The organism is Cryobacterium sp. Hh38, from assembly GCF_004403235.1.
Classification (GTDB): domain Bacteria; phylum Actinomycetota; class Actinomycetes; order Actinomycetales; family Microbacteriaceae; genus Cryobacterium; species Cryobacterium levicorallinum.
In genome coordinates, this window is record NZ_SOHD01000033.1 from 1 (window position 1) to 113,774 (window position 113,774).

The window sequence follows — 113,774 nt, forward strand, 5'->3', positions numbered from 1 at the left end:
CGCTGCACCGATGCCGCCCGCGCCTGTGTCGCTGCCGCTGTCGGCCGCGCTGCCCACGCCCCCGCCTCCGGTCGTGCGTGGCCTGCCCACTGGGCCGCCACCGTTCTACGTGAGGTCGCCGCCGACGCCCCCGGCCGAGTCTCCGGCCGAGCCCCCGGCCGTCACGGCCCCGCCTGCCCCGCTGGCTCCGCCGGCCGCGCTTGCATCATTTGCTGCACCTCCAGCAGCGTCTGCACCAGCATCTGCACCACTCGTTGCGCCGCCGGTCGCCCCCGCCGCGCCCGCGCAACCGGCCGAAACGGATGCCCCACCCCTCGCCGCCCCGCCGGCCCACGCGGTCGCCACGACGAACGCGTGGGCCGGGCCGGCACCGGTCGTGCCCATACCGGTCGTCCCTGCACCAGTAGCTCCGCTGGCCTCAATCCCGGCCCCAAGCCCGGCCGCGAGCGCCACTGACCGCACCGAGACCGAGACCGAGACCGAGACCGAGACCGAGCTCGCGGAGGACGACGACTTCGACGAGACCATGATCGCCGTGCGCCGCATGAAACCATGGACGCTGGAAACCGAGCACGGCCTGAAAGTCTCGCTCACCAAACCGGTCGTGCTGCTCGGACGCAACCCTGCGCGTGGCAGCGCACATCCGGATGCGCAATTGGTTTTGCTGCAGGACCCCGGCAAGACCGTGTCGAAGACCCACGCCCGCCTCGATTTCGTTGACGGGGCCTGGGGCATTCGCGACCTGCAGTCGACCAACGGCATCGTGCTCATCGATGGCGCCGGCGACGAGAGCGAGCTCGATGCGGGCGCGAGCGCGTCGCTGACCGAGCGGTTTTTGCTGGGGGAGCTCGCGGCCCGCATCTACCTGGAGGCCTGAAGATGACCCACCTCCAGCCAACCAGTGCCCAGGTCTCACTGCAGTGCGGCTTTCGCTCCGATGTCGGTCGCAAGCGTCAGCAGAACGAAGACTCGCTGCTGGCCGCATCCCCGGTGTTCATCGTCGCCGACGGCATGGGCGGCCTCGAAGCCGGCCATCGGGCTAGTTCCGCCGTCATCGACGAATTCCAGAGCTGCGTCGCGCACCCCGGGCTGCTGGCCGAGGACGTCGGAGCAGCCGTTGAGCGCGCCCACGCGGCGGTGCGCGCGGTGTCGGACGCGACCGGGCGCGGCGCCGGCAGCACCCTCACCGGCCTCGTCCTGATCGACCACGACGATGCCCCGCAATGGCTCATCGTGAACGTCGGCGACTCCCGGGTCTACCGGTTGTACGGCGGCGAACTCAGCCAGCTCACCGTCGACCATTCCCTCGCGCAGGAACTCATCGAAGAGGGGACACTGCTGCAAGCGGATGTCGCCACCTTCGCCCGCAAGAATGTGATCACCCGGGCCATGGGCGCCGACAACAGCCCGACCGACTACTGGCTGCGCCCGGTGGTGACCGGCGAACGGCTGCTGGTCTGCTCCGACGGACTCCACGGCGAGCTCTCCGAGGAGAGCATCAAGGCCGGGCTCACGCTCGGCGGCAGCACCCAGCAGACCGCGGACCTGCTGCTCGCCGGCGCTCTCGAGCACGGCGGGCGCGACAACGTCTCGGTGATCGTCATCGACGTCGTCGCCGGCGGGGTCAGCTCCTGGCACGGTGTCGCGATCGAGGAAGACCACGCCGAGACCATCGACACTCAAACCGATGACACCCGCCCGGTTCAACGAGTGGCCCGCAATGCCGCCCGCTGATCCACGCGATGGGGCTGACACCGACATCGGTGACGATGACGACGACACGGTAATCGTGCAGCGCACGGACAACCACGACACCGTGATCGTGCAGCGCACGGACAACGACGACACTGTCATCGTGCAGCGAGCCACAGACGAACGCACCCGCATCGTGGCACGCGCCCGCCACGCCCGACCCGAGGCTGTGGACCCAGCTGTGGACCCAGCGGTCGATCCGCTCGTCGACCTCGCCGCCGACCCCGAAGACGACGGCGAAGCAACCGTGCGCTCGCCCCGCGGCAGCGCGGCGAGCGACACTCTCCTGAGCAGCCGACGGGCGACCCCGCCGGCGCACATCCCGGTCGTTGACGATCTGCAGCGTCGCTACCAGCCGCCGCAGGTGCAGAGCGGCTCGAGCGTGCGCTACCAGGCCCGACCGGTCCCAATCATCGTCGCGCCAGCCCAACCCACACCTGGGTCGCAGCCGATCGCGCTCGATCCGGCCCGGATCGCCCTCGCCGAGGCGGCGGCCGAGATCCGTCAGCGAGCCGCGGCGGGCATCCGTCGTCGACGTCAGATCACTCTGGTCGTGATAATTGCGAGCACCCTGCTCGCTCTGGTCGCGGCCGTCGCGTTCACCGTCTTCGCCCTCGCCACCTGGTGAACTTCAGCTGGCCCCCAGCCCTGCAAGGTGAACTTGCAGAAGACCGTTGCCGGTTCGCGTCGTGAGTTCGTCTACTTACGGGTAGCGCATTCTCACTGCAATACTTCGTTCAGAGGCACCGTCGCCTCTTGGGCGAATTGTGGGGAGCGATCATCAGGCCGACGAATAATCTGGTTGCGTCTCGTCTCGTCTCCGCTCTGGCTGTGATTGTGGGCCACTCGTGCACGTTGACCGGCATCGCTGCAGCACCCCGAGTCCTCGGGATCCCGATTCATAGTCGTGGTCGCTACATATTTTTGCCATCAGTGGCTACCTCATCGCAACTAGTCGGCACAGAAATCCCGCGCTGGTGCCGTTCCTGACCAATCGATTCCTGCGCATATTTCCCGCGCTGAAAAGGCACGTTGCTGAGCGCACCGTTGACGCTATATCGGGTGTTGACGCGGTTAGCCCGGTGAGCGCCTGGCGTCTAGGATCTGTCTGATCTGGAGCGGCACCGTGTCATCCTGCAGCGACGTTGTATCGCCCAGTTCGCGTCCGTCCATGAGATCGCCGAGCAGGCGACGCATGATCTTGCCCGATCGAGTCTTCGGCAGGTCGGGTACCACCACGATCTCCCTCGGCTTAGCGATCGCTCCGACCTGAACGGTGACCTGGGAGCGGAGCGCCGGCGAGAGTTCCGCTTCGAGGGCACGCCAGAACCGGGGATCGGCGGCCTCCGCAGCGGAGGGCGACCGAGCGGGGATCACGAAGGCGGCGATGGCCTGCCCGGTGGTCTCGTGATGAATGCCAACAACCCCGGCCTCGCCGACGGCGGGATGCGCGACCAGTGCCGACTCGATCTCGATGGTCGACAGCCGGTGTCCGGAGACGTTGATGACGTCGTCGATGCGTCCGAGCAGCCACAGGTAGCCGTCGGCGTCGATCTTCGCGCTGTCGCCGGCAAGAAAGTAGCCTTGCGCGGCGTACTTCTTCCAATACGCGTCGCGGTACCGTTCGGGGTTGCCCCACACAGTGCGGGCCATAGCCGGCCACGTGCCGTCGACCACGAGGGATCCGCTCGACCCGGGCTCGGTATCCGTGCCCTGATCGTCGACCACACGCACGGTGAGTCCCGGCAGCGCGTGGGTAGCTGACCCCGGCTTCAGGGCCGTGACCCCGGGTAGCGGGGCCACGATTGCCGCTCCGGTCTCGGACTGCCACCAGGTGTCGACGATGGGGGCCGTGCCGGCGCCGATATTCTCTCGAAACCACAGCCAGGCGTGCGGATTTATCGCCTCGCCAACCGAGCCGAGGAGGCGGATGCTGGAGAGGTCAAAGGTGGCGGGCACGCCATCTGGGAACCAGGTCATGAGGGTGCGCACGAGGGTCGGAGCGGTGTAATAGGTTGTCACCGCATAGCGTTCGATGATCTCGAAATGGCGCCCAGGGTGCGGAATGTTTGGGGTTCCCTCGTAAATGACGGAGGTCGCGCCGTTGGAGAACGGGCCGTAGAGCACGTAGGTGTGGGCCGTGACCCACGCGAGGTCGGCCGTGCACCAGTACACGTCGGAGTTTTTTGCATCGAAGATTGCCCAGTGGCTCCACGACGCTTGGGTGAGATAGCCTCCCGACGTGTGCACGAGCCCCTTGGGGGTGCCCGTGGTGCCCGAGGTGTAGATAATGAAGAGGGGCGTTTCGGCGTCGAAGAACTCGGCGTCGTGGGTGTTTTCGGCGGTGTCGACGACGTCGTGCCACCAGACATCCCGGCCGGCTGTCCAGGGCACGTTGGGTGTCAGGTCTCCGGTGCGCCGCACGACGAGCACGTGTTCGACCGCGTCGATGCCCGCAACAGCGACATCCGCCTGCTCTTTCACCGCTACGGCGGCCCCGCGGCGAAACTGGCCGTCGGAGGTGACGAGCAGTTTGGCCCCGGTGTCCTCAAGGCGAAATCGCAGCGCCGCGGCCGAGAAGCCCCCGAACACCAGGGAATGCACCGCGCCGAGCCGGGCAACGGCGAGGGTGATGACAATGGTCTCCGGTATGACCGGGAGGTAGACGACCACGCGGTCGCCCGCCACGATTCCCAAAGCGATGAGGGCGTTCGCGGCCTGCGCAACCCTTCGCTGGAGATCTGCATAGGTGATCACCTCACGGTCGCCGCGCTCTCCCTCGAAGTTGATGGCGACCCGATCGCCGTGCCCGGCATCGACGTGGCGGTCGACGCAATTGACTGCCACGTTCAACCGACCGCCGAGAAACCACTGGGCACGGGGGATCGAAAGCAACGGATGCCCGTCCGATTCGAGCGCGCCGCTGGCGTCGGCGAGGGCCGGCTCCCACGTGTGTGCGGTGTGCCAGCGTTCCGCCCAGTCGAGGCGGTCGGCCTGCCGCTCCCAGAATGCGACGGGGTCAGTCGCGGCGGTGGGCCATGCGCCGGAGCCCACGTTGGCGTAGTCGACGAGGCCAGCAGGCGGATAGTAGAGGCTGTCGTTGGCTGCAGCGGTCTCGAGGGGAAGGGTCATCGCTTTGACGCTACCGCGCCGCGCAGGGGGGCGCACACGAGCCGGTAAGGCGGCGTAATGTAGGCGCTCCTCACGCTCCCGGTACGCTCCGCAGCGACGAGTGCTCGTCGAGGCTGTGCCACGTGCGGTTGTGGTAGACCAGCGGGTCGGATCCGCCTTGATCGGTGGCGACCGTGGCTTCGAGTGCGTGCACGGCAATGATCGTGGAACTGCCCGCGGCCATCCGGTTGATGATGCGCCCACGAATCCAGGCGTGTGCGCTGGGGAAATACGGTTCACCGGTAGCGAGCCTGGCCCAAATTTCAGTATCGGCGAAACGGTTGACGCCGCTGGTGGCGCAGAGCTTTGCAATGTTCAATTGCTCAGCTCCGAGGAGATGCACGACGACAGTGTCGGCGCGGCGGATGGTCGGAGCGCTGGAGGCGTGATCCGAGAGGGAGAACACCAGCAGCGGTGGCTCGGCACTCACCGAGAACACCGAGGTGGCGGTCAGGCCGACCGGGCCGTCGCCGGCATCGGCGGTGATCACCGCGACGCCGGCGGCGTGATTGCGAAACGCCAGCTTGAACTCGTCCGGATGCAGCCCACCGAGATGTTTCGCACCCTGGTCACCGTCGGTCGGCCACGGCCCGGCGAGTGCGGCCTGTTCTTGAGTTCTCATCGGGTTCCGTTCACAAAATAATCAAAGACAGAATCAAGGGTCCCCCGTCGGGAGCTTTGAGCGTGAATGTCTGTCGTAATGTGACGCCATGTTGCGTCATAAGCCGCGGTTCGGGTCTCAACAGTCACGATAGACAGATGCCCAGACAGATTCGATTCAACGCCTTTGACATGAACTGTGTCGCCCACCAGTCCTCTGGAATGTGGCGGCACCCGGATGACCAGTCCTGGCGGTACAAAGACCTGCACTACTGGACCGAGCTCGCAAAACTATTGGAGCGCGGAAGATTCGACGGAATCTTCATCGCTGACGTTCTGGGCACCTACGACGTGTACGGCGGCTCGAATGAGGCCGCGATCCGGCATGGTGCGCAGGTTCCCGTGAATGACCCCGTGCTGCTGATCTCGGCGATGGCATTAGTGACAGATCATCTGGGGTTCGGGGTGACCGCTGGTACGGCGTACGAGCATCCGTATCCGTTTGCACGACGGATGTCGACCCTTGACCACCTGACCAATGGGCGGGTGGGCTGGAACGTGGTCACCGGATACCTACCATCCGCCGCACGAAACATGGGTCAAGAAGACCAGCTCGAGCACGACGCGCGGTATGACCACGCGGACGAGTACCTCGAGGTGTTGTACAAGTTGTGGGAAGGGTCATGGGAGGACGACGCCGTCATCCGCGACCGCGAATCCGGGGTGTTCACCGACCCGAGCAAGGTTCACGAGATCGGCCACCACGGCAAGCACTTCACGGTCCCGGGTATCCACCTCTCTGAGCCGTCGCTGCAGCGTACACCGGTGATCTACCAGGCGGGGGCATCCTCCCGCGGCATCGACTTCGCTGCCGGTAATGCAGAGGCGATCTTCGTTGCGTCATCGACCAAGGCTGGGCTGAAGGCCACCGTCACGAAAATTCGGGATGCCCTCGAAAAAGCAGGCCGCAGCCGCTATTCCGCGCGCATCTACACTCTCCTCACGATCATCACCGACGAGACGTCGGAGAAGGCGACGGACAAGTACCAGGACTACCTCTCGTATGCCAGCGAGGAGGGCGCGCTCGTCTTCATGTCCGGCTGGATGGGCATCGACCTCTCGCAGTACGACCTCGACGAGCCCATCGGTAATGTCAAGAGCAACGCGATTCAGTCCGTCGTGGCCAACTATCAGGAGGCGAATGCAGACGGCAGCGAATGGAAGGTACGCGATATAGCCAGACTGGCGGCTATCGGCGGCCTCGGCCCGTTCATTGTTGGTTCAGGCTCGGAGATTGCCGACACCCTGCAGGAGTGGGTGGAGGAGACGGATGTGGACGGTTTTAACCTGGCCTATGCCATCACCCCCGGAACGTTTGAGGATGTCGTCACCTATGTGATCCCCGAGCTGCAGGCTCGTGGTGCCTACCCGAAGGAGTACGTCGAGGGCACGCTGCGCAACAAGTTGCACGGACGGGGCGGCCGTCTTCCCGACGAGCACAAGGGGGCGAACTACCGGGTGCGATCCGCTTAGGTCGCGGCCAGTCGGTTAGCGGCTCTCGAGTGATCAGAGAGCCGCTGGGCGGCGTCGCACGGTGAAATTACGAGGGCAGTGTCGGCTCTCAGCGGGCCGTCTTTCGTGCCGAGATCACGCCGGTGTTGAAGCCGAGGAGATAGAGGCCGCCGTTGAAGCGGGCGTGCTCAATCTTGAGGCAGCGGTCCATGATTACCGTCAGACCCTGGCTCTGCGCGTAGGTCGCCGCATCCTGGTTCCAAATGCCAAGCTGCATCCAGACGGTCGGAGCGCCGATGGCGACGGCGTCATCGACAACCGAGGAGATTTCGCTTTCCCGGCGGAACACGTCGACGATGTCGGGCACCTCGGGCAGTGCGGCAAGGGTGGGGTAGGTCTTGTGGCCGAGAATCTCGTCGGCGTTCGGGTTGACGAAATACACCCGGTAGCTGCTGGACTGCAGCAGGTAGGTTCCCACGAAGTAGCTTGCCCGCGCCGCGTTGGGCGATGCGCCCACGATGGCGACCGACGTGGCACTCTGCAGAATCTTGAGGCGTTCCTTGGCGCTGGGACCGATCCAGGTTCGCGGGGACTTCACTCGGTTCGCGCCGGACACGCTAACCGGCAGTTCGCAGGCGGGGCCGTTGGCCAATGGGGAGGGTACTGCTTCCGTGCTCATCACTTGCCTCCGGTTGCCAGGCTCAGCGCCTGGTCGAGGTCGTAAATAATGTCGTCTGGATCTTCGATCCCCACGCTAATGCGTACAAGGCCCGGCAACACCTTCGCGTCAACAAGCTGCTGCTCGGTGAGCTGCGCGTGAGTGGTGGACGCCGGATGAATAACCAGTGTCTTCGCGTCGCCGACGTTGGCGAGGTGGCTGGCCAGGGTCACTGACTCGATGAAAGTGCGCCCGGCATCCCTGCCGCCCCTGACGCCGAAGCTGAAGATCGAGCTCGGTCCCTTCGGCAGGTATTTCTTGGCGCGGTCAAAGTGCGTGTGCGAGGGGAGCCCGGCCCAATTGACGAATTCGATTCGGGGATCGGCTTCGAGCCACTCCGCGACGATCCTGGCATTGGCGACGTGCGCTTCCATCCGAAAGGCCAGGGTTTCGACGCCTTGGGCGAGGAGGAACGCGGAGTGTGGGGCCAGGACAGGTCCGATATCCCGCAGCTGCTCGGCACGCAGGCGGGTGAGAAAGGCATACTCGCCGAAGTTGCCCGACCAGTTGAGGTCGCCGTACGCCGGCACTGGAATGTCGAACAGGGGGAACTTGCCGCTGTTCCAGTCGAACCGACCGGACTCCACCACGACACCACCCAGAGTGGTCCCGTGGCCGCCGAGAAATTTCGTCGCCGAGTGGATGACCACGTCTGCTCCCCATTCCATTGGCCGGTTCAGGTAGGGGGTGGCAAAGGTCGAGTCGATGATGAGCGGAATACCCGCGGCGTGGGCGACGTCGGCCAGACCCTCGAGGTCGGCGATCTCGCCGGACGGGTTGGAGATGGACTCGGCGAAGATCAGTCTGGTCTTGTCAGTAATCGCTGCGGCATAGTCGGCCGCATCCGTGCCCGGCACAAAAGTGGTCTCAACTCCGAACCGACGCAGCGTGATGTCGAGCTGCGTGAGGGAACCGCCATAGAGGCTCGCAGATGCGACGATGTGGTCGCCGGAACCCACGAGCGAAGCGAAGGTAATGTACTGCGCCGACAGGCCGCTCGAGGTTGCGACAGCGCCCAGCCCACCCTCAAGGCTTGCCACACGCTCCTCGAATGCGGCGACCGTCGGGTTGGCGAGGCGGGAGTAAATATTGCCGTACTTTTGTAGGGCGAACCGGGCCGCAGCATCAGCGGTGTCATCGAACACGAAGGCCGTGGTCTGGTAGATGGGAATGGCTCGGGCGCCGGTCACCGCATCTGGAACATTTCCTGCGTGGATGGAACGGGTGCGAAAACCCCACTCCCTGTCTGTGCGGTCGTGGTTTGCCATTCCTTCACGCTACCGGAACGTGCTCCCCGGCAACTTTGTGTGGACATGCACGGTAACAATGGGAGCAATCTGCGGTAGCTCCAGTTGCCGGCGGATACTGTAAGGGAGGAAGCGTCGCCGACCGCACGCTTCGAAACTACTTGGAGATGATGACCAGTGACTATCAGTGACCTGCGCACGGTGCAAGCTCCTCTGAAGCAGCAGTACCGCGATGACCCCGACGCCGCCCTGGTGACGCTTCGGGCCAACGGTGAACTGGGCGCGGGTATCAGTTGTTCGGTGCAGACCGGGCAGGCCCTGGTGGAGGCTGGTTTGCACCCCGCCACCGGAGGCGACGGTCTCTCCGTGTGCTCAGGCGATATGCTCCTCCAGGCACTCGTTGCCTGCGCGGGGGTGACTCTGGCCGCAGTCGCTTCCTCGCTTGGCATCGACGTCACCGGTGTGGTGCACGCCGAGGGAGACCTCGATTTTCGCGGCACGCTCGCCGTCGACAAGCAGACGGCGGTCGGATTTCAGGACATCAGGATGCGGTTCGAGTTAACATCCGATGCGGATGAGGAGCAGATCGCCACCCTTATTCGTTTGACGGAACGCTATTGCGTCGTCTTCCAGACACTGGCCGTTCCGCCAAAATTAGCGGTATCGCACAGCGTCCACTCGTAGCCTCGATCCACCGATCGGTGGATCGAGGCTACGCAGTACAGCAGCTGTCAAGCGCGAACAAGCACCTGGCCGATGACGTGATTCGTAATCTGACCCAGTTCGTGAATCTGGAGAACCCAAACTCAGCAGAGGCAAAGGTCCTCGTCAGAAGTCTTCGGATCAAGGTTATTCAGAGATTCAAGAACAAGAAGCCCAGGTGGATGGAAGCGACCTTCGCTCCGGACGGACGAATCGTTGGGGCACAGGACGGCGACTACCTCCGATTCATCAGGAACTGCTTCCGCACCACCTCACTGACGAGGTCTGCAACTTCGGCGTCCAGCCGCCACGTACCTTTCCCATGAGAGGATCGCCCGGGAGCCAAATCCGTCGCTAACCCCGACCTCGTTCGATAGCGTTTGATCAGCACATAGACCTGGCGCCGCGATATCCCCAGCGACAATGCGGCCGCATCGACCGCGGCCCGACCCACGAACACTCGAGCCGCCAAGGGCGCATTAACCGCCGACACCCTGCCGTAGACCGGACCGAAACACCCCCGAATGAGCGCCCCATACAGTGGGGCTGTCCAGCTGTTTTACTCACGGGCTACCCTGAAGCTCTACTTTTGTGCCGTCATCCGTTTTGTGCGTCATTCACTGGCCGGGTGGCGGTACCCACGTGGTATCCCGGGGGAGCGCGTTCGTGACCAGCCTGACCGAAATTCTGATCGTGCACGGCCTACTTCCGATCGAGGACCTCGACACCGTGCGCCGGAGCGACCGCGCCGATGAGGCCGCCGTGCGCAGCATGGTCGACGCGGGCACGATCAGCGAGGTGCAATTCGCCCAGGCGCGCGCCGAGCAGAAGAATCTGCCCTTCGTCGAGTTGCTGGATTATCCCGTCGACCGGCTCGCCGTGGCCAAGGTGCCGGCCGCAGTCTGCCGCCGCGCCAACGTGCTGCCCATCGCCTTCGAAGACGGCCGTCTCGTGGTGGCCATGGTCAATCCCGGCGACGTATTCGCCGTCGATGACGTGCGCGAAGCCGCCCGCATGCGGGTCACCCCGGTCGTCGTTGAACCCTCCGACCTGCAGGCGGCCATCGCCCGCTACCACCGCGCCGACAGTGAACTGATCGACCTCAGCTCCACCCTCACGGCCGAGAGCGACGATGTCGACGAGACGTCAACTTATACAGAAGCGGATGACGCGGCGCCGATCGTGCGCTTCGTCAACCTGCTGGTCAGCCAGGCGATCCAGGACAAGGCCTCCGATATTCACATCGAACCCGGCGAAGGCGGCCTGCGGGTGCGCTACCGCATCGACGGCGTGCTGCACGATATGCAGAATGCGCCATCGACTATCGCCGGCGGCGTCACCTCGCGCATCAAGATCATGAGCGACCTCGACATCGCCGAGCGGCGCAAACCGCAGGACGGTCGCATGTCGGTGCACCACAACGGCCGCACCGTCGATCTGCGCGTCGCCATTCTGCCCACGGTCTGGGGTGAAAAGGTGGTGCTGCGTATTCTCGACAACGCCACCTCATCGATGAAGATGAGCGGCCTCAATCTGCTCACCGACAACTTCAACGAGTTCGAAATGGCGTATACCAAGCCGTACGGCATGATCCTGGTCACCGGCCCCACCGGGTCGGGCAAGTCGACCACGCTCTACACGACGCTGCACGCCATCTCCCGGCCCGAAATCAACGTCATCACGGTCGAGGACCCGGTGGAATACCGCATGCCCGGGGTGAATCAGGTGCAGGTGAACCGCAAGGCCGGCCTCACCTTCGCCGTCGCCCTGCGTTCGATTCTGCGCTCAGACCCCGACGTGGTGCTGCTCGGTGAGATTCGCGACCAGGAGACCGCGAAAATCGCGATCGAGGCCTCGCTCACCGGTCACCTCGTGCTGTCGACGCTGCACACCAACGATGCGCCAAGTGCCATGACCCGCCTGATCGAAATGGGAGTCGAACCGTTTCTCGTGGGATCGGCCCTGGACTGTGTGGTGGCCCAGCGACTCGCCCGTCGGCTCTGCGACCGCTGCAAGGTGCCAGACCACCGCACCGACCTCGCCTATCTGGGATTCGTGGTCAACCCCACCGTGGGTTACGTCTCGAACCGCTCAACGATCCGGCCCGAGATCGGTCCGGCCATCGACCCCACCACCACCGGCACCGTGATCTACAAGTCGGCCGGATGCTCAAGCTGCTCGCAGACGGGATACCGCGGTCGCCTCGGCATTCACGAGGTCATGACGGTGTCCGAGGAGATCGAGCGCCTCACCGTCGCGCACGCTTCGAGCGCCCAGATCGGGGCCGCCGCGCGCAAGCAGGGCATGATCACCATGCGTGAAGACGGCTGGGCCAAGGTCGCCCTCGGCTTGACCTCGGTGGATGAGGTACTCCGCGTTGTCTCCTAGAGCAGCGGGAGGGCAGTTGTCATGAGCCGACCCGATTACGACCGGATGCCCACCGACGACAGCACCGCAGATCCCACCCCAACGGCTCGCATTCTGCACGCGATGCGCGCCCTGTCCAGCGAGCGCGAGCCCGGCGAACCACCGGCAACCGACCTAGTCACAGATGAGCCACCGGCCACTGATATCGACCCCGACCTGCTCGTCGCCCTGCGCCTGGTCGCTCATGCTGGCGGATCAGACCTGCACGTGGCCGGCGGTGCACCTCCGAGCGTGCGCATTGACGGTGCCCTGCGGCCCATCGTCGGCTGGGCGCGCTGGTCGCCGGGCAAGGTCGCGGCGGCCCTCGGCAGCATCCTCTCGCCCGAGCAGCGGGAGGAATTCGCGCGCGAACTCGAACTCGACTTCGCGTACACGATCGAGTCGACTCGGTTCCGCGTCAATTTCTACCAGCAGCGCGGCTCGGTCAGCGGCGCATTTCGGTTGATTCCGAATGCGATCAGGTCGCTGAGTGAACTGGGCGTGCCGGCATCCGTTTCGCGGTTTGCGCATTTGCCGCGAGGCCTGGTGCTGGTCACCGGTCCGACCGGTTCGGGCAAGACGACCACGCTCGCGGCCATCGTCGACCTTGTCAACAGCACCCGCACCGACCACATCGTCACGGTGGAAGACCCGATCGAGTTCGTGCACGAGTCCAAGAAGTGTGTGATCAGCCAGCGCGAAGTCGGGCAGGACACGCACAGTTTCGCCGCGGCGCTCAAACACGTGCTGCGGCAGGACCCCGACGTCATTCTGATCGGCGAGCTGCGCGACCTCGAGACCATCTCGGTCGCGCTGACCGCCGCCGAAACGGGCCACCTGGTCTTCTCGACCCTGCACACGCAGGATGCCGCCCAAACCATCGACCGCATGATCGACGTTTTTCCCGCCCACCAGCAGGCCCAGGTGCGGGCGCAGCTCGCCGCGACCCTGCGCGGAGTGCTTTGTCAGACGCTCGTGCGCAAGGTCGGGGGTGGACGGGTGGTGGCCACCGAGATTCTGGTTTCAACGCCAGCCATCGCCAACCTCATCCGGGAAGGCAAGACCCATCAGATCGGATCTGCGCTGCAATCGGGCCGCGCCACCGGCATGCACACCATGGATCAGCACCTCGCCGAGCTCGTCGACGCCCGCCTGATCACGCGGCAGGCGGCGGAGGAAAAGGCCCAGGACATCGAGGTGCTCAAGCAACTCGTGCACAAGATTGATCCAAGCGATCCCGCGCTCGGCGACCTGAGCCTGGCCGAGATCGACTTCAACGACTCGTTCACATCGAGGAGGCGCTAATGGCCGCTGAACTCTCCTTCGCCTATTCGGGTCGGGACGACGACGACAAGGTCGTTAGGGGGCGCATGGACGCCGGGTCGGAGCGTGCTGCGCTGCAGCAGCTGCGCACCATGGGGCTGTCGCCGATCTCGATCGTTCCAGCCCGCCCGATTCGTGGCCTCAATATGGATCTGCACTTGCCCGGGTATACCAAGCCGGTCGCGCTCGCCGATCTGGCCGTGATGAGTCGCCAGATGGCGACCATGACCGCAGCCGGTCTGTCGCTGCTGCGTACGCTGATCATTCTCTCGGAGCAGACCCAGAATCGTCGGCTCGCGCAGGTGATCTCGGTCATTCGCAGCGACGTCGAAACGGGCATGTCCCTGTCGCACGCTTTTGACAAGCACGACGAGGTCTTTCCGCCGATCATGATCAACCTCGTTCGCGCCGGCGAGATCGGCGGTTTTCTCGAGGATTCGCTGGGCTCCATCGCCGACAACTTCGAAACCGAGGTGCGCCTGCGTGACACGATCAAGTCGGCCCTGGCCTACCCGGTGATCGTGATGATCATGGCGGTGCTCGCCATCATTGGCATGCTCATTTTCATCGTGCCCGTGTTTGAGGACATGTTTCAACAGCTCGGTGGTCAGCTGCCGATCGCGACCCAGGTGCTCGTGCACCTTTCCAACATCATGCTCTGGGTCGCCCCGATACTGATCGTAGGAGCGGTGTTGGCATGGCTGTGGTGGGGCAAAAATCGGCACACCGAGCGCGTGCGACGCGTGGCCGATCCACTCAAGCTCAAACTGCCCGTAGTCGGCCCTGTGCTCGCTAAGCTCGCGATAGCTCGGTTCAGTCGCAACTTCGCCACCATGATCGGCGCTGGCGTGCCCATTCTGGGTTCCCTGAAGATTGTAGGGGAGACCTCAGGAAACTGGGTCATCGAAGAAGCGTTGCACAAAGTGCAGGAATCGGTGAGTCGAGGCCGGTCGATTGCCGGCCCACTCGCCCTCGAACCGGTCTTCCCGGCAATGGTTACGCAGATGATCGCGGTGGGAGAGGATGCCGGCGCGCTCGAGCAGATGCTGCGCAAGATTGCTGAGTTCTACGATCAGGAAGTGCAGTCGACGACCCAGCAGCTCACCGCCCTGATCGAACCCCTGATGATCGCCGTGATCGGCATCATCGTCGGAGGGATGGTTGTCGCTCTTTACCTGCCGATGTTCAACGTATTCGACTATGTCGGATAGTCCACCCCAGTTGGGGCTGCACTATATCTGGGGGTGGGTAAACCCCAAAAACCCATTTATTTCACCGGGGGTAGAACCTAGGTTGAAGTATGAGTAGCCGCACCGTTCTGCTCCCAGAAACGCCACCTAAAGGAACCACCATGAACCGCATCATGTCCGTCCTAGGCAATAAACGCATGACCCTCGGTCGCAGCGACAAGGGCTTCACGCTCATCGAGCTTCTAATTGTCGTGGTGATTCTCGGCGTTCTATCTGCCATCGCTGTTCCGATTTATTTGAACCAGCAAGATAAGGCCAAGGATTCCGCCGTCGCGACCCAGCTGACCCAGGCGAAGACCGCGATTGCTGTCGAGGTAACGAAGGGGACATCGGTTTCGGATGCCGTCGGCAAACTCTCCACAGGTTTGGACTCGTACTCTACGAGCGACGACATCCTCATTACAGGCGTCGCCGGTGTTTCGCCCAACGAAAATACTTTTGTTCTAACGGGGCAATGGAAGCCAGCGGACGCCACAACAGGTACGCATACGCAGTACATCTCCGAGTCCACGTCGGCGTCGACGACAGAGCCCTAGCCGGGCTGATTGATTGCGCAAACCCGCCGAGGAGCATTGAGCTACTAAGCCACAAGGAGAGAGTACGACGAGATGAGCGCGACTCTTCCCGCTGACCCCGAAACGAGGAACGCTGGCTTCGGAATCGTCGAAGTCATCGTCTCGATGTTTCTGCTGAGCATCATGGCCATGGCGTTTCTGTCCGTCCTCGTGCAGTCCCAGCAGCTGGCCCGCACCAACGCGTTGATCGCGACCGCGACTCAGCTGTTGAGTGCCGATCTCGACCGTGCTCGACAGTCAACCGTGACGTGTGATCCCCGTCCCGCCGCGGACTCCAGAGTAGAGGGCGAGTTCACGGTGACCGGTGTGTGGGCTGGCGTTGAAGGGTGCGGAGCGGGCGTGCCGACGACGTTGTCATACACGAGCAAGGTCCAGATTACGGGGGCAGACAAATTTCTGGCCCAAGCGGTCACGCTCATCTTGGTGAACGGATGACCGACATCATTCCGGTGGGCCCTCGCCGCCGCGAGACCGGTTTCACCCTGGTCGAGTTGGTCATCTACATCAGCCTCTCGGTGTTGATCCTCTCCCTCGTGGGTGGCTTTCTGCTCAACGCGGTGCGAGCCCAGCGAGACGTGGTCTCTTCCTCGGATGGCGCCAACACCGCGCAGCTGATCGCCGAGTCGATCAAGCGAGATGTGCGAAACGCCACCGAAGTCGCAGTGAGCGGCAATCTGCTCGTGGTCAGGACCGCCGGAATGGACGACACATCCGACCTGTCCTGCCGAGCCTGGTATTTCGATTCCGGCGTCTTGTACACGGTCAACACGGGGGACGAACGAGTGACTGCGCCCGCGCCTGAAGGGCTGAAAGATTGGACCGTGCAAGGCCAGGGAATTAGCGCGGTCAATCTCACGGAGCCCGTGTTTTCCGTGGTCGTCCAGGGCCAGGTCAAACTGTCGTTCACGGTCGGAGGAACCATGCCGGTCGTCGTGCACACGACCGTCACACAACGAGCGCCGAGCAGTATCGAGAAAACATGTTTCGCAGACTGAGTCGGCACAGTGGCGAACGCGGAAGTGCCCTCATAGCCGTCGTCGGTGTGATGGCGGTCCTCCTGGTCATCACGCTCACCGTAACGTCGTCATCCCTGCAAGCTCTAACCGTCACGACTTCAATCCGCGCCGGAGTGCAGGCCCAGGCCGCCGCCGAGGCCGGCATCGATGCCGCCCTCGCCGAATTACAGCGCACCCCCTCGTCCTGCCCGACCGACGGTTTATTTCAGAGCCCCGACGGCACGCTTCCGGCCTACACCTCAACGGTTTGGACCCATGCCACTGGGTGGGTCCAAAAATGTCCGACGGGAGCTGCGGACGAAACGGAAGTACAGATCGTCTCCACCGGTCATGCCGGCGCCGACTCAGCCGGACTCAAGACCACGAGAGTCGTCGAAAGTATATTCACCATATCCGGCACGGTCAGCCCCGGCCCCGTCGTCTATTCGTATGGAAGCGCCGTGGTCAATCAATTCAGTACCAAGGATAGTTTGGGGTCACCGGTAGATGTCGTCGTTGCCACCGGCGACTACACCTGCACGTCCAGCGGCACGATAGCCGGAAATCTCATCGTGAACGGGGCCGTTAGTCTCTACAACTCGTGTTCCGTGGCAGGGGACGTATACGCCAACGGCACCGTCGACATTGCCAGTTGGGTGACGTTTGCTTACGACTGGAGTGACTTCGAGAAGGAGGGTTTTGTTCCCTTCTCGACCGACAGCAATGAGCTTGTCGCGCCGGGCAGTAAGAAGTGCCAGCTCGGATCATGGGTGCAGGACAATTCGGGTGATTCGCTCCACCAATTCTATGAGGACCTTCGCAACCTCACGAAGCCGACTATCGTCGATGTTCGCCAGTGTGACACCTTTGACTTTGGCAGCATTGAAATGAATGTGAAATCTGACATTGCTTTTCTTTTCCACGAGGTGGTCGTCAATGATTTCTCAGTGGTCGCGAGTGACGGAAACGACCACAAGATATGGTTCATCGCACCGGGAGTTGAGGCGCTCGGAGCGAACAAATGCAGTTCCAACTTCACCGTCAACGGCTCCGTACAATTCGATACCGAGATTTCGGCGATGCTGTATACGCCATGCGCCGTCGTCTTCAACCGGACCCAGTGGCGAGGACAAATCTATTCCGAAAGTTTTGTGGTGAACAATACCAGCAATGTTGACTTTGTCCCGATGAGCATCCCGGGCACGGATCTCTACGGCGCGATGCCCGCTGGTTCTGACCCAGACGATTCCCGATGGACTCTGCTTTCCAGCCGCGATCGAACGAACGGCGACAAATGACGGCACTACTAGCGGTGTTCGCCGGCATATTCGGCCTGCTCATTGGTTCCTTCCTGAACGTCGTTATCTATCGGATTCCGGCAGGCAAGTCCATAGTGTCCCCGCCGAGTGCCTGCGGTAGTTGCGGCGCGCGCATCCGCTCGTATGACAACATTCCCGTGCTGTCGTGGCTGCTGCTGCGGGGCAAATGCCGGCACTGTGGGGCCGCCTTTTCGGTGCGCTACCCGCTGGTGGAGCTGGGCACCGGCGTGTTCTTCGCGGTCGTCGCACTCTGGGTGTTTTCGAGCGGCGACGGTGGGGCACTGGTCTCGACGGACGCGTTGCTCGCCCAGATCATCGTGCTTGTCGCGTTTCTGTACCTCGCTGCGGTGAGCGTCGCGCTCGCCATGATCGATCTCGATACCCACACCCTGCCCAACAAGATTCTGCTACCGGTCTATCCGGTGGGCGCAGTGCTGCTCACCGCGGCCGCTCTCGTCTCTGGAGAACCGGGCCGTCTGCTGAGCGCCCTGATCGGTGCGGCCGCCCTGTTCGGCCTCTACCTTGCGCTGACCCTGATCAGCCCAGGCGGCATGGGCCTCGGCGACGTGAAACTCGCCGGTGTGCTCGGCCTCTATCTCGGCTGGCTCGGCTGGGCACCGCTGATCGTGGGCGCATTTGGGGCATTTCTGCTCGGGGGGCTCTTCGGAATCGGGCTGCTGGTATCCCGCAAGGCCGGGCGGCGCAGCAGCATTCCGTTTGGCCCCTGGATGCTCCTGGCCGCCTGGCTCGGCGCCGTGTTCGGTCAGTCGATGGCGGCCGGCTACCTGACTCTGTACGGACTCACCTAGACGCTCGCGCCTCACTACCTTTACCTTGCACACTCACATTTCACCGGGGGAACAACAATGACGCCACGTGTGGTCGGAATCGATATCGGCACCACCGCCGTGCGCGCCGTCGAGGTGCGCGACGCCGAAACGGAGAATCCCGTGTTGCTGCGGTGCCATGAGCATCCACTGCCGTTCGGCGCGGTCAGCCGCGGCGAGGTACTCGAACCGGCCGTCGTCGGCGCTGCCCTCAAGCGTCTCTGGTCGACCGGCGGGTTCACGAGCAAAGACGTCGTGCTCGGAATGGGCTATCACCGCATGGTGGTGCGAAACCTGACCGTGCCGAAAATGTCGCTGCGACGCATTCGTGAGTCGCTGCCGTTTCAGGTGCAGGACCTGCTGTCGTTCCCCACGGCCGAAGCGCTGCTCGATTTCTACCCCATCAAGGAGGTCGACGGTGAAGGCGAGTCAGAGCCGCAAGTTTCCGGACTCTTGATCGCCGCGACGAAGGACGTCGTGCAGGCCCACATCAAGGCCGCAAAACTCGCTGGGCTGCGCAGCATCAACGTCGACATTATGGCGTTTGCGCGCAGCCGGGCCATTCACCGCGGGGTCACGGCTCCCGGTGTGATCGCACAGATCGATATTGGTGGTGGCTCATCGAGTGTGCTCATTTCCTCTGGAGGTGTACCGCAGTTTGTGCGGGTCATTCCCTCGGGCGGCAACCAGCTGACCAAGGCATTGCGTGCGCGCCTCGGTATTGACGAGGAGGCAGCTGAAGTGCTCAAAATGAAGCTCGGTCTGACGGACGTGGTGGCACCGCACGACGCGATCGCTGCCACGGTCATCCGCGAGGTCACGGCCGAATTGCTCGAAAGCCTGCGCAATACGGTGCAGTACTTCACCAACAATTGGCCGGAGCTGCCGATCGATCACATCGTGCTCATGGGCGGTGGAGCTCGGCTCGGTGGGTTTCCAACCGCTCTGCGCGAAGTCACCGGCTTTCCGGTGCTGACGGCTCAGCCCTTCGGAGGTCTGGAATTGGGGCCCGATGTGGATCGGGCCGCATTGCAAGAATCGGAGTGCACTTTCGTTGCAGCTCTCGGGCTGGCCCTGGGGAGCAAAGCATGAAGCACCGCAGCAACCGGCGCGAGCTGGTTTACGGCGGCGAGCCTCGAGCCAACCTGCTGCCCCTTGAACTTAAGGCCAAACGCAAGGGCAAAATGCTGCGCCGCATCATTCTGGCCGCATCCGCTGGAGTCGTCTTCTTCATGGCGGCATCGATCGGGGCGGTCTCCGTGCAAGCCGGGGTTGCCCAAGCCGATCTCGCGCACGCTGAGGCGCGCACCAACGAGTTGCTTCTGGAATCTGCCAAGTATTCGCAGGTGCGGAGTGTTCAGGCACAGATCGACCTGACGGCGGCCGCACGAACGGTCGGAACCAAAACCGAAATCGACTGGCGAGCCTACCTGGCTGAAGTGCGCGTAATTTTGCCCAGCGTGGTCACCATCGATGCGGTGACGATTGACTCCGGCTCGCCGTGGGAGGACTACGCCCAAAGCACCGTTGCCCTGCACAACCCCCGCGTGGCCACTCTCACCCTCAGCCTGACCAGTCCATCATTGCCGGCCGTACCGCAATGGCTGACGAATCTGAAGATGCTGCCCGGGTTTGCTGATGCCAGCCTCGGTTCGATCACGCGCTCAGAATCGGGTACCTACGTCGTGGACATTGAAATCAACATCAATGCGGATGCCCGTGCGAATCGCGTAGGCGGGGGAAACTGATCATGAATCGAAATCGACTATTCGGTGCAGTGATGGCGTCTACCGTGAGCGCCGCCGTAGTTCTGGGCGGGCTCCTGGGGATTGCGCCGAAGCTCGAGGAGGTGCGAGCCTTGACCGCCCACCGCGAGGTCGTGGACGCGCAGAACGCCGAGTATGAGATCGCCCTCGAGAGCTTGCAACACGACTTTGACGGCATCGCCGAATTCCGCACCTATCTGGGCACGCTGCAGACGGCTGTCCCGCCCGACGCGTCGATTCCGGCATTCGTCGGGCAGCTCGAAGTCATCGCTCATCAGAACAATGTGATCCTTGAGTCGTTGACCCTCGGCGACGCGGTGGCATATGAACAAGTAGCGGGGGCCGCGCTGTCGGCTGGTGCTGGTGCTGGTGCTGGTGACGCTGGTGACGACGCTGTGCCGCCACCAGGGATGCCAGTGCCGGATGCGGACTCTGCCGACTCAGCCAACGCCGCGGCGAACTCGTTTAGCGACGGCGCCTACCTCGCGCTTCCCATCACTATGTCGGTTCAGGGAGCCCAGAGTAATCTCTTTGACTTCGTTGCCGGTCTGCAGCATGGCGAGCGAACCGTGTCCATTTCCACGTTGGTGACCGAGGCCCCCCAGGGAACAGACACCACGGAGCTGGCTATCACCGGGATGATCTACGTGCTTCTGGATCCCAGCGCCCTGGCTCTCGCCCAGTAGCACCTGCCAGGCACTGGTGGACACCGCGACCGGGGCGTCGCGCCCATCGCGGTGGCGCTCACTTTTCCCAGTGGGGTTTCTCGGCTGGGGTGGCGGCGCGGTTTTGACCGGCGGGGCGCCAGGTTTGGGTGGGGTCGAAGATGAGGGGTCCGCGGACCCAGGGGCGTCCGTGTCGCATGTCGATGTTTTATCCGGACGTTTCGATGCTGGCATGCGCGGCGTTGCAGATGAGAACGGCGTTGTCGATATTTGTCAGACCGCCCTTATTCCAGGGAATAACGTGGTGAGCCTGCGTGAGGTGGGGTGGCACGGTGCAGCCGGGGATGACACAGCCACCATCACGGGCCGCTAATGCTCGGCGTTGGCTGTTGGTGAAGAATCGGTTGGTGGTGCCGAGGTGCACAACCTGACCCTGGTGGCCGAACAACACGGGCTGATAGCCGCCGGCGCAGACGAGCTCGTCGACTTGTTTGACGCTGAGGGGGCCGTTGATGCCGTCGATCCAGCCGGCGCCGCGCCCGGCGAGGAGGTCGTCGATGTGGATGTGCACCAGCACCGTCGGTGCCGCGCCGCCCATCGTCGGGGTTCCCGGCTGTCGAGCGGCCGCTTCGAACACCGCGCGGAGGATCCCGTCCTGCTTCTCACCAATCGAGCGGATGTCGCCGGGTTCCTGCGGGCAAGGACTGAGCACCTGGCCGCCCTTGCTCCAGCCTGCTCGGCGCGGCCTGCGTGCCGGCCGTGCTGGCTGTCGGCCTGATCGGCGGTCATCGCCGCTGCCGTCTTCGCCACGGACTTATCAAGGTACTCGGAACGACGCAGCACATCCGTCGTCGACAGCACCCGGGCGCCATCAACAACCCGGCCCACACCCTCCAACGCAAGCAACATGCTCAAGGACTCGTCATCACCGAGCAGCCCGAACGACACCCCACCCAACGCCGCCAACAACGCATCCCGCGCCTGCTCCACCGCCACAATCACAGGGTTCACACTGACCTCGCTCGGGTTTTCCATGAACATGGGCGCCATTGCCTCCTTCCCATGATTGTAGCCCAAACCGAACACAAAAGCGAGAGAAGCTCAGGTAAATTTCTACACGAATTTCGGTGCCACAGCGAATTGGCGGAGCTTCCCCCGCGCTGGAAGGCCCTGAATCACGTTCAATTGAAAGGTTCGTGCCCTCGGAGGCGTTGCGGTGACGCGAAAGACAAATGAAAATAACTATCGAAACTCTGTCACCATTTTATGCAGGGCGGATTCGGGCGATTGGAATGGCGTCCCGATCCACAAACAGCGGGCCCGGGCCCGGGCCCGGGACAAAGTGCAGGGTGTGAAACGCGGCAAGGGGCATGGAGCAGGACGAGGCCCCACGGACACTGCGGGGCGGCAGGGCAAGAGTCTCGGCGCTCAGCGAGAGTCCACTGAACGCTGCGGCGCTCAGCGAGAGATCGGGAAAACAGTGACATACCGGGTGCAGACCCCCAGATCGCGGGACTACCGAGCCGGCAGTCGCGTCGTTAGCGTTACGGCTTACGTAGACCTCGGCGAACACGACTTACCCTCGTAGCGCCAAGCCTGCCAGCCTCGGTCACCGCACCCTCGATGACCGGTCGTCTTGCCCCGAACAACCAGCGCGGCCGTGTCTTTCGCGGCAATCAGTACCCGACGCCATTGCTTTGCGAGAAGGATCCCATGGACGACCCGAAAATGCCCCCGTCGCCGACCGACAATGCGGGCAGGCACGAGACCCCCGCGGCGAGCGACGCCATCGACTGGCACCCCGTTTCGGCCCGCGATGCGCTGGACGAGAGCCGCCCCGGTGAGGTGCAGGTGCTGCCCCAGCTCCGTGCCCGCACCCGGTCACTCGCCGACGCCACGACCGGCACAGTGCCGGAGCAGCGCCACGTCCATGCCGCGCCGTTCGACGAGGAGCCACCGTTGCCATCCGCCGACCAGCCTCAGCCGGTGCACCCGCTCGAGCCGGCCGATAAAGCGCTCGGTCCGATCGACGCTGACCTGCTCGCGGCGCTCGAGTGTGTCGTCGCGCAGCACGGTTCCGACCTGCACGTCACCGTGGGGTCCCCGCCGAAGATCCGCCGGGACGGGGGTCTGGGCTCGATCGACAATGCGCCGATCTGGTCGGCGAAGAAGGCGAGCCGGGCGATCCGCAGCATCCTCTCTGCCCCGCAGCAGAACATCTTCGACCGCGATCACGAGCTGGACTTCGCCTACACGCTGCACGGCGCAGGCCGGAAAGCCAGCCGGTTTCGGGTCAATGTGCACCAGCAGCGGGGAACGCCCGGGGCGGCCTTTCGACTGATTCCGAGCGAGATCCAAGACCTCAAGTCGCTCGGTATCCCCGAGTCCGTGGCCGAGTTCGCGCAGCTTCCCCGCGGGCTCGTGCTCGTGGCGGGGCCGACCGGCTCGGGAAAGTCGACCACCCTCGCCGCGCTCGTCGACCTCGTCAACAGCACGCGGGCCGACCATATCGTGACCGTGGAGGATCCAATTGAGTTTCTGCACGCGCACAAGAAGTCAGTGGTGACCCAGCGCGAGGTGGGAGCGGATACGGCCAGTTTCGCATCCGCTTTGAAGCACGTGTTGCGGCAGGACCCCGACGTGATTTTGATCGGCGAGCTGCGGGATCTCGAGACAATTCAGGTGGCGCTGACCGCCGCCGAGACCGGGCATCTCGTCTTCGCGACCCTGCACACGCAGAGCGCGGCCCAGACCGTCGACCGCATCGTGGATGTTTTTCCGCCGCACCAGCAAAACCAGGTGCGCGCGCAACTGGCCCAGACGCTGCAGGGAGTGATCTGCCAGGCCCTGGTCAAGTCGGCGACCGGCATCGGGCGTGTGGCGGCCACCGAGATTCTCGTGACGACTCCGGCGATCGCCAACCTCATTCGCGAGGGCAAGACACACCAGATCGAATCGATGATGCAAACCGGGCGCGAGCGTGGCATGCACACCCTGGATCAGCACCTCGCCGAACTCGTGAACAGAGGACAGGTCACGCGCCAGGCCGCGCTGGAGAAGGCCCAAAACGCCGTGGGACTCGAGAAACTCATTCGTCGCAGCGACACGCCAAGACAGACCGGCGGCTTCTCGTTCGCCGCCGATCCGGGCTTCGTGGAGGCCGGTTTCGCTGCGGCTGGACTTGCGCCGGCGGGATTTGCGCCGGCGGGATTTGCGGAGAAGCCGTTTGTCGAGCCCAGCTTTAGGCAGACCAGCTTTCGTGAGGCGGCGGCCGGCCTGCCCGGCGCGAACGGCGTGGCCGCGGCGGACAGCCCGACGGCTGCGACCGCTGACCTCGCCCGGTCGGCGAGCTGATGTCGACCGCCGTCGCTTTTTCTTACACCGGGCGGGACACCGCCGGCAAGAACGTGAAGGGGCAACTCGATGCCCTGAGTGAGTCCCAGGTGGCGTCCCGGCTGAACACCCTGGGTATCGCCCCCATCTCGATCGCCCCGGTCGTGCCGGGAACCGGGCTCGGGCGGTCACTGACTCTGTCGGTCTTCGCGCGCGGAGTGCGCCTGAAGGACCTCGCCATCATGAGCCGGCAGTTCGCCACCATGATCGGGGCCGGGCTGTCGCTGCTGCGCGCCCTGAGCATCCTCACCGAGCAGACCGAGAGTAAACCCCTCGCGGCTGTGCTCGCCCTGGTCCGCGACGACGTCGAAGCCGGGCAGTCGATCTCGGAGTCGCTCGCGAAGCATCCGCTGACCTTTCCGCCGATCATGGTGAACATGGTTCGCGCCGGTGAGACCGGCGGCTTTCTCGACGGCGCGCTGAACTCGATCGCCGAGAACTTCGAGAAGGAGGTCAAGCTGCGCGGCACCATCAAGTCGGCGATGACCTACCCGGTGATCGTGCTGGCAATGTCGTTCGCCGCCGTGCTGATCATGCTGATCTTCATCGTGCCGATCTTTCAAGACATGTTCACCGGCCTGGGCGGCGCCCTGCCGCTGCCCACCCAACTACTCGTCACCCTCTCGGAATCGATGATCTACGTTGTACCGATCGGCGCGGTGCTCGGCGTCGCCTTCGCCCTCTGGTGGCGACGCAACAAACACACCGAGGCCGTGCGCCGCCGACTCGACCCGTTGCGGCTGAAACTGCCGGTGTTCGGGTTGCTGCTCAAGAAGATCGCGGTGGCACGGTTCAGCCGCAACTTCTCCAACATGCTCGGCGCCGGCGTCCCCATTTTGCAGGCGCTGAAGATCGTGGGGGAGACCAGCGGCAACTGGGCCATCGAAAATGCGTTGACCGAGGTCGGCGAGGCGGTGCGGCGCGGAAAGTCCGTCTCGGAGCCGCTGCTCGAACACCCGGTCTTTCCGGCCATGGTCGTGCAGATGATCGCCGTAGGAGAGGATGCCGGAACGCTCGAGTTGATGCTCGACAAGATCGCCGACTTCTACGACCAGGAGGTGCAATCTGCCACCGAGCAGCTCACCGCCATGATCGAACCGCTGCTGATCGCCTTTCTCGGCGTCGTCATCGGCGGCATGGTGATCGCCCTCTACCTGCCCATCTTCAGCATCGCCAGCATGATCAAGTAAGCCAGCACTGCCCTCGACCCCGCCTCGCGGGTCGAGACGCTGGCGTAAAGCGTGCCGGCTTCTCGACCCGCAGTGTGGGGCGTTTGGTGTGCCCGCGGAGTGCGAACGATCCCGTTGTGGGGGTGGGTAATACCCAAAATCACCCTCACTTGTGGGTCGTGCGGAAGAAAAATGGCCCCCTAATCTGAAGCTCCGATCGCACCCTCGGTCGCCAAGAAACACAGCACGTAAGAAACACGGAACCACGAGCCCTTACCCGGCTCGCTTTGTACGGCCCACTTCCAACCCGAATGGACACACCATGATTATTCGCCTGCTCGCTTCACTGAACCAGCGCCGCGCACGCTTCACCGAGAACCAGAAAGGGTTCACGTTGATCGAGCTGCTCGTCGTCGTAATCATCATCGGCATCCTCGCCGCCATCGCCATCCCCGTGTACATGGGCGTGCAGGACAATGCCAAGGACGCGAGCGTCAAGAGCGACCTCGCCAACGCCAAGACCGCGATCATCGCGCTGCAGACGGAATCGGGTGAGATGCCCGCTACCGGTGGGTTCAACGAGACGGATATGCCTGGCGTGACCAGCTATGGCTACACCAAGGGCCCGAACACCACCACGATCAGCTACGTGCAGCTCACGACGACGACCTTCTGCATCGGAGCAACCAGCAAAACCAATGCGGAATACTACGTGACCGAGTCGATCGGCATCACCGACAACGCCACGTTGGCCAACGCGAGCTGCACCTTCTAAAGCGGCAACGCCGTCTCAGCGGATGCTCCTGCCTGGCGGCAGTATTCGCTCGGCAGTAACGCTGCACCGGAGTGAGCCGGGGCCACCCCTTCGGGCCGCCCCGGCCACCCGGTTCTGCAACACCTCGACCTGATTCTCGCGAAGGAAGCCCTCGTGCACGCTCCAAAACAGCTCAGCCTGGGCCGCCGCCTCGCCCGACACGACGACGGCGTCAGTCTCATCGAAGTGCTCGTGGCCATGCTGATCTTCGCCATTATCGCCGTCGGTGTCGGCTACGGACTCGTCACCTCCCTCTATCTCGGCAACGACGCACGGTCCCGCGAATCGGCCGTCAACCTGGCCGCGCAGGAGATCGACCTCGCCCGCTCGGCCGGAAACGTATTCGCCGTGCTCGAAAGCACCAGCACGGTCGTACAAAACGGCACGACCTTCACCCTGCACCGCTCCACCGACTGGGAAACCACCACCGGTGCCGACGGCAACTGCGGTTCCGGCGGCGGCCAGCTGCGTTACCGCCGCGTCAACGTCACCGTCACCTGGGATAGCATGCGCGCCACGACTCCGGTCGTGCGCGCCGACAGTGCACTCGCCCCCGGCAGCCGCATCAACGATCCGGCACTCGGCACCATCCTCGTGTCGGTGCTGACCGCCTCCGGCAGCGGCGCCGCCGGCGTGGCCATCTCCGCAGCGCCGGGTGTCGTCCCGAACGGCGCTGCGATGCTCAGCGAGGCACCAGCGGCAACGGATGCCGAGGGTTGCAGTTATCTGCTCAAGGTGCAGCCCGGTACCTATGACGTCACCGTCTCCCGCCCCAACTTCGTCGACAAAAATCAGGCGACCAGCGGGGCGCAGACGGTCGGTGTCGCGGCCGGAGGAGCGGCATCCGTCGCCTTCGCCTACGATCTGGCCGGAACCGTCACGGCCCACTACGGCACCAACTATTCGGAGGGCACGACGCTGCTGCCGAGCAACCTGAGCACCACCTTTCGCAGCGCGTACGAGCCCTACGCAGCTGTCAACCCGAGCAGCGCGAACGTGCAGACCTTTCGACTGCACCCGTTCGGCTATGAGGTCTTCGCCGGCCGTTTCATAGCGGCTACCCCGGTCGCCCCCGGCTGCGTATCGGTCGACCCTGCTTCCTGGACCACCGCGGCCGCCGATGGGGCCATCGGCACCGCGGCCGCCTCCATCGGTATCCTTCCCGGCGGCAGTGCCACCGTCGACGTGCCGCTCGGCGTGCTGTCCGTGACCGGCCTGGCCGGGCAATTCTTGCGGGCCGAGACGACGACCGCCCCGGCCGGCAGCGGAGATCCGGGCTGCGGAGTCGCCACGACCTACAACTTCGGGCAGCTCCCCGCCGACGCCACGACCCAACTCGGCCTGCCGTTTGGCTCCTGGACCTTCTTCTCCGGTGCCGCCAGCGGCTCCGAGACGACGCCCGTGCCCGCTGCAAACCTCGCCGTGCTCACCCGGGGCGTGGCCGCCGGCGGCGTCGTCACCCTCGACCCGCGAGCGGTGGCGCCATGATGCCGTCCCGCACCAACGAGGCCGGTCTGTCGCTGGTCGAGCTGCTCGTGGCGATGCTGCTGCTCGGCGTGTTCATGACCATGATCTCGAGCCTCTATCTGAGCGCCTCCCGCTCGCTCGGCCAGGCCAAGCTGCTCACCGCGAACACCCGGCAGGTGTCCAACGGCATGAACGAGGTCGCCCGGGTCATCCGTGCGGCCACCGAGAACCCGGTGTCCGGGCATCCGCTGCCCGACCCGGCCCTCGTCGAAGCGACCCCGGAAGTGGTGACCCTCTATGCCTACGTCAACCTCGGCATGCCCACCCAACAGCCGGTGAAGATTCGCCTGTCCCTCGACGCCGACCGGCGACTGGTCGAGACCCGCTGGGCAGCCACCGCCCTCAGCGGCGGGTATTTCGGGTTTTCCGGCGAGCCGGAATCGTCGCGCATCATCGCCGAAACCGTGGCGCCGGGCGACCCCGGCACATTTCTGTTCGGCTACCGTGACGCCGCCGGCCTGCCTCTGCTCGGCTCGGGGGGCGACGGCAGGCTGCTCACCAGTACCGAGCTACGCAGCGTCGCATCCGTTTCGGTGAATCTCACGGTGCAGGCCACCGTGACGGATGCCCGCAGCGCGGTCACCCTGCACAATACCGTCGGCATGCCCAACGTTGCCGTCGCGGCGGGGGCGTCATGAGCGCCTACCCGTTCTGGCGCCCCTCCCGGCGCCGGAGCACCTGGACGCCCCGAAAGCGATTCGCGTTGCTGAGCGTCTTTCGTCGCCTCATCCGCCGAGAACCGGACGAACGCGGCGCCGCCCTCGTCGTCGTGATCGGCCTCGGCCTGCTGCTGCTCACCCTCGTCGCTACCGCGATGACGTTCTCCGTCAGCGGCAGCCTCAAAGCCTCGAGCGACCAGAACTGGAACGGCGCCATGGCCGCCGCCTATGCCGGTGTGGCCGACTACGAAAGCCGCCTCGCCAACGACAACACCTACTACCGGTTCGGCAACCCGGCGGCAAGCTTCAGCGCGGGCAGCACAGTCACTGCGCCCTCGGCGGCCACCGAGAACCCGGCATTCGGCCTCGGCACCGACGGCGCCTGGGACACCGTCACCGGCAGCGACGGCACCGCGTCTTTCCGCTACGAGGTCGACAACGCGGCCTATGCGTCGTCGGGAGTGTTGCGCATCCGCTCCACCGGGCGGGTGGGAGCCGTGGCCCGCAGCATCGTCGCCAATATCCGGCAGGACGGCTTCATCGACTACCTCTACTTCACCGTGTATGAGATGCAGGACCCGGCGCAGAGCGGAATCACGACGTCCGGCTGCGCCGACACCTACGCCTGGGCCGGTCGGCCGATGCCCTCCGGCGGCACGAGCGTGTGCGGCGACATCGCCTTCGGCAGCAGCGACGTCGTCAACGGTCCGGCGCACTCCAACGACACCATGCGCATCTGCGGGGCCACGTTCAACGGCACGATCACGACGGGCGATCCGGGAGCGCCCGGTGCGAATTACCTCAAGAAAGCCTCCGACGGCAGCGACTGCTCTGGGCAGGTTTTCAACGGCGGCCAGCCGACGACCAGCCCGGTCATCGCGATGCCGGCTACCAACATGCAGCTCAAGCAGGAAACCCGGACGGACGCCGGTATCGACGCTCCGGGTTGCCTCTACACCGGCCCGACCAGCATCGTACTGAACAGCTCGGGCACCATGACCATCCGTTCGCCCTGGACCAAGAAGACCCGCATCGTCGGGGACCCGGCGACGTCGGGCAGCACGCCGGCGGCCTGCGGCCTGCCGGGAACGGCCAATGGCCAGCTTGGCTCGACGGCCGGCGCCACCGTCCCGGTGTTGAACGCGAACCTGCTCTTTGTCCAGAGCGTTCCGGGCGTCGTCACTGATCCGAACTATATGAGCAGCACCGACTGGCCCAGCGGCCAAAGCGCGGCCACCTGCTCCGTCGGCAACGGTATCGGCTTTCCCGTGACGCATGAAACCGCGCCAAGCGCCCGGTCCTATGACTGCCGCAAGGGGGATGCCTTCGTGATGGGCACCCTGGACGGCACGATGACCATCGCCACCGACAACTTTCTCTACGTCACCGGCGACATCATTTATTCGGATGCATCCACCGACGTGCTCGGGCTGGTCGCGCAGAATGCCATCTGGGTTTGGAACCCGTACTGCGACAGTACGCATGGGGAGGTTTGCCCGGGGGTTGGCCTCGGTGAAGGTGGCGCCATCCTGCCTGACAATCGGCGCATCGACGCGGCCATGCTCTCGCTCGACCACACCATTCAGGTGCAGAACTACGATCGCGGCGGCAATCAGGGCGTGCTGACCATCAACGGGTCGCTCGCCCAGAAATATCGCGGCTCCGTGCGAATGACCAACAGCGGCGGCGCCAACGGGTACAGCAAGAACTACACCTACGATCCGCGCTTTCGCTACATTGCGCCGCCCAAATTCCTCTCACCGGTGTCGGCCCGCTACAGCGTGAACCTGCTGGTTGAAGTGAGTTCGGCGTTCACCGCGCGGGGAGCGACGATTCCGTAATGACCGGCCGCGCCCAGCATCCACTCGTCAGTTCACCCATCCCTATTTATAAGGAGCACTTCTCGTGGCTCAGAGCATCGTCGGAATAGACATCGGCACCGCGCACCTGCGCGCCGTCGAGGTGCGGGGTCCCGGCAAGCCCCGGCCGATGCTGCTGCGCTATCACGAGGTGTCGCTGCCGCCTGGAGCCGTCATCGCCGGCGAGGTGATCGAGCCGAATACGGTGGCCGCCGCGCTCAAAGCGCTGTGGTCTGGCGGTGGGTTCCGTTCCCGCCAGGTAGTACTCGGCATGGGCAACCAGCGCGTGCTGGCCCGCGACCTGAGCGTGCCCAAAATGTCGCTCGCGCGCATTCGACAAGCGCTCCCGTTCGAGGTGCAGGACCTGCTGCCGGTACCGGTCGCCGACGCACTGCTCGACTTCTATCCCATCTCGGAGTCGACGACCGAGCACGGCCAAACCGTGAACGGGCTGCTCATAGCGGCCGTCAAGGCGGCCGTCGTCGCCAATGTCTCCGCGGTACGTCTGGCGGGACTCAGAACCATCGACGTCGACCTGATCCCCTTCGCGGTCAGCCGCCTGCTGGTCACCCGCCCCGGCATCGACGGCGTCGTGGCCGTCATCGACCTCGGCGCGACGACCACGAGCATCGTGATCACCCGCAACGGTGTACCCCAGTTCGTGCGCATCATCCCCACCGGAGCCAACGATCTCACCCAGGCTCTCAGCGACGGTTTGCAAACGGATGCCGCCGCCGCCGAGCAGCTGAAACGGCGCGTCGGTCTGCCGGCCGCGACCGAATCGTCCGCCGCCGCAGTGCTGTTCGCCGCCGCAGTGCCGGATTCCAGCCCGATCGAGGCGGCCGCCGCCCGCATCATTGCGGACACCATGCACGACCAGCTCGGCAGCATCGTCAACACGCTCAGCTACTTCGCCAACACCCGGCCGAGCGATCCAGTGTCGGCCATCATACTCAGCGGTGGGGGAGCCGAGCTTCCCGGCCTGGCCGAGGCGGTCTCGAAATTGACCCGCCTCGGCGTGACCCGGGGGGATCCGCTCGCAACGGTGGGTCTCGCATCCGTTATCGATGCTCAAGCGCTGCGGCTGAGCGGCTCCGCCTACACCGTGGCCCTCGGCCTCGCGCTCGGGCGTGCAGCATGAGACGAGCTTCGAACGACGATGTGCCCGTCATCGGCGGCGACCAACGGGTCGACCTGCTGCCGCCGGAGGTGCGAGCCGAGCGGCGCGGCCAGCGGCAACGGCGCAGCCTCGCCCTCGGCGTCACGGGCATCGCCGTGCTCGTCGCCCTCGGAGTCGGCGCGTCAACGGCGCTCGCGCTGAGCGCCCAAACCAAACTCGCGACCGAGCAGGCCCGCACCGAAACCCTGCTGACCGAACAGGGCAAGTACTTCGCCGTGCGGTCGTTGCAACACCAGATCGCGCTGAGCGAGGCGGCGCAGCAGCTGGGCGCCTCGACTGAAATTGACTGGAAGGGCTACCTCGACGCAGTGCAGGGTACCCTGCCGAGCAGCGTCGCGATCGGCACGGTACAGGTGGATTCGGCGACCCCGCTCGCGGCATACACCCAGGCGACCGCACCGCTGCAAGGACTGCGGGTGGCGACCGTGTCGTTCACCGCGACGAGCGCCGTGCTGCCGGACATTCCAGCCTGGCTGAACGCGCTCAGTACGCTCGACGGCTTTGCCGACGCGCTGCCGGGCTCGGTCTCGCTCGACCAAAACTTGGGCAGCTATACCGTTACCATCACGATGCACGTCAATGACGTGGCGTTCGCGCACCGCTTCGACCCGCCGAAAAAGGACTAGCCATGGACAAGAACAAGCTCTGGCTCATCGGTTCGGTGCTGGTGACGAGCGTCATCGTCGTTCTCGGCGTGCTTCTCGGAGTGCAGCCGCAGCTGGACAGCATGAACGCCGCCGACGCGAGCCGGGCGGCCGTGCAGAGTACGAATGCCGGGCACGTCGCCCTGCTCGCCCGCCTCAAGCACGACTTCGAAGACCTGGACGCGCTGACCGCGACGGCTGAGGCGCTCGCCGAATCCGTGCCGAGCGGCTCGGCCATGCCGGCCTTCGTTGACCAGCTCGACGCCCAGGCCCAGGCGGTGGGCCTCACCCTCACCGGAATGACCGTGACCGAGGCGCAGGCCTATGTGCCTTTGCTGCCCGAGGTTCCGGCGGCTGCGACTTCTACGGGGTCGGCTGCGCCGGATTCAGAAGGCGCGTCTGCGGCGGCTTCTTCGGCCGCGGCGGCTGCAACGCCAGCGCCCGTCGCGCTGATCACGGAGAGCAACTTCGCCGCCTTCCCGCTGCAGATCACCGTGACGGGAACCTACGCCCAGGTGCTTGAATTCGTGGCCAGTCTGCAATCCGGGAGCCGGTTGTTCCTCGTGCACGGGATCGATACCGCGCAGGCCTCCGGCGAAGAGACCTTGGTGGACGCGACCATCTCTGGACTGGTGTATTCGCTGGTAGCGGCGACGACATCCGTTGGATAATGGCGCGGCACGCCGAGTCTCCGTGGCATTTGCCGTGCCCTTGGTACAATAAAGGCCAGTCACGGCGAAGGCCACGAGGAGTTCAGCATGAGCGACAACACGCCACTTGACGGCAAGAAGAATTCTGAAACGGATGCAACGGCGTCGCCCGACGAGACCGCTCGCGGGCATGCCGTGCCGGAGCCTGCAGAAGTACTTTCAGCGGAGGCAGCTTCGCCTGAGCCGGTGCAGGAGCCCCTCGTCATCGACTATGACGCCATCAACGCCAACCTGACCGCGGCCGAACGTGCCGATGCCGCGACCGCTTCGGCGAACTCTCGCAACCTGTCGCCGATGTCGACGGCCGAGCCGGTTGCATCGGCCGACGTTGACGCCCCGAGCCTCGCCGACGACTACGCCGACTCCTATACTCCGGCGGCCACCGTGCCGGCCCGGAGCACGGCCATCGATTCAGAACCCGTGGTCACCCCGTCGGCTCTTCTCGTTGTCGGAACGCCCGCCGCCGCTTCCACTGTGCCGGTCGATGACGTGCCGGTCGATGACGTGCCGGTCGACGACGTGCCGGTCGCCGTGCCGGTCGCCGCGCCGGCGCCTGCTGCTCCGGCTTACGCCGCGCCCGCAGCCCAGTCGCCGATCTACGTGCAGGCGCCGACCAAGCCGCGCCTGCGCAGCAACCGGGGCGGTGGCATCCTGATCGCCTTGCTCGCCACGGTGGTTTTCGCCCTGCTCTACGCTGCAGCAGCCTTCATCATCATCGGAGTGACCAGCACCAGCGTCGCCGCGACCGTGACCGGGTTCACCACCTTTGCCGCACTGCCGGTCTTCTACATTCCCATCCTGTTCTTCTTCCTCGCCTATGTCGGACTGATCGCTCTGGTCAACCGGGGCGGCTGGTGGGCGTACGTGCTGTTCGGATTCATCGTCGCCGTCGTCGTCTACTTCTCTTACATCGGCGGGGCGCTGCTCGGCCTCGTCTTCGATGGAACGGCCGACACGGTCGGTGCCGCCGACCTCAGTCGCTTCGTGTCCTCGCTCTGGCTGAACCCGGGCGCGATCGCCGCCGGACTCATCGCCCGCGAGGTTCCGATCTGGGCCGGCGCCTGGATCGCCCGTCGCGGACGCCGCGTCACCGCCCGCAACCTTGAGGCCCGCACCGAGTACGAGCGCCTGCTCGCCGACGGCCCCCACCCCACCCGCCCGTAGCGTTCTGTTTTTGGCCCCGGTCGTGGGCCCAGTTTAGAAACTGGGCCTGGGTTCACGGGGTGGCCCGGTCTTCACGCCAGCCGCGGCATCCGCTTCGCTGCACCGTGTGCGGCGGCTCGCGCTGCGCCCGCGGGCCTACGCTAGAGCCATGCGGGAATACCGAAAGTACGCGATCACCATGGCGGCCTTTTCGGTCGTCCTCTATGTGGCCCTCATCGTGGCGTCATTCGGGGTGCTCAGCCTGCTGCTCAATCGCGACGTCATCAACGAAACGGATGCCGGTGCCCTCCTCGGCCCCCTCATGGTCACGACCGCGGTCCTCGCCCTGGTCTGGGTCATTCTCTCCGCAGTGCTGCGCTCGCCCGAGCGCCTCACCCAGGTGCCGCCGCTGCCGATCTTCCTCGCCGGAGTCGCTGCCTACCTGACCTATTGCGTCTTCGGGGGAGTCTTCTACAGCCTCGGCGCCGGCGAACTCTTTCGCTCGGTAATCTTCATCGGCGGCGAGATGACGAGCCCCTTCGCGATCTCCGTCGCGGTCTGCGGCTGGCTCATCGCGTTTCTCTACTTCGTCGTGCTGCTGGCCAAGCCCGACGGATCCGGCACTCCCGAGTGGCCCTGGCAGAAGGACGACGACAACGAGCCCCGATGATGGGGTCGTTCGTGGCCCCTCGCGGGTAACGCCGGTCGAGTACCCTTGTGCAGTATGGAAGGGTCCATCGAATCGCGCGTCAACCATGAGGTTGAGAACTGGCTGCGTTGGATCACCCGGTGGCGGCCCGCAACGCACCGCGGCCGCGCACGGCTTTGCCGTCAGTGCTTCGGCTCGCCGATCATCGCGTCGGCCGGACTTGCCGTCGACGTGCCCCACGTCGTGCAGCACGCCCTCTCCATGCGCATGAAGATCGTCATCGACGCATCGGTCGATGAATACACCGAGCGCAACCTCCCGCTGCTCGCGCACGAACTCAACCTGAGCGAGCGCCGCCAATCCGCGCAGGCGTATCGCCCGGCCGAAGGACTCGAGCCGGAATTTCGCGGCCTCGACCTTGACCCGCAACCGGCAGCGGATGCGCCCTACCTCTTCACCTTCAGCGAGCTCGCCGGCCTGGAACCCCCCGACTCACCGCCTGCGGCCCCCAAGCCTGCCGCCCCGGGCGGTGATTTCGAGTCCGAACCCGGTCAAGGTCCCGGCCGGAATCCCCAGGCCGACCACGACCCAGACGAAACAGCAAAGGAGCGCCTCCCGCCGCTCACCCCCGAAGAAAAGGCCGCCCTCCGGGTAGAAATCGGCCTCGCCGACGAGTTCGCCACCCAGGTCGGCCGCCGGGTCTGTGCCCAACTCCGGCAACAGCAGTCTCGCCTGCTCGCCGCGATCGCCGAGCACGTCGAGCCCCAGGTGCAGGCCCTGCTCGCCGACCTCGACAGCACCCTCGACTCCCCGCTCTGGCCGCGCAATCCCTAGTCGAGCCCGCGCATCCGCTCTGATACGAGAAGCAAATACCGACCGGGCCCGGGCCCGGAAACTGGGCCCACGATAGATCATGGGCCCAGCGACCGGGCCCAGGCCCGGGAAGTAGAAGTGCAGGAGAAGGGGCGCGCGGCGGCACCTGCGACGCGGGGCACAACCCATTTGACCGTCAAGGCCCCGCCGGGCTAGAATTACCCGGTGTGCGCTTTGTCGTGCGCCTGAATTATGCCCTCCTGAGAGCACAGGCCGAGATTCCACACATGTAGGGCTGGTCGAAGGCCATGCCCCCACGGCATACCCACCAAAACACGCGCGAGCAATCGTGTGGGTTCAAGCGGGTCCAGATGAACTCGACCTAACTCGCAAGAGCTAAGTCGAATGCTAACCATCACAAAGCTGTCACCGTGCAGCAATATCAAGGAGTATTTAGTGCCCACCATTCAGCAGTTGGTCAGGAAGGGCCGTAGCCCCAAGGTCACCAAGACCAAGGCTCCCGCCCTGAAGTCCAACCCGCAGCAGCGCGGCGTTTGCACCCGCGTCTACACCACCACCCCGAAGAAGCCGAACTCGGCTCTTCGCAAGGTCGCCCGCGTCAAGCTTTCCAACGGCACCGAGGTCACCGCCTACATTCCCGGCGAGGGCCACAACCTGCAGGAGCACTCCATGGTGCTCGTGCGCGGAGGCCGTGTTAAGGACCTCCCCGGTGTGCGTTACAAAATCATTCGCGGCGCACTGGACACCCAGGCCGTCAAGAACCGTAAGCAGGCACGTAGCCGCTACGGCGCAAAGATGGAGAAGAAGTAATGCCCCGTAAAGGACCCGCTCCCAAGCGCCCTGTCATTGCCGACCCGGTTTACGGTGCACCCATCGTCAGCCAGCTCGTCAACAAGATCCTTCTCGATGGCAAAAAGGGCCTCGCCGAGCGCATCGTTTACGATGCCCTCGCCGGGGTGTCCGCCAAGAACGAGCTGGATGCCGTTGTCACGCTGAAGAAGGCACTCGACAACGTCCGTCCGACCCTCGAGGTGCGTTCGCGCCGCGTCGGTGGTTCCACCTACCAGGTTCCGGTTGAGGTCAAGCCGCACCGCGCCAACACCCTGGCGCTGCGCTGGTTGACCAGCTACGCCAAGGCGCGTCGCGAGAAGACCATGACCGAGCGTCTCACCAACGAGATCCTCGACGCGAGCAACGGCCTCGGTGCCGCTGTCAAGCGTCGTGAAGACACTCACAAGATGGCTGAAGCGAACAAGGCCTTCGCTCACTACCGCTGGTAGCTAGCTCCATCGAGCATTCCTGATCAGCTGTTCAGGCGCGTGTCGGCATAGTCGGCGCGCGCCTGAACACAGCTGAGAAGCGGATGCTTACGGCCCTGTTCTGCATTTCCACCCCTACCCGCTGGAGGACCCCCGTGGCACTTGACGTGCTCACCGACCTGAGTAAGGTCCGCAATATCGGCATCATGGCTCACATTGATGCTGGCAAGACCACCACGACTGAGCGCATCCTGTTCTACACGGGTGTCAACCACAAGATCGGCGAGACCCACGACGGCGCCTCGACGATGGACTGGATGGCGCAGGAGCAGGAACGTGGCATCACGATCACCTCCGCTGCGACGACCTGTTTCTGGGACAACAACCAGATCAACATCATCGACACCCCCGGACACGTGGACTTCACCGTGGAGGTGGAGCGTTCACTCCGCGTCCTCGACGGTGCTGTTGCCGTGTTCGACGGCAAGGAGGGCGTTGAGCCCCAGTCCGAAACCGTGTGGCGTCAGGCCGACAAGTACGACGTTCCCCGCATTTGCTTCGTCAACAAGATGGACAAGCTCGGCGCCGACTTCTACTTCACGGTCGACACCATCATCAAGCGCCTCGGCGCCAAGCCGCTGGTCATCCAGCTGCCGATCGGTGCAGAGTCTGACTTCGAGGGTGTCGTTGACCTCGTTCAGATGCGCGCACTGACCTGGCGTGGCGACTCCAAGGGTGACGTGGAGATGGGCTCGAAGTACGCCATCGAAGAGATCCCCGCCGACCTCGTCGAGAAGGCTGCTGAGTACCGCAAGCTTCTGCTCGAGACCGTTGCCGAAACCGACGATGACCTCATGGAGCGTTACTTCGCCGGCGAAGAGCTGACGGTTGCCGAGATCAAGGGCGCCATTCGCAAGCTCACCATCAACAGCGAGATCTACCCGGTTCTCTGTGGTTCTGCATTCAAGAACCGCGGCGTTCAGCCGATGCTCGACGCTGTCATCGATTACCTTCCGACGCCGCTCGACGTGCCTGCCATTGAGGCACACGACCCGCGCGACGAAGAAAAGGTCATCATGCGTCACCCCGACGCCGAGGAGCCCTTCACGGCTCTCGCGTTCAAGGTTGCGGTGCACCCGTTCTTCGGTCGCCTCACCTATGTTCGCGTGTACTCGGGCCGTCTCGACTCCGGAGCCCAGGTCATCAACTCGACCAAGGGCAAGAAGGAGCGCATCGGCAAGATCTTCCAGATGCACGCCAACAAGGAGAACCCGGTGGCCTTCGTGACCGCCGGTCACATCTACGCGGTCATCGGCCTCAAGGACACCACCACGGGCGACACCCTGTGCGACCCGAACGCCCAGGTCGTACTTGAGTCCATGACGTTCCCTGACCCGGTTATCGAGGTCGCGATTGAGCCGAAGACCAAGCAGGACCAGGAAAAGCTGGGCCTTGCCATTCAGAAGCTCGCCGAAGAAGACCCCACCTTCCGTACCGAACAGAACCAGGAAACTGGCCAGACGGTAATCAAGGGAATGGGTGAACTTCACCTGGACATCCTGGTCGACCGCATGAAGCGTGAATTCAACGTTGAGGCGAACGTCGGCAAGCCCCAGGTCGCGTACCGCGAGACGATCCGCAAGGCCGTCGAGCGTCACGACTACACGCACAAGAAGCAGACCGGTGGATCCGGCCAGTTCGCGAAGATTCAGATCGCGATCGAGCCGATGGAAATCACTGCTGAAAAGTCGTACGAGTTCCTGAACAAGGTCACTGGTGGCCGTATCCCGCGTGAGTACATCCCCTCGGTGGATGCTGGAATTCAGGATGCGCTCCGCGTAGGCGTCCTGGCCGGCTACCCGATGGTGGGCGTTCGAGCCAGCCTGCTTGACGGCGCTGCGCACGACGTTGACTCCTCGGAGATGGCGTTCAAGATTGCCGGATCGATGGGCTTCAAAGAAGCCGTTCGTAAGGCGAACCCCGTTCTGCTCGAGCCGCTGATGGCCGTCGAAGTTCGTACCCCTGAGGAATACATGGGTGACGTAATCGGAGACCTCAACTCGCGTCGTGGGCAGATCCAGACCATGGAGGATGCGCAGGGCGTGAAGGTAATTCGCGCTCACGTTCCACTGTCGGAGATGTTCGGATACATCGGTGACCTGCGGTCGAAGACCAGCGGCCGTGCGGTGTACTCGATGACGTTCGAGAGCTATGCGGAGGTCCCGAAGGCTGTTGCCGACGAGATCATCAACAAGAACAAGGGCGAATAGCCCTCTATTCTGGCCTTCGGGCCGAATCGCTTCGGCCACCTGGCCCGAGTAACATAAGTAGACACATCCAGCGCATACCGGCCGCTCATAACGGCGGCCGTGAATTTGCACGCGAGTCCTGAGGAGGACCCACAGTGGCCAAGGCCAAGTTCGAGCGGACAAAGCCGCACGTAAACATCGGAACGATCGGTCACGTTGACCACGGAAAGACCACGCTGACTGCAGCGATCTCCAAGGTTCTTGCCGATAAGTTCCCGTCCAAGATCAACGTTCAGCGCGACTTCGCGTCGATTGACTCGGCTCCGGAAGAACGTCAGCGCGGCATCACGATCAACATTTCGCATGTTGAGTACGAGACCGACAAGCGTCACTATGCTCACGTCGATGCTCCCGGCCACGCTGACTACATCAAGAACATGATCACCGGTGCTGCTCAGATGGACGGCGCAATCCTCGTGGTTGCCGCTACTGACGGCCCGATGGCTCAGACCCGTGAGCACGTTCTTCTCGCCAAGCAGGTCGGCGTGCCGACCCTCATGGTCGCGCTGAACAAGGCCGACATGGTTGACGACGAAGAGATCATGGAGCTCGTTGAGCTCGAAGTTCGTGAACTTCTCTCCAGCCAGGGTTTCGATGGCGACAACGCCCCCGTTATCCAGGTCTCCGCACTCAAGGCGCTTGAGGGCGACGAGAAGTGGACCGCCAACATCCTTGAGCTCATGAAGGCCGTTGACGAGTACATCCCGGACCCGATCCGCGACAAGGACAAGCCGTTCTTGATGCCGATCGAGGACGTCTTCACGATCACCGGCCGTGGAACCGTTGTTACGGGCCGCGCCGAGCGTGGAACCCTCAAGATCAACTCTGAGGTCGAGATCGTCGGCATCCGCCCGACGCAGAAGACCACGGTTACCGGTATTGAGATGTTCCACAAGCAGCTCGACGAGGCGTGGGCCGGCGAGAACTGTGGACTTCTTCTTCGTGGCACCAAGCGCGAAGACGTTGAGCGCGGCCAGGTCGTCGTCAAGCCGGGTTCGGTTACGCCGCACACCGACTTCGAGGGCACCGCGTACATCCTCAGCAAGAACGAGGGTGGGCGTCACAACCCGTTCTACGCGAACTACCGCCCGCAGTTCTACTTCCGCACCACGGACGTCACCGGCGTCATCACGCTGCCCGAGGGCACCGAGATGGTTATGCCTGGCGACACCACCGACCTGACTGTCGCGCTGATTCAGCCGATCGCCATGGAAGAGGGCCTCGGCTTCGCTATCCGTGAAGGTGGCCGCACCGTCGGCGCCGGCACGGTGACCAAGATCATCAAGTAGTCTTTTTCACCTACTGATCTCCTAAAAGGGGTCGGGCCTTCGGGCCCGGCCCCTTTTTTGTACCCACGCGGCTGTCGGCACTTTGCAGACGGATGCCTCGGCCCCGCTCGTCGCGAGGATGTCAGGGTCTGGGTTCCGGCGAATGGCGTTGCGCCCGGTTCCCTGCAGGATCCTCAGTTTTCGGTTATGGTCTGCCCATGCAGATATCTAAGCTCGAAGTGCGCATCCTGATGGCGATCGCGATCCTGGTGGTCGGCATCCTCGCCGTGGTGATCGTGCCGCGACTGGTCGGGTCCGCCCCCGCTGCCCAATCGGCCGTTGGGTCGGGAGCGTCCGCGCCGGCGCCGAGCACGATCCCTACCCCGACGCTTGCGCCGACACCCATTTCCTCGCCGACTGCGAAGACGGAACAGCAGATCCTCGACGACATCGTGGCGAGCACGGTCAGCGTCTACAGCATGTTGGTCTGCAACAGTCTCGACGAGTACGCCGCCCTGTCGGTCCCCGAAATCATCTCCAAGGTGCTGGCCGAATACCCGACATCGGGCCTCTCCGGCCAGTCGCGTCAAATCATGGCCGAGCGAGTGCTGACCGAGTCCGCCGCCAAGAGCTGCGCCGACCAGAGCCCGCGCGTCGCCGCCGGCATTCAGGGCTAGCCCCGCACAGCGCAGCAGAGCGTAGGCCCGCGGCCGGCCGCGGGCCTACGTCTGCGAATCGCCCGACAAGAACGAGCCGACGAGACGCGTGCGACACGCCCGGGTTGCATGAAGTGGTAACTGTGTGGCAGACTCTTCTAGTTCAACACTTTCGGCGTGCGCTACGCGTCGCCGGAATCACTGCCAGGCAGTGCATAGTCGCGTCACCCTCTACGAAGAACACTTGTCGCAAGAGCAACGATCGCAGGCTAGGCCGCAGGGAGCAGAGCGCAGCATAAATCAACGATCTGGTCGGCGTGGGTAAAACCGTGTCGTCCCCCAGGTTCTGCTCTGGGAGTCGGCGTTGATGATGAGCGTCGTTTATTCGTACGTGAATCAAATTGACATTTGAACAGTGGTGCTTTCAGCAGCAGTGCTACTACGGCGTCCAATGCAACCTCGGCAAACAGTGCCGTTGTCTGTAAGACGCCTCGACAGAGAGAGAGTTCGACATGGCGGGACAGAAGATCCGCATTCGACTTAAGTCGTATGACCACGAGGTCATCGACATTTCGGCGCGCAAGATCGTCGACACAGTGACCCGTGCGGGCGCTACAGTCGTCGGCCCGGTGCCGCTTCCGACCGAGAAGAACGTGGTGTGTGTCATCCGTTCTCCTCACAAGTACAAGGACAGCCGGGAGCACTTTGAAATGCGCACCCACAAGCGTCTGATCGACATCATCGACCCGACCCCGAAGGCTGTTGACTCGCTCATGCGCCTCGACCTTCCGGCCGACGTCAACATCGAGATCAAGCTCTAGGGCCCGCGATGTCTTACGCAGATACCAAAACCACCAAGGGTCTCCTTGGCAAGAAGCTCGGCATGACCCAGGTGTGGGACGAGAACAACAAACTTGTTCCCGTTACCGTCATCGAAATCGCGCCGAACGTTGTCACGCAGGTTCGTACCAAGGCCGTCGACGGCTACAACGGCGTTCAGATCGCCGCTGGCCCCATCGACCCGCGCAAGGTCAACAAGCCCCTTGCCGGTCACTTCGACAAGGCCGGCGTCACGCCGCGTCGCCACATCACCGAGCTCCGCACCGCGGATGCCGCTGACTACAACCTCGGCCAGGAGCTCACCGTTGACGGTGTTTTCGCTGCCGGCACCAAGGTTGACGTCATGGGCACCAGCAAGGGTAAGGGCTTCGCCGGTGTTATGAAGCGTCACAACTTCAAGGGTGTTTCCTCTTCACACGGTTCGCACCGTAACCACCGCAAGCCCGGTTCCATCGGTGCTTCTTCGACCCCGAGCCGTGTCTTCAAGGGCATGCGCATGGCTGGTCGTATGGGTGGCGAGCGCGTAACCGTGCTGAACCTCAAGGTGCACGCTATTGACGCCGATAAGGGCCTCATGCTCGTCAAGGGTGCCGTTCCCGGTGCTCGTGGCCGCCTCGTATTCGTTCGCAACGCAGTGAAGGGAGCGTAGTCCTTATGGCTACAGCACTCGACATCATTGACGCCAAGGGCAAGAAGGCAGGCTCTGCCGAGCTTCCCGACGAGCTCTTCGACGTTCCCGCCAACATTCCTCTCATCCACCAGGTCGTTGTTGCGCAGCTTGCTGCCGCACGCCAGGGAACGAGCAAGGTCAAGCGCCGTGGAGAAGTTTCCGGTGCCGGCCGCAAGCCGTTCAAGCAGAAAGGAACCGGTCGCGCTCGTCAGGGCTCGATCCGCGCTCCTCAGATGACCGGTGGTGGAATCGTCCACGGACCGACCCCGCGCAGCTACGACCAGCGCACCCCGAAAAAGATGATTGCCGCAGCCCTCAAGGGTGCACTGAGCGACCGCGCCCGCGGTGGCCGCCTGCACATCGTCGAGGCACTGTTCACGGCTGAGACCCCCAACACGAAGATTGCCCTGGAGCTGCTCTCGCAGATTGCCACGAGCAAGCACGTGCTGGTTGTTCTTGAGCGTACCGACGAGATCACGTTGCGCAGCATTCGCAACATCCCGACGGTGCACATCCTCTCGTGGGACCAGCTCAACGCCTACGACGTGCTCGTCAGCGACGACATTGTCTTCACCACCGCCGCGTTCAACGCGTTTGTGGAGAGCAAGACCAAGAAGGAAGAGGTGGCCGCATAATGACTATCGCGACCAACAAGGACCCCCGCGACATCATCATCTCTCCGGTTGTCTCTGAGAAGAGCTACGGCCTGATTGACGAGGGTAAGTACACCTTCATCGTTGACCCCCGCTCGAACAAGACGGAGATCAAGCTCGCGATCGAAAAGATCTTCAAGGTGCAGGTCGCTTCGATCAACACCCTGAACCGCGTGGGCAAGACTCGCCGCACCAAGTTCGGCATGGGCAAGCGCAAGGACACCAAGCGTGCCATTGTCACGCTCAAGTCTGGCTCCATCGACATCTTCACGGCCGTCGGCTAAGCGACAGGCAGAGGGATAACTAATGGCTATTCGTAAGTACAAGCCCACGACCCCGGGTCGACGCGGTTCATCCGTTGCCGACTTCGCGGAAATCACGCGTTCCACCCCGGAGAAGTCGCTTCTGCGTCCCCTCTCCAAGACCGGTGGACGTAACAACCAGGGCCGCATCACGACCCGTCACATCGGTGGTGGCCACAAGCGCCAGTACCGCGTGATCGACTTCAAGCGCAACGACAAGGACGGCGTCAACGCCCGCGTCGCTGAAATTGAATACGACCCGAACCGCACGGCGCGCATCGCGCTCCTGCACTTCATCGACGGCACGAAGCGTTACATCATCGCGCCGAACAAGCTCAGCCAGGGCGACATCATCGAGTCGGGAGCCGGGGCTGACATCAAGCCCGGCAATAACCTGCCGTTGAAGAACATCCCCACCGGTACCATCATTCACGCGATCGAGCTGCGTCCGGGTGGCGGCGCCAAGATGGCCCGTTCCGCCGGAGCATCCGTTCGTCTGGTCGCGAAGGAGGGCGTTTACGCCCAGCTTCGTCTGCCGTCTGGTGAAATCCGCAACGTGGATGCTCGCTGCCGCGCGACGATCGGCGAGGTCGGTAACGCCGAGCAGTCGAACATCAACTGGGGCAAGGCCGGACGTATGCGCTGGAAAGGCGTTCGCCCGACCGTTCGTGGTGTTGCCATGAACCCGGTCGATCACCCGCACGGTGGTGGTGAGGGTAAGACGTCCGGTGGACGTCACCCCGTCAGCCCCTGGGGCCAGAAGGAAGGGCGCACCCGCCACCCGAATAAGGAAAGCGACAAGCTCATTGTTCGTCGCCGCACCGTCGGCAAGAAGCGTAAGTAGGAGTAGACGATGCCAAGAAGTCTTAAGAAAGGCCCTTTCGTTGACGACCACCTGCTTCGCAAGGTGTTCGCGGCGAACGAAGCCAAGAGCAAGAACGTAATCAAGACCTGGTCGCGCCGCTCGATGATCATCCCCGACATGCTCGGACACACCATCGCAGTGCACGACGGACGCAAGCACATCCCGGTGTTCGTCACCGAGAGCATGGTCGGCCACAAGCTCGGCGAGTTTGCGCCCACCCGCACCTTCCGTGGACACGTGAAGGACGACAAGAAGGGCCGTCGCCGCTAGCGCGGGGACGTGAAGGAGGAGAAGAAATGGTGGAGTCGATCGCACGCGTGCGTCACATCCGCGTTACCCCCCAGAAGGCTCGTCGCGTCGTTGACATGATCCGCGGCAAGCAGGCGCATGAAGCGCTGGGAATTCTGAAGTTTGCGCCCCAGGGCGCATCCGATCCGGTGTACAAGCTGGTGGCCTCGGCCATCGCCAACGCCCGGGTCAAGGCAGATGCAGCCAACACGTATCTGGACGAGCAGGACCTGTTCATCAGCCGGGCATTCGTTGACGAGGGTACGACCCTCAAGCGTTTCCAGGCTCGTGCCCAGGGTCGCGCATTCGAAATCAAGAAGCGCACCAGCCACATCACGGTTGTGCTCACCACTCCTGAGGAGGGTACGAAGTAATGGGTCAGAAAGTAAACCCCTATGGCTTCCGTCTGGGAATCACCACCGATCACGTATCGCGTTGGTTCTCTGACTCGACCAAGCCGGGTCAGCGTTACGCTGACTTTGTCGCAGAAGACGTCAAGATCCGTCGCCTGCTGAGCACCAGCCTCGACCGTGCCGGCGTCAGCCGCATCGAAATCGAGCGCACTCGTGACCGCGTTCGCGTTGACATCCACACTGCCCGTCCGGGCATTGTGATTGGTCGCCGCGGCGCGGAGGCCGAGCGCATCCGCTCTGACCTGGAGAAGCTCACCGCCAAGCAGATTCAGCTGAACATCCTCGAGGTCAAGAACCCCGAGCAGGATGCCCAGCTGGTCGCGCAGGGTATTGCCGAGCAGCTCAGCGCACGTGTGGCCTTCCGCCGCGCGATGCGTAAGGGCCTGCAGGGCGCACAGCGCGCCGGCGCCAAGGGTGTTCGCATCCAGGTGTCCGGTCGTCTGGGTGGCGCCGAGATGAGCCGCAGCGAGTTCTACCGCGAAGGCCGGGTGCCCCTGCACACGCTTCGCGCGAACATCGACTACGGCTTCTACGAAGCCAAGACCACCTTCGGCCGCATCGGCGTGAAGGTCTGGATCTACAAGGGCGACATCACCAACAAGGAACTCGCTCGCGAGCAGGCCAACGCTAAGTCGTCCCGCCCCGAGCGTCGTGACGATCGACCGCGCCGTGCACCTCGTGCAGATGCTCCGGCAGCGGCACCGGTCGCAGCAGGAGTTGAGGCTAAATAATGTTGATTCCACGTAGAGTCAAGCACCGCAAGCAGCACCACCCGGGTCGTACCGGCCACGCTACTGGTGGCACCACGGTCTCCTTCGGTGACTATGGCATCCAGGCGCTGACCCCCGCGTACGTGACCAACCGTCAGATCGAGTCCGCTCGTATCGCTATGACACGTCACATCAAGCGTGGTGGAAAGGTGTGGATCAACATCTACCCCGACCGCCCGCTGACCAAGAAGCCGGCCGAAACCCGCATGGGTTCCGGTAAGGGTTCGGTCGAATGGTGGGTTGCCAACGTCAAGCCGGGACGCGTTCTCTTCGAGCTCAGTGGTGTCACCGACGCCGTTGCGAAAGAGGCACTTACCCGTGCAATTCACAAGCTGCCCCTCAAGGCACGCATCATCAAGCGCGAGGAGGGCGACGCATAATGGCGATCGGAACCAAGGAGCTCGCCCCAGTCGAGCTCGACACTTTTGACAATGAGAAGCTGTTCGAAGAGCTGAAGAAGGCCAAGGAAGAGCTGTTCAACCTGCGCTTCCAGTCGGCCACCGGTCAGCTCGAGAGCCACGGCCGCCTCCGCGCGGTCAAGCGCGACATCGCTCGCATCTACACGGTTCTCCGTGAGCGCGAGCTGGGCATTCGTGCAACCCCGGTCGTAGCCCCGGCTCCGGCCAAGGCTGAGAAGGCCGACAAGAAAACCAAGAAGGCCAAGGCCGCAGACGAGTCCACGGACGACGCTGCAGCCGAGACCGTCGAGACGAAGGAGGCCTAGTCATGGCGAAGACTGACGAAACGGTCGTCGCAGCCGAGGCAGAAGCTCTCGTTCGCGGTTACCGCAAGACGCTGCGTGGTTACGTGACCAGCGACAAGATGAACAAAACCATCATTGTCGTGGTCGAAGACCGCGTGAAGCACCCGTTGTACGGTAAGGTCATCCGCCGTACATCCAAGCTGAAGGCGCACGATGAGGCGAACTCCGCCGGCATCGGCGACCTGGTCCTGATCAGTGAGACCCGTCCGCTTAGCGCCTCCAAGCGCTGGCGCCTGGTCGAGATTCTTGAGAAGGCCAAGTAAGCCTCGCGCTTACTTGACGTAAAGGAGTTATAAAGTGCTTCAGCAAGAATCACGAGTACGGGTTGCCGACAACAGCGGCGCCAAGGAACTCTTGACCATCCGCGTTCTCGGTGGCTCCGGCCGTCGTTACGCCGGCCTGGGCGACGTCATCGTCGCCACGGTCAAGGATGCAATCCCGGGCGGAAACGTCAAGAAGGGTGACATCGTCAAAGCTGTCATCGTTCGCACCAAGAAGGAAACCCGTCGTCCAGACGGCTCCTACATCAAGTTCGATGAGAACGCTGCAGTGATCTTGAAGGCAGACGGTGACCCCCGCGGCACCCGAATCTTCGGACCGGTCGGTCGCGAGCTTCGCGACAAGAAGTTCATGAAGATCATCTCGCTGGCACCGGAGGTTATTTAATCATGGCCAGAATCAAAAAGGGTGACCTCGTACAGGTCATCAGCGGCCGCAGCCAGGCTCGCGGCGGAGACCGTGGCAAGCAGGGCAAGATCATCTCCGTCGACGTCGAGAAGAACCGTGTCCTCGTTGAGGGCATCAACTTCGTGACCAAGCACGTTCGCGTCGGACAGACCCAGCGCGGCACCAAGACGGGTGGCATCGAGACCTTCGAAGCCGCCATCCACGTGTCCAACGTTGCCATCGTCGACCCGGAGACCAAGAAGCCGACCCGCGTCGGTTTCCGCCAGGAAGAGGTAACGAAGGACGGCGTCACCAAGACGGTCCGCATTCGTTACGCCAAGAAGTCAGGGAAGGACCTCTAATGACTGACACCGTTACCGGCACCGCCCCTGAGGGCACCGCGCCCGTCAAGGCCCTGCCGCGTCTGAAGCAGAAGTACCGCGATGAGATCAGTGCCAAGCTCTCCGAGGAACTCGGCTTCACCAACGTGCACCGTATCCCCACCCTGACGAAGATTGTCGTCAACATGGGTGTCGGAGAAGCAGCACGCGACGGCAAGGTGATGGACGGTGCGGTTTCTGACCTCACCAAGATCACCGGCCAGAAGCCGCAGGTCACCAAGGCTCGCAAGTCCATCGCGCAGTTCAAACTGCGTGAGGGACAGCCCATCGGCGCCCACGTCACCCTTCGTGGCGACCGCATGTGGGAGTTCCTGGACCGGCTGCTCAGCCTGGCCCTTCCTCGCATCCGTGACTTCCGCGGCCTGTCCGACAAGCAGTTCGATGGTGCGGGCAACTACACCTTCGGTCTGACCGAGCAGGTTATGTTCCACGAAATCGACCAGGACCGCATTGACCGCGTTCGCGGTATGGACATCACGGTTGTTACGACCGCGAAGTCCAACGATGAGGGTCGCGCGCTGCTCAAGGCGCTCGGCTTCCCGTTCAAGACGGCCGACGCACAGAAGTAGCGTTTTTCAACTAGAGTTGGGAGCTTGCGCTTGCGAGCTCCCAACTCATGGTTGGCCCCGCCCTGCAGAAATGCCAGGCGCACACAGATTTTCACCCCGGAAGCCGTTCAACCGATCGGTTTCCTCACCACCACAGGTCGTCATTCGCGTAACGGATGATGAAACCAGGCGAGAAAGGCACCACAAAATGACAATGACAGATCCGGTCGCAGACATGCTGACCAGACTGCGCAACGCTAACTCGGCGTACCACGACACAGTGTCGATGCCGCATAGCAAATTGAAAGCGCACATCGCTGACATCCTCAAGGCACAGGGTTATATCTCTGCCTGGACCGTCAAGGATGCAACAGTAGGCAAGACCCTCACGCTGGACCTCAAGTTCGGTCCGAACCGTGAGCGTTCCATCGTCGGCATCAAGCGGGTTTCCAAGCCCGGCCTGCGCGTGTACGCAAAGTCGACTGAGATCCCCACGGTTCTCGGCGGCCTCGGCGTTGCCATCCTGTCCACCTCCAGCGGTCTGCTTACCGACCGCCAGGCTGAGAAGAAGGGCGTAGGCGGAGAAGTTCTCGCCTACGTGTGGTAACTGAGAATGTCACGTATTGGAAGACTCCCCATCCCGATCCCTGCCGGGGTCACGGTTGTGGCTGACGGCCAGGCCGTCTCCGTCAAGGGCCCGAAGGGCGAGCTCGCGCTCGTCGTTTCCAACCCCATCACGGTGTCGATCGAGGACGGTCACGTTCTCGTCACCCGTCCGAACGACGAACGCCAGTCGCGTTCGCTGCACGGTCTGACTCGCACCCTGATCAACAACCAGATCATCGGCGTAACCGTTGGTTACACCAAGGGTCTCGAAATCGTCGGTACCGGTTACCGCGCGGCGCAGAAGGGCACCTCTGTTGAGTTCGCCCTCGGCTTCTCGCACCCGGTCGTCGTCGAGCCGCCCGTCGGCATCGTTCTGACCGTGGAGAGCGTCAACAAGCTCACGGTCAGCGGAATCGACAAGCAGGCCGTCGGCGAGGTTGCCGCCAACATCCGTAAGATTCGCAAGCCAGAGCCCTACAAGGGCAAGGGTGTGCGTTACGCCGGCGAGATTGTTCGCCGCAAGGCCGGAAAGAGCGGTAAGTAGCCATGGGACTCGGAACTAGAGGCAAGAGCAAGGCCGCCGCCCGCGGACGTCGACACACCCGTCTTCGCAAGAAGATCGAGGGAACGGCGCTTCGCCCGCGCCTCGTCGTCACGCGCTCGGCTCGCCACGTATTCGTGCAGGTCGTCGACGACAGCAAGGGATTCACCCTTGCGTCGGCATCCACGCTCGAAACGGACTTGCGCACCTTCGATGGTGACAAGACCGCCAAGGCCCGCAAGGTCGGTGAGCTCGTTGCTGAACGTGCGAAAGCCGCCGGCATCGAAGCCGTTGTATTTGACCGTGGTGGCAGCAAGTACGCAGGACGCGTCGCAGCCATCGCTGAAGGAGCTCGAGAGGGTGGATTGAACCTGTGAGCACTGAAAAGATCGAAACCACAGCACCTGTTGCTGCCGAAGCGGTTGCACCGGTTGAAACCGCTGCGTCCACGACCCCGCCGCAGAACGAGCCCCGCGAGGCTCGTCGTGGTGGCCGTGAGCGCAACCCGAACAAGGACCGCGGAAGCCGCGATGCCGACAAGAGCCAGTTCCTGGAGCGCGTCGTCACCATCAACCGCGTGTCGAAGGTCGTCAAGGGTGGTCGTCGCTTCAGCTTCACCGCTCTCGTCGTTGTCGGCGACGGTAACGGACTGGTCGGCGTTGGATACGGTAAGGCCCGCGAGGTCCCGACCGCTATCTCCAAGGGCGTCGAAGAGGCGAAGAAGAACTTCTTCCGCGTTCCTCGCGTTGGCCTGACCATCCCTCACCCCGTACAGGGTGAGGCCGCAGCCGGCGTCGTTCTGCTTCGTCCGGCAGCAGCAGGTACCGGCGTTATCGCCGGTGGCCCGGTGCGCGCCGTACTCGAATGCGCTGGCATCCACGACGTGCTGAGCAAGTCGCTCGGTTCGTCGAACACCATCAACATCGTGCACGCCACGGTCGAGGCACTGCACCAGCTCGAAGAGCCGCGTGCGGTTGCGGCTCGCCGCGGCCTGGCCTATGAAGACGTGGCTCCGGCCCGTTTCCTGCGTGCCGACGCTGCTGCAGCTGCAGCAGCCGCAACCGCGAAGGCAGGTGCCTGATGGCCCAGCTGAAGATCACACAGATCAAGTCCAAAATTAGTGAGAAGCAGAACCAGCGCGACACTCTTCGCAGCTTGGGTCTGCGACGCATTGGCGCCGTTACGATCCGCGAGGACAACTCGCAGAACCGTGGCTACGTCAACACCGTCGCTCACCTCGTAAAGGTCGAGGAGATTGACTAATGGCTGACGAGAAGGAAGCTACCAAGGTAGCCGACAAGCCCGCCGCGAAGAAGGCCGCTGCCCCCAAAAAGGCCGCAGCACCGAAGAAGGCCCCCGTTGCAGCCGAGCCGACTGAGCCCCGCGAGCACGTGCTGAAGGTACACCACCTTCGCCCGGCTCCCGGAGCGAAGAAGGCCCGCATGCGCGTTGGCCGTGGTGAAGGATCCAAGGGTAAAACCGCGGGTCGAGGCACCAAGGGCACGAAAGCGCGTTACAGCGTACGCGTCGGCTTCGAGGGTGGGCAGATGCCTCTGCACATGCGCACCCCGAAACTGCGTGGATTCAAGAACCCGTTCCGCGTCGAGTACCAGGTTGTCAACCTGGAAAAGCTCGAACTGCTCTACCCGAACGGCGGCGATGTCACCATCGCCAGCCTGATCGCCAAGGGTGCGGTTCGTGACAACGAAAAAGTCAAGGTTCTCGGTACCGGTGAGATTACCGTTAAGCTGAACGTGACGGTCGACAAGGTCTCTGCTTCAGCTGAGCAGAAAATTGTTGCCGCGGGCGGAACTGTAAAGTAAACCCGTAGACGCTCCATCGAGCTTGTCGAATCCGTCAATCGAGTTAAATCGTTTGGTGTGATTCGACAAGCTCGATCGTTTTAAGTCGACCCGCGCGGGTCGGTCTGTGTAAATATCTGGAGGCCTTTTTGTTCAGCGCCATTGCGCGGATCTTCCGCACACCCGACCTTCGCAAGAAGATCGGCTTCACCCTGGGCATTATTGCTCTGTTCCGCCTGGGCTCGTTCATCCCGGCCCCGTTCGTGGACTTCGGCAACGTGCAGATGTGTCTGGCAGCCAACCAGGGATCGAGCGGCCTCTACGAGCTCGTCAACCTGTTCAGCGGTGGCGCCCTGCTCCAGCTCAGCGTGTTCGCCCTCGGCATTATGCCGTACATCACGGCCTCGATCATCGTGCAGCTGCTGCGCGTGGTCATCCCCCACTTCGACACCCTCTACAAGGAGGGTGCCTCCGGTCAGAGCACACTGACCCAGTACACCCGGTACCTCACGATCGCCCTCGGCATTCTGCAGTCGACCACGTTGATCACTGTCGCCCGCAGCGGCGCCCTGTTTGGCACATCCGCCAGCACCGAGTGCACGCAACTGATCACCAACGACGCCTGGTACGCCATCATGCTCATGGTCATCACGATGACCGCCGGCACCGGCGTCATCATGTGGATGGGTGAGCTCGTCACCGAACGCGGCGTCGGCAACGGCATGTCGCTCATGATCTTTATCTCGATCGCAGCTTTGTTCCCCGGATCGCTCGGCTCCATCGGGCAGCAGCAGGGCCTCGACACCCTCATCATCGTGCTGATCGTCGGAATTCTGGTGGTCGCCGGCGTGGTCTTCGTCGAGCAATCCCAGCGGCGAATTCCGGTGCAGTACGCCAAACGCATGGTGGGGCGCCGCACCTACGGCGGCAACAACACCTATATTCCGATCAAGGTCAACATGGCCGGCGTGATCCCCGTCATCTTCGCCTCCTCTCTGCTGTACCTGCCCGCCCTGCTTGCGCAGTTCAACCAGCCGGCCGCTGGCACCGAGGCTCCGGCCTGGGTCGTCTGGATCTCCAACAACCTCACCGGTGGGGACCAGCCGCTGTACATGGCCATGTACTTCTTCCTGATCATCGGCTTCACCTACTTCTACGTGGCGATCACGTTCAACCCCGAAGAAGTCGCCGACAATATGAAGAAGTATGGCGGATTCATTCCCGGCATCCGCGCCGGCCGCCCGACCGCCGAGTACCTCGACTTCGTGCTGACCCGCATCACGCTTCCGGGCTCGCTCTACCTGGGCTTTATCGCCTTGATTCCACTCGTAGCATTCTCGGTTATCGGCGCCGACCAGAACTTTCCGTTCGGCGGCGCGAGCATTCTCATCATCGTCGGCGTGGGGCTCGAGACGGTCAAGCAGATCGACTCGCAACTGCAACAGCGACACTATGAGGGGCTTCTTAAATGACGCGCTTACTACTGATCGGCCCGCCCGGCGCTGGCAAAGGCACCCAGGCGGAGCGCTTGGCGCTCGCCTTCGATATTCCCGCCATCTCCACCGGCGACATTTTTCGCTACAACGTGACCAACAACACCCCGCTGGGGATCGAGGTCAAGTCGTTCATGGACGCCGGGGCATACGTTCCCGACACCCTCACCAACGCCATTGTCGCTGACCGGCTCAACGAAGCGGATGCTGCCGACGGCTTTCTGCTTGACGGCTACCCGCGCACGACCGACCAGGTCGCTGAGCTCGACCGTCTGCTAAGTGCAGCGGGTACCCAGCTCGACTTCGTCGTTCTCATCACCGCCGACACTGACGAGGTCGTCGCGCGGCTGCTGAAGCGTGCGGCCGAGCAGGGCCGCGCGGACGATACGGCCGACGTCATCCGTCATCGTCTGGACGTCTACGCGGAGCAGACCGCTCCGCTGATCGATGTGTACAGCGCTCGTGGCCTCGTCGTCACGATCGATGGCCTCGGTGCCGTTGAGGCGGTCACCGACCGCATTCTCGCGGCCCTGGCCGAGGGCGGCCTGCGCCCCGACAGCAGCACGCTCTAATACCCGTTTGGGGCCGGGCCTGACTCGGCCCATCATCATCTGCACCACCACGTAAATAAGAAAAGATCGCTCCCCTTCTCGGAGCTAGTTTGTAGGAAATCAGTGAGTTTTCGTCGTTCCATCTACAAGAACCCCGCCCAGCTGCGCCTCATGGTCGCGCCGGGCCTGGCCACCGCGGCATCGCTCGCGGCCGCCCGCGCGGCCATGGTGATCGGGGCCACAACCCTCGAACTCGACGCTGCGGCCGAGGCCGCCATCGTCGCGCTCGGCGGCAAGCCGAACTTCAAGCTCGAAGCCGGATATCACCACACTGTGTGCGCCTCAGTGAACGACGACGTCGTGCACGGCATCCCCTCCGGGCGACGCCTCGCGGCCGGTGACATCGTCTCGATCGACAGCGGAGCCATTATCGAGGGCTGGAACGGCGACGCCGCGTTCAGCTTCGTGCTGCCGGACGCGTCGCGGCCCGAGGTCGTGGCCGAGCGTCAGAAGCTGTCCGATGTCACCGAGCAGTCCCTGTGGCACGGCATCGCCCGGCTGCACACCGCACGCCACCTGAACGAGGTCGGCGAAGCCATCGAAGATTACGTGGAGTCGCAGGGCAGCTACGGAATCCTGACCGACTATGTCGGCCACGGCATCGGCCGTTCGATGCACGAGGCTCCGCCCGTGTTCAACTACCGCGTACGCCCCAAGGGTCCGGATGTGAAGCCGGGCCTCGTCGTCGCGATCGAGCCGATGGTCGTGCTCGGATCGATCGATACCTACACCCGGGACGACGACTGGACCGTCGCCACCAGCGACGGCAAGGCAGCAGCGCACTGGGAACACAGCATTGCCGTGCACAAGGACGGCATCTGGGTGCTCACCGCCGAAGACGGCGGCGTAGCCGGCCTCGCCCAGTTCGGCATCACCCCGGTCCCGATCCCGTAGCGCCGCTTCGCGAGACCGCCGTCGACCAAAGCGAGCGCCCCCCGCGAAAAGCGGGTCAGGCGGTCGCGCGGAACGTCTCGATGGCCAGGATGCCCGCGGCCGGGTTCTCCGACGACAGGTGCACGATCGAGAACCCGCCGGTGTCGAGGTCTGCGGCGTCGAACAGCGCCGTGGTCGGCTGACTCCCGGTAGCCAACGCGATTTCCCGCATGATCTCAGGCAGCACCGGACCGTGGCTGCACAAAACAGCGGTTTTGCGGGAGCGTACGCGCTTGCCGACGATGGAGCGAACATCCGCTTCACCGCTTTCGAGCGCGTCCTGGCAGATCAGATCCGTCTGCTTGATCGGGATGCCCGTAGCGGCGGCGAGCGGAGCCACCGTCGTGACGCACCGCACGGCCGTGCTAGAGATAATGCGCAGCGGGCGCCAGGCCGTGATCGTGGCCACGAGGTCCGTTGCCTGCGTGACCCCGCGTGCCGTCAGCGGACGACGCGCATCGGGGCCGGCGCCGGTGCGCGGCGCGGCCTTGCCATGGCGCAGCGCGATCAGCGCGAACGTGCGGGTGACGCCGGACTCGACGAGGGCGGAGAACGTCTCGAGAATCTCGACATCGGCCGGGTAGCTCAGGTAGCTGCGGGCCTTTTTGATGGTCACCCACTCGATCGCGGCGACCTCACCGTTGGGAACGAAGGTTGACCGCGCGATCGCGTCCGGCGTGATTTCGGCGGCCCAGTAGTGCACAATCTTGGTGCGGCCGTCGGGCATGTCGTAGTGCGACACCCCGAGCGGAACCCCGAGCGCCACGTCCAGCCCGGTCTCTTCCGCGACCTCGCGGACCGCGGTGCGGGGCAGCGACTCGCCAGGATCCACCTTGCCCTTGGGGATGGTGACATCGCCGTGCACGGTGCGGTGAATGAGCAGCACGTGCATGCGGCCGTCGATCAGGCGCCAGCAGACGGCTCCGGCGGCGTACACGTTCGGGTCGGTGGTCTTGACCGCCATCAGCGCCGCGCCGGCGGTCGTTTGCGGGCACTGATCTGCTGCATCAACCGGTTCTGCATGTCGCTGAGGTGCACGCCGTTCTCGTCGACGTCGTGGCGGGTCCAGTGACCGGTGTCATCGAGCCACCAACTGGAGGTTCGATCGTCCATGGCCCGTTCGAACAGCGCCTCGATCTCGAGCAGATGTTCCGGGTCGACCAGTCGCACGAGCGCCTCCACCCGGCGGTCGAGGTTGCGGTGCATCATGTCGGCGCTGCCGATGAACACCTGCGTGTCCCCGAGGTTGTGAAAGGAGAAGATGCGCGAGTGCTCGAGGTACCGGCCGAGAATCGACCGCACCCGAATATTCTCGCTCATGCCGGGAACGCCCGGCTTGAGGCTGCAAATGCCGCGCACCCAGACGTCGACGTGCACGCCGGCCTGGCTGGCCCGGTACAGCGCGTCGATGATGTCCTCGTCGACCATCGAGTTGACCTTGATGCGGATGCCGCTGGTCGCCCCCGAGAGGGCGTTGTCGGTTTCCGCCTGGATCTGCTTGAGCAGGGCCTTGCGCAAATGCAGGGGAGCCACGAGCAGTCGCTTGAACTTCTTCTCGATGGCGTAACCCGACAACTCGTTGAACAGGCGGGTGAGGTCCTTGCCGACCTGGGCATCCGCTGTCAGCAAGCCGAGGTCTTCGTAGATGCGGCTGGTCTTCGGGTTGTAGTTTCCGGTGCCGATGTGGCTGTAGTGCCGCAAAACGCCCTTCTCGTAGCGCACCACGAGGGCGAGCTTGCAGTGCGTCTTGAGGCCGACCAGTCCGTAGACGACGTGCACGCCGGCCTTTTCGAGCTTGCGTGCCCAGGTGATGTTGGCCTGCTCGTCGAACCGTGCCTTGATCTCGACCAGGGCGAGCACCTGCTTGCCGCTGTCGGCGGCGGCGATGAGCGCCTCGACGATGGGGCTGTCTCCGCTTGTGCGGTACAGCGTCTGTTTAATGGCGAGCACGTTCGGGTCGGCCGCGGCCTGCTCCAGAAACGCCTGCACGCTCGTGGCGAATGACTCGTAGGGGTGGTGCAGCAGCACGTCGCGCCGTGCGACCGCCGTAAAGATGTCCTGCTCGGCGTTCGGCTCGCTCGGCAGCAGCTGCGCGGCCGTGGTCGGTAAGTGCTTGGCGAAGTGCAGGTCGGGGCGGTCGATGCGCAGGTCGAACAGCCCGCCGAGGTCGAGCGGCGCCGGCAGGTGGTAGACCTCCTGCTCGGTCACGTCGAGTTCGCGCACGAGCAGCCCGAGGGTGACCTCGTCCATGTCCTCGGTGATCTCCAGTCGAATGGGCGGGCCGAACCGGCGCCGCAGCAGCTCCTTCTCGAGAGCTTTGATCAGGTTCTCGGTTTCGTCCTCGTCGATTTCGACGTCTTCGTTACGGGTGACCCGAAACACGTGGTGTTCCAGAATTTCCATGCCCGGAAACAGGTCGCCGAGCTGGTTGGCGATGAGGTCTTCGAGCGCGATATAGCGGATGCGATCGACCGACTCGGTGCGGTCGACCCGCACGAAGCGCGGCAGCATCGGTGGCACCTTGAGCCGGGCGAACTCTTGCTTGCCCGTTTTGGTGTTGCGCACCCGCACGGCCAGGTTGAGGGAGAGGCCGGAGATATAGGGGAACGGATGCGCGGGGTCGACGGCCAGGGGCATCAGCACCGGAAATATCTGGTTGGAGAAGTAGGTGCGCAGCGAGCGACGGTCGGCGTCGCCGAGGCTCTGCCAGTCGACGACGTCGACGCCGGCCGTGGCGAGGGCGGGCCGCACGAGGTTCTGAAAAGCGAGGGCGTGGCGATCCTGCAGGGCGTGGGCGGCCGCCGAGATGTCGCTCAGTACGTCCTGCGGGGCCCGGCCGACGTTCGTCGGAACGGCCAGACCGGTGAGGATGCGGCGCTTCAGGCCGGCGACGCGCACCATGAAGAATTCGTCGAGGTTACTGGCGAAGATGGCGAGAAAGTTGGTGCGTTCCAGCACCGGAAGGGACTCGTCCTCGGCCAGTTCGAGCACGCGCTGGTTGAAGGCGAGCCAGCTCAGCTCGCGGTCGAGGTAACGGTCGTCGGGCAGCGCCGGATCGAGTTTTGAGAAGAGTGGGTCGAAGTCGTCATCGAAGTCCGTTCCGAGACCCGAGTCCGCTTGAGTGATTTCGCCGTCCATCTGTCCATCCTGACACCCTTGGTCACGCCACCGCGACGAACCGGGTGAACGTCTGACGAAATATTCTCTGAGCCGTTGACTTTTCGGCGCGTCGCCCAGATTAACTCGCCGGTGTTACCCTGCGAGTCGGCTCCGACCGGATGAAATGGCCTCAGCCGGCGAGGCGGCGGTACTGCACGTCGACCGTGTGGTCGGTGAAACCGAGCGACCGATACAGGTGCACGGCGCCGGCGCTGTCGGCCTCCACGTAGAGGGCGGCTGTACTGCAGCCGGCAGCGTGCAAGCGCTGAAGCCCCGCCTGCATGAGCGCGCGGCCGAAGCCGTGACCGGCGGCATCCGGATACACCCCGATCACATAGATCTCGCCGATCGCCCCGTCAATTTTCAGCCAGTTGTAGCCGATCATGCGACCCTCAACGTCCCGCAGAATCAGAAAGTCGTCGCTGCTGAACCACGACTCGGCCTGTCGCGCTGCCAGGTCGGCCTCGGTAATAGCGCCCTGTTCCGGGTGCGTCGCAAACACGAGCGCGTTCAGGTCAACCCACTCCGCATCGTCCAGGCCTGGCCGAAATGCCGAAATGCCTGCGCCATCCAGGGAAACGGATGCCGACTCCATGGTGTCCGCCAATGTCTTGCGCAATTCCAAAAGGGTTCGCACCGCGACGAAGTTCAGCTCGACCGCCAGGGCGCGCGCGCCGGGGTGGTCGCCGTGCGACCACGCGGTCACTTCGCCGGGCTCGAGCGCGCCGAGTTCGCCCCATGCCGCCCGTCCGTACCCGCGTCGGCGACACTCCGGCGTAATAACCAGGTCGATTTCGCCGCGCCCAGCCAGCGCCGCCCCCACCAGAAGGTCGTTCGATCGCACCAAATAGGCGGTCCGCAGGCCGCTGTGCAGGTCGAACAGCCCCTGCTCGTTGAAGGGCGCGTAGCCGTCGAAGGCGAGCGCCTCCGCGGCGATGCGGTGGAATTCGGTCAGCCCGGCGGCATCCGTTTTACTAAGCGCGGAGAGAATTGGGAACTCGCTCATCGTTTTCCTCGTGCACATTGAACCGGTAGCCGACGTTGCGTACGGTGCCGATAAGCGATTCCTGGTCGCCCAGCTTGGCGCGCAGGCGCCGCACGTGCACGTCGACCGTGCGAGTGCCGCCGAAATAGTCGTAGCCCCAAACCTCGCTCAAGAGCTGTTCACGGGTGAACACCCGTGACGGATGCGCGGCCAGGAACCGCAGCAGTTCGAACTCCTTATAGGTGAGGTCGAGCGGTTTTCCGTGCACCTTGGCCGAGTAGCTCGCCTCGTCGATCACGACTCCGGCCGCGCGGATCGTGTTCGAGGGCACCGTCTGGGCGAGCCGGCCGATGCTCAGGCGGATACGGGCATCCACTTCGGCTGGGCCGGCCGTGTCGAGAATGACATCGTCGACGCCCCAGTCCGGACTGACCGCGGCCAGTCCGCCCTCGGTGATGACGAGAAGCAGGGGAGTAATGGTGCCCATCGTGCGCAGAATCTGGCAGAGCGACTTGGCCGCGGCAAGGTTGCTGCGGGCATCCACCAAAATCAGATCAGAATCCGGGGCGTGAAGGAGCTGATCCGCTTGGGCGGGAATCAGTTTCGCGCTGTGTGACAGCAACGCCAGGGCGGGGAGTACGTCATTGTTGGCCGCCGAGGTCAGGATCAACAACTGCGCCACGGGCGCCCTCCAAGTGTCTCGAATTTCATACTAGCGTGCCACGGGATGCGACCGTTCAGGCACAATAGAGACGTGAGCTGGCACTGGAGAACGATCGCGACCGTGTGGTTACTGGCGATTGTGGGGGCCATTCTCACCGGATTGCTCGCCACGCCGGCGTCGGCGCTCGGCTGGTTCGGGCTCACCCTGGCCGGCTGCACGCTCGTCACGCTCGGACTGCAGATCGCCACCGGAACCAAAGAAGGTTACGTGAAACGGGTCACGCTGAGCATCGCCGGCGCCCTCGTGATCCTCGTCGCGGCGACGATTGTGGTAGCTCTGCTCTGAGCTCCCGCTAGACTCGCAGCATGGATCTGTTAGCACTGGAACTTTTCTTTTTAGGCCTGCTCGGACTGGCCAGCTTGTCGATCGCCTGGGTATCCGGCATGGTCGTTTTCAAGCTGTTCCGGGGGCAGCGGTAAGTACGCATGTTTGACCTTCCGGTCGGTTTGCCGTCCGAACTTGTTCCACTCTCCTGGTTGATCGGAGTCTGGGAAGGTTCCGGTGTGCTCGAATACAAAATCGGCGAGGAGTCGGTCAGCCGTGCCTTCGGCCACCGCATCAGCTTCAGCCACGACGGTCTGCCGCACCTGAACTACAGCTCGTATACCTGGCTGGAGCCGCTGGCTGCGGCCGCCTCTAAATCGGATACCGCTGTGCCCGAGTCCGAGGGCGCTTCTGGTTCTGGCGCTGCTTTTGAGGCGGATGCCGCATCCGCTTTGGCTGAACAAAACGTTCCCTCTGAAACGGATGTCGCCACGCCGGCCCCGACGCTGCCGCCCGAGATGCTGTCCGACGAGAAGCTCCCGCTGGTCACCGAAACCGGGTATTGGCGGCTCAGTCGTCACCAGAGTGACGGCGACCCGGGGCCCGGCATGCTGCCGGGCATGGGGGAGCGCCCGTTCACCTCGGCGGCGGCCGTTGAAACGTTGCGCAATCGTGACGGTGGTTTCGACATCGAGGTCACGCTCGTGCATCCCGGCGGCGTCGCCGAACTCTACCTTGGCCAGGTAAAGGGCCCCCGTATCGACCTCGCCACGGATGCCGTGCTGCGCACCGCCGGATCCAAGCCCTACGCGGCCGCCACCCGCCTCTACGGCTTGGTCGACAATGACCTGCTTTGGGCCTGGGACATCGCCGCCCTGGGCCAGGACCTGCGCACCCACGCCTCCGGCCGCCTCGCCCGGGTCTCCTAGCCCTGCTTCTGTGCCATCTGGGTTGCCGACGCGTCGTGGCACTGGTAAAGGCTGGCGGGAATTGTTCGTAGGAGTGTTCTCAACGTGAACGAGTGCCACGAGTCATCCGACGCCCCACGCCTGTCGAATAAATCCGCGGGCCGTAGTGTTGTTAGTGCATGAGCCGTGCCAACGAGCACGCCCCCAAGCACGATCGCCGACCGTCAACCCGGATCGGCAGAATTGAGTGCCATGACTGACCCGGCAACAACCGTCTCACCGCTGCTCGGACTGCCCGGCGCGGTGCAGTCCGCGGGAATCGATGCCGGCGTCGCCGCGCACTACGGCAACCCCATGATCGAACAACGCTCGCTCGTTGCCGGACACGCCATCGTCGACCTCTCGCACCGCGGCGTGCTTTCCGTCGCCGGCCCCGACCGTCTCAGCTGGCTCAACTCCATCGCCAGCCAGGAACTCAAAACCCTCGCCCCCGGCGAATCCACCGAGATGCTGTTGCTCGACCCCAACGGACACCTTCAGTACGCCGTCCGCGTGCTCGATGACGGCGTCGAAACCTGGCTCCTCGTTGAGGCCGCCGAGCTGCCCGGCCTGCAAACCTTCCTCGACCGCATGAAGTTCATGCTGCGGGTGCAGGTCGTCGACCACACCCTCGCCTACGCCACCATCGGCGCCATGACGGATGCCCCCGCCTCCGTTGGCATCACCGCCGCCGCCCCGAACCGCGTGCCGCTGACCTGGCTGGATCCTTGGGCCACTGTCGCCCGAGGCGGCTATCAGTATGCCGAGGCGCCCGAGCATCCCGGAACCCGCTGGACCTACACCGAGACCCTCGTGGCCCGCGCCAGCCTCCCCGCCCTGCGTGACGCACTCGCCGCCGGCGCCCTCACCGTCAGGCCCGAGTCCGCCACGCCCGCCGCAACCGCGCCCGCCTCCGACCCGGCCGCCCCAGTCCCAACCGGCGCTGCAGCATCAGCTTCACTGGTAAAACCGGCCGGACTGCTCGCGCTCGAGGCGCTGCGCATCGCCGCGTGGCGTCCGCGCCGGGCCCGGGAGGTCGATGAGAAGAGCATCCCGCACGAGCTGGACTGGCTGCGCACCGCCGTGCACCTCAGCAAGGGCTGCTACCGCGGACAGGAAACCGTGGCCAAGGTGCACAACCTCGGCCACCCGCCGCGCCGCCTCGTCATGCTGCACCTCGACGGGTCGGAAGGCGTGCTGCCCGCGCCCGGCGACCCGGTGCAGGCCGACCGCGTCCGGCCCGAAGCCGAGCCCGAACGGGTCGTTGTCGGCAGCATCACGTCGAGTGCCATCCACTATGAGCTCGGACCGATCGCGCTCGCCGTGATCAAGCGCACCATCCCGGGCGCATCGACGCTCTACGTCGAGTCCGAGGGCATCTCCATCTCGGCCGGCCAGGAGATCATCGTGCCGCAGTCCGCCGGGTCGGTCGCCGACATTCCCCGCCTGCCCCGCCTCGGAGTCCGCGCCCCCGTTCGCTGACCTTCCAGGGTCCCCGGGCTCGCCGACTGTCGATGGCTTATTCAGGAAATCCTCTGTGACGGATGCTGCTTCCCGCGTGTCGGCGCGGGTGGCGGCATCCGTTGTGACCAGTTTTCCTGAATTAGCCCCCGCCGGCGGGTGCGCTCCGGCGCAACTGCGTCACCCACGCTCGATAGAGTGGGCACATGTCTGCCCCCTACACACTCGTCCTCCTCCGCCACGGCCAAAGCACCTGGAATCAGCAGAACCTGTTCACCGGCTGGGTGGACGTTCGCCTCAGCGAGCAGGGTGCCACCGAAGCCGCGCGCGCCGGTGTACTGCTCAAGGACGCCGGCCTGCTGCCCGACGTGCTGCACACCAGCCTGCTGTCCCGCGCCATCCAGACCGCGAACCTCGCGCTCGAAGAAGCCGACCGCTCGTGGATCCCGGTCAAGCGCTCCTGGCGCCTCAACGAACGCCACTACGGCGGACTGCAGGGCCTCGACAAGGCGGCCACCCAGGCCAAGTTCGGCCAGGAGCAGTTCATGCTGTGGCGCCGCTCCTACGACACCCCGCCGCCCGTGCTCGACGACTCCAGCGAGTTCTCGCAGGCGCACGACGCGCGCTACGCCGACCTCGGCGACGACCTTCCCCGCACCGAATGCCTCAAAGACGTCGTCGAGCGGATGCTGCCCTACTGGCAGTCCGACATTGTGCCCGACCTGCAGGCGAACAAGACCGTCCTGGTGACCGCGCACGGCAACTCCCTGCGCGCCCTGGTCAAGCACCTCGACGGCATCAGCGACGCCGACATCGCCGAACTGAACATCCCCACCGGAATCCCGCTGGTATATCGGCTCGGCGAAGACTTCATGCCGCTTGGCCCGGGGGAGTACCTCGACGCCGAGGCCGCCGCCGCCGGAGCTGCCGCCGTCGCAGCCCAGGGCAACACGAAGTAGCCCCATAGAAGGCCCCGGAGCAGGTGCTCCGGGGCCTTCTATCTGCCCGCAGGTTCTGAGCGCGCCCGAAACTGGTGCGCGCTACGCCCGTTACCGTAGCGGCTACCGATATCGGGCGCTCACCCGTGCCGCAACCGGGCGGGGCATCAGTTTCACGCAAAAGGCCCCGCGAGAGCATGCTCCGGGGCCTCTCACGCGCAATAAGTCAGTCGTTGTTGTCCTGGTGCCAGGCCCCCGTGCCGAGGTACTGCACCTTCTTCGCGATGGACACAGCGTGGTCGGCGAACCGCTCGTGGTACCGGCTGGCCAGGGTCGCATCGACGGTGTCGGCGGCGAGCCCCTTCCAGGTTTCGCCGAGCACGGCGTCGAACACGCTCACGTGCAGCGCGTCGACCTTGTCGTCTTCATTACGAATGGTCTCGGCGAGGGCCATGTCCTGGTGCAGGAGTAGCTCGGTGAGCATGTTCGCGATGACCACGTCGAGCGCGCCCATTTCGGCGAACGTGCCGCGCAGTCCCTTGGGAATGACTTTGTCGGGAAAACGGTAGCGGGCCAGCTGGGCGATGTGCGTCGAAAGGTCGCCCATCCGCTCAAGGGAGGCGCTGATGCGCAGGGCACTCACGACAATTCGCAGGTCACGGGCGACCGGCTGCTGGCGGGCCAAAATGGTGATCGCGAGCTCGTCGAGCTCGACCGTGAGTTCGTCGATCTTCTCGTCTTCGGTGATGGCCTCTTCGGCGAGGCTGACGTCACTCTCGTTGAAGGCGCGAGTGGCCTTGTCCATCGAGATGGCGACGAGCCGAGAGATCTCGACTAATCGTTGTTGAACTTCTGCCAGCTCCTGCTGGAATACGTCGCGCATGCTGTGGTCCTTCCTTGCCGCGCGGGCACGCACGGGCCTGTGAGACCCGCCTTGGCCTCCGACCTAGAATGCCGGATTTAGGTTAACGGCAGGTGCCGTGGTCTTGAACACTTTCTAAAGTACAGGTCTCCGGCGGCCTTCGCTGCGAAGTAGAGCCCCAGAGTGTCAGTAACCTGTAGGTTATGGAATCGACGTTGCTGGTGTTGCTGTCGCTGGCACTCGGCCTCGGCGTCGGGGCTGGCTTCGTGACCCTGTTGCACGTCGCCGAACGGCACGGACGCCGCGCCAGCGAAGTGGTCAACCCAGCCGTGCCCGACGGAATCGACCAGGTGCTCGACGCCCTCGAGACCGCCGGCGTCGTGCTCGACCCGTCCAACAACGTCATCAAGACCAGCCCGGGCGCCCTCACTCTCGGTCTGGTCTGGAACCATCAGCTCGTGCATCCCGAACTGCTCGAACTCGCCCGACGAGTGCGCAGCACCGGCGAGCCGATCAGCGAAGACCTCGTGCTCTCCCGCGGCCCGTTCGGCGACGCAAGCATGCGGTTTCGGGTGCGCCTGGCCCGGCTCGGCACTCGCTACGTGCTGCTCCTGGCCGAAGACCGCACCGAAGCCTTCCGCCTCGACGAGGTGCGCCGCGACTTCGTCGCAAACATCAGCCACGAACTGAAGACCCCGATCGCCTCCGTCGGTCTGCTCGCCGAGGCGCTCGACAAGGCAGCGGATGAACCGGCGCAGGTTCGCCGCTTCGCCAACCGGTTAACGACCGAGTCGGCCAGGCTCGGCCGCCTCACCCAGGAGATCATTGAACTGTCCCGGCTGCAGGCGCAGGACGTGCTCGCCGAGCCGGAGAATCTCAGCGTCGACGACATCGTCGCCGCGGCCGTCGACCAGAGTCGGGTCGTCGCCGAGGCGGAACGCATCACCATTGTTCTGGGCAAGAAGTCTGGTGCCCACGTCTACGGCGATGAAGCCCTGCTCATCGTGGCCGTGCACAACCTGGTCGCCAACGCGGTGAACTACTCCCTCGAGGGATCGCGCGTGGGCGTTGGCGTGCGCCTGCAGAAGGGCATCGTCGAAATCACCGTCACCGATCAGGGCGTCGGAATTGCCGAGGCCGATCTGGACCGGGTCTTCGAACGGTTTTTCCGGGTCGACCAAGCCCGTTCGCGCCACACCGGCGGAACCGGACTGGGCCTGTCCATCGTCAAACACGTCGTGCAGAACCACGGCGGAGACATTCGCGTCTGGTCCCAGCCGGGCAGCGGATCCACCTTCACCATCCGTCTCCCCGAGGCGGCGCAGCCGATCGAACCCGGCCCCAAGAAGCCGCAACCAGCCGCACGTGCGGCCGCAGGAGACACACCATGACACGCATCCTTCTGGTCGAAGACGAGAGCGCGCTGAGCGAGCCGCTGAGCTTCCTGCTCGAACGTGAGGGCTACGAGGTCGTCGTGGCCGAAGACGGGCCGAGCGCGATCAGCGAATTCGACCAGAACGGCAGCGATCTCATCCTGCTCGACCTCATGCTGCCCGGAATTCCGGGCACCGAGGTGTGCCGTGAGATCCGCACCCGGTCGACGGTGCCGATCATCATGCTCACCGCCAAGGACTCCGAAATCGATATCGTCGTCGGGCTGGAACTCGGCGCCGACGACTACGTGACCAAGCCGTATTCGACGCGCGAACTCGTTGCGCGCATCCGTGCGGTGCTCCGGCGCCACGACGATCAGGGCGGCGATGACGACGACACCACGCTTGCCGCCGGCACCGTGCGCATGGACGTCGAGCGGCACGCCGTCTCAGTGTCCGGCGAACTCGTGAATATGCCGCTCAAGGAATTCGAGCTGCTCGAGTTTCTACTGCGCAACGCCGGCCGGGTGCTCACCCGCGGTCAGCTCATCGACCGGGTCTGGGGCACGGACTACTTCGGCGACACCAAGACGCTCGACGTGCACATTAAACGCATCCGTTCGCGCATCGAGGCGGTCCCGTCTGACCCGACCATGCTCGTCACCGTGCGCGGGCTCGGTTACCGCTTCGAGGCCTGAGCAGTCACGGACGGGCGGCATCCGCTTGACCAGGCGGGCAGTGGATTCGCGCACCCGCGCGCGTCCCGCCGGCCGCGCGGCGCAGGCTGCCGCAGACATAAAACAGGCCGCCGTCCCCGAGAGAATGGCGGCCAGTGTGCCGAAAAACCTACGCTGCGGGCGTCTCAGCCGGCTCGGGGGTCTCGGTCGGCGCGAGCGTCGGCAGCAGGGTCGAGTACTCACCCTGAGTGCCGGTCAGCACCGGCAACAGCAGCTCGACGCCGGTCTCTTCGCCGTACTGGAAGAACACCGGAAATAGCGAGCCGGGCTGGCTGTCCATGTTCTCGAGAATGACCGATTCTTCACCCTCGGTGCCGAACGTCACGGTTGTGTTGGCCTCGACCGGAATATCCTGCGTGACCGTGCCGGTGCTGGACTCGTACTGCACGACCAGGTTCTGCTCGGAGTCGGTCGTGTTCACGACGGACACGATCAGGTTCGCCAGTTCACCGTCGGTCGAGAGCAGCAGACCGTTGCGAATGTGGATCTCGCCAACATCACCACTGACTCCGTCGCTCGCGTTGTATTCGATCGAGGTGGCCTGCGGTGCGAAAAATCCGCATGCGCTCGTGCCCAACAGAATGCCGGCCGCCAGTACAACGGATGCAGCGATGCGCGCTCTCACAAGACCTCCATACCGAAGCAGCGTTCGACGGTGGGCCGGCGCTGCAGAATTCGCTTTGGCACTAGCTTAGCGGCGAGTCTGGGCGGTGACATGTCGTCGCCGCGCCTCGCGGGGGCGCGCGTACTTTAGCACTACCTTGATGTGGTATCCTGGTCGTTGCTGAAGGGATCCCTATGCTGTTTGAGGTTGGCGAAACTGTTGTTTATCCCCACCACGGCGCTGCGACGATCACCGAGGTGAAAACGCGCATCATCAAGGGTGAAGAGAAGCTCTACCTCAAGCTCAACGTCACGCAGGGTGATCTTACAATTGAGGTTCCCGCCGAGAACGTCGACCTGGTCGGCGTGCGCGACGTGATCGGCCAGGAGAGCCTCGACCAGGTGTTCGAAGTGCTGCGGGCACCGTTCACTGAGGAGCCCACCAACTGGTCCCGCCGGTACAAGGCCAACCTCGAGAAGCTCGCCAGCGGCGATGTCATCAAGGTATCGGAGGTCGTGCGCGACCTGTGGCGTCGTGACCAGGACCGCGGCCTGTCCGCCGGTGAGAAGCGCATGTTGGCCAAGGCCCGGCAGATCCTGATCAGCGAGTTGGCCCTGGCCGAGAAGACCGATGAAGAGCGGGCCTCCACCGTTCTGGATGAAGTCCTCGCTTCCTGATTCTTTATTTTGCTTCGTGAGGGGCGGTGCCGCGAGGTGCCGCCTTTTGCTTGTCCATCCCGCTGCATCGCCCAGATAGATACCCTCCAGATATGACTGTTCCCCTCCTGCCGCCGGCCAGCCCGCTCGACGAACCCTCACCCGATTCGCCCACCGTTGCCGTGATCATCGTCGCTGCCGGCAGCGGAATTCGTCTGGGGCACGCCGAACCTAAAGCATTCGTTTTGCTGCATATGCGCCCCCTGCTCGACCACGTCCTAGATTCCATTTTTGGAATGCGTTCGCCCGTGCAGATCATCGTTGTTGCCCCCAGCGAGCGGGTAGCGGATGCCCGCGCCATCGCCGCCGCTGCTGCGGCTCGTCACGAGTCGCCCGCGGCGGCCCTAACGATCGTCGCCGGCGGACGCACCCGCCAGGACTCCGTCGACCTGGGCGTCGCAGCCCTGCTGCCGGGTGTCGACGTGGTGCTCGTACACGATGCCGCGCGTGCTCTCACCCCCGCCAGCTTGTGCGATGCCGTCGTCGACGCCGTGCGCTCCACCGGGCACGGCATCATTCCGGGGCTCCCGGTCGTGGACACCATCAAACGGGTCGCCGCCTCCGGCGCCATCCTCGGCACCGTCGACCGATCCGAACTCTCCGCCGTCCAGACCCCGCAGGGATTTCCCCGTGCCATGCTCGCCGCTGCCCGCGCCTGGGCCGTGCAGAACGGCCGGTTCGAGGCGCTCACCGACGATGCGGCCCTTGTCGCCGACGCCGGTCACCCGGTCTCCGTCATTGCCGGCGACGCCCTCGCCTTCAAGATCACCACGCCGGAAGACCTCGACCGAGCTGACTTGATCCTGCACGCCGCCGCAACCCCGCCGCTGCTCCCGCTCCTGCCGCGCATCGGGACCGGCCTTGACGTGCACGCCTTCGCCGCCGACACTGAGCCTGACGGCACCACCGAGCTCTGGCTGGCCGGGCTGTATTGGCCGGGGGAGCGCGGCCTCAGCGGGCACAGCGACGGCGACGTCGCCTGCCACGCTATCTGCGACGCCCTGCTCGGCGCCGCCGGTCTCGGTGACATCGGCAGCGTGTTCGGCACGACTGATCCGCGGTTCAGCGGCGCCCACGGCGACGTTTTTCTCACCGAAACGGTGCGCCTGGTCGCAGCCGCCGGCTACCAGATCGGCAACGTCTCGGTGCAGATCATCGGCAACCGCCCCAAGTTCGCGCCGCGTCGGGCCGAGGCCGAAACGCGACTCGCCGGCATCCTCGCTGCACCGATCAATATCGCAGCGACCACGACCGACGCCCTCGGATTCACCGGTCGCGGCGAGGGCGTCGCGGCGACGGCCACGGCGCTGCTCTACCCGCTACCGCCCGCGGCACCAGAGCCGGGTCAGACCCCTGACCTAAACTGGGAGGTGTGACCATGCAACTGTACGATTCGAAGGCCCAGGCCTTGCGTGACTTTGTCCCCCTCGAACCGGGCCAGGTCGGAATGTACGTGTGTGGACCCACTGTGCAGTCCAGCCCTCACATCGGTCACCTGCGCAGCGCCCTGGTCTACGACCAGTTGCGCCGCTGGCTCAGCTACCGTGGACTGAACGTCACGTTCGTGCGCAACGTCACCGACATCGACGACAAAATTCTGATCAACGCCAAGGGCTCGAGCGAGCAATGGTGGGCGCTGGCCTACCGCTACGAGCTGGAGTTCACCGCGGGCTATCAGCGCCTCGGCATTCTTGCCCCCACCTACGAGCCGCGCGCGACGGCGAGCATCACCGAGATGCAGACCCTCATCGCCTCCCTGATCGAACGCGGCAACGCCTACCCGGCCGCTGACGGTTCGGCCGACGTGTATTTTTCTAGTGCGAGCTGGGCCGCCTATGGCGCGCTCACGCACCAGTCGCCGGGCAATATGGAAGCGGCAGCGGATGCTTCGCCGCGCGGCAAGCGCGACCCCCACGACTTCGCCCTGTGGAAGGCCCACAAGGAGGGCGAGCCGACCTCAGCCGCCTGGCCATCGCCGTGGGGCGTTGGTCGCCCCGGCTGGCACATCGAGTGCTCGGCTATGGCAGCCCGCTATCTCGGCGACCGGTTCGACATTCACGGCGGCGGACTCGACCTGCGGTTTCCGCACCACGAGAACGAGATGGCTCAGTCGAACGCGGCCGGCAGCGAGTTCGCGAACTACTGGGTGCACAACGGCCTGGTGAACGTGAACGGGCAGAAGATGTCCAAGTCGCTCGGCAATTCCGTGTTCGCGGCCGAACTGCTCGACCAGGCTCGCGCCATCGTCGTTCGCTATTTTCTCGGCGCGGCCCACTATCGCTCGACCATTGACTACAACGACGGGTCCCTGGCCGAGGCCGAAGCGGCCCTCGAGCGCGTCGAAAGTTTTCTCGACCGTGCAGACCGGCGCCTCGCCGGTACCCGGTTCGCCGGGAGTGGCGTCGAGGTCGTGCCCGACGAGTTCGCCGCGGCCATGGACGACGACCTTGCCGTTCCGCAGGCGCTCGGCGTGTTGCACGACACCGTGCGGGCCGGAAACGCCGCGCTGGATGCCGAAGACCTGCACGCTGCGGCATCCGCTCGCAGTGAAGTACTCGCGATGAGCGAAGTGCTGGGAATCAACCCTTTGTCGCCCGGCTGGGCCGTGGCGACGGACGAACCGGCCATGGTGGCCCTGAGTGCGTTGGTCGAGCGGCTGCTCGGCGACCGCAACCTCGCCAGGGAAAACCGCGACTACGCGGCCGCAGACCGAATCCGGGACGAACTCGTCGCCGCCGGAATTACCATCGAAGACACCCCGTCGGGTGCCCATTGGAGCTTTGACTGATGAAGAACTTAGACCGCAAATCGCGTACCGGAGCGGTGCGCAAGGGCAGCCGTGGAGCCCAAGTCGGCTCCGGCGGCCAGGGCCGTCAGGCGCTCGAGGGCAAGAAGCCCACGCCTAAGGCCGAAGACCGTCCGTATCACCCCGCGGGCAAGCGCAAGGCTGCTGCCGAGCGCTTCACCGCGGCCGGCGGCTTCAACTCCCGCCCCGCAGCGGATGCTTCCGCCAACCGCGGCGGCTCGCGCGGCGGCCCCGCTGCTCGCGGCGGTGCCCGCGGCGCATCGCAGGGCGGCCCGCAGCGCGGCACCGGCAACACCGGCGGCGGTGGCTCTTCGACCCGTCGCGCCCAGCAGATCGACGAGCACGAGATTGTCACCGGCCGTAACTCGGTGCTGGAGGCGCTGCGCGCGAAGATTCCGGCGCTGACTCTGTACATCGCGGCGCGCATCGAAATGGATGAGCGCGTTAAAGAGGTGCTGCTTATGGCGACGAGCCGCAACATCCCCATTCTCGAGGTCATGCGCCCCGAGCTTGACCGTCTCGCCGGTCGCGACGCCGTGCACCAGGGCCTCGCGCTCAAGGTTCCGGCCTACGAGTACGCGCACCCGATGGAGTTGCTCGAACTGACCATCAGCCGCGGCCATAAGCCGTTGTTCGTGGCCCTCGACGGCATCACCGACCCGCGCAACCTGGGTGCGATCATCCGTTCGACCGCTGCGTTCGGCGGCCACGGCATCATCGTTCCGCAGCGTCGCTCGGTCGGCGTCACCGCCTCAGCCTGGAAGACCAGCGCCGGCGCCGCCGCCCGAACGCCCGTCGCGATGGCGAGCAACCTGACCCAGACGCTCAAGGCCCTCAAGGCGCAGGGCGTGTTCGTGCTCGGCCTGGCCGGCGATGGCGATGTGTCGCTGCCCGACCTCGGCACCGGTTTCGCCGAGCGCCCGATCGTGATCGTCGTCGGCAGCGAGGGTAAGGGCTTGTCCCGCCTCGTCACCGAGACCTGCGACGCGATCGTCTCGATTCCGATCAGCGCCTCGACCGAGTCGCTCAACGCCGGAATCGCCGCCGGCGTCACCCTGTACGAGGTCTCCCGCCTGCGCGCCGAGATCAAGAAGGCCAAGCAGGCCGCGAAGCAGTAGCCCCTGCGCGGCAGCCCGCGCGCCCCTGCCGCCGTGTCCTTTTGCGACGGGGCCCGGGCCCGGTTCCGTAAGGTGGGCCCGGCCGGGCAAGCGGGGCGAGGTCGGCGTGCGCTCCGCGGCGGCCCGCGGCTCTCCTCCACAGCGGATGCCGCCATCCAGTTCCCACAAGTCCGCCAACTTTTCGACGCTCGAGACCCGTACCCGGTAAAAAGTAGCCATGCTTGACAGCCTGGATCTACCAAATGCCCGCAACGAGGGACTCATTCTTGCCGAATCCCTGCTCGCGTCGGGACTCACCACGCATGTCGTGCGCGCACTCCTTGCGAATGGGCAGCTGGTGCGCATCCGTCGTGGAATTTACGCCCTGGGGACGGCCTGGCGCTCCGGCCACAGCGAGGACCGATATCGACTCTTTGTACGTGCCACCGTCCTCGCGGCCGAGCAGCCGCTGCTACTCTCGCATCATTCGGCGGCGGCGGTGCTGCATGGCCTGCCCATCATCGGCCCGTGGCCGCAGGTCGTGCACGCGATCAACAATGACACCGCTGGCGGGAGCAGTGCCCGATTCACCACGAGTCATCGCAGCGTGGTCGAGCCCGAAACAGTCACGGTGAACGGATGCGCCGCCACCAGCCTTCCCCGCACCCTCATCGACGTGGCAGCCAATTCGACTTTTCTCGTCGGCGTCACGATGATGGACCACGCCCTACGAGTGGAGCAGGAGCGCGCGGAGGCGGAACGCCGGCATGGAACCCTTGGCCCCCCGCTCCTCACCAAAGACGCGCTGTATGCCGAACTCACCAGTGTGCATCCGCGGAACGGAGGCGCTCAGGCGCGCCGCGCAATTGAATTCGCGAATCCGCTCTCAGCTAACCCGGGCGAGTCCCTCAGTCGCGTTCGCATGGCCGAGTTGGGCTTCGAGATACCCGACCTTCAGGTGCGTTTTGTGGTGAAGGGGCGCGAGTACTGGGTCGACTTCTTCTGGCGCGGAGTGCGCAAGAACGGCGAGTTCGACGGAAAAATAAGTACACCCGGGGCGCCATTCTGGGGGACCGTCATCCCTCAGAAGTTGTCACCGTTGAAAAGGATCGCGAGAACCTGCTGAGACCCGGTGTCAGCAGCTTCGATCGGTGGGACTGGGACACGGCCTACTCGCCCCGCCTATTTTACGAATTCCTGACCGAGCACGACGTTCCCCGAGCCTAATCAGTCAAGCGGATGCCCGCCGCCTCACGATCCGACCTTGGCGTCAGAGTGGTGTTCTGGTGCTCCAGGCCCACCTTACGGAATGGGGCCCATGATCTATCATGGGCCCCGTTTCCGGGCTCGGGCCCGGTCGAAGAAGAGGAGGGAGCTAGACCTTGAGGGTCCAGTCGTCGGCGTCATCGGGGTCGACCGAGGTATCGTCGCCGAGCTGCACGCGGATCGGCAGCGTGATTGCGCCAGTCAGCGGGTCCAGCACGGTTGCCTCGTCGCGGCGGTGCCGCAGCACATCCTGCACATACGAGGTCACGGCCTCGGCCAGCGGAATGTCCCGCGACTGGTTCTGCGCCATGTACCAGCGGTGATCGAGCAGCTGGTGGAACACCTGCGCCCGCTCGAGCTTGCCCTGCATCTCCACGGGTATCGCCCGCACCACCGGCTCGAACACGCGCACGAGCCACTCGTGCGCGACCATTTCCTCGTCGGCGGCCGGCGAACCATACGCAGCGCGGTAGGAGTCGAGGTCGTTGAGCAGCCGACGAGCCTGGTTCTCTTCGGCATCGAGGCCGGTCAGGCGCAGCAGGCGACGCTGATGGTGGCCGGCGTCGACAACCTTGGGCTGAATCCGCACGCGCGAACCGGTCCCATCGGTCTTGATCGCGAGTTCCTCGATGTCGAAGCCGAGGTTATTGAGGCGCTCGACGCGTTCGGTGATGCGCCACCGTTCGGAACTGGAGAACGACTCGGAGCCGGTGAGCTCCTTCCAGAGCAGCCGGTAGGCCGCAACGATGCCGTTGCTGACCCGGATCGGGTCGAGTTCGTCGGCGACGCGGCCGCCGGCTTCGAGGTCCATCAATTCGCCGGCAATGTTCACCCGGGCGATTTCCAAATCGTTCTCGCGCTGGCCGTTCGACAGCCCACCGGAATACAACTGTCCGGTCTCGGCGTCGACGAGATAGGCCGCGAAGGCGCCGGCATCGCGCCGAAACAGGGTGTTCGATAGCGACACGTCGCCCCAGAAGAATCCGATCATGTGCAGCCGCACCAGCAGAACGGCGAGGGCGTCGACCAGCCGGGTGGCAGTATCCGGGCGCAGGGCGTGCGAATACAGGGCGCGATAGGGGAGTGAAAACTTGAGGTGCCGGGTGACCAGAACCGAATTCAGGGGGTCGAGGTCGGCATCCGTTCTATTGGTGATGACGGCGACCGGCTCGACACAGGGAATCTCGAGGTTGGCCAGGGTGCGCAGCATGTCGTACTCGCGCTTGGCCATCTCGCTCGTGGTCTCCTTGATGGCGACCACCCGCCCGCTCAGGTGAGCGAACCGCACCAGGTGCCGGGAAATGCCCTTGGGCAGCGAGGCGATGTTCTCGTTCGGCCAGGCGTCCAGGGGCAGATGCCACGGCAGGTCGAGCAGCGCCGGGTCGGCCGTGGCCGCGGTGATATTGAGGGAACCGCTCATAGTGTGACCCTAAGAAAAAGGCTGGAGGGAGCGAACTCCCTCCAGCCGAAAGCCAAAATACTCGAAAAGCTGACTAGTCGGTGACGGCGCCGCCGAGGCGCAGGCCGGTTTCAGCGTCGAACACGTGCAGGTGGTTCGGGGTAGCCGTGAGGTACACCGTCTCGCCGGCGTTCGGGTGCGAGCGGCCGTCGACGCGAGCGACAATGTCGGTGCGCTTGCCCTCGATCGTGGAGTGACCGTAGAGGTAGCCGTCGGCGCCGAGCTCTTCGACCAGGTCGACCTCGATCTGCAGGCCCTCGCCCGCGGTCGACGACATCTGGATGTCTTCCGGACGGATTCCCACGGTGACCTTCTTGCCGGTGGAACTGGCCAGGGTGTCGCGCTGCACGGGAACGGTCGCGGTGCCGAACTTGATGCCGCCGTCGACGGTGTCCGCGAGGAACAGATTCATCGCGGGGCTGCCGATGAAGCCGGCCACGAAGACGTTCTGCGGCTTCGCGTACAGGTCGCGGGGCGAACCTACCTGCTGCAGGATGCCGTCCTTGAGTACCGCAATCCGGTCGCCCATGGTGAGCGCCTCGGTCTGGTCGTGGGTCACGTAGACGGTCGTGACGCCGAGTCGGCGCTGCAACGAGGCGATCTGGGTACGCGTCTGCACGCGCAGCTTGGCGTCAAGGTTGGAGAGCGGCTCATCCATCAGGAACACCTGCGGCTGACGCACGATCGCGCGTCCCATAGCAACGCGCTGACGCTGACCACCGGAGAGGGCCTTCGGCTTGCGGCTGAGGTAGGGCTCCAGGTCGAGCAGCTTGGCGGCCTCGAGTACGCGGGCGGCACGCTCGTCCTTGTTGATGCCGGCGATCTTGAGCGCGAAGCCCATGTTCTCGGCGACGGTCATGTGCGGGTACAGCGCGTAGTTCTGAAAGACCATGGCGATGTCGCGGTCCTTCGGCGGAACATCCGTCACGTTGCGGTCACCGATGAGGATGTTGCCGTCGTTGACCTCTTCGAGGCCGGCGAGCATCCGCAGCGAGGTGGACTTTCCGCAGCCGGACGGGCCGACCAGAACCAGGAACTCGCCATCGGCGACCTGCAGGTCGAGCTGGTCAACAGCGGGCCTGGTGGAACCAGGGTAGAGCCGAGTTGCCTTGTCAAAGGTCACTGAAGCCATGATTATTACTCCTTCACCGGCAGGAACGTGCCGGACGATCCGTTGTGAATAGGAATTATATGCCGCACGCCGAAGCACACGACCTTTTTATTATTGCACGACGGATGCCTCGCTGCCGGTTTTCGCCCGCCCGCCCCGTTTGGTCGATTCCCAGTCAGGGGATCTACTATTCGAAAGGTGCGCTAACGCGCGCGCTCACTTCTCGAAAGCGATCTTTATGACTATTGGCGGACCCAGCGACAGCAGTCCCTCAAAAAACCGACGCCGTGACGCGGCCCGCATCAAGGCCAAGCAGCTGCGCGTCAGCCAGAAGAAGAAGGACCGCCGCAACAAGGTCTTCCTGCAGGGCGGAATCGGCATCGCGGGCATCGCCATCGTCGTGCTCGTTGCCGTCATCATCGTCAATTCGATCAAACCGGCCGGTCCCGGCCCCAGGAACATGGCGAGCGATGGCGTCCTCATCGGCGAAGGCATGATCACGGCCCTCACCCCGGCGCTGCAGCCCGACGCCGCAGCTCGGCCCTCCGAACCCGATCCCACCGGTGCCGTCGCCAACATTCGCGTCTACCTGGACTACCTCTGCCCGTTCTGTGCGGACTTCGAAGCAGCCAATACCGAGCAGATCGCCGAGTGGGTCGACTCCGGTGCCGCCACCATCGAAATTCACCCGGTGTCGATTCTCAAGAGCAAGTCCGCCGGCACCAAATACTCCCTGCGAGCCGCCAACGCTGCAGCTTGCGTCGCCAACTACTCGCCCGATGACTTCTTCGACTTCAACTCGGCGCTGTTCGTTGACCAGCCCGAGGAAAACAAGCCCGGCCGCAGCAACGATGAGCTCAAGGCCGTGGTCAAGGATTCCGGAGTGCGCACCGCGCTCTCCAGCATCAACACCTGCATCGACGACGGAACCTTCGAGTCCTGGGTTCAGGCCGCCACCGACCGATCCCTCGACGGTCCGATCGCCAACTCGTCGATCAAGGCCATCACCGGCACCCCGACCGTTCTGGTCAATGGCAAGCCCTACACCGGCTCGCTCGATGACCCCAAGGAATTCGCCTCCTTCGTGCAGCAGGCCCTCGGCGAGACCTACTCGACCTCGACGCCGACCCCCACCCCGACACCCGCCGGGTAGCTATTAAGCGGATGCTGCTGCTCGCGCCGTTGCATCCGCTTCGCCTGGCCGATGGCGGCAAAGGCGCGGGAATCATTTAGGATGGTCTTTCGAGGCCCTGGTCTCATGCCGGCCTGGCGCAATTGGTAGCGCACCACTCTTGTAAAGTGGGGGTTACGGGTTCAAGTCCCGTGGCCGGCCCTCTCAACCCTTACTCCCCACTGGGATGTAGGGGTTTCTTTGTGCCGCCAAGGTCTCACAGGGCCGCCACGTACACTGATGGCTGGGGTTTTTCGAGCGGATGCCCGCTGCAGAAACCCCGGGAGGAAACACACATGAGCCTGATCCGGCTGAACGATGTCAGCATCCGCTTTGAGAACACGCAGATTCTGCGCGAGGCGTTCTTTCGCCTCGAACCCGGCGACCGGGTCGGCTTGATCGGTAAGAACGGCTCCGGCAAGTCCACCATTCTCAAGCTGATTCTCGACCAGGTCTCGCCAGACGCCGGCGAGGTCACCCTCGAAGATGGCATTCGGGTCGGCTATTTCTCCCAGTTCTCCGAACTCAACGGTGCACAGACCATAACCGAGGTGCTCGACGAACTGTTCGTGGCCGTGAAGGCAGTTGAGGCCGAGCTCGCCGCGATTGATGCGGCGATCGCCCTCGATTCCTCGGCCAGCGCCGAACTCGACCGGCTGATCGGGCGGCAGGGCGAGCTGTTCGAGGAGATGGATCGGCTGGACGGCTGGGACTACAAGCGGCACATCGACACCGCGCTGACCACCCTCGGATTCAACGAGGCGCACCGCGTCTGCGCGATCGATGAGCTTTCCGGTGGCTGGCGTAATCGGGCTGCCCTGGCCAAGATCGTGCTGGAAGCTCCCGATGTACTGCTGCTCGACGAGCCGACCAACTACCTCGACGTGGCCGGTGTTGAGTGGCTCGAAGCCTGGTTCAAGAGCTTCAAGGGTGCTGCCATCGTCGTCTCGCACGACCGTAAGTTTCTCGACGCTGTCGTCACCCGCATCATTGAGGTCGAGAACTTTCACCTGCACGAGTACCCCGGCAACTTCGGCGAGTACATCGTGCAGAAGCAGTTTCGCCTCAAGACCCTTGAGGCACAGTTCGTGCACGAATCCGAGCTGCTCGCCTTCGAAGCCGAGGGGATCGCCGACCGTCGGGAGGCCGCCAAGGCCGAGAGTCGTCAGCTCGGCAATCAGCTGGCGCACATCAAGAAGTCGCGCACACCGCGCCCGGTCGACCAGATCATCACCGAGATCTACGGCAACCTGCACGTCAAGGACGTCCTCTGCCGGGTCGACGGCCTGGCAAAAAGCTTCGGCGACAAGGTGCTGTTCGAAAACCTCAGTTTCGAGGTGCGCCGCGGCAACCGCATTGTCGTGCTCGGCAGTAACGGCAGCGGAAAGACGACCCTGCTGCGGGTGCTCACCGGCGAGGAGAGCGCCGACCACGGTGACGTCGCCTGGGCCAGCGGCGCCGGCGTTGTCTCGTACAACCAGATTCTCGCCGAACTCGACGAGAGCGACACCGTCAGTCATGCCGTCAACGCCATGCCCGGCAGCCTCGCCCTCACCGCGACCAAGAAGTCGGTCAACCGTTTTCTGACCATGTTCCAGTTCAGCGAGGCCGACCTCAAACAGAAGATCGGTGCTCTCTCGGGCGGTCAGCGCGCCCGCGTCGCCATGGCGCAATGCCTGCTCTCCGGAGCGTCGGTGCTGCTGCTCGACGAGCCGACCAACCACCTCGACATGTCGAGCACCCAGGTGATGGAACGCGCCCTCGTGCACTTTCCCGGGGCCGTCGTGGTGGTTAGTCACGATCGCTTCTTCACCGACAAGATCGCCAACCGCCGCCTGGTCTTCGGCAGCGAGGGTGCAGCCCCCGGCGAAATCGAGGTGCGCGCCGCCTGACGCGCCAAGCCTCGCCCCGCGCGCTGTTTTCGACCGGGCCCGGAAACCGGGCCCATGATAGATCATGGGCCCGGCGACCTAAGGTGGGCCCCGGGCGAATCGGAGCCCGACCGGGCAGCACCGGGCAGAACCCGCACGCACCCATCTCGTAGTATTGCCAAGTGACAGAGGACAGCGCACGGACCCGAACGGATGCTTCGGCCGCGCCAGCGGCATCCTCTGTGCCGATTTGGCTGGCGCTTCTGTTCTCGGTGCTGATCGGGGCCATGTATGCCGTGCAATCGCGCGTGAATGGCGAACTCGGGCATCAAATCGGCGACGGATTCACTGCCGCCGTCATCTCCTTCGGCTCCGGGCTGGTCATTCTCAGCCTTGGCCTCGTCGTGTTCCGAAGCGGGCGCCGAGGCCTGCAACTCGTCACTCGCGCGGTGCGAGCGAAAACCCTGTCCTGGTGGCACCTGTTCGGCGGCCTGGCCGGCGCGCTGTTCGTACTGTCGCAGGGCCTTGTCGCCGCGCCACTCGGCATCGCCCTGTTCACTGTCGCCGTTGTGGCCGGTCAGACCGTGAGCGGTGTGCTCATAGACCGGTTTGGCATCGGTCCGGGTGGGCGCCGACCGCTGCACGCGTCCAAAATAGTTGGCGCGGTGCTCGCCTTGGTCGCCGTAGCCTGGACGGTGAGCGGCGAATTGGGCGGCAGCGACGCGCTCTGGCTGCTCGTGCTACCCCTCGTGGCGGGTATCGGCCAGGGCTGGCAGCAGGCCGTGAACGGTCAGGTGCGGGTCACCGCGCAAAGTGCGCTCACGGCAACTTTTCTGAACTTTCTCACCGGATCCGTCGCGCTCGTACTCGCGGCGCTCGTGCACGGTGTGCTGGTCGGTTTCGCCCTCGATCTGCCGGGCAACCCGTGGCTCTATACCGGCGGGCTCATCGGCTGCATCTTCATCGCCGGCGCCGCGCTCGTCGTGCGTACCACCGGCGTGCTCATGCTCGGCCTGTGCATCGTCGCCGGCCAGCTGCTCTGCGCCCTTGCGCTGGATCTGCTCGCGCCCACTCAGGGGCATCCGGTCGGCGTAACGACCCTGGCCGGAACCGCGCTCGCCCTCGTCGCCGTGGTCATCGCCGCGGTGCGCTGGCGCCGGCCCGGCCACGCCCGCACCTGACCGCAGCCCTTGAACGTCCTGTTCCTTCCGCCCGGGCCCGGAAAGGGGCCCCTGATAGGTCACGGGCCGGCGCTCCAAGGTGGGCCGGGGAAGAAGCGTACGGCCCCGAGCTACAGCACCCCCAAAAACTCCTCCGGATCAATCGACAGCCGCACGCACGGTTTCGACTCCTCGGGAATTCCCCCAACGTAGAGCCAGCCAAGCAGCTCTTCCCCCTCGGCAAGGCCATGCAACGCTCGCACCGGCGCCGATCGCACCAACGGCCCGGTGCGCCACATCGCCCCCCAGCCGGCGTTTTCGAGCAGCAGCGTGAGAAGGTGCGCGACGCCCGCAGCCGCGGCATCCTGTTCCCAGCCAGCCACCTTGAAGTTCACCTGCCGTGACGCGACGATCGCGATCAGCAGCGGTGCGCGCAGCGGCTTGGCGGCCAGCTTGATCGCTTCGAGCCCCTCACAAGCGGATGCCGCCACAAACGCCGCTCCGAGCCGGTCGCGGGCGTCGCCGCGCAGCTCGAGCAGCCGCCACGGACGCAACGCGCCGTGATCCGCCACCCGCGCGGCCGCCGCCACGAGCGGCAGCAACTCCGCCCGGCTGGGGGCGAGTGTCGTCACCTTGGAGTAACTGCGCCGGTCAGCGACAGCTTTGAAGACCGCCGCGGTATCCGTTCTGAAACCGGTCGTGTCCCGGCCGGGAAGACCAGGATTCGCTCCGGCCGAACCTGCCACTTTCGAACTGGCAACCGCACCCGTCATCGACACCGCGCTACTCAGCGGGCGTGAAGTTGAGCGACAGCGAATTCATGCAGTACCGGTCGCCGGTCGGAGTGCCGAAACCGTCGGGAAAAACGTGGCCGAGGTGCGAGCCACAGTTCGCGCAGCGCACCTCGGTGCGCACGCTTCCCAAGGAGCGGTCCTCAAGCAGTTCGACCGCTTCGGGCCGAACCGACTCGTAAAAGCTCGGCCAGCCGCAGCCGGAATCGAACTTGGTGCCACTCTGAAACAGCTCGGCGTTGCAGGCGCCACAGGTGTAGAGGCCGGCCCGACCCTCGTCGAGCAGCTCGCCGGTGCCGGGGCGTTCGGTGCCGGCTTCGCGCAGCACCGCAAATTTCTCCGCGCCCAGTTCGGAGCGCCATTCGCTGTCTGACTTCTTGATTTCGTAGTCCATGTTCAGATCCCTTCGTTCCGGCGACCGGGCACTGGCCGCGTCTACTAAGCCTAAACTCGCTTGGCCCCGCGCGCATTCCACACGGCGTGTCCCACCGCGGCAGGGCGTGCCGGAGGCAACATTCAGCCGCCCGCAAATAGGATGAGCCTGACGGACAGCCAACCGGGGGAGGGATGCAGCAATGACAGAGCACGCCCCGACAACCCAGTTGAGCGAACGCGACCAGGCCGTGCTCGCCTTCGAACGGCAATGGTGGCGGCATGTCGGCGCCAAGGAGGAGGCCATCCGGGCCACCTTCAGCCTGTCGACCGCCCGGTACTATCAGTTATTGGGCGCACTGGTCGACTCACCGTTGGCGTTGGCTTTTGATCCCATGCTGGTGAAACGATTGCAGCGGATGCGTTCCGTCCGATCCGAGGCACGCGCCAGTCGTTCGCTGCCCACCCGCGACTAGGCACCCACCCGCTTTTCGGCCAGCACGGAACCTTGCGCTGCAGCTCGATTCCGGCCCGGCCGGCCAACCAAGGATTCCACCACCATGGCGAAAAAATTTGCGAAAGACCGTTTCGACACCCACACGCATGCCCTCGACCGGGTGGGAGCCCACCGCGCCCCCGGCAAGAGTGGACGCGGCTGGATCGGATTCTGGTGGGCGCTGGGGGCTACCGGGCTGTTGATCGCCATCGGTGCAGTCGGCATCCTAGCAATCAATAATCGCCTCGACTTCTCCAACATTCCCGGGCTGCCCGCGAGCAGCGCAACCGCGACGCCCGCAGCGACCGCCGTCCCCACTGCCGTTGCCACCGTCGACCCGGCGCAGACCATCAACGTGCTCAACGGGTCCGCGAACGACGGCGTCGCAGCATCCGTCAGGGACACACTCACCGCTGCAGGCTGGGTGGTCAATGCCACCGGGAACGCCAGCACGGACACTGAGGCGACCACAGTGATCTACTACGCCGATGCGAGCCAGGAAGGCGCCGCCCGCGGCGTCGCTGCCTCCCTTTCGGGAGCGCAGATCGTGGTCTCCACCAATTTCGTTGATTCCGGCGCCAGTATGACCGTCGTCGTCGGCAACGACTATGTTTCACCGGTTGACTGAGCAAAACGCGAAAGCCGTGGTCGTAGCGGCCACGATTTGATTCGTCAAGCCCCTAGTCTTCTGTTCCGATTTCAGTAATGTGCGTTTTGGTCACACATTTTGTTCGGGCAATACCCGCCCGGATCAAGAAAGCTCGCCCAAGGAAACTTGCACCAGTAGGTAACTTGTAACAGATGTCTTGCTCTCGGGGATTTGCTGCTCGCACAGGATGAACGCAGTCTCTGCGGCACGGCCCGGAACAGCCAATGGGCGGTTGCCGTTGAAAACTGAGCAAGGAGTGACACATGGCGAACGGAACCGTAAAGTGGTTCAACGCTGAAAAGGGTTTCGGCTTCATTACTGTCGACGGGGGAGGGCAAGACGTCTTCGTCCACTACTCCGCTATCGACATGAGCGGGTACAAGGTTCTTGAAGAAGGCCAGCAGGTCGTCTTCGAGGTCGGTGCCGGAGCGAAAGGCCCGCAGGCTGAATCGGTGCGACCGGCCTAACCCGCCTCGCAGTTCACACTAACGCCGCCCGCTGCAACGGGCGGCGTTAGTGTTTACCGGTGACTATGAAAAATACGGCCCGCACCGCTCGACCGCTTCGGGCAGCGGGGCTGCTCGCCCTCGTGCTGCCGGCACTGCTCCTGAGCGCGTGCAGCGGCAGCACCCCGGCCCCCTCCTCGACACCGACCAGCACGGCCTGGACCTCTGACTATGTCGCCCCGGCGGCGACCGAGATCGCACCGCTAACCGGGCTGAGCGTCGAAGGCGGCTCGTCGGCCCACCCGTCCCTGGCGGCCAAGATTGACAACCACGTTGCGGCCCGGCCGCAGGTTGCCATTGACCGTACCGACGTCGTGTTCGAAGAACTGGTCGAGGGCGGAATCACCCGCTATGTCGCGGTCTGGCAGTCAAGCATTCCCGATCAGCTCGGACCGGTGCGGTCGATTCGGCCGATGGATCCCGACATTATCGCGCCGTTCGGCGGCCTGGTCGCCTACTCCGGCGGCCAGCAGCGATTCGTCGACGCGATGAATGCGACCGGCCAGATCAGCGCCATCTTCGACTACGACACGAGCGGCTTGTTCTCGCGGTCCTCCGCTACTTCAGCCCCGCACAACGTGATCCTCGCCGCGTCGGAATTCGTCAACCGCAATGCCTCCGTCGCCCCGCCCGCCCAGCAGTACGCCTACGCGTCCACCCTCGCCGCGGCATCCGCTGCCACGGACGGTACGCCGATTTCGGTGATCAACACCAGATTTTCCAACTCCAGCGCCCGCAGCTGGACCTGGAACGCCGAGGCGGCCGCCTACCTGCGCGCTCAGGATGGCGCGCCCGACCTGACCCCCGAGGGGGCCCAGCTCAAGGCCACCAACGTGGTCGTACTGCGGGTCGATGTAACCGTCTCCGACAGTATCCCCAAGACCGAGTTGATCGCCTCCGGTGAAGCGTCAATCTCGTCCGGCGGCAAGACCCTCGCGGCCACCTGGAGCAAGGACGCCCAGACGTCGCCGATCCGCCTCATCGACGCCAACGGAGTGACAATTCGGCTGGCACCGGGCAATACCTGGTTCCAGTTGGTGCCCAACGGCACCGGCTCGGCCGATCTCGTTCCCTGACAGCTGCAGATAGCCCGGCATCACTCCGGATGCTCGCTTGCACTCTCGACCCCAGAGTGCCAGAATCGATCTAGCACTCTCGTCATCCGAGTGCTAACCCCATCATCGTTTGGAACGTCCGGGAGGGACGAGTTACACATATGGCAAAAATCATTGCATTCAATGAAGAGGCCCGTCGTGGGCTTGAGCGCGGCCTGAATATTCTCGCCGACACCGTCAAGGTCACCCTCGGCCCGCGCGGCCGCAACGTCGTTCTGGAGAAGAAGTGGGGCGCCCCCACGATCACCAACGACGGTGTGTCCATCGCCAAGGAGATCGAGCTCGACGACCCGTACGAGAAGATCGGTGCCGAGCTCGTCAAAGAGGTCGCCAAGAAGACGGATGACGTAGCCGGCGACGGAACGACCACCGCAACCGTCCTCGCCCAGGCTCTGGTTCGCGAAGGCCTGCGCAACGTCGCAGCCGGCGCCGACCCGATCAGCCTCAAGCGCGGCATCGAGAAGGCCACGGCAGCTGTCATCGCCGAGCTCATCGCCAGCGCCAAGGAAATCGAAACCAAGGAAGAGATCGCGGCCACGGCTTCCATCTCTGCCGGCGACACCGAAATCGGCGCGATCATTGCCGAGGCCATCGACAAGGTCGGCAAGGAAGGTGTTGTCACCGTTGAGGAGTCGAACACCTTCGGCACCGAACTCGAGCTCACCGAGGGCATGCGCTTCGACAAGGGCTTCCTGTCGGCGTACTTCGTCACCGACCCTGACCGTCAGGAAGCGGTCTTCGAAGACCCCTACATCCTGATCGTCAACTCCAAGGTCTCCAACATCAAGGACCTGCTCCCCATCGTGGACAAGGTCATCCAGACCGGCAAGCAGCTCCTCATCATCGCGGAAGACGTCGACGGCGAGGCCCTGGCCACGCTCGTTGTGAACAAGATCCGTGGCATCTTCAAGTCCGTCGCCGTCAAGGCTCCGGGCTTCGGAGACCGTCGCAAGGCTCAGCTGCAGGACATCGCCATCCTCACCGGTGGACAGGTCATCTCGGAAGAGGTCGGCCTCAAGCTCGAGAACGTCACGCTCGACCTGCTTGGTAACGCCCGCAAGGTCGTCATCACCAAGGACGAGACCACCATCGTTGAGGGTGCCGGCGACGTCGAAGCCATCGCCGGTCGCGTTTCGCAGATTCGCGCCGAGATCGAGAACACCGACAGCGACTACGACCGCGAGAAGCTCCAGGAGCGCCTCGCCAAGCTTGCTGGCGGCGTTGCTGTCATCAAGGCCGGAGCCGCAACGGAGGTTGAGCTCAAGGAGCGCAAGCACCGCATCGAAGATGCAGTGCGTAACGCCAAGGCTGCCGTCGAAGAGGGCATCGTCGCCGGTGGTGGCGTTGCACTGATCCAGGCTGGCAAGACCGCATTCGAGAGCGAAGCAGTTCTCGCTCTCGTCGGCGACGAGGCAACGGGCGCGAACATCGTGCGCGTCGCCATCGACGCTCCGCTCAAGCAGATCGCACTCAACGCGGGCATGGAGCCCGGCGTTGTCGCCGACAAGGTGCGCAACCTGCCCGTCGGATGGGGCCTCAACGCCGCCACCGGCGAGTACGTCGATATGATCGCTGCCGGCATCAATGACCCGGTGAAGGTCACCCGCTCCGCGCTGCTCAACGCCGCGTCGATTGCCGGACTGTTCCTCACCACCGAGGCCGTCGTTGCCGACAAGCCCGAGAAGAACTCGGCTCCGGCCGGCGACCCCTCGGGTGGCATGGACTTCTAAATCCCCGCCAGCTAGCACCACACAAAAGTGGGCGTCTCCCTCGGGAGGCGCCCACTTTTTTCATGTTCCGTAGCCGAGGTGTGAGGCTGACCGCATTATTCGCAAAAATTGGGCCCGGACTCACACCTCGGCGCAGGTCAGCGGATGCTGCGGGCCGCTTTCACCAGGTCGGCGCAGCGCTCACCGATCATCATCGTGGTGATGTTCGGGTTTACGGTGACGAGAACCGGCATGACCGACGCGTCGGCGACGCGCAGGCCGGTGACTCCCTTGACCCGCAGCTCGGGATCGAGCGGCGCGAGCACATCGTCGACGGCGCCCATCCGCAGGGTCCCGGCCGGGTGGTAGACCGTGTTGTGGGTCTTTTCGATGTACGAGGTGATTTCGGCATCCGTTTGCACAGCGGCGCCCGGATACAGTTCCTCGCCGGCCCACTCGGCCATGGCCGGCTGGGCCACGATTTCCCGGGCCTTGCGGATGCCGGCGACCATGACGCGCATGTCGTGTGGGTCGGTGAAGTAGCGCGGATCCACCATGGGCTTGTCGCGGTAGTCGCTCGAGCGCAGCTTGACCGTGCCGCGGGAGCGTGCCCGGGTGACGTTTGGCGTCAGGCAGAACCCGTTCTCCGTCGTCGGGTAACCCTGACGGGCGGTGTGCATGTCGAAGGGCACCGAACCGTAGTGGAACATGAGGTCGGGGCGGTCGAGGCCCTCCTCGGTCGTCGTGAAGATGCCGGCTTCCCACCACTGGGTGGAAGTCTCGGGCATCGGCTGCTTCGCTTCCCACTGAATCACGCCCTCCGGGTGGTCCTGCAGGTTCTCGCCGACGCCGGGGGAGTCCGAGAGTACCTCGATGCCAAAGGAGGCAAGCTGCTCGGCCGGACCGACGCCGGAGAGCAGGAGCAGCTTGGGCGAATCGATGGCGCCGGCCGAGAGGATGACCTCGGCGCGCGCGGTGAGCTGGTGGGTCTTGCCGAAGCTGGCATCGACGACCTGTACGCCGGTGCAGTGCTTGTTCCCGTCGAAGGTGAGTTTGCGGGCTCGCATGCCGGTGAGCAGAGTGAAGTTGGCGCGATCCCGAATCGGGTGAATATACGAAACGGATGACGACGCGCGCGTTCCGTCCGCCTGCCGGTTGATCTGGAAGAAATTCGCGCCGTTCACAACGGTTGTACCGGAGTTGAACGTTGTGCGAGGGATTCCGGTCTGCTCGCAGGCGTCGAGGAGAGCCACGCCGCACGGATCGGTGGCCGGCACGTTCATCAGGTGCACGGGGCCGTCCTGGCCGTGGTGCGGGGCCCGGTCCTCGTTGGTTTCCAGACGCTGGAACAGCGGGAAGGTGGTGGCGGCGTCCCAGCCGGTGGCTCCGTGCTTGAACGCCCAGTCGTTCAGGTCTTCGGCCGGAGCCCAGAACGCGATGCAGGAGTTGTGGCTGGAACAGCCGCCGAGCACCTTGGCACGGGCGTGGCGCATGAACGAGTTGCCGTGCTCCTGCGGCTCGATCGGGTAATCCCAGTCGTAGCCGCTCTCCAGCAGCTCCATCCAGCGGTCGAGCTGGAGGATGACGTCGATGCCACGGTCGTCGGGACCGGCCTCCACGAGGGCCACCTCAAGGGCAGGATCCTCGCTCAGCCGGGCGGCGACAGCGGCCCCGGCGGAACCACCACCGATCACGATGTAGTCGAAGTCGGTCTGGGTCAGTACGGTCATCGGTGGTCCTAACGTGCGGCGAACCAGCCGGTGACGGCCGGTGCGGTGTTCTGGTAAATGTGCTTCGTTTCCTGGTACTCGCCGAGGCCCATCGGGCCGAGCTCGCGACCAACGCCGGACTGGCCGTAGCCGCCCCACTCCGCCTGCGGCAGGTAGGGGTGAAAGTCATTGATCCAGACGGTTCCGTGCCGCAAGGCCTTGGCCATGCGCTGGGCCTTGCCGGCGTCCTGGGTCCAGACCGCTCCGGCCAGGCCGTAGACGGTGTCGTTGGCGATGCGCACGGCCTCGGCTTCGGTCTCGAAGGTTTCAATCGTCACGACCGGACCGAAAGCCTCGTCGATCACGACGGACATGCCGCTTGAAACCTGGTCGAGCACGGTCGGCGTGTAATAAAAGCCCTGCGCGAGGTCGCCTGCGCCCCAGGTTCCTCCGCAGCGCAGGCGGGCGCCCTCGGCGACGCCCTTCGCAACGTAGGCGGTGACTTTGTCGCGGTGCGCTGCGCTGATCAGCGGCCCGGTTTCGGCTTCCGGGTCAAACGGTCCGCCGAGACGGATCTGGTTGGCCCGGCGCACGAGCTCGTCGACGAACTTCTCGGCAACGGATGCTTCCACCACGATGCGCGCGCCGGCCGAGCAGACCTGCCCCGAGTGCACGAACGCGCCGTTCAGCGCGTTGTCCACGGCGGCGTCGAAGTCGGCGTCGGCGAAGATCACGTTGGGATTCTTGCCGCCGAGTTCGAGGGCGACCTTCTTGACCGTTCCGGCGGCGGCCGCTGCGATCTTCCGGCCGGTCTCGAGACCGCCGGTGAACGAGACCAGGTCGACGTCGGGGTGGCTGGAGAGCGGGGCCCCGGCCACAGCGCCAGCGCCGAGCACGAGGTTGGCGACGCCGGCCGGCAGGCCGAGGTCGTCCAGCAGCACCATCATGAGCATGCTGGTGTGCGGGGTGAGCTCGCTCGGCTTGAGCACGAAACTGTTACCGGCGGCGAGGGCCGGGGCGATCTTCCACGCGGCCTGCAGCAATGGGTAGTTCCACGGCGCGATCAGCCCGCAGACACCGACGGGCTCGTGCACGATGCGGCTGACAACGTTTTCATCGCCGGCATTGACGATGCGTCCGCTGTCCTGCCCGGCGATCTTGCCGAAGTAGGCGAAGCAGTTCGCGATGTCGTCCATATCGATTTCACTCTCGACCAGACGCTTGCCGGTGTCGAGCGTTTCGGCGCGGGCGAACTCGGCCCGGCGCACGCGCAGTTCAGCGGCGACGCGCAGCAGAAAATCACCACGTTCGGGCGCCGGAACGCTGCTCCACAGGCCGCTGTCGAAGGCGGTGCGGGCCGCGCGGATCGCAGCATGGACATCCGTTGTGGTCGCCTCGCTGACCGTGCCGACCAGGCTCTGATCGGCCGGGCAGTGGATTTCGCGGGTGCCGGCGTCGCTCGCTGGTACCCAGGCGCCGCTGATGAACAGCGTGGCCGGCGGCGCGGTATCGATCGGTGTGTTCATTGCTTGACCTCGTCCGATTCAAAATCGGCTTCCCAATTGTCTTTAGCCACCTGGTCCTCGGCGAGGGCGGTGTTTCCCGGCTCTGCCCGGTTCAGGTGCAGAAAGTCGAGGTGGGTTTCGTAATGATCGAGCACGTCAGTGATGACCTGCTCCTTGCTGTAGCCCATGAGGTCGTAGCCGTGGCTGCCCTCGAGGGAGAAAACCTCCATGCGGTAATACTTGCCGCTGGCGCTCGCCGAACGCACCGCATAGGTCGGAGTGTCGAATTGCACGGGGTAGATCTGGTATTTGAAACCACGCTCGTCGCCCATCGACACGTTGAGGTCGAGGTGCGGAATCTGCAGACCATCGACCACGCCCTGCGATAGCGTCACCTCGGCACCCTGCGTCACGAGCTCGTCACGCACTTCCTGCAGGGCGGGCAGGGCCACGCTCGACACGAAGCGTTCGGCCTGGCGTGGGCCAGGGTAGCTCATGGCGCGGGTCAGCCGCTGACGCCAGTTGCGCGCCCGCGCCGGGTCGGTGCTGCGGCCAGACAACAGGCCGGGCAGGCTGGCCCGGTAACTGTCGGTGAGCGATTGCTCCAACCGAAGCGCCCGATACAGCCCGAGCATGACGAGCAGCAGCACCGCGGAGAAGGGCAGCCCCATAATGATCGTGGCATTTTGCAGGGTCGGGATGCCGCCCACCAGCAGCATTGCCATGGTCAGCACTCCGGTGGTCACCGCCCAGAAGATGCGCAGCCACTTCGGGCCGTCGGACTCGGAGTCCTTGAGATGCGAGGTGAAATTGGCCATGACGAGGGCGCCGGAGTCGGCGCTCGTGACATAGAACAGCAGTCCGGTGAAGGTCGCGATCGCGGCGGTGGCCGGGGCGAACGGGAACTCGGCCAGCAGCGAGTAAAACGCACGCTCCGGCGAATTCATGGCGACCTCGCCGAAGCCGGCATCTCCGCCGATCACGATAGCGAGGGCGCTGTTGCCGAACACGGCGATCCAGATCAGGATGAACGCGAATGGCACGATCATGGTGCCGGCGACGAACTCGCGGATGGTGCGGCCGCGGCTGATGCGGGCCAGGAACAGCCCGACGAACGGCGCCCAGGCGATCCACCAGGCCCAGAAGAACAGGGTCCACCAGTTGAGCCATTCATCGGGGCGGTCGTAGGCGAAGGTGTCGAGGGTCATGGCCGGGAACCGGCTCAGGGTGTCACCGATGTTGAGGACGATGGCGTCGAGCAGAAAGCTCGTGTTGCCGGCAATCAGAATGAACAGCATGAGGCCGACGCTCAGCAGAACGTTCAGCTCGGACAGTCGACGAATGCCCTTCTCGACCCCGGAGACGACGGAGATCGTGGCCATGACCACACTCAGGGCGATGAGCGAGCCCTGCACGAGCAAGGTCTCCGGCGTTCCGAACATAAAAGTGAGGCCGTAGTTGAGCTGGGCGACGCCGATGCCGAGGCTCGTGGCGATGCCGAAAATGGTGCCGAGGATCGCGGCGATGTCGACCACGTCGCCGATCGGGCCGTGGATCTTCTTGCCGAAGATCGGGTACAGCGCCGAACGGATGCTCAGCGGCAGGTTCTGCCGGTAAGCGAAGTAGCCGAGGGCCAGACCCATGAGGGCGTAGAGGGCCCAGCCGGTGAGGCCGTAGTGGAACAGGGTCCAGACCATGGCCTGGCGGGCGGCCTCAACGGAGCTGCCATCACCGGTGGGCGGAACGAGATACTGGGTGACCGGTTCGGAGACCGAGAAGAACATGAGGTCGATGCCGATTCCGGCGGCGAAGAGCATGGCGGTCCAGGTGAACAGGCTGAACTGCGGCCTGGAGTGGTCTGGCCCGAGGCGGGTCTTGCCGACCCGGGACAGCGCGACGACGATGACGAAGACCAGCACGACAGTGACGATCAGAAAGTAATACCAGCCGAGGTTGACCGACACCCAGCCGACGACGGCAGCAATGACGTCGCTCGCGTTGCTGGGGGCGAGAATCGCCCAGAGGGCGATGGCAATGATGCCGGAGGCTGAACCGAAGAAGACCGTCTTGTTCACCCGGGTTTTGTTCTCCGGGGGGAGGCCAGGCGGTCCGGTCGATGGTTCGGTGGCGGGAGTGTGGGCAGAGAGAGTCATCTCATCCTTGGTGCTTGGTGTGATGTCGGGGTGGCGCCGGCCGCGTGTGCGCGGGCTGGCTGTCCGAGTGGCCGCGGTGGCGGCGTACGCGCGTCTGTCAGTCTAGCAACCGAAAATCCGCGTCTTTCCGGGCTTTTTCGGGATGCGCCGGGTGCGGTAGTGCTATCCCGCGCGAGATAACACACTCCGACCGGCCACGAATCGCCTACCGCGCGAACAGCCGGGTGTTGGCTTGCTCGGTCTCGGCGTACTGCTGCCCGGCCAGGCTCAGCGCCTGGTTGAGCAGGGTCAGGCTCTCTTCCAGCTGCTGATGCATGCCGCGCCACTCGGCGAAAGCCCCCTGGAACGCGGCAGACGCCTGGCCGGTCCAGAACCCTTCGAGGCTGGTGAGCTGGGCGTTGAGCTCGGCCACATCGGCCTGCACCCGCCCGATCGTGCCGCGTGCGGTGTTGGCGGTGCTCTGCACCGCATCGCTGTCGACCTGAAAGCTCGTCATGGTGTGCCTTCCTGCTACTCAAACATGGATGTTGGTGACCATGAGCGTAGAAGGCGAGCGTGCAGAATCCGCTGCCCGGCAGTCAATTTGTGAATGGATGCCGCCTGCCGCGGCCGGTGCAGGAGGGCCGCTACGGAATGACGGGCTGGGCGTGCAGCGGCGCGCTCGGCGTGCCGGCGAGGGGGAGCGAGACCCGGAAGGTGGCGCCGCCGCCGGGGGTGTCGACGACGTCGACGGTGCCGTTGTGGCTGGCGACGATGGCGGCGACGATGGCGAGGCCGAGGCCGCTGCCACCGGTTTCGCGGGCGCGGCTGGAGTCGGCGCGCCAGAAGCGCTGGAAGATCTTCTCCCGAATCTGCGGCGGGATGCCCTCGCCGTGGTCGACGATGGCGATCGATGCCCGCAGGGTGCGCGGGTCGACTGCGACCTCGAGTTCGATCGGGCTGTCTGAGGCGGTGAACCGCATCGCATTGCCCATCAGGTTGGTGATGACCTGGCGAATCTTGTTCTCTTCGGCCATCACCACGGGCGGCAGCTGGGGCACGACGGGCAACACAGTCAGGCCGGCATCGGGCAGCACAGCGGTTGTGCGGCGCGGTTTGCGGGTGCGCAGCCGGGCCAGGGTGGCGCCGGCGAAGGCAATGGCACCGGTCGGAGTGCCCGTTCCGGACGGCCGGGTAATCGTGCCGGTGGTGACGCTCTCCGTTCCATCGTTGTCGATCTCGCCGGAGTCACCGAAGTGGTGGTCCAGATCGGCGTCAGCCTCGAGTGACACAAGCACGGGCGGGGGAATCACCACCGTCACCTGGCGGCCCGGTGAGCTGGCCATGGTATCGAGGGCGGCGTCGCGGGCCAGCGGAACGAGGTCGACCGGGGTGAGCGCGAGCGGCTTGGTCTCGTCGAGGCGGGCGAGTTCGAGCAGATCCTCGACCAGACCGCCCATACGAATGGCCTCTTTTTCGATGCGTTCCATGGCTTGGGCGACATCTTCGGGGGTCTGCAGGGCACCCATGCGGTACAGCTCGGCGTAGCCGCGCACCGAAACCAGGGGGGTGCGCAGTTCGTGGCTGGCGTCGCCGACGAAGCGGCGCATCTGGTCAATGGTGCGGGCGCGGTCTTTGAAGGCCCGGTCGATGCGGCTGAGCATGATGTTGAGCGAGCGGTTGAGACGACCGACCTCGGTGTTCGGCGTTGCGCCGCCGAGACGCTGGCTGAAGTCACCGTCGGCGATCGCCGCGGCGGTCTGCTCCGCCTCGCGCAACGGCACGAATGTTGTGGTGACGAGCACGCGGGTGAGCATGGCGCCGATCAGCACGACCCCGGCGCCGAAGCCCAGAAAGATCGTGAGGTAGGTGGCCATGGTGTTCTCGGTGGGCCGCAGCGACACGGCCATGACGAGGGTGCCGTAGGTACCGGTGGGGCTGATCACCACGGGAACCATGATCGCGTGAAACTCGGTGTCGTGGGCGGCGTCCCACAGAGTTTGAATCTGTCCGTCAAGCTGCGAGACCCGTTTCAGGTCGAGCGGCATGCCGACAACCGGCAGCTCGGCGTGGTCGCGTTCCTGCCAGGTGCGGGTGATCAGCGCGCCGTCTTGGTCGTACAGGGCCACGAAATAGTCCGAGGCGACGCCCTCGGTATCACCCTGCGAGAACACGCTCGACGAGTAACCGCTGAGCGCGGTCTGCGTGTCGACCTGCAGCTGGGTGTCGACCTGGGTCACCACATACTGCTTGAGCATGGCCATTGTGCCGATGCCGGAAACGAGCAGGCCGAGCGTGAGCATCAACACCGTGACACCGGTGATCTTGGAACGGAGGGAGATGCTGCTCCACCGCCTGGACAGGGTTTCGTGCATAAGGGGATTTAGTCTACGAAAGCTCGCTGTGGATAACGAACGCCGTGACTACGCCTTGGCGGCCTTGAGCATGTAGCCGAAGCCACGCTTGGTCTGAATGAGCGGTTCGCTCGAGTGCACGTCGACCTTGCGGCGCAGGTAGGAGATGTAGCTCTCCACGATTCCGGCGTCACCGTTGAAGTCGTATTCCCAGACGTGATCGAGGATCTGCGCCTTCGACAGCACCCGGTTGGGGTTGAGCATGAGGTAGCGCAGCAGCTTGAACTCGGTCGGGCTCAGTTCGATGGCCTCGGTGCCGACGAGAACCTCGTGGGTGTCCTGATCCATGGTGAGTTCACCGGCTCGAATGACGGCATCTTCATCGGCGTGCATGGTGCGACGCAGGATGGCCTTGATCCGGGCGACGATCTCGTCGAGGCTGAACGGCTTGGTCACGTAGTCGTCGCCGCCGACGGTGAGGCCGGTGATCTTGTCTTCGGTGTCGTCCTTGGCCGTCAGGAACAGAATCGGGGCCGTGTAGCCGGCCGAACGCAGGCGCTTGGTGACACCGAAACCGTTCATGTCGGGCAGCATGACATCGAGAATGATAAGGTCGGGTTCCTCCTCGAGCACGGCGGAGATAGCCTGCGCGCCGTTGCCCACTGCGCGTACGGCGAAGCCGGCGAAGCGGAGGCTGGTGGTGAGTAGGTCGCGGATATTGGGTTCGTCATCGACGATAAGGATGCGGGGGCCGTCAGTCATGCCCCCAGTATCTGCGTGTTAGCTGAAGCTTTACTGAGAGTAAGTCCGTGTGCGGGGATCGACGGCCGATGATCCGTTCCGCGGCAGGAGTTGGCGACATGATGGAATGGAACAATCGATTTGTTCCAATGGTGAGGACCGTTATGACACGCACGAGAATCAACTCCGCTCCGGGAGTGATGCTTCCTCAACTGGATGCTCCGCGCCGGTTGATCGGCGGCCGCACCTTCGATTTCGATCGCGAGGTGGCCGTGATGGCCATCGTCAATCGCACGCCGGACTCGTTCTACGACCAGGGTGCAACGTTCGCGCTCGACGCATCCGTTTTGGCGGCGCAGAAGGCCATTGCCGACGGGGCAGACTGGGTCGACATCGGTGGCGCCAAGTTCGCGCCCGGGCCAATCGTGCCGATCGAGGAGGAGATCGACCGGGTCGTTCCGGTGGTCGAGGCGCTGCGCGGCGCCGGCGTGGTCATCTCGGTCGATACCTTCCACCCGGCCGTGGCCGCCGCGAGCATTGCCGCCGGCGCGCACGTGATCAACGACACCACCGGCGTGCACGACCCGGCGATGGCCGACGTCGTCGCCGACAGCGATGCCACCCTCGTGATCACCCACAGCCTCGCGGCGCCGCGCATGCCCTATCCGGCGCCGCAGTACGACGATGTTGTCGGCGAGATCAGCGCGTTTCTGCTCGCCCGCGTCGACCGAGCCCTCGGGCGGGGGATGCGGGCCGACCGCATCATCATCGACCCCGGCCATGACCTCAACAAGACCACGCGGCACTCGCTCGAACTCACCCGGAGGCTCGGCGAGATTACCGGGCTCGGCCTGCCGACGCTGGTGGCCGTCTCCAATAAGGATTTCGTCGGGGAGAGCCTCGATCGGCCGCGCGGTGAACGGGTCGACGGGTCGCTGGCCGCCATGACGGTCTGTATTCTGCAGGGGGCGCGGATCGTGCGCATGCACAACGTGCGCGCGGCGGTCGATGCCGTGCGCATGACCGAGGCCATCCTCGGGCTTCGGCAGCCCGCCTACGAGCGTCACAACCTCGCCTGATGCGCGCCGAGCTGCCGCCGCGGGCGGAACTTATCGAGCACTACCGGGTGGCCGACCGCGGGGCGCCGCGGACGCGCGTCAACTTCATCGCGAGCCTCGACGGCGCCGCAACCATCGACGGCCTGAGCGGTGGCCTGAACAACGCCGACGACAAACTCGTGTTCGACACCCTGCGGCTACTGACCGACGTGATCCTCATCGGGGCCGGCACCGTTCGGGCCGAGGGCTACGGTGGCATTCGTTTATCAGCGGATGACGCGGCCTGGCGCACGCAGGCGGGTCTGGCCGCCCAGCCTCCGCTAGCCGTGGTGTCGGGGCGTCTGGATCTCGACCCGCGGCATCCGCTTTTCACGGAAGCCGTGACCCGCCCCATCGTGCTGACCCACGCCGCCGCCCCGTCAGACCGGCGGGCCGCGCTCGCCGCGGTGGCCGACGTGATCGTGTGCGGCGACGAAGAAGTCGAGCCGCACCGCGTGGTGGCGGCGCTCGCCGCACGCGGATTGCCGCAGATCCTGTGCGAGGGGGGGCCGCACCTGTTCGGCGACCTGCTCGCGGCGGACTGTGTCGACGAGTTGTGCCTGAGTTTTAGCCCGGTGCTGGTGGGGGGCTCTGCTGGGCGTATCGCCGTTGGCGCTAGTGCTGTGACCCGCGCTATGGAGTTGCTGCACGTGCTGCGCGCCGGCGACATGCTCTTTCTGCGCTACGCCCGATCCTGAGCGCGCGCTCGTTGCTGAGCCGTGAGTGTTGGGCGAATTAATCGTTTCAACGCCGCGAAACTCACGGCTCGGCGAGCGAAACTCACGGGTCGACTCTGCAAACTCACGGGTCGGTGGCCGTGGCGCTAGGCGGGATTATGCGCTGATCCCGGCGTCTGCATCCGCCTGGGCCCACCTTGCGAAAGCGGGCCCATGATCTAGCATGGGCCCGCTTTCCGGGCCCGGGCCCGGGAAGTAATCAGGCGCGCGGGAGAGGAGCTAGGCGGCCTCGAGGCTGTGCGAGTCGAGGATCGTGTAGCTGTAGCCCTGCTCGGCGAGAAAGCGCTGGCGGTTCTGGGCGAAGTCTTGGTCGACCGTGTCGCGGGCGACGAGGGTGTAGAAGTTCGCCGACAGGCCGGACTCCTTCGGGCGCAGCAGCCGGCCGAGACGCTGGGCCTCTTCCTGGCGGGAGCCGAACGAGCCGGACACCTGGATGGCCACGGTCGCCTCGGGCAGGTCGACCGAGAAATTGGCAACCTTCGACACCACGAGCACCTTGACCTCGCCCACCCGGAACGCCTGATACAACCGTTCTCGCTCGTCGATTGGGGTGGCACCGGTGAGCTGGGGAGCGTTCAAGACCTCGGCGAGTTCGTCGATCTGGTCGAGGTACTGGCCGATCACCAGGATGCGTTCGCCCTCGTGCTTCTGGATCAGTGCCTGCACCACGCCAAGCTTGGCCGGTGCGGTTGCGGCCATGCGGTACCGCTCGTCGTCCGCTGCCGCGGCATAGCTGAGCCGCTCCGACTGTGGCAGGTCGATGCGCACCTCATAGCAGTTGGCGGGCGAGATGAAGCCCTGGGCTTCGATCTCCTTCCACGGTGCGTCGAACCGCTTGGGGCCGATCAAGCTGAACACGTCGCCCTCGCGGCCGTCCTCGCGCACCAGGGTGGCGGTCAGGCCGAGGCGGCGGCGCGCCTGCAGCTCGGCGGTGAGCTTGAACACGGGTGCTGGCAGCAGGTGCACCTCGTCGTAGATCACCAGGCCCCAGTCCATGGCATCGAGCAGCTCGAGGTGGGCGTACTCACCCTTGCGCTTCGCGGTGAGAATTTGGTAGGTCGCGATGGTGACGGGCTTGACCTCTTTGACCTGCCCGGAGTATTCGCCGATCTCGTCGGGCGTGAGCGTGGTGCGCTTGAGCAGTTCGTCGCGCCACTGTCGCGCCGAGACGGTGTTGGTCACCAGGATGAGGGTGTTGGTCTTCGCTGTGGCCATGGCTCCGGCACCGACCAGTGTCTTACCGGCGCCACAGGGCAGCACGACCACGCCGCTGCCACCGTCGAAGAAGCTCGCGACGGCCTTGTTCTGGTAGTCGCGCAGCGCCCAGCCGTCTTCGCGCAGGGCGATGTCGTGCGGGGTGCCCGGCGTGTACCCCGCGAGGTCCTCGGCCGGCCAGCCGAGCTTCACCAGCTCCTGCTTGAGCTGCCCGCGCGCCCACGGCTCCACCAGGTACGTTTCCGGCGACGGATGCCCGATCAGCAGCGGCGCGATGCGCTTGGCTCCTGCTATCTCGGTGAGAACGGCCTGGTCGCTGCTGTGCAACACGAGAGCGCCCTCGGAGTCGCGTTCAATGACGAGACGCCCGTAGCGACCGACAGTCTCGGTGATGTCCACGCTGACCGTCTGGGGTATGGCGAATTTAGAATATTTCTCCAGCGTGGCGAGCATGTCCGAAGCGTCGTGGCCGGCCGCCCGGGCATTCCACAGACCCAGCCGCGTGATGCGATAGGTGTGGATGTGCTCGGGGGCTCGTTCGAGTTCGGCGAAGACGGCGAGGTCGTGACGAGCATCCTCGGCAAGAGGGTGGGCGACTTCGAGCAACACCGTGCGGTCACTTTGGACAATCAGGGGGCCATCAGACATAGCGCCTAATCCTACTCGCGTCGGGTGACGTCCCTGGCACCCGGCTGGTTCCGCGCACTCAGCCAATGCTCGCGCTGGGTGTCCCGATCGGTCAGGGTGCCGGGGTGATGCTCAGGATGCTCTTGAGCGGCAGGGTGCGCTCGATGTCGGCGCGTCGGTCGCGAGCTCGGAAGCGGCCGTTGCTGACACTGGCCGGTTGCAGCAGATAGTCCACGACCGAGCCGCCGGGCATCGCGATGCTGACCAGGATGGTCTGCTTCGCTTTGATGGCGGAGTCGAGCTGGCGGGCGAGCCAGGCATCCGCGACCGACACGCCGTGGCCGTCGCCGGCGCGGAGTTTCTCGACCAGGTTCAGGGCCGGATCTTTCGGCGGCGTCTCGGTGATCCGGGCGACCTGGTGTCGCCGCAGGTGCACGATCTCACCGTGTTCATTCTCAGCGGCGACGGGATAGCGCGCATCGCTGAGCGCCCAAAACACCGCGTCGCCGCCGAACCGACTGAGCAGGCGCTCGCCGTCGTCGGCGCGCACCAGCCCGAGTGGGGCGAGGGTCTGATCGACCGCGATCGTGTTCAGCAGCGCGGCATCCGCTGAAGAAACGTAACTCAACGCGAGGGCGGCGTCCTCGGCCAGGGTGCCCACCCGCACACGACCGTAGCGGGCGGCCGACTCGTTGATGAGGTAGTCCACCGGCTGGGGAATTCCGGTGAGCGAGATCGATGCCAGGAAGGCCAGCAGGGACTTAGCGTCCTCGCCCGCGGCCAGCGCACGATTGACGGATGCCGCGGTGATGCGATAGCTCGACGCCAGTTCCCGACTTTCCACGTCGGCCATCCCGCGCAGGCGGGCATCGATCGACGGGGCCAACGGGCCGGGGGACACCATTGACAGGTCGTGCTGGAGATACACGGCACCGACCTCGGTGGGCAGGGCGGCCACCATGGTCGCCACGGCCGCCTCGGGGTCGCCGCGCAGCACGCTCGCGCCGGCGGTGCTCGTGGTGTCGTGGGCGGTGATTCCGATCAGTTCGGCGTCACGGGCAAACTCGGCCAGCTGCGTCTGCATCCACTCGCCGCCTGCCGGGTAGAGCCAGGCTATGAATCCCGATAGCGCCTCGCCCCAGAACAGTCCAGCCTGCCGCGGCAGAATGTCGGCGACGATCGGCGGAAGGGCCGCCTGCCAGGCCGCAGCCAGGGCGGCCCAGCGGGAGGTAGTGCCCTGGAGCAGCCAGGCCTCGCCGGCCTCGGTTTCCATCCAATACCCGTCGGAGCGGGCCAGCAGGTCTGCGCGCGCGGCCAGAGCCACAATCGGGGCGACCAGCTCGATTTCGACGGTCATAATGGCGGCCAGGCGCTTCGTGTCGGGCAGGCCGAGTCCGCCGCGGCTGAGCTCGCGGGCCGGCTCTCGGCTGAGCTCATTGACCAGCTCGGCGATCGACGATACAACCGAGAAGGCGCGCTCGGCGGCGAGCTGGTCGATGAACGGGATATCGGCGTCCGGCACGGCGGCTACGGCAGCGGGGGAGACCGTGATGGCCAGATCGGCGGCTCCCGGAAGGCCCTGGGCCGGCCATTTAGCCAGGTGAGCCGAGACGGCGTCGTAGGGGATGCAGCATCCGTCCGCGCGAACGGTGAGCAGCAGGGCGTCGAGGGAGTCGGCGCGGGCGGCCACATCGACGGCCGTGACCTCGGCGGAACTCAGTGCTGAGAGCCGCCCGGCGACGGCGTGCAGGCTGGGTACCGAATCAGCGCTCGTGCACTCGCCGGCGACGGCCAGGACGGCCAGGACGGATCGGTCCAGGTGGCTGAGCGCCAGCTGGATGCTGTCGGGGTGCAGCAGTGCCTCGGCGAGGTCAAAGAAATCGTGGATGCCGCTCGCGCTCACACCGCGCACCCCGATCACGTGCCGCAGCTCGGCATCGGACAGGGCCCGGAGTCGTGACGCGAGGCCGAGCATTACTCGCGGTCTCGTCGGGCTTCGCGACTGCGGCGAACTCCCACCGTGGCCATGAGCGCGATGACCAGCAGGAATCCAACCGGCAGACCGAAGGTCGGGAGGACGATAACGGATGGCCAGATGCCCTGCCCGAATTGCGCCGCCTTGACGCCCATCGCCGTAGCCGCGATCACCGCGATGAAGGCGAGGATCGACAACCCGACCACGCTCGCGACCATGTAAGCGAGAACACGTTCTATCCGGCTGACGGGTCGTGGAGTTTGATTGGTCACAGCCTAAGGATACGGGCACGCAGCGGCCGCAACCGAATATGCTGGGTGCACACCCCGCACTTTTTCGTGCGCCCAAAACTCAGTGAGGTTCAGATGCCTACCGGCAAGGTCAAGTTTTACGACGAGGAGAAGGGTTTCGGCTTCATCACTTCCGATGACGGCCAGGAAGTCTTCCTCCACGCTTCCGCCCTGCCTTCCGGCGTTACCGTCAAGGCCGGCGCGAAGCTCGAATTCGGCATCGCCGATGGCAAGCGCGGTGCTCAGGCGCTCTCGGTGCGGGTGATTGAAGCTCCGCCAAGCCTGTCCAAGATCAACCGCAAACCCGCCGACGACATGGCGATCATCGTCGAAGACCTGGTGAAGCTGCTCGACGGCATCGGCACCAACCTCAAGCGCGGGCGCTACCCCGAGTCGAGCCATAGTAAGAAGATCGCGGCGATGCTGCGCAAGGTCGCCGAGGAACTGGATGCCTGACGTGCCCGACGTCCAGCCGACCGACGCCCAGCCGACCGACGCCCGGCCGACGACGGCGAAACCGACCGACGCCACCCTGCTCGCGGCTGTCGATCTGGCCCGCGCTGCGCTTTTGGAGATCACCGACGAGGACACGATCGGCGAGGTGATCGGGCACCTCGATGAGGGCGAACTCGTGATCTCGCTACTGTTCGACTGCCTGATGACGGGCTATCCGGGCTGGCGCTGGACGGTTTCCCTGGCCCGAGTCGATGAAAACGCCGCGCCGACGGTGCTCGAGACCGAGCTCACCCCCGGCGACGATTCCCTGCTCGCACCCGAGTGGGTGCCGTGGTCGGATCGACTGGTCGAGGAAGACTCGGAGGCGGATGCCGACGATTCAGAATCAGAGAATTACGACGACTCTGACGACGACTCTGACGACGACGACTCAGACGACGACAACGACGATGAGTCCGACGACGACGACGGCGACGGTGACGACGACGACGGTGACGACGACTCGCTTGACGCCCTCGACGGCATCGATTTCGATGAGGCGCTAGCGGCGGCGGAACTGAACCCAGGCGAGACCGGCGAGTCCGAGTCCGACGCCGATCACAGCGCACCACAGCCACCAACCCGGTCCCGCCGCGCTCGCCGCCCCTGACGCCTGCGGCGCCGTGAACTCAACGACGAGTGCGGCGCCGAGGGCCATCAGCCAGAGCAGCGTGCCCACGACCAGTGCCGTGCGGGCATCCGTTCTGGCGGGCAGCGGATCGGGTCGCCGTTCACTGTCTTTTAACCAGAGACGCATGGCCCGATCCTTTCGCCCGCGGTTCGCGCTAGTTGCCGAGGTGGCCGACGACGTATTCGATCGACGCGACGAGCTTCTTGACGTCCTCAGGGTCGATCGCGGTGAAGGTCGCGATACGCAGCTGGTTGCGGCCGAGCTTGCGGTACGGCTCGGTGTCGACAATGCCGTTGGCGCGCAGCGTCTTGCTGATCGCTGACGCATCGATGGCGTCGTCGAAGTCGATCGTGACGACGACCTGCGAACGGTGGGTCGGGTCCGCCACGAACGGGGTCGCGTAATCGACGCCCTCCGCCCAGTCATACAGAACGGATGACGATGCCTGGGTGCGCGCGGACGCCCACGCCAGACCGCCGCTCTGGTTGATCCAGTCGATTTGGTTCTCCATCAGCAGCAGCGTGCTGAGGGCTGGAGTGTTTAGCGTCTGGTTCAGGCGCGAGTTGTCGACGGCGTTCTTGAGGCTGAGGAATTCCGGAATGTAGCGGCCGCTCGCAGCGATACGTTCGACTCGTTCGAGGGCCGCCGGGGAGAACAGGGCGATCCACAGGCCACCGTCGGAGGCGAGGTTTTTCTGCGGGGCGAAGTAATAGACGTCCGCCTGGCTGGCGTCGAAGTCGATGCCGGCGGCGGCGCTCGTTGCATCGATGACGGTGAGGGCGCCGGCATCGCCGGTGACCCGGGTGACCGGGGCCATGACGCCGGTCGAGGTTTCGTTCTGGGGCCAAGCGTAGACGTCGATGCCGCCCTTCACGATGAAGGCGCTGCGCGAACCGGTGTCGGCCTTGATCACGTCGGGGGCGTCGAGCCACGGGGCGGCAGCCGCCTTGGCGAATTTGCCGCCGAACTCGCCGAAGACCAGGTTCTGCGCGCGCTTCTCGATCAGCGAGAACGCTGCGGCGTCCCAGAAGGCGGTCGAGCCGCCATTGCCGAGCACGACTTCATAGCCGTCCGGAATGCTGAACAGCTCGGCGAGGCCGCCACGTACTCGGCCGACGAGGTCCTTCACGGGGGACTGGCGGTGCGAGGTGCCGAGCACTCCCGTGCCGAATCCGAGCAGGTGGTCGAGCTGTTCTCGCCGGATTTTCGATGGGCCGCAGCCGAATCGTCCGTCGAGGGGGAGCAAATCGGTGGGTATGAGAAGGTCGGCCATGGCGTAATTCTAGTTGCCCTCCCACTGGCAGGTAGGCTGGTGACGCTGTGCGGGCCATTGCCGAGGCCGCCAACGAGGCACCCTTCCGTCACCAGATGAGCGGTGCGCGCACGAGCTGAACGAAGGGCTGCGGATGAGCGATCTGATCGACACCACCGAAATGTATCTCCGCACTATCCTCGACCTGGAGGAAGAAGAGATCGTGCCGTTGCGGGCGCGCATATCCGAGCGCCTCGGGCACTCCGGCCCCACGGTCTCTCAGACCGTCGCGCGCATGGAACGGGACGGCCTCGTCGTCGTCTCCGGCGACCGGCACCTGGAATTGACGGTGGCGGGCCGCAGTAAGGCCGTGCACGTGATGCGCAAGCACCGTCTGGCCGAGCGCCTGCTCAGCGACGTGATCGGGCTCGAGTGGGAGTTCGTGCACGATGAGGCCTGTCGCTGGGAGCACGTGATGAGCGAACAGGTGGAACGTAAGATTTTGGAGTTGCTCGGTCACCCCACCGAGTCTCCGTATGGCAATCCGATTCCGGGTCTGGACGAGTTCGGCGAATCGGCGGCCGTGGCGTTCATGGCGGGAGTGACCAACGTGGTGGCGGTGGTGGCGAGTTCACCCGAGCCGGTGACCGCGGTCATCCGTCGTCTGGGGGAACCGGTGCAGTTCGACCCCGAGCTGCTGCTGCAGCTCAAGCAGAGCGGCGTCATGCCCGGCGCCACCGGAGTCTTCTCGGTGGCCGGATCTTACGTTCTAGTACAGGTCGAAGGTTTTGGTGCTGGCCTGGAATTGCCCAGTGAGGTCGCCAGTCACATTTTCGTCAGCACACCGGATGGCTACATCCCGGTCGTTCACTGAGATCCAGCCGGCATCGCTGGTCGACGGATGCCGCCGGTCGCCTCCCGGGCACACGCGTTCCGTTACCAATTCGTTAGAAAAATGGTATTTCAGGGTGACAAATGGGTGTGCTTCTTGTAGCCTCGGGGAGTCCCACAGATCAGAAACGGTCGAAGGACTCTAGTTAGGACGCCTGTTCGCCCCGTCTCTTGACTAGGAACACACCCGCGATTAGCGAAGTGGACGGGACAACAACCTAGTGTTGTCGAGGCGCCGGAGGTTAAAACTTTGGCTGCATTAGGAACGAGAAGGTCCCGCCGCGGGCTGAGCCGAACATCCGATGCCCTGGCAGCAGTGGAATCGGCGGCACACACCCACCGAGCGCTGCCCCGCGCGGCCCCGAAGAAGCGCCGCAGCCGCCTCGGCAATGCCGTCGTCATGACCCTCGCTACCGGCATGATCGCCACGATGGCCCTCCCGGCCTATGCCTTCGCCCCCGGTTCGAACGAAGCCAGCTTTCAGGCCAGTGAATCCTCCGAGATGTCCAAGGCTCAGGCTCAAGCCGTTGAAGTCGACGCGCAGGCAGCGACCGTGAGTGTTGCTCGCGAGGGATTCACCGCCACCACCCCGGAGGAACTTGAAGCTGCCGTTGCTGCTGCCGCGGCCGAAACCCGCCGCATCGAAGTTGCCGCGCAGATGACCTCGTACGCCGCGAGCTACTCCGGCCCGAGCGTCGCCGACTACCTGGCCAACCCGACCTACCCGAATTTTGATCTCGCATCCGTTTTCAATGTGGCCTCGCAGTATCAGGGCGTGCCCTATGTCTATGGCGGCGCCACCCCGGCCGGCTTCGACTGCTCCGGCTTCATCATGTACGTCTATGCGCAGTTCGGTATCAGCCTGCCGCACTCCTCGACGGGCCAGGGTGCAGCCGGAACCAAGATCGCGATCGAGGATGCCGTGCCCGGCGACCTCGTGATCATGGACGGCCACGACGGTTTCTACGCCGGCAACGGCAACATTTTGCACGCGCCCTATACGGGCCAGTCCGTGCGGATCCAGCCCATCTGGACCAGCGACTACTACATCGTACGGATCGGCATCTAAGTTGCCCCCGCGGTGAACACTGGGTAACAGCTCACACCGATGGCGCACACAGGTTTCCCTGTTGCGCCATTTGTGGGTTAACCTAGTGCCCTGATGTAGTTGTAGGTCTTTAGGAGAGCCCATGCATGAGCGACGCACTATCCACACCATGGATGTGCGCGGTCGCGAGTGCTTTCGGCATAGTTGTCAGAGCGAGAAGAGCTGCGTGAGCAGCCGTAAGGCGTTGTCATTGTGACGGCGCCTTTTTTGTACCCTCTCTCGCGCTGTCACGCTCCTGTTCTGTACGCATCGGATGTAGTTCGAATGGCTGGAAGCCGTCCAGCCTCCTTCGAAAGGGAGCGCATGCGCACACTGGTACTCAATGCGGGCTATGAGCCCCTCGCCGTTGTCTCGTTCAAACGAGCACTCATTCTGGTGATGAACCAGAAGGCGACGATCGTGCAGTCCGATCAGAATCACCCCGTTTTCGCGGCGTCGGGCTCGTGGGATCGGCCGAGCGTTATTCTGCTCACGCGGTACGTGCGCATTCCCATGTCGAGACTCGTGCCGGTCAGTCGCCGCGGAGTGTTGCGCCGTGACGATCACCGCTGCTGTTACTGCGGTAAGTCCGCGGCCACGATCGACCATGTGCTGCCGCGCTCGCGCGGTGGCCGCGACACCTGGGACAATCTTGCCGCCTGCTGCCTGCGCTGCAATAACCTCAAGAGCGACCACACACCGGCCGAAATGGGGTGGGAACTGCGCTTCACCCCGCGGATGCCGCAGGGCACGACCTGGGTCGTGCGCGGTATCGAGCGACCGCTGGAGGACTGGGACGCCTATCTGGCACCCGCCGCCTGACGGCACCAAAGCGGATGCGCTGGCGTGCGCCCTTAAGGTACGTCCGAGCGACTGCTGCAGTGCGACTGCTGCAGTGCGACTGCTGCAGTGCGACTGCTGCAGCGGGGCTACTGCAGCGTCCGCGGCACGTGGGGTACTGCGGGCTTTCGCGTCAGCGACGTTGCGCAGGCTAAACTTGCCCGGCCAGCCTCTGTAGCTCAACGGAAGAGCAGTTCCGTCCTAAGGAAACGGTTGGGGGTTCGAATCCCTCCAGGGGCACACCGGTTGACGACCCTGCATCCCTCGCAAAATCTGAGATGCAGGGTTTTTGTGTTTCTCGGGCGCCGGAGGCCAACACCTCGCTGCCACACGTTGCCGTGGAGACGCTCGCGTTGAAGGCCGCTGCGAGTCGCAACTCGCCTATTCGGTGATTGTGCGGAAGGCTGCGAGGGTTTAGGAATCCACGGGGCGTTGCACTTGGATTGGCGAGGTTTCCGTGTCGTGGGCCGCTGCCCTCACGCCGCGCGCGTCATTATGTAGTTCGTCGTAGAGGTGAACGGCCGCCTCTTCCTTCAGACGTGTCCAGGTGGAGTTCGATGCGTGCTTCAAGGTCAAGTACTCCATTCGTCCCCGGATGGCGGGACGTTACCCAGTATCCGCGGCTGCGAGCCGGGAAATGCTGTTGCGACGCTCCCCGAGGTGTCGACCCAGGGGGAGCGGATGCGCAAGCACACTTCATTGAGACTCTGCACGCCACTGCCAGGCCGGACGACCCCCGGCGGGGGTTGTTCACCTGCGCGTTACCGGTGAGTTCTAGACTGGTGTTTTCGCGCCGTGCACCACTGCCACGACCTGATCAAGGAGCAGTGTGAGCGAGCACCAGAGCCAAAGTCACCCGATCGCGTCCGACCGGGGCGGGCGCGGCCAGGAGGTGCTGGCGGCGGGCCACCGGGCCAAGCCGGCCCGCACCCTCGCCGACATTATTGCGGAAACCGCGGCGCAGCATCCGGAGGCTTTGGCCCTGGAAGATGCGGCCGGAACGATCAGCTATCGCGGCCTGCTGCGACGCGTGCAGGCACAGGCGAATGCGCTGAGCCTGGCCGGGGTGCGGCGCGGCGACACCGTGGGAATTCGCATTCCCTCCGGCACCCGCGACCTGTATGTGTCGATCCTGGCCACGCTGCTGGTGGGTGCCGCCTACGTTCCGGTCGACGCGGACGACCCGGAGGAACGCGCCCGGCTGGTCTTCGCCGAAGCCCACGTGGTCGGCATCATCGGGGAGGGCGGCGTGTTTGCGCCTCGCGACGGCCTCGACGTGCAGGCCCTGCGCGCTCGCCGTGTCGGACCGCACGAGGATCCCGCGCTGGTCTTTCCGACCGGCAACATTCCGACGCCCGATGACGATGCCTGGGTCATCTTCACCTCCGGCTCGACCGGCGTGCCCAAGGGCGTCGCCGTCACCCACCGCTCGGCGGCCGCGTTCGTCGACGCCGAGGCCGGACTGTTTCTGCGGGACGAACCGATCGGGACCGGAGACCGCGTGCTGGCCGGGCTCTCTGTGGCCTTCGACGCGAGCTGCGAGGAAATGTGGCTGGCGTGGCGCAATGGCGCCTGCCTGGTTCCCGCCCCGCGCTCGCTCGTGCGCAGCGGCGCCGACCTCGGCCCGTGGCTGATCACCCACGGCATCACCGTCGTCTCGACCGTGCCGACCCTCGCCGCGCTCTGGCCGGAAGAGTCGCTCGAGGCCGTTAGGTTGCTCATCTTCGGCGGTGAGGCCTGCCCGCCCGAACTGGTCGCCCGCATTGCCACCCGCGGACGCGAAGTGTGGAACACCTACGGCCCGACCGAAGCGACCGTCGTGGCCTGCGGCGCCCTCGTCAACGGCATCGGCGAGATGCGCATCGGCCTCCCGCTCGACGGCTGGGACCTCGCCGTCGTCGACGCGGCCGGGCACCGGGTCGCCGAGGGGGAGACCGGCGAGCTCATCATCGGCGGCGTTGGTTTGGCCCGTTACCTCGACGCCGAGAAGGACGCCGAGAAATATGCGCAGCACCCGCAGCTCGGCTGGGATCGCGCCTACCGCAGCGGGGACCTGGTGCGCTTCGAAACGGCGGGCCTTGTCTTTGCCGGGCGCGCCGACGACCAGGTGAAACTCGGTGGCCGCCGCATCGAGCTCGGTGAAGTGGATGCTGCCCTGGGCGCTCTCCCCGGAGTCGCTGGCGGCGCCGCCGTGGTCCAGACCACCCCGGCCGGCAACCACATTCTGGTCGGCTATATCGCCCTCAACGCGGACGCCGCGTTCGATCGGCCGGCTGCGATTGACCGGCTGCGCGAGGAACTCCCAGCCGCACTCGTGCCGCTGCTGGCCATCGTCGACGCGCTGCCGACCCGTATTTCGGGCAAGGTCGATCGGGCTGCATTGCCCTGGCCGTTGCCTCAATCGGCCGATGAGACCGCGGCGCTGTCACCGACGGCCGAGTGGCTGGCCGAGGCGTGGGCATCCATTTTGGGCGTGCCGGTGACCGGCCCCGACGATGATTTTTTCGCCCAGGGCGGCGGTTCGCTCTCAGCCGCGCAATTCGTGTCGGCTGTGCGGGCCCGGCACCCCGAAACCACCGTCGCCGACCTCTACGACCACCCTCGCATCGGCTCCCTGGCCGAGGAACTCGACGCGCGCACTCCCGTGGAAGTCCCAGTCGTGCGCACCGTGCTGCCGACACCGGCGCGCAGCCAGCTCGCCCAGACCCTGCTCGGCATTCCCCTGCACGTGCTCAGCGGCGCCCGCTGGCTGGTCTACCTTGCCATCGCAAACAACCTGCTGAGCCTGGCCGGGGCGACCTTCGCGCCGACGCTGTCCTGGTGGTGGGTGGCGCTCGGTTTTGCGCTGTTCGTGACGCCGCCCGGCAAAATGCTGATCGCGGTGATCGCATCGAGGCTGCTGCTGCGCAACCTGGTGCCGGGTAACTATCCGCGCGGCGGCTCCGTGCACCTGCGGCTGTGGCTCGCCGAGCAGGTGGCGCTGCTCGTTGACGCAGCGAGCCTGGCCGGTGCCCCCTGGATCAGCTATTACGCCCGGGCGTTGGGCGCAGAGATCGGCCGCGACGTCGACCTGCACTCGCTGCCACCGGTCACCGGTCTGCTCACCATCGGCGCCCAGGCCTCGATCGAGCCCGAGGTCGACCTGGCCGGCCATTGGATCGACGGCGACGTGCTGCGGATCGGCCACCTGCACGTCGGTGCCGACGTCCGAATCGGCTCGCGCAGCACCCTGCTCGGCGGGGCCCACGTCGGGAACGGCGCGGAGATCGAACCCGGCGCTGCAGTTTCGTCCCGCGTGCCACCGGGGGAGCGCTGGGCTGGTTCCCCGGCCCGCCGGGCGGGGTCGGCAAGGCGTCCGTGGCCGGCCGAGCGGCCGGCAAGGGCCAGCCGGTGGCTCGGCGCGTTCGCCACCGGGTCCGTCGCGATGACGGCCATTCCCACGCTGGCCCTCGCGCTGGGCGCCGTCATCGTCGGCGGTGCCGTCGGCGACGCCGGCAGTCTCGGTGTCGCCGCGCTGCGGGCAGCGCTGATCATGCCGGTCGCGGTTCTGGCCGGTGGACTCGCCTACGCCCTGCTCGTGATCGCCTTCGTGCGAGCCCTCGGTATCGGGCTGCGCGAGGGCTACTATCCGGTGCGCAGCCGCATCGGCTGGCAGGTCTGGATGACCGAACGTATCCTGGACGGCGCTCGCAACGTGCTGTTTCCGGTCTACGCGAGCCTGCTCACCCCGACCTGGCTGCGCCTGCTCGGCGCCAAGGTGGGCGCCGACGTCGAGGCGTCAACCGTGCTGCTGCTGCCCTCGCTGACGACGATCGCTCCGGCCGCTTTTCTCGCCGACGACACCATGGTCGCCTGCTACGAACTCGGCGGCGGCTGGATGCACATTGGCCCGGCCAAGATCGGCCGCAAGGCTTTTCTGGGCAACAGCGGCATGGCCGGCCCCGGTCGTACCGTGCCGCGCAACGGGCTCGTCGCTGTGCTCTCCTCGACGCCGCGCAAGGCCAAGCGCGGCTCCAGCTGGCTCGGCAACCCGCCGGCCCGCCTGCGGCGCAGGCAAACGGATGCCGACGACTCGCGAACGTTCCACCCTCCCGTACGCCTGAAAGTCGCCCGGTCACTCTGGGAACTGCTGCGCATCGTGGCCGGCGTCACCGCCGCGTGGATCGCGCTGCTCGTACTCGCCCTGCTCGACCTGGTCTGGCTCAGGCTCGGACTTGGCGCGGCCATCGCCCTGTCCGGCGTGGTCATGCTCGTGGCCGGCGCGGTCGCCGCCGGGGTCACGACGGTGGTCAAGTGGACGCTTGTCGGGCGGATCGACGCGTCGGAGCATCCGCTTTGGTCATCGTTCATCTGGCGCAACGAGGTGTCGGACAGTTTCGTGGAGATGGTGGCTCGCCCGTGGTTCGCCGAGAAAGCATCGGGCACGCCGGCGCTCGCCGTGTGGCTGCGCACCCTCGGCGCCACGGTGGGGCGCGGTGTCTGGTGCGAAACGTATTGGCTGCCCGAAGCCGATCTCGTGCGACTCGGTGCCGGCAGCACGGTGAACCGCGGCTGCGTCGTGCAGACCCACCTGTTTCACGATCGGATCATGCAGCTTGACGCGGTCGAACTCGCCGAGGGTGCCACCCTGGGCCCGAACGGTGTCATTCTGCCAGCGGCGTCAATCGATGCCGGAGCGACCGTCGGCCCCGGCTCGCTCGTGATGCGCGGCGAACGCGTGCCGACCGGGTCGCTCTGGTCCGGCAACCCGATCACGCCGTGGCACCAGCCGCCGTGGTCGAGCGTGGAATAGTTGACTGATGGGCCAGACTCTGCAGACCACTCACGGTGCCGCCAGCGCCGGCGACCCCTATATTCCCACCTCCGGCAACGGCGGCTACAGCGCCGAGCACTATGAGCTGACCCTCGATTACCGAGTGGCCACCAACCGGCTGAACGCCACCGCGATCATCACCGCGCGGGCGCTGATGCGGCTGGACCGATTCAGTCTCGATTTCGCCGGCCTCAGCATGGAAAAAGTCACAGTGAACCGCGCGCGGCCGGCGAAGGTGACGCACACGGCCCGCAAACTCGTGATCACGCTCGCCACACCGGTGGAAGCCGGGGCCCTGTTTGAGGTCGTGGTGCGTTATCGCGGGGCGCCGCATCCGGTGCGCAGCAATTGGGGTGATGTCGGCTGGGAAGAACTCGACGACGGCGTACTCGTCTCCGGGCAGCCCTGCGGGGCCCCCTCCTGGTTTCCGTGCAACGACCATCCGAGCAACAAGGCCACCTTTCGCATCACCGTCGGCTGTGAATCCGGATACACCGTGGTGTCCAACGGGGCGCTGTCGGCACAGTCGAGTCGCTCTGGGCGCACCAGCTGGACCTTCGACGTGCGGGAGCCAATGGCCACCTACCTCGCGACCGTGCTGATCGGTCGGTACCGCCGCCGCGACCTCGCCGCCCGGCCGGTCGCGCACAGCCTGTACTTTCCGGCTGAACTGGCCACCCGGGTCGGCACCGACTTCGCCCGCCTCACCGAGATGATCGCGTTCTTCGCCGACCGATTCGGGCCGTATCCGTTCGCGTCATACTCCGTCGTCGTCACCGAGGACGAGCTGGAGATTCCGCTCGAGGCGCACGGCCTGGCCGTGTTCGGCAGCAACCACGTCGACGGCAACCACGGCGAAGACCGGCTGATCGCCCACGAACTGGCGCACCAGTGGTACGGCAACAGCCTCACCGTGGCCCGCTGGCAGGACATCTGGCTGCAGGAGGGTTTCGCCTGCTACGCCGAATGGCTCTGGGAGGAGGAACGCGGCGGTCGCACCGCCGACGTTCTGGCCGCCCTGCACCGCGGCAAGGTCGCTGCGCTGCCCCACGACATCGTCGTCGGAGACCCGGGCCCGCACGCCATGTTCGACGACCGCGTTTACAAACGGGGAGCGCTCGCCCTGCACGCCATTCGCAAGTCGCTCGGCGACGAGGCCTTCTTTTCAGCCCTGCGCGCATACACGTCGGCCCGGCGGCACGGGTATGTCTCCACCGATGACTTCATCGAGTTCTTTGCCGAGCACACCGGCAGTCGGGCGATCGGCGGGTTCGTGGCTCGCTGGGTGCAAGAGCGGCCCCTGCCAAGCCTCTAGCTGCGCTGGGTGCGGTAGCGGGCTCTGCCGAGCCGATAGCCGCGCTGGGCGGGTGGCCCGGCTCGTGCGCTCCGCTGGAGTCGTGCCAGTGCGCGGGGTGGTGAGTGGCCTCGGGGTCGCGCGTATCGCGGGTGTTGCGCCGCTGCGCGGGAGTTGGGCCTCCCGCGCAGCGGCGCAAGTCCCGCGCAGCATGAAATGGATGCCGGCGGCGGCGCCTGTGGGCACCAGCAACAGGCATCCGTTACGCTGCGCCTCACGTTTGGGGGAGCAGCACGATCCGGGGCGCTTCCGGGCCGAGGGTGGCCACCGTGCCGACCAGGCCTGGGCCGGCGTCGAAGCCCGCCAGGTGCAGGTCGGCCAGATCGAGGGAAGCGCCCGGCCAACTCAGCAGCTGCCACCGCGGCTCCATCACGAGAACGGATGCCGCCGCTTTCGGGTATACAACGGTCAGCTCCCGCGGGTCCACCGTCAGCCCCGCCCCGGACAGCTTGAGCACCGCTTCCTTCGCCGTCCAGAGCGTCGCGCGCACCCGGTCGCGTGCCGCCATCGGCACCGCCCACAGGGCTTCTTGCTCGGTCCCGTTGAACGCGACGTCGTCGAACCCGGCCCGGCCGACCGCGCTGACGCTCTCGATATCGACACCGATCGGCCCGGCCAGCGACACGGCGACGGCGACGGTCGAGGCGGCGCGGCTCAGGCTCACGAAGGTGCCCGGGGGCCGCAGCACGCGGGGTTTCCCGTGTGCGCCACCGCAGCGCTCGCAGCGCTGCGCGATGGTGACCTCGGTGAGCTCAACCCGGCAGACCCGGGCGACGGCCTCGGCCAGGTGCAGACGGTCGGTCTCAGGGAGCGGCGCCCGCGGAGCCAGGAAGAGGGAGACATCCGTTTGCGTCACTCTGCAACCGTACGCGGTGGCAAACTAGGAGCGAACAAGGAGAGCCCATGGCCCTGGTGGACAACGCGGTTTACGTGGACGGGCATCGGGTTTCGACACCGCCCAGCCTCGACGAGACCTTCGAGGTCATGAAGGAGCATAAGGGCTTCGCCTGGATCGGACTGTACCGGCCGAGCGAGGAGGAAGTGCGGGCCGTCGCCACCGAGTTCAGCCTGCACCACCTGGCCATTGAGGATGCTTTCAAGGGCCATCAGCGGTCGAAGATCGAGCGGTTCGGCGATATTTTGTTCGTGGTGCTGCGCCCCGCTCGCTATATGGACGACGAGGAACGCGTTGAATTCGGTGAGCTGCACGTCTTCGTCGGCCCGGACTTCGTCGTCACCATCCGTCACGCGGAATCGCCCGACCTCGCCCAGGTGCGCCAGCGGATGGAGCAGGCACCGCACCTGCTCGCCCTCGGCCCGGAAGCCGTGCTGTATGCGATTCTTGACCAGGTCGTCGACGAGTACGGGCCGGTCGTGGCCGGCCTCGAAAATGACATCGATGAGATCGAAGACCAACTTTTCGACGGTGACCCCGAGGTCAGCCGACGCATCTACGCCCTGTCCCGCGAAGTGATCGAGTTTCAACGAGCCACCCAACCGCTCGTGGGTATGTTTGAGGCCATGCAGCGTGGCTTCGACAAATACAACGTCGACCTGGAACTGCACCGGCACCTGCGCGATGTGCTCGACCATACCCTGCGCATCGTTGAACGCGGCGACGCCTTTCGGCAGCTGCTGCAAAACGCGCTGACCGTGCACAGCACCCTCGTGGGACAGGCCCAGAACGACGAAATGCGGCACCTGTCGGAGACCAGCCTGGCGCAGAGCGAAGAGGTCAAGAAAATTTCCAGCTGGGCGGCGATCCTGTTCGCGCCGACCCTGGTCGGAACCATCTACGGCATGAACTTCGACCACATGCCCGAACTACATTGGACCCTGGGCTACCCGTTCGCGCTCGCCCTGATGCTCGCGATGGGATGCGCCCTGTACATCGTCTTCAAGCGTCGGGACTGGCTGTAAGGGCCAAATCACGCGAAACCCCGGCCGCCTCAAACAAAAACAGTAGTTTCGCAATTAGGGTATCCCTGTGTGGCACCTCGATAGAAAACAAGACGACGACGACGTGCTTTCCAAGTACCTGGACGTCGTCCCCATCGACCCGCAAAACGTGACCAGTCCCCACAACCTCAGTCTGGGCGATCCGGCGTTCACTGCCGGTAACATCGCCGAGCCGGTCTGGCAGCGCTGGCGCGATGAACTCGCCGCGCTCGGCGGGCGCTCCCCGCTGCTGCACTTCACCGACGAAGCCCGCACCCGCATCGAGCTCAGCGCCACCCATCCCGGGGGCCTGCCGCAGTTCATCATCGGCAAGACCACCCTGCTGTCCAACCTCATTCGCGATGAACTCGCGCTCCGCAACGCCCGGTTGGCCGCGAACGAGATCACCCAGAAGGGCATCGAACTGCGCTCGATGCGCGGCATCGAGTCGGTCAACCTCGCCATCGGCCTCGCCGAGTGGCGTTACCAGGACGTCGAGTACAGTGCCCCGGTACTGCTGCGCCCGCTTGCGATCCGCCGCTACGGCCGTGACTACGAGCTCAAGCTCAAGGGCCAGCCCTTTCTCAACCCCGAACTGGCCCGCGCGCTGAAGGACCAGTTTCAGATCGTGCTCGACGCCGACGCTTTTGTGGCGCTCGCCGTCACGAACGGTGCGTTCAAACCGCAGCCGGTCATCGACCGCCTGCGCGGCCTGACCTCCCATCTGCCCTGGTTCAACGTCGTGCCCCGGCTCGTCGTTTCGAGTTTCGCCTCCTGCGGCCAAGCACTCGCCGCCGACGCCTCGAACCTCGACCACCCGCTGCTCGACGCCGTCGCCGGCAATATGACCGCCAAGCGCAATATCGGGTCCGCCTACAACCCGGTGGTGCCGATCGGCCAGGATGCCCGTCCGCCCGCCACCGACACGCTGCTCGGCGACGCAGACCCCGAGCAGGAGAATGTCGTCGCGCAGATCGCGGCGGGAAACTCTCTGGTCGTGAAGACCCTGCCCGGAACCGGCGGCACCCAGACCATCGTCAACGCGATCGGCTCGCTCGTCGCCCAGCATAAGCGCGTGCTCGTGGTCAGCGCCCGCCGCTCCAGCCTCGACGGAATCGCCGGTCGCCTGGTGCAGGTGGGCCTGCCCGGCATCGCCGTGACTCCGCGCTCGCTGCGCCGCGACCTGATCCAGTCGATCACACGCAACGAGAAGGCCACCCAGCCGCGGGTCGGCGACGTGGACGATGCCCTGGTGCGCTTGCGCAAGGTGCTGCTCGACTACCGCGCGGCGCTCACCCGCCGCGATTCGGCGCTCGGCGTCTCTGTCCTCGATGCCCTGGGTGAGCTCGCGCGCCTCGCGCAGCTGCCGCAGCCGCCGTCGACGACGGCCCGGCTCGACCGGCACGCTCTCGAGCTGCTCGCTCACTCCCGATCCGCCGCCGCCAATACGTTGATCAAAGCCGCTATCCTCGGCGAGTTTCGGTACGGCCCCGGCGACTCACCCTGGTACGGCGCTTCCTTCACCTCCTCAGCGGATGCCTCCAACTCGCATCAACTCGCCAAGCGCATCAACCAGGTTGAACTGCCGCGGTTGCTTGAACGCGCCAACGGTCTGATCGGCCAGACCCGGCTGCGCCCGTTCGAGACGATCAACGAACTCGGCATCTACCTACGCC

At 64.8% G+C, this 113,774-nt stretch carries 112 protein-coding genes and 2 tRNA genes (1 of these 114 running past the window's edge); 88 read left to right on the forward strand and 26 right to left on the reverse strand.

Features of this window, described 5'->3' with window-relative positions:
* From E3T41_RS11600 to E3T41_RS11610, 3 genes are all read left to right on the forward strand, one after another.
* On the forward strand, positions 1-877 hold an 877-nt coding region (locus E3T41_RS11600), incomplete at its 5' end, for an FHA domain-containing protein (RefSeq protein ID WP_134478727.1).
* A gap of 2 nt (positions 878-879) precedes the next feature.
* Complete coding sequence (locus E3T41_RS11605; protein ID WP_092452981.1) at positions 880-1,734, forward strand: PP2C family serine/threonine-protein phosphatase; 855 nt, start codon at positions 880-882, stop codon at positions 1,732-1,734.
* A complete protein-coding gene (locus E3T41_RS11610; RefSeq protein ID WP_134478729.1) occupies positions 1,721-2,380 on the forward strand; it encodes a hypothetical protein in 660 nt (219 codons plus the stop codon). The genes E3T41_RS11605 and E3T41_RS11610 overlap by 14 nt, the downstream gene beginning before the upstream one ends.
* Before the next feature lie 446 nt (positions 2,381-2,826).
* On the opposite strand, the gene acs is transcribed toward E3T41_RS11610, so the two are convergent.
* On the reverse strand, positions 2,827-4,884 hold the full coding sequence (acs, locus tag E3T41_RS11615; protein ID WP_134478731.1) for an acetate--CoA ligase: 2,058 nt from the start codon (positions 4,882-4,884) through the stop codon (positions 2,827-2,829).
* 70 nt (positions 4,885-4,954) lie between these two features.
* Positions 4,955-5,545, reverse strand: a complete 591-nt coding sequence (locus E3T41_RS11620) for a flavin reductase family protein (protein ID WP_134478733.1) — start codon at positions 5,543-5,545, stop codon at positions 4,955-4,957.
* Positions 5,546-5,682: 137 nt separating this feature from the next.
* On the opposite strand from E3T41_RS11620, the gene E3T41_RS11625 reads away from it, so the two are divergent.
* Positions 5,683-7,056: an LLM class flavin-dependent oxidoreductase gene (locus tag E3T41_RS11625; RefSeq protein WP_092452969.1), complete on the forward strand. Its 1,374-nt coding sequence runs from the start codon at positions 5,683-5,685 to the stop codon at positions 7,054-7,056.
* Positions 7,057-7,144: 88 nt separating this feature from the next.
* Here the strand turns inward: E3T41_RS11625 and E3T41_RS11630 are convergent, their stop codons facing one another.
* Both E3T41_RS11630 and E3T41_RS11635 read right to left on the reverse strand, forming a co-directional pair.
* Positions 7,145-7,714, reverse strand: coding sequence for a CoA-binding protein (locus tag E3T41_RS11630; RefSeq protein WP_092452966.1), 570 nt, complete (start codon positions 7,712-7,714; stop codon positions 7,145-7,147).
* The gene (locus E3T41_RS11635) at positions 7,714-9,021 is read right to left on the reverse strand and encodes an O-acetylhomoserine aminocarboxypropyltransferase/cysteine synthase family protein (RefSeq protein WP_092452963.1); all 1,308 of its coding nucleotides are present in this window, start codon (positions 9,019-9,021) and stop codon (positions 7,714-7,716) included. The genes E3T41_RS11630 and E3T41_RS11635 overlap by 1 nt, the downstream gene beginning before the upstream one ends.
* 156 nt (positions 9,022-9,177) lie before the next feature.
* Between E3T41_RS11635 and E3T41_RS11640 the strand changes: the two genes are divergently transcribed.
* The 12 genes from E3T41_RS11640 (at position 9,178) to E3T41_RS11700 (ending at position 20,849) form a co-directional block, all read left to right on the forward strand.
* Positions 9,178-9,684 (forward strand): OsmC family protein, encoded by a 507-nt coding sequence (locus E3T41_RS11640; RefSeq protein ID WP_092452960.1) that lies wholly within the window; start codon positions 9,178-9,180, stop codon positions 9,682-9,684.
* A 684-nt stretch (positions 9,685-10,368) separates the two neighbouring features.
* Positions 10,369-12,090: a GspE/PulE family protein gene (locus E3T41_RS11650; RefSeq protein ID WP_092453007.1), complete on the forward strand. Its 1,722-nt coding sequence runs from the start codon at positions 10,369-10,371 to the stop codon at positions 12,088-12,090.
* Between the two features lie 21 nt (positions 12,091-12,111).
* Positions 12,112-13,413, forward strand: coding sequence for a type IV pilus twitching motility protein PilT (locus E3T41_RS11655; RefSeq protein WP_304996169.1), 1,302 nt, complete (start codon positions 12,112-12,114; stop codon positions 13,411-13,413).
* Complete coding sequence (locus tag E3T41_RS11660) at positions 13,413-14,642, forward strand: type II secretion system F family protein (RefSeq protein WP_166791548.1); 1,230 nt, start codon at positions 13,413-13,415, stop codon at positions 14,640-14,642. Before E3T41_RS11655 ends, E3T41_RS11660 begins: the two co-directional genes overlap by 1 nt.
* A gap of 140 nt (positions 14,643-14,782) precedes the next feature.
* The gene (locus E3T41_RS18135; protein ID WP_092452954.1) at positions 14,783-15,217 is read left to right on the forward strand and encodes a type II secretion system protein; all 435 of its coding nucleotides are present in this window, start codon (positions 14,783-14,785) and stop codon (positions 15,215-15,217) included.
* Positions 15,218-15,289: 72 nt separating this feature from the next.
* A complete protein-coding gene (locus E3T41_RS11670) occupies positions 15,290-15,691 on the forward strand; it encodes a prepilin-type N-terminal cleavage/methylation domain-containing protein (RefSeq protein WP_092452951.1) in 402 nt (133 codons plus the stop codon).
* Complete coding sequence (locus tag E3T41_RS11675) at positions 15,688-16,251, forward strand: type II secretion system protein J (RefSeq protein ID WP_134478735.1); 564 nt, start codon at positions 15,688-15,690, stop codon at positions 16,249-16,251. The genes E3T41_RS11670 and E3T41_RS11675 overlap by 4 nt, the downstream gene beginning before the upstream one ends.
* Positions 16,236-17,549: a hypothetical protein gene (locus E3T41_RS11680; protein ID WP_092452945.1), complete on the forward strand. Its 1,314-nt coding sequence runs from the start codon at positions 16,236-16,238 to the stop codon at positions 17,547-17,549. Before E3T41_RS11675 ends, E3T41_RS11680 begins: the two co-directional genes overlap by 16 nt.
* Entirely contained in the window at positions 17,546-18,379 is an 834-nt protein-coding gene (locus E3T41_RS11685; protein WP_134478737.1) for an A24 family peptidase, read from the forward strand. The genes E3T41_RS11680 and E3T41_RS11685 overlap by 4 nt, the downstream gene beginning before the upstream one ends.
* 57 nt (positions 18,380-18,436) lie before the next feature.
* Complete coding sequence (pilM, locus tag E3T41_RS11690) at positions 18,437-19,489, forward strand: type IV pilus assembly protein PilM (protein ID WP_134478739.1); 1,053 nt, start codon at positions 18,437-18,439, stop codon at positions 19,487-19,489.
* The gene (locus E3T41_RS11695) at positions 19,486-20,145 is read left to right on the forward strand and encodes a hypothetical protein (protein ID WP_092452937.1); all 660 of its coding nucleotides are present in this window, start codon (positions 19,486-19,488) and stop codon (positions 20,143-20,145) included. Before pilM (E3T41_RS11690) ends, E3T41_RS11695 begins: the two co-directional genes overlap by 4 nt.
* Positions 20,146-20,189: 44 nt before the next feature.
* The gene (locus E3T41_RS11700) at positions 20,190-20,849 is read left to right on the forward strand and encodes a hypothetical protein (protein ID WP_134478741.1); all 660 of its coding nucleotides are present in this window, start codon (positions 20,190-20,192) and stop codon (positions 20,847-20,849) included.
* Between the two features lie 187 nt (positions 20,850-21,036).
* Here E3T41_RS11700 and E3T41_RS11705 read toward each other — a convergent pair whose 3' ends face one another.
* Positions 21,037-21,540: an HNH endonuclease signature motif containing protein gene (locus tag E3T41_RS11705; RefSeq protein ID WP_134478819.1), complete on the reverse strand. Its 504-nt coding sequence runs from the start codon at positions 21,538-21,540 to the stop codon at positions 21,037-21,039.
* A gap of 1,001 nt (positions 21,541-22,541) precedes the next feature.
* Between E3T41_RS11705 and E3T41_RS18550 the strand changes: the two genes are divergently transcribed.
* The 40 genes from E3T41_RS18550 (at position 22,542) to map (ending at position 54,027) form a co-directional block, all read left to right on the forward strand.
* Positions 22,542-24,182: a type IV pilus twitching motility protein PilT gene (locus E3T41_RS18550; RefSeq protein WP_304996175.1), complete on the forward strand. Its 1,641-nt coding sequence runs from the start codon at positions 22,542-22,544 to the stop codon at positions 24,180-24,182.
* Positions 24,182-25,411 (forward strand): type II secretion system F family protein, encoded by a 1,230-nt coding sequence (locus E3T41_RS11715; RefSeq protein WP_158251593.1) that lies wholly within the window; start codon positions 24,182-24,184, stop codon positions 25,409-25,411. The genes E3T41_RS18550 and E3T41_RS11715 overlap by 1 nt, the downstream gene beginning before the upstream one ends.
* 301 nt (positions 25,412-25,712) lie before the next feature.
* Positions 25,713-26,165 (forward strand): type II secretion system protein, encoded by a 453-nt coding sequence (locus E3T41_RS18835; protein WP_198416417.1) that lies wholly within the window; start codon positions 25,713-25,715, stop codon positions 26,163-26,165.
* Positions 26,166-26,318: 153 nt separating this feature from the next.
* The gene (locus E3T41_RS11725) at positions 26,319-27,692 is read left to right on the forward strand and encodes a type II secretion system protein (protein WP_166791549.1); all 1,374 of its coding nucleotides are present in this window, start codon (positions 26,319-26,321) and stop codon (positions 27,690-27,692) included.
* Positions 27,689-28,369: a type II secretion system protein J gene (locus tag E3T41_RS11730; RefSeq protein WP_134478745.1), complete on the forward strand. Its 681-nt coding sequence runs from the start codon at positions 27,689-27,691 to the stop codon at positions 28,367-28,369. The genes E3T41_RS11725 and E3T41_RS11730 overlap by 4 nt, the downstream gene beginning before the upstream one ends.
* On the forward strand, positions 28,366-30,231 hold the full coding sequence (locus E3T41_RS11735; protein WP_241991151.1) for a hypothetical protein: 1,866 nt from the start codon (positions 28,366-28,368) through the stop codon (positions 30,229-30,231). The genes E3T41_RS11730 and E3T41_RS11735 overlap by 4 nt, the downstream gene beginning before the upstream one ends.
* Before the next feature lie 64 nt (positions 30,232-30,295).
* Entirely contained in the window at positions 30,296-31,390 is a 1,095-nt protein-coding gene (gene pilM, locus E3T41_RS11740) for a type IV pilus assembly protein PilM (RefSeq protein WP_134478747.1), read from the forward strand.
* The gene (locus E3T41_RS11745) at positions 31,387-32,055 is read left to right on the forward strand and encodes a hypothetical protein (RefSeq protein WP_104132061.1); all 669 of its coding nucleotides are present in this window, start codon (positions 31,387-31,389) and stop codon (positions 32,053-32,055) included. Before pilM (E3T41_RS11740) ends, E3T41_RS11745 begins: the two co-directional genes overlap by 4 nt.
* A 2-nt stretch (positions 32,056-32,057) precedes the next feature.
* Complete coding sequence (gene pilO / locus E3T41_RS11750) at positions 32,058-32,744, forward strand: type 4a pilus biogenesis protein PilO (RefSeq protein WP_134478749.1); 687 nt, start codon at positions 32,058-32,060, stop codon at positions 32,742-32,744.
* A gap of 87 nt (positions 32,745-32,831) precedes the next feature.
* A complete protein-coding gene (locus tag E3T41_RS11755; RefSeq protein WP_134478751.1) occupies positions 32,832-33,947 on the forward strand; it encodes a hypothetical protein in 1,116 nt (371 codons plus the stop codon).
* 148 nt (positions 33,948-34,095) lie between these two features.
* Positions 34,096-34,596, forward strand: coding sequence for a DUF6121 family protein (locus tag E3T41_RS11760; RefSeq protein WP_092451165.1), 501 nt, complete (start codon positions 34,096-34,098; stop codon positions 34,594-34,596).
* 54 nt (positions 34,597-34,650) lie between these two features.
* A complete protein-coding gene (locus E3T41_RS11765; protein WP_170851576.1) occupies positions 34,651-35,409 on the forward strand; it encodes a spermidine/putrescine ABC transporter substrate-binding protein in 759 nt (252 codons plus the stop codon).
* A 435-nt stretch (positions 35,410-35,844) separates the two neighbouring features.
* Positions 35,845-36,219: a 30S ribosomal protein S12 gene (gene rpsL / locus E3T41_RS11770; protein ID WP_035834602.1), complete on the forward strand. Its 375-nt coding sequence runs from the start codon at positions 35,845-35,847 to the stop codon at positions 36,217-36,219.
* Positions 36,219-36,689 carry a 30S ribosomal protein S7 gene (rpsG, locus tag E3T41_RS11775; protein WP_092107221.1) on the forward strand — a complete coding sequence of 157 codons (471 nt, stop codon included), beginning with the start codon at positions 36,219-36,221 and terminating at the stop codon, positions 36,687-36,689. The genes rpsL and rpsG overlap by 1 nt, the downstream gene beginning before the upstream one ends.
* A 134-nt stretch (positions 36,690-36,823) precedes the next feature.
* Positions 36,824-38,938, forward strand: coding sequence for an elongation factor G (gene fusA, locus E3T41_RS11780; RefSeq protein ID WP_092451163.1), 2,115 nt, complete (start codon positions 36,824-36,826; stop codon positions 38,936-38,938).
* A gap of 134 nt (positions 38,939-39,072) precedes the next feature.
* Positions 39,073-40,266, forward strand: a complete 1,194-nt coding sequence (tuf, locus tag E3T41_RS11785) for an elongation factor Tu (protein ID WP_092451161.1) — start codon at positions 39,073-39,075, stop codon at positions 40,264-40,266.
* A 197-nt stretch (positions 40,267-40,463) separates the two neighbouring features.
* Entirely contained in the window at positions 40,464-40,922 is a 459-nt protein-coding gene (locus E3T41_RS11790) for a hypothetical protein (RefSeq protein ID WP_134478753.1), read from the forward strand.
* 491 nt (positions 40,923-41,413) lie between these two features.
* Positions 41,414-41,722: a 30S ribosomal protein S10 gene (gene rpsJ, locus E3T41_RS11795; RefSeq protein ID WP_035834607.1), complete on the forward strand. Its 309-nt coding sequence runs from the start codon at positions 41,414-41,416 to the stop codon at positions 41,720-41,722.
* An 8-nt stretch (positions 41,723-41,730) separates the two neighbouring features.
* Positions 41,731-42,390, forward strand: a complete 660-nt coding sequence (gene rplC, locus E3T41_RS11800) for a 50S ribosomal protein L3 (RefSeq protein ID WP_092451157.1) — start codon at positions 41,731-41,733, stop codon at positions 42,388-42,390.
* A 5-nt stretch (positions 42,391-42,395) separates the two neighbouring features.
* On the forward strand, positions 42,396-43,046 hold the full coding sequence (gene rplD / locus E3T41_RS11805) for a 50S ribosomal protein L4 (protein ID WP_092451155.1): 651 nt from the start codon (positions 42,396-42,398) through the stop codon (positions 43,044-43,046).
* On the forward strand, positions 43,046-43,348 hold the full coding sequence (gene rplW, locus E3T41_RS11810) for a 50S ribosomal protein L23 (protein WP_092107233.1): 303 nt from the start codon (positions 43,046-43,048) through the stop codon (positions 43,346-43,348). Before rplD ends, rplW begins: the two co-directional genes overlap by 1 nt.
* A gap of 22 nt (positions 43,349-43,370) precedes the next feature.
* The gene (gene rplB / locus E3T41_RS11815) at positions 43,371-44,210 is read left to right on the forward strand and encodes a 50S ribosomal protein L2 (RefSeq protein WP_092451153.1); all 840 of its coding nucleotides are present in this window, start codon (positions 43,371-43,373) and stop codon (positions 44,208-44,210) included.
* Positions 44,211-44,219: 9 nt separating this feature from the next.
* Positions 44,220-44,501: a 30S ribosomal protein S19 gene (rpsS, locus tag E3T41_RS11820; RefSeq protein WP_092107237.1), complete on the forward strand. Its 282-nt coding sequence runs from the start codon at positions 44,220-44,222 to the stop codon at positions 44,499-44,501.
* Positions 44,502-44,527: 26 nt separating this feature from the next.
* Positions 44,528-44,893 (forward strand): 50S ribosomal protein L22, encoded by a 366-nt coding sequence (gene rplV / locus E3T41_RS11825; protein WP_092339439.1) that lies wholly within the window; start codon positions 44,528-44,530, stop codon positions 44,891-44,893.
* Complete coding sequence (gene rpsC, locus E3T41_RS11830) at positions 44,893-45,663, forward strand: 30S ribosomal protein S3 (protein WP_092107240.1); 771 nt, start codon at positions 44,893-44,895, stop codon at positions 45,661-45,663. The genes rplV and rpsC overlap by 1 nt, the downstream gene beginning before the upstream one ends.
* Positions 45,663-46,082 carry a 50S ribosomal protein L16 gene (rplP, locus tag E3T41_RS11835; protein ID WP_092451151.1) on the forward strand — a complete coding sequence of 140 codons (420 nt, stop codon included), beginning with the start codon at positions 45,663-45,665 and terminating at the stop codon, positions 46,080-46,082. Before rpsC ends, rplP begins: the two co-directional genes overlap by 1 nt.
* Positions 46,082-46,426 (forward strand): 50S ribosomal protein L29, encoded by a 345-nt coding sequence (rpmC, locus tag E3T41_RS18840; RefSeq protein WP_092451149.1) that lies wholly within the window; start codon positions 46,082-46,084, stop codon positions 46,424-46,426. The genes rplP and rpmC overlap by 1 nt, the downstream gene beginning before the upstream one ends.
* Positions 46,427-46,428: 2 nt before the next feature.
* On the forward strand, positions 46,429-46,728 hold the full coding sequence (gene rpsQ, locus E3T41_RS11845; RefSeq protein ID WP_092451147.1) for a 30S ribosomal protein S17: 300 nt from the start codon (positions 46,429-46,431) through the stop codon (positions 46,726-46,728).
* A 34-nt stretch (positions 46,729-46,762) separates the two neighbouring features.
* On the forward strand, positions 46,763-47,131 hold the full coding sequence (gene rplN / locus E3T41_RS11850; protein ID WP_092451145.1) for a 50S ribosomal protein L14: 369 nt from the start codon (positions 46,763-46,765) through the stop codon (positions 47,129-47,131).
* A gap of 2 nt (positions 47,132-47,133) precedes the next feature.
* Positions 47,134-47,493 (forward strand): 50S ribosomal protein L24, encoded by a 360-nt coding sequence (rplX, locus tag E3T41_RS11855; protein WP_092451143.1) that lies wholly within the window; start codon positions 47,134-47,136, stop codon positions 47,491-47,493.
* Entirely contained in the window at positions 47,493-48,101 is a 609-nt protein-coding gene (rplE, locus tag E3T41_RS11860) for a 50S ribosomal protein L5 (RefSeq protein ID WP_092451141.1), read from the forward strand. Before rplX ends, rplE begins: the two co-directional genes overlap by 1 nt.
* A gap of 187 nt (positions 48,102-48,288) precedes the next feature.
* On the forward strand, positions 48,289-48,687 hold the full coding sequence (gene rpsH / locus E3T41_RS11865; RefSeq protein ID WP_092107248.1) for a 30S ribosomal protein S8: 399 nt from the start codon (positions 48,289-48,291) through the stop codon (positions 48,685-48,687).
* A gap of 6 nt (positions 48,688-48,693) precedes the next feature.
* Positions 48,694-49,230 (forward strand): 50S ribosomal protein L6, encoded by a 537-nt coding sequence (gene rplF / locus E3T41_RS11870; RefSeq protein WP_092451139.1) that lies wholly within the window; start codon positions 48,694-48,696, stop codon positions 49,228-49,230.
* 2 nt (positions 49,231-49,232) lie between these two features.
* Entirely contained in the window at positions 49,233-49,604 is a 372-nt protein-coding gene (rplR, locus tag E3T41_RS11875; protein WP_092107252.1) for a 50S ribosomal protein L18, read from the forward strand.
* A complete protein-coding gene (gene rpsE / locus E3T41_RS11880; protein ID WP_369831234.1) occupies positions 49,601-50,308 on the forward strand; it encodes a 30S ribosomal protein S5 in 708 nt (235 codons plus the stop codon). Before rplR ends, rpsE begins: the two co-directional genes overlap by 4 nt.
* The gene (gene rpmD / locus E3T41_RS11885; protein WP_066597599.1) at positions 50,308-50,490 is read left to right on the forward strand and encodes a 50S ribosomal protein L30; all 183 of its coding nucleotides are present in this window, start codon (positions 50,308-50,310) and stop codon (positions 50,488-50,490) included. The genes rpsE and rpmD overlap by 1 nt, the downstream gene beginning before the upstream one ends.
* Positions 50,490-51,050, forward strand: a complete 561-nt coding sequence (rplO, locus tag E3T41_RS11890) for a 50S ribosomal protein L15 (RefSeq protein ID WP_092451137.1) — start codon at positions 50,490-50,492, stop codon at positions 51,048-51,050. Before rpmD ends, rplO begins: the two co-directional genes overlap by 1 nt.
* Before the next feature lie 128 nt (positions 51,051-51,178).
* Positions 51,179-52,501 (forward strand): preprotein translocase subunit SecY, encoded by a 1,323-nt coding sequence (secY, locus tag E3T41_RS11895; protein ID WP_092451135.1) that lies wholly within the window; start codon positions 51,179-51,181, stop codon positions 52,499-52,501.
* Positions 52,498-53,094 (forward strand): adenylate kinase, encoded by a 597-nt coding sequence (locus E3T41_RS11900; RefSeq protein WP_092451133.1) that lies wholly within the window; start codon positions 52,498-52,500, stop codon positions 53,092-53,094. The genes secY and E3T41_RS11900 overlap by 4 nt, the downstream gene beginning before the upstream one ends.
* 102 nt (positions 53,095-53,196) lie before the next feature.
* Positions 53,197-54,027 (forward strand): type I methionyl aminopeptidase, encoded by an 831-nt coding sequence (map, locus tag E3T41_RS11905; protein WP_233195092.1) that lies wholly within the window; start codon positions 53,197-53,199, stop codon positions 54,025-54,027.
* Positions 54,028-54,082: 55 nt separating this feature from the next.
* Here map and E3T41_RS11910 read toward each other — a convergent pair whose 3' ends face one another.
* From E3T41_RS11910 to E3T41_RS11925, 4 genes are all read right to left on the reverse strand, one after another.
* Positions 54,083-55,030: an NUDIX domain-containing protein gene (locus E3T41_RS11910; protein ID WP_092451131.1), complete on the reverse strand. Its 948-nt coding sequence runs from the start codon at positions 55,028-55,030 to the stop codon at positions 54,083-54,085.
* A complete protein-coding gene (locus E3T41_RS11915; protein WP_092451129.1) occupies positions 55,030-57,204 on the reverse strand; it encodes an RNA degradosome polyphosphate kinase in 2,175 nt (724 codons plus the stop codon). Before E3T41_RS11915 ends, E3T41_RS11910 begins: the two co-directional genes overlap by 1 nt.
* Positions 57,205-57,355: 151 nt before the next feature.
* The gene (gene mshD / locus E3T41_RS11920; protein WP_158251590.1) at positions 57,356-58,231 is read right to left on the reverse strand and encodes a mycothiol synthase; all 876 of its coding nucleotides are present in this window, start codon (positions 58,229-58,231) and stop codon (positions 57,356-57,358) included.
* Entirely contained in the window at positions 58,200-58,892 is a 693-nt protein-coding gene (locus E3T41_RS11925) for a response regulator transcription factor (protein ID WP_092451197.1), read from the reverse strand. Before E3T41_RS11925 ends, mshD begins: the two co-directional genes overlap by 32 nt.
* Before the next feature lie 72 nt (positions 58,893-58,964).
* Between E3T41_RS11925 and E3T41_RS11930 the strand changes: the two genes are divergently transcribed.
* From E3T41_RS11930 to E3T41_RS11945, 4 genes are all read left to right on the forward strand, one after another.
* Positions 58,965-59,219, forward strand: a complete 255-nt coding sequence (locus E3T41_RS11930; RefSeq protein WP_092451125.1) for a hypothetical protein — start codon at positions 58,965-58,967, stop codon at positions 59,217-59,219.
* Positions 59,220-59,359: 140 nt separating this feature from the next.
* On the forward strand, positions 59,360-60,127 hold the full coding sequence (locus E3T41_RS11935) for an FABP family protein (protein WP_134478755.1): 768 nt from the start codon (positions 59,360-59,362) through the stop codon (positions 60,125-60,127).
* 231 nt (positions 60,128-60,358) lie between these two features.
* Positions 60,359-61,627, forward strand: a complete 1,269-nt coding sequence (locus E3T41_RS11940) for a folate-binding protein YgfZ (protein WP_134478757.1) — start codon at positions 60,359-60,361, stop codon at positions 61,625-61,627.
* Between the two features lie 185 nt (positions 61,628-61,812).
* Positions 61,813-62,565 (forward strand): phosphoglyceromutase, encoded by a 753-nt coding sequence (locus E3T41_RS11945; protein WP_134443822.1) that lies wholly within the window; start codon positions 61,813-61,815, stop codon positions 62,563-62,565.
* Positions 62,566-62,770: 205 nt separating this feature from the next.
* On the opposite strand, the gene phoU is transcribed toward E3T41_RS11945, so the two are convergent.
* A complete protein-coding gene (gene phoU / locus E3T41_RS11950; protein ID WP_104132048.1) occupies positions 62,771-63,427 on the reverse strand; it encodes a phosphate signaling complex protein PhoU in 657 nt (218 codons plus the stop codon).
* Between the two features lie 182 nt (positions 63,428-63,609).
* Here phoU and E3T41_RS11955 point away from each other — a divergent pair, with 182 nt between their 5' ends.
* The gene (locus E3T41_RS11955) at positions 63,610-64,797 is read left to right on the forward strand and encodes a cell wall metabolism sensor histidine kinase WalK (protein WP_092451115.1); all 1,188 of its coding nucleotides are present in this window, start codon (positions 63,610-63,612) and stop codon (positions 64,795-64,797) included.
* Positions 64,794-65,477 carry a response regulator transcription factor gene (locus tag E3T41_RS11960; RefSeq protein ID WP_092451113.1) on the forward strand — a complete coding sequence of 228 codons (684 nt, stop codon included), beginning with the start codon at positions 64,794-64,796 and terminating at the stop codon, positions 65,475-65,477. Before E3T41_RS11955 ends, E3T41_RS11960 begins: the two co-directional genes overlap by 4 nt.
* Positions 65,478-65,625: 148 nt before the next feature.
* Here the strand turns inward: E3T41_RS11960 and E3T41_RS11965 are convergent, their stop codons facing one another.
* Entirely contained in the window at positions 65,626-66,141 is a 516-nt protein-coding gene (locus E3T41_RS11965) for a hypothetical protein (protein ID WP_092451111.1), read from the reverse strand.
* Between the two features lie 173 nt (positions 66,142-66,314).
* On the opposite strand from E3T41_RS11965, the gene E3T41_RS11970 reads away from it, so the two are divergent.
* The 5 genes from E3T41_RS11970 (at position 66,315) to E3T41_RS11990 (ending at position 71,865) form a co-directional block, all read left to right on the forward strand.
* On the forward strand, positions 66,315-66,797 hold the full coding sequence (locus E3T41_RS11970) for a CarD family transcriptional regulator (RefSeq protein WP_134478759.1): 483 nt from the start codon (positions 66,315-66,317) through the stop codon (positions 66,795-66,797).
* Between the two features lie 92 nt (positions 66,798-66,889).
* Positions 66,890-68,212 (forward strand): 2-C-methyl-D-erythritol 4-phosphate cytidylyltransferase, encoded by a 1,323-nt coding sequence (gene ispD, locus E3T41_RS11975; RefSeq protein WP_134478761.1) that lies wholly within the window; start codon positions 66,890-66,892, stop codon positions 68,210-68,212.
* Complete coding sequence (gene cysS / locus E3T41_RS11980) at positions 68,209-69,624, forward strand: cysteine--tRNA ligase (protein WP_134478763.1); 1,416 nt, start codon at positions 68,209-68,211, stop codon at positions 69,622-69,624. Before ispD ends, cysS begins: the two co-directional genes overlap by 4 nt.
* Positions 69,624-70,760 (forward strand): 23S rRNA (guanosine(2251)-2'-O)-methyltransferase RlmB, encoded by a 1,137-nt coding sequence (gene rlmB, locus E3T41_RS11985; protein ID WP_092451103.1) that lies wholly within the window; start codon positions 69,624-69,626, stop codon positions 70,758-70,760. The genes cysS and rlmB overlap by 1 nt, the downstream gene beginning before the upstream one ends.
* Before the next feature lie 217 nt (positions 70,761-70,977).
* A complete protein-coding gene (locus E3T41_RS11990) occupies positions 70,978-71,865 on the forward strand; it encodes a type IV toxin-antitoxin system AbiEi family antitoxin domain-containing protein (RefSeq protein WP_134478765.1) in 888 nt (295 codons plus the stop codon).
* Positions 71,866-72,114: 249 nt separating this feature from the next.
* Here the strand turns inward: E3T41_RS11990 and E3T41_RS11995 are convergent, their stop codons facing one another.
* The gene (locus E3T41_RS11995) at positions 72,115-73,425 is read right to left on the reverse strand and encodes a DUF4032 domain-containing protein (RefSeq protein WP_092451099.1); all 1,311 of its coding nucleotides are present in this window, start codon (positions 73,423-73,425) and stop codon (positions 72,115-72,117) included.
* Between the two features lie 73 nt (positions 73,426-73,498).
* Complete coding sequence (locus tag E3T41_RS12000) at positions 73,499-74,596, reverse strand: ABC transporter ATP-binding protein (RefSeq protein ID WP_092451097.1); 1,098 nt, start codon at positions 74,594-74,596, stop codon at positions 73,499-73,501.
* A 217-nt stretch (positions 74,597-74,813) separates the two neighbouring features.
* Between E3T41_RS12000 and E3T41_RS12005 the strand changes: the two genes are divergently transcribed.
* The 4 genes from E3T41_RS12005 to E3T41_RS12020 all read left to right on the forward strand — a co-directional run bounded on the left by E3T41_RS12005 (position 74,814) and on the right by E3T41_RS12020 (position 78,798).
* Positions 74,814-75,728: a thioredoxin domain-containing protein gene (locus E3T41_RS12005; protein WP_092451095.1), complete on the forward strand. Its 915-nt coding sequence runs from the start codon at positions 74,814-74,816 to the stop codon at positions 75,726-75,728.
* Positions 75,729-75,835: 107 nt separating this feature from the next.
* Positions 75,836-75,908, forward strand: a tRNA-Thr gene (locus E3T41_RS12010).
* Positions 75,909-76,042: 134 nt separating this feature from the next.
* Entirely contained in the window at positions 76,043-77,638 is a 1,596-nt protein-coding gene (locus E3T41_RS12015; protein WP_092451093.1) for an ABC-F family ATP-binding cassette domain-containing protein, read from the forward strand.
* Positions 77,639-77,799: 161 nt separating this feature from the next.
* Positions 77,800-78,798: a DMT family transporter gene (locus E3T41_RS12020; protein WP_241991152.1), complete on the forward strand. Its 999-nt coding sequence runs from the start codon at positions 77,800-77,802 to the stop codon at positions 78,796-78,798.
* A gap of 110 nt (positions 78,799-78,908) precedes the next feature.
* On the opposite strand, the gene E3T41_RS12025 is transcribed toward E3T41_RS12020, so the two are convergent.
* Together E3T41_RS12025 and msrB are read right to left on the reverse strand one after the other, a co-directional pair.
* Entirely contained in the window at positions 78,909-79,523 is a 615-nt protein-coding gene (locus E3T41_RS12025; RefSeq protein ID WP_255455281.1) for a nitroreductase family protein, read from the reverse strand.
* Between the two features lie 37 nt (positions 79,524-79,560).
* A complete protein-coding gene (gene msrB, locus E3T41_RS12030; RefSeq protein ID WP_092451091.1) occupies positions 79,561-79,962 on the reverse strand; it encodes a peptide-methionine (R)-S-oxide reductase MsrB in 402 nt (133 codons plus the stop codon).
* A gap of 181 nt (positions 79,963-80,143) precedes the next feature.
* On the opposite strand from msrB, the gene E3T41_RS12035 reads away from it, so the two are divergent.
* From E3T41_RS12035 to groL, 5 genes are all read left to right on the forward strand, one after another.
* Positions 80,144-80,416 (forward strand): DUF3263 domain-containing protein, encoded by a 273-nt coding sequence (locus E3T41_RS12035; RefSeq protein ID WP_092451090.1) that lies wholly within the window; start codon positions 80,144-80,146, stop codon positions 80,414-80,416.
* A gap of 84 nt (positions 80,417-80,500) precedes the next feature.
* Positions 80,501-81,064, forward strand: coding sequence for a LytR C-terminal domain-containing protein (locus tag E3T41_RS12040; protein WP_092451088.1), 564 nt, complete (start codon positions 80,501-80,503; stop codon positions 81,062-81,064).
* A gap of 284 nt (positions 81,065-81,348) precedes the next feature.
* Positions 81,349-81,552, forward strand: coding sequence for a cold-shock protein (locus E3T41_RS12045; protein WP_035834941.1), 204 nt, complete (start codon positions 81,349-81,351; stop codon positions 81,550-81,552).
* Between the two features lie 65 nt (positions 81,553-81,617).
* Positions 81,618-82,667, forward strand: coding sequence for a DUF3048 domain-containing protein (locus E3T41_RS12050; protein WP_104132044.1), 1,050 nt, complete (start codon positions 81,618-81,620; stop codon positions 82,665-82,667).
* Positions 82,668-82,807: 140 nt separating this feature from the next.
* Positions 82,808-84,436, forward strand: a complete 1,629-nt coding sequence (gene groL / locus E3T41_RS12055) for a chaperonin GroEL (RefSeq protein WP_092451084.1) — start codon at positions 82,808-82,810, stop codon at positions 84,434-84,436.
* A 137-nt stretch (positions 84,437-84,573) separates the two neighbouring features.
* On the opposite strand, the gene E3T41_RS12060 is transcribed toward groL, so the two are convergent.
* The 6 genes from E3T41_RS12060 to E3T41_RS12085 all read right to left on the reverse strand — a co-directional run bounded on the left by E3T41_RS12060 (position 84,574) and on the right by E3T41_RS12085 (position 92,877).
* Positions 84,574-86,145, reverse strand: coding sequence for a GMC family oxidoreductase (locus E3T41_RS12060; RefSeq protein WP_092451082.1), 1,572 nt, complete (start codon positions 86,143-86,145; stop codon positions 84,574-84,576).
* An 8-nt stretch (positions 86,146-86,153) separates the two neighbouring features.
* Positions 86,154-87,650 (reverse strand): aldehyde dehydrogenase family protein, encoded by a 1,497-nt coding sequence (locus tag E3T41_RS12065; RefSeq protein WP_134478769.1) that lies wholly within the window; start codon positions 87,648-87,650, stop codon positions 86,154-86,156.
* On the reverse strand, positions 87,647-89,782 hold the full coding sequence (gene betT, locus E3T41_RS12070; RefSeq protein ID WP_092451078.1) for a choline BCCT transporter BetT: 2,136 nt from the start codon (positions 89,780-89,782) through the stop codon (positions 87,647-87,649). The genes E3T41_RS12065 and betT overlap by 4 nt, the downstream gene beginning before the upstream one ends.
* A gap of 205 nt (positions 89,783-89,987) precedes the next feature.
* Positions 89,988-90,278 (reverse strand): WXG100 family type VII secretion target, encoded by a 291-nt coding sequence (locus E3T41_RS12075; protein WP_092451076.1) that lies wholly within the window; start codon positions 90,276-90,278, stop codon positions 89,988-89,990.
* A gap of 130 nt (positions 90,279-90,408) precedes the next feature.
* Positions 90,409-92,136, reverse strand: coding sequence for a HAMP domain-containing sensor histidine kinase (locus E3T41_RS12080; protein WP_104132041.1), 1,728 nt, complete (start codon positions 92,134-92,136; stop codon positions 90,409-90,411).
* A 48-nt stretch (positions 92,137-92,184) separates the two neighbouring features.
* On the reverse strand, positions 92,185-92,877 hold the full coding sequence (locus E3T41_RS12085; RefSeq protein WP_092112483.1) for a response regulator transcription factor: 693 nt from the start codon (positions 92,875-92,877) through the stop codon (positions 92,185-92,187).
* Between the two features lie 143 nt (positions 92,878-93,020).
* Here E3T41_RS12085 and folP point away from each other — a divergent pair, with 143 nt between their 5' ends.
* Together folP and E3T41_RS12095 are read left to right on the forward strand one after the other, a co-directional pair.
* The gene (folP, locus tag E3T41_RS12090; protein WP_092451072.1) at positions 93,021-93,935 is read left to right on the forward strand and encodes a dihydropteroate synthase; all 915 of its coding nucleotides are present in this window, start codon (positions 93,021-93,023) and stop codon (positions 93,933-93,935) included.
* Positions 93,935-94,651 carry a pyrimidine reductase family protein gene (locus E3T41_RS12095; protein WP_092451070.1) on the forward strand — a complete coding sequence of 239 codons (717 nt, stop codon included), beginning with the start codon at positions 93,935-93,937 and terminating at the stop codon, positions 94,649-94,651. Before folP ends, E3T41_RS12095 begins: the two co-directional genes overlap by 1 nt.
* A gap of 258 nt (positions 94,652-94,909) precedes the next feature.
* Here the strand turns inward: E3T41_RS12095 and E3T41_RS12100 are convergent, their stop codons facing one another.
* The 3 genes from E3T41_RS12100 to E3T41_RS12110 all read right to left on the reverse strand — a co-directional run bounded on the left by E3T41_RS12100 (position 94,910) and on the right by E3T41_RS12110 (position 98,779).
* Positions 94,910-96,553 (reverse strand): DNA repair helicase XPB, encoded by a 1,644-nt coding sequence (locus E3T41_RS12100; protein ID WP_092451068.1) that lies wholly within the window; start codon positions 96,551-96,553, stop codon positions 94,910-94,912.
* Between the two features lie 91 nt (positions 96,554-96,644).
* Complete coding sequence (locus tag E3T41_RS12105) at positions 96,645-98,507, reverse strand: helicase-associated domain-containing protein (protein WP_134478771.1); 1,863 nt, start codon at positions 98,505-98,507, stop codon at positions 96,645-96,647.
* On the reverse strand, positions 98,507-98,779 hold the full coding sequence (locus tag E3T41_RS12110) for a multidrug ABC transporter ATPase (protein ID WP_134478773.1): 273 nt from the start codon (positions 98,777-98,779) through the stop codon (positions 98,507-98,509). The genes E3T41_RS12105 and E3T41_RS12110 overlap by 1 nt, the downstream gene beginning before the upstream one ends.
* Positions 98,780-98,872: 93 nt before the next feature.
* On the opposite strand from E3T41_RS12110, the gene E3T41_RS12115 reads away from it, so the two are divergent.
* Positions 98,873-99,253 (forward strand): cold-shock protein, encoded by a 381-nt coding sequence (locus tag E3T41_RS12115; RefSeq protein ID WP_092451191.1) that lies wholly within the window; start codon positions 98,873-98,875, stop codon positions 99,251-99,253.
* A complete protein-coding gene (locus E3T41_RS12120) occupies positions 99,246-99,902 on the forward strand; it encodes a DUF3027 domain-containing protein (protein ID WP_134478775.1) in 657 nt (218 codons plus the stop codon). Before E3T41_RS12115 ends, E3T41_RS12120 begins: the two co-directional genes overlap by 8 nt.
* A gap of 175 nt (positions 99,903-100,077) precedes the next feature.
* On the opposite strand, the gene serC is transcribed toward E3T41_RS12120, so the two are convergent.
* The gene (serC, locus tag E3T41_RS12130; RefSeq protein WP_092451058.1) at positions 100,078-101,196 is read right to left on the reverse strand and encodes a phosphoserine transaminase; all 1,119 of its coding nucleotides are present in this window, start codon (positions 101,194-101,196) and stop codon (positions 100,078-100,080) included.
* A gap of 133 nt (positions 101,197-101,329) precedes the next feature.
* On the opposite strand from serC, the gene E3T41_RS12135 reads away from it, so the two are divergent.
* The 6 genes from E3T41_RS12135 to E3T41_RS12160 all read left to right on the forward strand — a co-directional run bounded on the left by E3T41_RS12135 (position 101,330) and on the right by E3T41_RS12160 (position 110,121).
* Positions 101,330-102,049, forward strand: a complete 720-nt coding sequence (locus tag E3T41_RS12135) for a metal-dependent transcriptional regulator (protein ID WP_092451056.1) — start codon at positions 101,330-101,332, stop codon at positions 102,047-102,049.
* Positions 102,050-102,316: 267 nt separating this feature from the next.
* Positions 102,317-103,135 carry a C40 family peptidase gene (locus tag E3T41_RS12140; protein WP_241991153.1) on the forward strand — a complete coding sequence of 273 codons (819 nt, stop codon included), beginning with the start codon at positions 102,317-102,319 and terminating at the stop codon, positions 103,133-103,135.
* 342 nt (positions 103,136-103,477) lie between these two features.
* Positions 103,478-103,975 carry an HNH endonuclease gene (locus tag E3T41_RS12145; protein ID WP_092451054.1) on the forward strand — a complete coding sequence of 166 codons (498 nt, stop codon included), beginning with the start codon at positions 103,478-103,480 and terminating at the stop codon, positions 103,973-103,975.
* Positions 103,976-104,161: 186 nt separating this feature from the next.
* Positions 104,162-104,233, forward strand: a tRNA-Arg gene (locus E3T41_RS12150).
* 652 nt (positions 104,234-104,885) lie between these two features.
* The gene (locus E3T41_RS12155) at positions 104,886-108,785 is read left to right on the forward strand and encodes a Pls/PosA family non-ribosomal peptide synthetase (protein ID WP_241991158.1); all 3,900 of its coding nucleotides are present in this window, start codon (positions 104,886-104,888) and stop codon (positions 108,783-108,785) included.
* A gap of 7 nt (positions 108,786-108,792) precedes the next feature.
* Positions 108,793-110,121 (forward strand): M1 family metallopeptidase, encoded by a 1,329-nt coding sequence (locus E3T41_RS12160; protein ID WP_134478777.1) that lies wholly within the window; start codon positions 108,793-108,795, stop codon positions 110,119-110,121.
* Between the two features lie 253 nt (positions 110,122-110,374).
* On the opposite strand, the gene E3T41_RS12165 is transcribed toward E3T41_RS12160, so the two are convergent.
* Positions 110,375-111,016, reverse strand: coding sequence for a 4'-phosphopantetheinyl transferase superfamily protein (locus E3T41_RS12165; RefSeq protein WP_134478779.1), 642 nt, complete (start codon positions 111,014-111,016; stop codon positions 110,375-110,377).
* 47 nt (positions 111,017-111,063) lie between these two features.
* On the opposite strand from E3T41_RS12165, the gene E3T41_RS12170 reads away from it, so the two are divergent.
* Together E3T41_RS12170 and E3T41_RS12175 are read left to right on the forward strand one after the other, a co-directional pair.
* The gene (locus E3T41_RS12170; protein ID WP_134443793.1) at positions 111,064-112,080 is read left to right on the forward strand and encodes a magnesium and cobalt transport protein CorA; all 1,017 of its coding nucleotides are present in this window, start codon (positions 111,064-111,066) and stop codon (positions 112,078-112,080) included.
* Between the two features lie 67 nt (positions 112,081-112,147).
* Positions 112,148-113,774, forward strand: partial view of an ATP-binding protein gene (locus E3T41_RS12175; RefSeq protein WP_134478781.1) — the 5' portion only. The gene runs 2,153 nt beyond the window's last position; the window shows 1,627 of its 3,780 coding nt (coding positions 1-1,627); the start codon lies at positions 112,148-112,150; its stop codon lies off the right edge, out of view.

Bases quoted from the DNA above. Each gene is read 5' to 3' on its own strand.
- rplB (WP_092451153.1), top strand. From the start codon at position 43,371: ATGGCTATTCGTAAGTACAAGCCCACGACCCCGGGTCGACGCGGTTCA.
- rpsJ (WP_035834607.1), top strand. From the start codon at position 41,414: ATGGCGGGACAGAAGATCCGCATTCGACTTAAGTCGTATGACCACGAG.
- E3T41_RS12170 (WP_134443793.1), top strand. From the start codon at position 111,064: ATGGCCCTGGTGGACAACGCGGTTTACGTGGACGGGCATCGGGTTTCG.
- E3T41_RS11655 (WP_304996169.1), top strand. From the start codon at position 12,112: ATGAGCCGACCCGATTACGACCGGATGCCCACCGACGACAGCACCGCA.
- E3T41_RS11760 (WP_092451165.1), top strand. From the start codon at position 34,096: ATGCGGGAATACCGAAAGTACGCGATCACCATGGCGGCCTTTTCGGTC.
- E3T41_RS11995 (WP_092451099.1), bottom strand. From the start codon at position 73,425: ATGAGCGGTTCCCTCAATATCACCGCGGCCACGGCCGACCCGGCGCTG.
- E3T41_RS12095 (WP_092451070.1), top strand. From the start codon at position 93,935: ATGCGCGCCGAGCTGCCGCCGCGGGCGGAACTTATCGAGCACTACCGG.
- E3T41_RS11935 (WP_134478755.1), top strand. From the start codon at position 59,360: ATGTTTGACCTTCCGGTCGGTTTGCCGTCCGAACTTGTTCCACTCTCC.
- E3T41_RS11620 (WP_134478733.1), bottom strand. From the start codon at position 5,545: ATGAGAACTCAAGAACAGGCCGCACTCGCCGGGCCGTGGCCGACCGAC.
- E3T41_RS12050 (WP_104132044.1), top strand. From the start codon at position 81,618: ATGAAAAATACGGCCCGCACCGCTCGACCGCTTCGGGCAGCGGGGCTG.
- E3T41_RS11745 (WP_104132061.1), top strand. From the start codon at position 31,387: ATGAGACGAGCTTCGAACGACGATGTGCCCGTCATCGGCGGCGACCAA.
- rpsH (WP_092107248.1), top strand. From the start codon at position 48,289: ATGACAATGACAGATCCGGTCGCAGACATGCTGACCAGACTGCGCAAC.
- E3T41_RS12160 (WP_134478777.1), top strand. From the start codon at position 108,793: ATGGGCCAGACTCTGCAGACCACTCACGGTGCCGCCAGCGCCGGCGAC.
- E3T41_RS11900 (WP_092451133.1), top strand. From the start codon at position 52,498: ATGACGCGCTTACTACTGATCGGCCCGCCCGGCGCTGGCAAAGGCACC.
- E3T41_RS11970 (WP_134478759.1), top strand. From the start codon at position 66,315: ATGCTGTTTGAGGTTGGCGAAACTGTTGTTTATCCCCACCACGGCGCT.
- rpmC (WP_092451149.1), top strand. From the start codon at position 46,082: ATGGCGATCGGAACCAAGGAGCTCGCCCCAGTCGAGCTCGACACTTTT.
- E3T41_RS12075 (WP_092451076.1), bottom strand. From the start codon at position 90,278: ATGACGAGCTTTCAGGTCGACAGCGATGCGGTGCAGAGCACCGCCAAC.
- E3T41_RS11990 (WP_134478765.1), top strand. From the start codon at position 70,978: ATGCTTGACAGCCTGGATCTACCAAATGCCCGCAACGAGGGACTCATT.
- E3T41_RS11955 (WP_092451115.1), top strand. From the start codon at position 63,610: ATGGAATCGACGTTGCTGGTGTTGCTGTCGCTGGCACTCGGCCTCGGC.
- folP (WP_092451072.1), top strand. From the start codon at position 93,021: ATGACACGCACGAGAATCAACTCCGCTCCGGGAGTGATGCTTCCTCAA.
- E3T41_RS12135 (WP_092451056.1), top strand. From the start codon at position 101,330: ATGAGCGATCTGATCGACACCACCGAAATGTATCTCCGCACTATCCTC.
- E3T41_RS12085 (WP_092112483.1), bottom strand. From the start codon at position 92,877: ATGACTGACGGCCCCCGCATCCTTATCGTCGATGACGAACCCAATATC.
- E3T41_RS11695 (WP_092452937.1), top strand. From the start codon at position 19,486: ATGAAGCACCGCAGCAACCGGCGCGAGCTGGTTTACGGCGGCGAGCCT.
- rlmB (WP_092451103.1), top strand. From the start codon at position 69,624: ATGAAGAACTTAGACCGCAAATCGCGTACCGGAGCGGTGCGCAAGGGC.
- E3T41_RS11910 (WP_092451131.1), bottom strand. From the start codon at position 55,030: ATGGCGGTCAAGACCACCGACCCGAACGTGTACGCCGCCGGAGCCGTC.
- msrB (WP_092451091.1), bottom strand. From the start codon at position 79,962: ATGGACTACGAAATCAAGAAGTCAGACAGCGAATGGCGCTCCGAACTG.
- E3T41_RS18835 (WP_198416417.1), top strand. From the start codon at position 25,713: ATGATTATTCGCCTGCTCGCTTCACTGAACCAGCGCCGCGCACGCTTC.
- E3T41_RS11610 (WP_134478729.1), top strand. From the start codon at position 1,721: ATGCCGCCCGCTGATCCACGCGATGGGGCTGACACCGACATCGGTGAC.
- E3T41_RS11660 (WP_166791548.1), top strand. From the start codon at position 13,413: ATGGCCGCTGAACTCTCCTTCGCCTATTCGGGTCGGGACGACGACGAC.
- rplX (WP_092451143.1), top strand. From the start codon at position 47,134: ATGGCCAGAATCAAAAAGGGTGACCTCGTACAGGTCATCAGCGGCCGC.
- serC (WP_092451058.1), bottom strand. From the start codon at position 101,196: ATGGCCGACCTTCTCATACCCACCGATTTGCTCCCCCTCGACGGACGA.
- E3T41_RS11755 (WP_134478751.1), top strand. From the start codon at position 32,832: ATGAGCGACAACACGCCACTTGACGGCAAGAAGAATTCTGAAACGGAT.
- rpsC (WP_092107240.1), top strand. From the start codon at position 44,893: ATGGGTCAGAAAGTAAACCCCTATGGCTTCCGTCTGGGAATCACCACC.
- phoU (WP_104132048.1), bottom strand. From the start codon at position 63,427: ATGCGCGACGTATTCCAGCAGGAGCTGGCAGAAGTTCAACAACGATTA.
- rpmD (WP_066597599.1), top strand. From the start codon at position 50,308: ATGGCCCAGCTGAAGATCACACAGATCAAGTCCAAAATTAGTGAGAAG.
- E3T41_RS12035 (WP_092451090.1), top strand. From the start codon at position 80,144: ATGACAGAGCACGCCCCGACAACCCAGTTGAGCGAACGCGACCAGGCC.
- E3T41_RS12015 (WP_092451093.1), top strand. From the start codon at position 76,043: ATGAGCCTGATCCGGCTGAACGATGTCAGCATCCGCTTTGAGAACACG.
- E3T41_RS12080 (WP_104132041.1), bottom strand. From the start codon at position 92,136: ATGCACGAAACCCTGTCCAGGCGGTGGAGCAGCATCTCCCTCCGTTCC.
- E3T41_RS12065 (WP_134478769.1), bottom strand. From the start codon at position 87,650: ATGAACACACCGATCGATACCGCGCCGCCGGCCACGCTGTTCATCAGC.
- E3T41_RS12105 (WP_134478771.1), bottom strand. From the start codon at position 98,507: ATGCTCGGCCTCGCGTCACGACTCCGGGCCCTGTCCGATGCCGAGCTG.
- ispD (WP_134478761.1), top strand. From the start codon at position 66,890: ATGACTGTTCCCCTCCTGCCGCCGGCCAGCCCGCTCGACGAACCCTCA.
- pilM (WP_134478739.1), top strand. From the start codon at position 18,437: ATGACGCCACGTGTGGTCGGAATCGATATCGGCACCACCGCCGTGCGC.
- rpsS (WP_092107237.1), top strand. From the start codon at position 44,220: ATGCCAAGAAGTCTTAAGAAAGGCCCTTTCGTTGACGACCACCTGCTT.
- E3T41_RS12045 (WP_035834941.1), top strand. From the start codon at position 81,349: ATGGCGAACGGAACCGTAAAGTGGTTCAACGCTGAAAAGGGTTTCGGC.
- E3T41_RS11945 (WP_134443822.1), top strand. From the start codon at position 61,813: ATGTCTGCCCCCTACACACTCGTCCTCCTCCGCCACGGCCAAAGCACC.
- E3T41_RS11680 (WP_092452945.1), top strand. From the start codon at position 16,236: ATGTTTCGCAGACTGAGTCGGCACAGTGGCGAACGCGGAAGTGCCCTC.
- rplD (WP_092451155.1), top strand. From the start codon at position 42,396: ATGGCTACAGCACTCGACATCATTGACGCCAAGGGCAAGAAGGCAGGC.
- E3T41_RS12060 (WP_092451082.1), bottom strand. From the start codon at position 86,145: ATGACCGTACTGACCCAGACCGACTTCGACTACATCGTGATCGGTGGT.
- E3T41_RS11625 (WP_092452969.1), top strand. From the start codon at position 5,683: ATGCCCAGACAGATTCGATTCAACGCCTTTGACATGAACTGTGTCGCC.
- E3T41_RS11940 (WP_134478757.1), top strand. From the start codon at position 60,359: ATGACTGACCCGGCAACAACCGTCTCACCGCTGCTCGGACTGCCCGGC.
- E3T41_RS11675 (WP_134478735.1), top strand. From the start codon at position 15,688: ATGACCGACATCATTCCGGTGGGCCCTCGCCGCCGCGAGACCGGTTTC.
- pilO (WP_134478749.1), top strand. From the start codon at position 32,058: ATGGACAAGAACAAGCTCTGGCTCATCGGTTCGGTGCTGGTGACGAGC.
- acs (WP_134478731.1), bottom strand. From the start codon at position 4,884: ATGACCCTTCCCCTCGAGACCGCTGCAGCCAACGACAGCCTCTACTAT.
- E3T41_RS11730 (WP_134478745.1), top strand. From the start codon at position 27,689: ATGATGCCGTCCCGCACCAACGAGGCCGGTCTGTCGCTGGTCGAGCTG.
- E3T41_RS11635 (WP_092452963.1), bottom strand. From the start codon at position 9,021: ATGGCAAACCACGACCGCACAGACAGGGAGTGGGGTTTTCGCACCCGT.
- E3T41_RS12100 (WP_092451068.1), bottom strand. From the start codon at position 96,553: ATGTCTGATGGCCCCCTGATTGTCCAAAGTGACCGCACGGTGTTGCTC.
- rplO (WP_092451137.1), top strand. From the start codon at position 50,490: ATGGCTGACGAGAAGGAAGCTACCAAGGTAGCCGACAAGCCCGCCGCG.
- E3T41_RS12120 (WP_134478775.1), top strand. From the start codon at position 99,246: ATGCCTGACGTGCCCGACGTCCAGCCGACCGACGCCCAGCCGACCGAC.
- E3T41_RS12005 (WP_092451095.1), top strand. From the start codon at position 74,814: ATGACTATTGGCGGACCCAGCGACAGCAGTCCCTCAAAAAACCGACGC.
- rplV (WP_092339439.1), top strand. From the start codon at position 44,528: ATGGTGGAGTCGATCGCACGCGTGCGTCACATCCGCGTTACCCCCCAG.
- E3T41_RS11790 (WP_134478753.1), top strand. From the start codon at position 40,464: ATGCAGATATCTAAGCTCGAAGTGCGCATCCTGATGGCGATCGCGATC.
- E3T41_RS11715 (WP_158251593.1), top strand. From the start codon at position 24,182: ATGTCGACCGCCGTCGCTTTTTCTTACACCGGGCGGGACACCGCCGGC.
- E3T41_RS11630 (WP_092452966.1), bottom strand. From the start codon at position 7,714: ATGAGCACGGAAGCAGTACCCTCCCCATTGGCCAACGGCCCCGCCTGC.
- E3T41_RS12040 (WP_092451088.1), top strand. From the start codon at position 80,501: ATGGCGAAAAAATTTGCGAAAGACCGTTTCGACACCCACACGCATGCC.
- E3T41_RS11765 (WP_170851576.1), top strand. From the start codon at position 34,651: ATGGAAGGGTCCATCGAATCGCGCGTCAACCATGAGGTTGAGAACTGG.
- E3T41_RS11960 (WP_092451113.1), top strand. From the start codon at position 64,794: ATGACACGCATCCTTCTGGTCGAAGACGAGAGCGCGCTGAGCGAGCCG.
- rplF (WP_092451139.1), top strand. From the start codon at position 48,694: ATGTCACGTATTGGAAGACTCCCCATCCCGATCCCTGCCGGGGTCACG.
- rplP (WP_092451151.1), top strand. From the start codon at position 45,663: ATGTTGATTCCACGTAGAGTCAAGCACCGCAAGCAGCACCACCCGGGT.
- rplC (WP_092451157.1), top strand. From the start codon at position 41,731: ATGTCTTACGCAGATACCAAAACCACCAAGGGTCTCCTTGGCAAGAAG.
- E3T41_RS11685 (WP_134478737.1), top strand. From the start codon at position 17,546: ATGACGGCACTACTAGCGGTGTTCGCCGGCATATTCGGCCTGCTCATT.
- E3T41_RS11735 (WP_241991151.1), top strand. From the start codon at position 28,366: ATGAGCGCCTACCCGTTCTGGCGCCCCTCCCGGCGCCGGAGCACCTGG.
- rplE (WP_092451141.1), top strand. From the start codon at position 47,493: ATGACTGACACCGTTACCGGCACCGCCCCTGAGGGCACCGCGCCCGTC.
- E3T41_RS18550 (WP_304996175.1), top strand. From the start codon at position 22,542: ATGGACGACCCGAAAATGCCCCCGTCGCCGACCGACAATGCGGGCAGG.
- E3T41_RS11670 (WP_092452951.1), top strand. From the start codon at position 15,290: ATGAGCGCGACTCTTCCCGCTGACCCCGAAACGAGGAACGCTGGCTTC.
- rplW (WP_092107233.1), top strand. From the start codon at position 43,046: ATGACTATCGCGACCAACAAGGACCCCCGCGACATCATCATCTCTCCG.
- groL (WP_092451084.1), top strand. From the start codon at position 82,808: ATGGCAAAAATCATTGCATTCAATGAAGAGGCCCGTCGTGGGCTTGAG.
- rpsQ (WP_092451147.1), top strand. From the start codon at position 46,429: ATGGCGAAGACTGACGAAACGGTCGTCGCAGCCGAGGCAGAAGCTCTC.
- mshD (WP_158251590.1), bottom strand. From the start codon at position 58,231: ATGAGCGAGTTCCCAATTCTCTCCGCGCTTAGTAAAACGGATGCCGCC.
- E3T41_RS12115 (WP_092451191.1), top strand. From the start codon at position 98,873: ATGCCTACCGGCAAGGTCAAGTTTTACGACGAGGAGAAGGGTTTCGGC.
- E3T41_RS12145 (WP_092451054.1), top strand. From the start codon at position 103,478: ATGCGCACACTGGTACTCAATGCGGGCTATGAGCCCCTCGCCGTTGTC.
- E3T41_RS11605 (WP_092452981.1), top strand. From the start codon at position 880: ATGACCCACCTCCAGCCAACCAGTGCCCAGGTCTCACTGCAGTGCGGC.
- E3T41_RS18135 (WP_092452954.1), top strand. From the start codon at position 14,783: ATGAACCGCATCATGTCCGTCCTAGGCAATAAACGCATGACCCTCGGT.
- E3T41_RS11915 (WP_092451129.1), bottom strand. From the start codon at position 57,204: ATGGACGGCGAAATCACTCAAGCGGACTCGGGTCTCGGAACGGACTTC.
- rplR (WP_092107252.1), top strand. From the start codon at position 49,233: ATGGGACTCGGAACTAGAGGCAAGAGCAAGGCCGCCGCCCGCGGACGT.
- rpsG (WP_092107221.1), top strand. From the start codon at position 36,219: ATGCCCCGTAAAGGACCCGCTCCCAAGCGCCCTGTCATTGCCGACCCG.
- betT (WP_092451078.1), bottom strand. From the start codon at position 89,782: ATGACTCTCTCTGCCCACACTCCCGCCACCGAACCATCGACCGGACCG.
- E3T41_RS12000 (WP_092451097.1), bottom strand. From the start codon at position 74,596: ATGGCTTCAGTGACCTTTGACAAGGCAACTCGGCTCTACCCTGGTTCC.